Source organism: Streptomyces sp. bgisy027 (assembly GCF_057710365.1).
In genome coordinates this window covers 1-112,853 of the sequence record NZ_JBYIVZ010000025.1, presented here as the reverse complement: position 1 = coordinate 112,853, position 112,853 = coordinate 1, and the positions used below count along the sequence as shown (strand labels likewise).

Genomic DNA, 112,853 nt, shown 5'->3' with positions numbered 1-112,853 from the left:
GCGCGGACCGTGCTGGTGGCCGAGGTGGGCCGCGGCCTGGCGCAGGCGGTCGGGCTGCTCGCCGTCAACAGCGTGCTGGGGCGGCTGATCGAGCCCGGGGAACTGGCGGCCCGGTTGCGCGGTGCCGTTCCCGCACTGGTCGCCATGGCCGCCGTGATGGTCGTCTCGACGCTGCTGCGGGCCGCGTCGACGTACGCCACGGGGCGTCTGGAGCCCAAGGTGGAGCGCGTGGCGACCGAGCTGTACCTGGAGCGGGCGGCCGCCGTGGAGCTGGCCGCGATCGAGGACCACGCCTTCCACAAGCTGCTGGACACCGCACAGTACGGCGCCTCGTCCGCCCGTCGCATGATCTCCTACAGCGCCCGCGTCGTGAACGCGGCCATCTCACTGATCGCCGCGGCCGGTGTGCTCGCCGTGCTGCACCCCGCCCTGCTGCCCCTCCTCGCCACCATGACGCTGCCGAGCGCCTGGAGCGCCCTGACCAACGCCCGGCGCCGCTACGAGTCCTTCCACACCTGGGTGCAGCACGCCCGCGCCGGCCACCTGATCAGCGGGCTGCTGACCGAGCCTGCCGCCGCGCCCGAGATCCGGGTGCACGGCGTCGGGCCCTTCCTGCTGCGCCACTACCGGGCGATGTCGGAGACGGCGGAGGCGGAGCAGGCCCGGCTGGCCCGGCTCGCCGCGCGCACCGGGCTCATCGCGGCGGCGTGGACGGGGCTCGCGACCGTCGCGACGTACGCCACGCTGGGCGGGCTGCTGCTGGCCGGCGCCATGGCGCTGTCCGTGGCGGGTACGGCCGTGATCGCCATCCGCACCGGGTCGTCGAGCCTGGACAGCCTCGTCCTGGAGGTCAACGCGCTCCACGAGGAGGCGCTCTTCGTGGGCGATCTGCAACGGCTCTACGTCGAGGCGGCCGAACGGGCGATCCCGGTCGGCGGCGCCGCCCTGCCCGAGGACCCCCGGGAGGTCCGCTTCGAGAACGTCAGCTTCTCCTATCCGGGCGAGTCCGCCCGCCCCGCCCTCGACGACGTCACGCTCACCCTCCCCCTCGGCCGGATCGTCGCGCTGGTCGGCGAGAACGGCTCCGGCAAGACCACTCTGGTCAAGCTGCTCGCCGGGCTCTACACCCCGGACCGGGGCCGCATCCTGTGGGACGACGTCGACGCGACCGGCGCCGATCGGCACCAACTCGCCGAGCGCATCGCGATGGTGGCCCAGGACTTCAAGCGCTGGCCGTTCACCGCCCGGGTCAATGTGGCCGTGGGCCGGTCCTCCGCGCCCCTCACCGAGGAGCGCCTGGCCACGTCGGTCGCCGAGGCGGGGGCCGAGGAGGTGGTGGCGGATCTGCCGCGCGGCCTGGACACCCTGCTGGCCCGGCAGTTCAACGGCGGGCACGAGCTGTCCGGCGGGCAGTGGCAGCGGCTCGGGATCGCGCGGGCGGCCTACCGGCGGGGCCGCATCCTGATCGTGGACGAGCCGACGGCGGCCCTGGACGCACGGGCCGAGCTGGAGGTGTTCGAGAAGATCCGCGCCCTGGCCTCCACCGGCCAGACGGTCGTCCTCATCACGCACCGGCTGGCGTCCGTCCGCCATGCCGATCTGGTGCACGTCCTCGACCAGGGCCGGCTCGTGGAGTCCGGCACTCCGGACGAACTGCTGGCCACCGGCGGTGTCTACGCGGAGCTGTACTCGCTCCAGGCGGAGCAGTTCACGACCCGGGTGCCCGCACCGAAGGCCGGCTGACCGGCACGCCTTCGCGCGGCGATCACGCGGCGGCGTCCACCGCGCCCTCACCGCGGACGATCACCAGGAACGCGTCCGTCGCGAGGTCCATGACCACCTCGGCGGGCAGCCCCTCCATGCGCCGCGCGTGCGCGAACTCCTCCGCCGGCCACGATCCTCGCGGCCCGCCGGCGGGAAAGCGTTCGAGCACTGTTCGCCCGTGCACCATCCTGACCTCCGATAAGCGTCGTACTTGTAGGAGTTAACGCCTGCCGGAGGTGAATCGCCTCGGTCGGTGACGGGACTGAGACGTAGTTGACACTCGTCCACCGCTATGTGTGAGCACTCACTCACGCACGATGATCATCCGCTACGTCCCGTGTCGGTCGTCGTACTCGTCGTGATACCGGAGGCGTTCGCTGCCCGCGGGCGCCCCGAGAGCCGACGCGCGCCCCTTGGGTTTCTCCCACTCCGGTCCCGCAGGAAGCCAGCTGACGCCGGGCCGCTCCACCGGTTCGCCGTCGAGCTCCAGGGTCACCTCGAACCCGGAAGGCGCCCTCAGGTGTCGTAGTCCTGGATGCGCCTGCCGTGACGGCGGTCGAGCAGAGCGGGCATGCGCTCCCCCAACTCCCTCACCACTGACGGCACGTCGATCGTCAGCAGCTCCCGGTCGCGCATCAGGATCCGCCCGTCGACGACGGTCGTGCGCACGTCGGAGGAGCGGGCGCTGTGCACGAGGGTCGCGGCGAGGTCGTGCACCGGCTGGGTGTGCGGGCCGCTCAGGTCGACCAGGACGATGTCGGCTCGCCTTCCGGGCGCGAGGGTGCCGAGGCGGTCGCCGAGTCCGACCGCGCGGGCGCTCTGGAACGTGGCGTGGTGCAGGGCTTGACGTGCCGTCAGCCAGCGTGGGTCGCCGGTGGCCGACTTCTGGACGAGGGCGGTGAGCGCCATCGACTCCCATACGTCCAGGGAGTTGTTGGACGCGGCTCCGTCCGTGGCGAGGCCGACGGGGATGCCGATGTCGTGCAGGGCGCGTACGGGTGTGGTGGTGGGCCAGGCGAACTTCAGGTAGCCGCGCGGGGCGGTGGCCACGGCCGTACTGCCGTCGGCTGCTTCGAGGAGCGGCAGGTCGCTGTCGAGGATCCCGGTGCCGTGGGCGATGAGGACGTCGGTGTCGAGGATGCCGGTGCGCCTGAGCACCTCGACGGGGGTGACGCCGTGCCGCGCGAGGCTGGTCTCGGCCTGGTCGCGGTTCTCGGCGGCGTGGAGGTGGACGGGCAGACCGTGGTCGCGGGCGAGTGCGGCGGTGGCGGCGAGGTCGGCGTCGTCGACGGTGTACGGGGCGTGCGGGGCGAGGGCGGTGGTGATACGGCCGCCGGCGCCACCGCGGTGCCGCAGCGCGAACTCCAGAGACCTCTCCCGCCCTTGGGGTCCCTGGGAGGAGAAGTACGCCTCGCCGAGGTGCGCCCTGATGCCGCACTCCTCGACCACGGCGGCGACGGCGTCCATCGAGAAGTAGTGGTCGGCGAAGCAGGTGACGCCCGCCCGGATCATCTCGGCGCACGCCAGCCGCGCCCCCGACTCCACGTCCCTCTCGGTGAGGTTGGACTCGATCGGCCATACGACATCGTTGAACCACTCCTCGGTGGGCAGGTCCTCGGCGACGCCGCGCAGGGCGACCATCGGGGCGTGGGTGTGGCAGTTGACGAGGCCGGGAAGCGCGACCTGCCCGGCGGCCTCGACACGCTCGACGGCGTCCCGCCCGCGCACGGCGTCGGCGCTCGTGACGGAATCGACGACTCCGTCACGTACGACGATGGCGGCGTCCTCCTCGAACCCGATCCGCTCCTGGTCGTCGTGCACGAGGACGGTGCATCCGGTGATGACGAGGTCGGCGGGAGCTTCTGCGGGAGAAGGCGTCATCACGCCAACGTACGACGCGGTCGTCGGGTCGGGTGAGGTGAACCGCGCATCTGGTCAGGGGTCTGTCGCACGGGCCCGTCAGCTCCCACCGGCGCTCGGACCGCGCCGGTCCGGGTACGGGTCGGGGGACTGGATCCTCCCGTGCGGCCACGGCTCGGCTTCACCCGGCGAGGGGCACCTCGGGGGCGTCGGGTATCCGCAGTCCGACCCGGTCACGTTCCTCGGCGAGTTCGTCGAGCAGTTCGTTGAGCTGAGCGAGGTGCCAGGGCGTGAGCCGCCCCGAGTCGTCCAGATGGACGGCGCACGCGGTCGTCGTGTCGACGAGCCGTTCGAGGGTGGCGACGACGTCGTCCGCGCCCTCGGTGTGCCGGGCGAGCGCGGGCAGTTCGGCGGCGGCGAGGGCGATGGCGGTACGGGCCTCGGCGAGCGCACGGTAGGCCTCGCGGCGGAGGGTCCAGCGCAGGGCACGGGCGTCGGTCCCGCCCTGCGCGACTCCGCCGGACTGGCGAAGAACATGATCGAGGTAGCCGTACGCGGCACGCCCGGCCGCGCCGAGCCGCGCCCGTACACCCCCACCCCCCTGCCCCGGCATCGGCAGATGCCCCACGACGAGCACGATCGCGCACGCCAGCAACGTCTCCCCGATCCGGCTCACGGATGCCTGCGGCTCGCCGCCCACCATCACCAGGGCCAGCACGAGGACGGTCACGACGGCGGTCTGTGCGGCGAAGTGCCGGGTGGCCACGGGAATGAGGGCACCGCTGACGGCAACCAGCGCGATGAGCCCTTCCGGCCGGGGCAGCACGGCCGCGAACCCGGCGAACAGCAGGGCTCCCAGCACGGTGCCGGCGGCCCGGCACAGCACCCGGGACACGAGCGGCCCGAGGTCGGGCTTGACGAGGAAGACGGCGGTGGCCGGGAGCCAGTACCAGTGCTCGTGCTGCCCGTACCACTGGGCGCGGTACAGCCCTTGCGCGACGGCGGCGCCGGCCCCGAAACAGAGGGCGACACGCAGCCCGTACTCCCGGCCGCCGGCCCCGAACACGGACCGCACGAGATCCCCGGCCGTACGGCGCCGGATGTGCAGGTCCCGGTTCTCCCGGCCCCGGTCGAAGGCTTCGGCGGCGTGCAGCAAGGCGTCGTCGAGGGCGCGCAGCGCCGGGGCGGAACGCGCGGGCGCGGGCAGCGGCCCCGTGTGGGCGTTGCCGCGCACGGCGGCGGCGAGGCGCCGGGGCCCCTCGGAGGCGCGGGCCGGCACGGGTTCGCCGGCCCAGGCGAGCGCGGTGGCGGCCTCGCCGAGCGGCAGGGCGGCGGCGTACTGCGCGTGCAGCCGCCGCTCGGCGGACGAGGAGGCGTACCGCCGCAGCCGGGGCCCGGTGAGGGCGTCCTGCGCGTGGTCGAGGGCTGCGGTGAGGGCGGCACGGCGGGCGGTGGCGCGGTCGGTCCCCACGGCGTCGAGCAACTCGGCGACGGCGTCGTACACGCCGGCCACCGCGTCCCGCTCCCCGTCGAACCGGAAGTCCCCGACGAGAGACCCGGGCGTGGGCAGCACGAGCCGGAGCAGCACCAGCCACGAGGCACCGCCGAGATAGGCGACGGCCCGCTCCCACCCGCTCTCGGGCAACGGCATCCCGGCCCCGATGGCAGCGGCGACCAGCAACTGAGTGCCGGAGGCGGAGGCGACGGGCCCGACGGCGCTGATGCCTCCGGCGAAGAGCCCGAGCCCCGCGAACACCACCGTGAGCGCCACGGCCCCGAGCCGATCCCCCGCATACGTCCCGACGAGCAGCCCGACGGCCCCCACCGCCGCGGGCACCCCGAGCCGCCGCACAGAGCTCCGGCGACTACCGGGCCGGTCATTGATCCCGGCGAGCATGGCGGCGATGGCCGCGACGACCCCGAGGGAGGTACGACCGGCAACCACCGCACCGAGAAGCAACGGCCCGGCAGCCAACGCCCCACGCGCGACCGCACTCCAGGGAACGGGCCCGCGCTGCGCACGCAGAGCATGCGCGAGCCAGGGCGGAAGCTGCGGCCGACGCAGCACGACACGACGCACGGGGCGGGACACAGGGCTCCTGTCGGGACGAGGGCGAGGATGCACGCCTTCGGGCGACGGTGGCCGGGCGACGAGGCCGCGGTATCGGAAGCGGCCCGTGGTGTCCACGGTAAGGGCGGGTCTTGGTGGGGATGGGGCGTTCGGGTTTCGGAGATGTGACGATGCCGGGAAACGGCACGTTCTCTATGAACGCAACTACGCGCCGCCCTCATGAACGCAACTACGCGCCGCGGCTTCGTCGGACAGCGTCTCCGCGTCGGTGATCGCCCGCAGCAAGACCGTCGGCCGCGGCCGCAGAGCCCCGAGGATCTCGTCCACTCCGCGCAGCCCGGCCCGCTCCGGCAACCGCTTCTCGTTCGTCACCCACTCCCCCGTTGAACACCCCGCCACCCCAGCCGCCGACCTCCGACACCTCGCCCTCCCAGCCGAGGGCGCGAAATTCGGATGCGTCGACCGGGTCGGGCACGCATGATCGGCGGATTGACCGCCGAACGCCCCGCCCTGGCCCGCAGGAGCCCGCATGATCCGCCGCGTCACCTCCCCCGCCCTCTTTCCTCCCCCGGCCTACTCCCACGCCTCCGTCGTGGAGGCCGGCACGAGGATCGCCTTTCTCGCCGGCTCCGTGCCGCTCGACGGTGAGGGGAACATCGTCGGCGAGGGAGATCCCGTACGCCAGGCCGAGCGGGTGATCGCCAACCTCGGTGAGCAACTCCGCGCCGTCGGCAGCGACTTGGCGCATGTGCTGTCGACCGATGTGTACGTCGTGAGCAGCGACACCGCCGTACTGTCCGCCGTCTGGGAGGTCGTCGAGGCCTCCGGGCTCAGCGTCGGGCCGCACTCGTCGACGCTGCTCGGGGTCGCCTGCCTCGGATACACGGGGCAGTTGGTGGAGATCACGGCCACCGCGGCCGTGCCCGGCGAGAGCCCGGAGGGGGCCCGGACATGACCGCCGTCGCCCTGCGCCGGGCCCTGGCCACCGACGCCGGTGCCGCCGCCGACGTCTGGCTGCGGTCCTTCGCCGCCGCGCTGCCGACGGTCGTCCGGCCGCGCTCCGACGACGAGGTGCGGACGTACTTCCGGGAGGTCGTGGTACTGCTGCGGGAGACCTGGGTGGCCGAGGCCGCCGGCCGGGTCGTCGGGGTCATGGTGCTGGACGGCGAACTGCTCTCCCAGCTCTGTCTCGACCCCGACTGGCGCGGGCGCGGTATCGGTGACCGGTTCGTCGACCTCGCCAAGCGGCGCCGGCCGGGCGGGCTGAGCCTGTGGACCTTCCAGGTCAACAAGCCCGCCCACCGCTTCTACGAGCGACACGGCTTCGTCGCCGTCGAGCACACGGACGGCACCGGCAACGAGGAGCGGGAGCCGGACGTGCGGTACGTCTGGCAGCCGGGGCCCGCTCAGTCGGGCTGAGTGCCGCGGCCCCAGGCCCGCCGCTTCGGCAACGGCCTCGCGTACCCTCCGACCCGACTCGTCCGCAGCCCCAGCCCCACGAGCGACTCGGCGAGTTTGACGGCCGCGCCGACCCCGTCGACCACCGGAACCCCCAGCTTCTCCGACACGGCCTGCTGCAAGCCCGTCATCCCGGCGCACCCGAGCACGAGGACCTCGGCGCCGGCGTCCCGGGCCCGTTCGGCGGCCGTCAGGAAGGCGGCCTCCGTGCGCTCGGCGTCCTCCAGTTCCAGCACCCCGAGCCCGGTGCCGATCACGGCGGCACAGTTGCGCCCGACCCCGGCCAGCTCCAGACTGTCCTCGATCTGTCCGCACGAGCGCTCCAGCGTGGTCACCACGCCGTAGCGCCGACCGAGGAGGCAGGCCAGGTGCGCGGCGGCCTCCGTGATGTCGACGACGGGTACGTCCACCAGTTCCCGTACGCCCTCCCGCCCGTGCTCGCCGAAGCCGGCCATGACGACCGCGTCGTACGGGGCGCCGTCGTACGTCCGCAGCGCGTCCAGCACGGCGGCCGCCGACAGATGGCTGTCCAGCCAGCCCTCAGCCGATTCCGGCCCCCACCCCGGGGTCAGGCCGGTCACGGTGGTGCCCGGGCCTGCTGCGGCCCGGGCACCTCGTACGATCTCCTCGGTCATCTCCTGCGTGGTGTTGCAGTTGGTGACGACGATCCGCACGTCCTTCAGACCTCTCGCTCCACGACCCCGGCAACCGGCGTATCGGGCCCGACGGCCGGCCCGTCGGCACCGGCGGCCCGCTCGTCGCGGCACAGCACCAGGTACAGCGCCGCCGCCGTCGCCGTCCCGATGAACCACGAGTACGGCGCCACGTCGCTGAACGTCGTCACCAGCGCCAGCACCGCCGCGAGACCGGCCGCCGGCAGGAACGCCCACAGCGCCTTGGGGTTGAAGCCCTTGCGGTAGTAGTAGCGCGAGCCGGGCTCCGCCGAGAACAGCTCGTTCACGTCCACCCTGCCGTGCTTGACCAGGTAGTAGTCGACCATGATCACGCCGAACAGTGGGCCCAGGAAGGCACCGAGGCCCCCCAGGAAGTAGTTGACGACCGTCGGGTTCGAGAAGAGGTTCCACGGCGTCACCACCAGCGCCGCGACCGTGCTGATCATGCCGCCGACCTTGAAGGTGATCTTCTGCGGCCAGACGTTGGCCAGGTCGTACGCCGGTGAGACGAAGTTGGCGACGATGTTGACGCCCATGGTGGCGATGGCGAACGTCAGCGCGGCCAGCACCAGCACCCAGGTGTTGCCGACCTTCGCCACCAGCTCCGCCGGGTCCGTGATGGCCTCGCCGAAGACCTCCAGCGAACCTGCCGTGACGATCACCGAGACGACCACGAACGCCGTCGAGTTGATCGGCAGGCCCCAGAAGTTGCCCTTGCGGACCGTGCGGTAGTCGGGCGCGAAGCGGGAGAAGTCGCAGAAGTTGAGCATCAGCGTGCCGTACGTGGCGAGGATCAGGCCGATCGCGCCGAACCACTGGCGCCACTGCTCACCTACGGACACGGGGTGCGGGGTGGACGTGAGCGAGATCGTCCAGCCGGCCTTGGCGAGGACCCAGACCGCCAGCGCGATCATCACGACCCAGATCGCCGGGCCGCAGAAGTCCTGGAACTTGCGCACCGACTCCATGCCCTGGCTGATGATCAGCGCCTGGATGAGCCAGAGGGAGAGGAAGGAGACCCAGCCGAGCGCGTGCAGGCCGAGGAAGGAGCTGTGGGTCCAGGACTCCAGGCCCGGCCAGGCGGCCAGCAGCATCACGTTGACGGCGACCGAGGCCAGGTAGGTCTGGATGCCGTACCACATGATGGCGATCACGGCCCTGATCAGCGCCGGGATGTTGGCGCCCCAGACGCCGAAGCTGATGCGGCTGACGACGGGGAACGGGACGCCGTGGCGCTGGCCGATCTTCCCCATCCAGTTCATGCCGATGTAGATCAGCACGAAGCCGACGAGCAGGGAGGTGAAGACCTGCCACACGTTCATGCCGAGGACGAGCAGGCCGGCCGCGAACGTGTAGTTGCCGAGGTTGTGGACGTCGGACATCCACAGGGCGAAGAGGTCGAAGACCTTCCAGTTGCGCTTGCCCGCGGGCGCGAGGTCTTCGTTGGTGAGCCGTGGATCGGGGACGAACGCTGAGGTGCCGGTGACTTCGGCACGGTCGGCGAGGGACACGGGGCCTCCAGGAGGGAGGGGACGGAGGAGGGCTGCTTTCCGGTCGCTTGGCCATTTTCCGGTCACTTGCAACGCGTTTGGTATACCAAACTGCGCTCATAGTCCTCCCGTCAACCGTTCGGGCAGATATCGCTGCTGTTAACGCTCCGTAAAACAGACCCGGAGTCGGCGAAGATGGGCCCATGACGAAGATCGAACCCCTCGGGGCGGTCCGCGAGCGCGTCCTGGCCACGCTGCGGCAGGACATCATCGCGGGCCGCCTGCTTCCGGGCGATCGCCTGGTCGAGCGCGAGCTGGCCGACCGCTTCGGGGTCTCCCGGGTACCGGTCCGCGAGGCGATCCGCGCGCTGGTCGCCGAGGGGTTCGTCCACTTCGAGACGCCCCGCCGGACCGTCGTACGGCGGCTGAGCCCCGCCGACGTCAAGGAGCTCTTCGAGCTGCGCGAGGCGCTGGAGGTGTACGCGGCCGGCCTCGCGGCGTCACGGGCGACACCGGAGGACCTGGCGGATCTGCGGGAGCTGCTGCGCGCCGCGGCGAGGGCGACCGAGGCCGGGGACGCGGAGAAGATCACCGACGTCAACACCCGGTTCCACGACAGGATCCTGGCCATGGCCGGCAACAGCCTGCTGACCTCGGTGATGGAACCGGTCGACGGCCGCCTGCGCTGGCTCACCCGGCAGAACGAGGAGTGGCCCCAACTCCTCACCGAGCACCAGGACCTGTACGAGGCCATCGCCTCCGGCGACCCCGACCGCGCCCGCAGCCACACCCTCACCCACGTGCAGGCCAACTACCGCTCGACGGTCCGCCACCTCTTCGGGGACGATCCCCTCGGACACGGCGGGGACGGCAAGGCCCGCTAGGGCCGCGCGTACTTGTCCGTCGCCGCCACCAGCGCGTCCGCCACGCCAGGCGCCCCGGCGTCGTGCCCCGCCTCGTCGACCACCACCAACTCGCTCCCGGGCCAGGCGTGATGGAGCCGCCAGACGATGCCCAGCAGGTTCCCGAAGTCGAGGCTGCCCTGCACCAACGTGCCCGGAATGCCCTTCAGCAGATGTGCGTCCCGCAGGACGACCCCTTCTTCGTTGTCTGCGCCCAGGAAGTGACCGCTGCCCCAGTAGTGCGTCACGGTCCGGGCGAACCCCATCCGGAACCGCGGATCCTCGAACTGCTCCACCGAGCGCGGCGGCGCGGGGACGATCGCCGTCTCCCAGTCCGTCCAGGCCCGCGCCGCCCGTGCCCGCACCTCGGGGTCGGGCGACTCGATGAGCCGGTTGTACGCGGCGGCGAGGTCTCCGCCCCGCTCGGCGGCCGGCAGCACTCCCAGGAACCGCTCGAACGCCTCCGGGAAGATCCGCCCCAACCCTCTTGTCACGAGCCTGACTTCGGCGTCCGATCCGGTCGCGACCAAGGTGAGGACCAACTCGGACACCGCGTGGGGATGCGTCTGCGCATACCGCAGCCCGAGCACCGAACCCCACGATGCGCCCCGTACCAGCCATCGCTCGATCCCCAGGTGCGCTCGCAACCGCTCCAGATCGGCGATGAGATGGGCAGTCGTGTTGACGCTCATGTCGGTGTCGTAGGCGCCCGCGTGCGGCGTGGACCGCCCGCAGCCGCGCTGGTCGAGCAGCACGATCCGGTACGCGTCCGGGTCGAAGTGGCGCCGTGAGAGCGGGCCGCAGCCGGACCCGGGACCACCGTGCAGCACGACCGCGGGCTTGCCCCGGGGGTTTCCGCAGGTCTCCCAGTAGATGCGGTTGCCGTCACCGACGTCGAGCAGGCCGTGGTCGTACGGTTCGATCTGCGGATACAGGCTCATCCGGGCAACGTATCGTCCGTACGGCGAGGGCGTCCTCTCAGTTTCCGAGCCCCGCCGCCTGCGCCGCCGTGCTCAGCACCTCCCGCAGCATCATGGGCGTGAGCTTCCCGGTGAAGGTGTTGCGCTGGCTGACGTGGAAGCACCCGAAGAGATCCAGCCCGGCCGGCCCGCCGCCCCCGTCGATCCCGGCCCGAACCCCGTGCCCGAACGCCGGCCGCGGCCGCGGCACCCTCCACCCCGCCTCCGCCAGCGCCGGCAGTGTCGCCTGCCAGCCGAAGGCGCCCAGTACGACGACCGCCCGGACCGTGGGCCGCAGCAGCCTCAGCTCCTGCACCAGCCAGGGCCGGCAGGTCTCCCGCTCGCCGGGGGTGGGCTTGTTGTCGGGCGGGGCGCAGTGCACGGGGGCCGTGACGCGGACGCCGTACAGCTCCAGGCCGTCGTCGACGGCGACCGACGTGGGCTGCGAGGCGAGCCCCACGTCGTACAGGGCCTGGTACAGCACGTCGCCGGAGCGGTCGCCGGTGAACATCCGGCCGGTGCGGTTGCCGCCGTGCGCCGCCGGTGCGAGCCCGATGATCAGCAGCCGCGCGTCCGGCGGGCCGAAGCCGGGCACCGGGCGGCCCCAGTACGTCTGATCGGCGAAGGCGGCGCGCTTGGTGCGGGCCACCTCCTCCCGCCAGTCGACCAGCCGGGGACAGGCCCGGCAGCCCGAGACCCGCAGGTCGAGATCGTCGAGGGCGTCCACAGCTCCACCGTACGGTCTTGCCGGCCCCCCGCGGCGACTAAGGTCGAGGCATGGCAGCCGAGGATGACGAGCAGCAGGGCGACAACGCGGCCGAGGAGCAACACCCGGACGCGGCGAGCGCCGAGCAGCCCGTCGACCCGAAGATCGCCGACGCCGTGGCCGCCGCCGAGGCAGCCGGGGTGCAGCGCGGCGAGTCCGTGCGCGTCGACAGCTGGATCTGGGCCGTACGCCTGGTGAAGACCCGTTCCATGGGCGCCACCGCCTGCAAAGGCGGGCATGTGCGCGTGAACGGCCAGAACGTGAAGCCGTCGCACACCCTGCACATCGGCGACGAGGTACGGGTACGCCACGAGAACCGGGAGCGGATCGTCGTCGTCAAGCGCCTCATCCGCAAGCGCGTCGGCGCCCCGGTCGCGGCCCAGTGCTACGTCGACAACTCGCCCCCTCCCCCGCCGCGCGAGGCGGTCGCCCCGGCCGGCATCCGCGACCGCGGCACCGGCCGCCCCACCAAGCGGGACCGCCGTGACATGGAACGCCTGCGCGGCATGACGGGCGGCGGCGCGGGACGGCCGCGCGAGCGCTGACACGCGTCGACGGCGTCGCCCGCGAGCCCGGGACTCCGGGTTTCGGCGGCGGGTACGGGCCGCAGGCGGCCGATCGCGCAGTTCCCCGCGTCCCCGGGCCGGCGGTTGCCAGGCCGGCCGAGGGGCGCGGGGAACTGCGCGAACGGCTCACGCGCGTCGTCGCACCAGCCGCAGCAGATCCTCGTTCGAACTGCGCCGGGCCCAGGCGATCAGGGCGAGCGGCACGATGAGAATGAGCGGCGTCGCCGCGTTCTCGCCGCCGAAGGCGGTGATCGTGACGACGAACGCGCCGACCATCAGAGCGCTGAGCGCCATCGCCGCCACCGACTGGAGCACCGGGATCAACAGCGCGATGGCACCGGCCAGTTCGAGCGCGCCGATGGTGTACATCCCGGCGCTGCCCCAGCCGAGCTCGTCGAAGCCCTCGGCGGCCGAGGGGTGCGCGATCAGCTTGGGCAGCGCGCTGGCGATCGCGTAGAAGAGGGCGAGCAGGATCTGAAGGCCGCGCAGGGCGATCCGGGCGCGGCGGCCGCGCGGGGTCGCGGACTCGGCGATGACGGTGCGGGAGTCGCCGGTGGCGACGGAGCCGGTGGTCTCGGACATCAGGTTCTCCTGTGTTCAGCGGTCCGTGGTGCGGTCGCAGAGGTGGACCGGCACGCGCTCCCGAACTCATCGGCGTACGAACGGAATTTCAGCCGTTCTTCTCGAACGGCAGCCACCCGTGCCCGATGTACCAGTGTCCGCCCGCCCGCAGATGGTCCCCGACGGCCCGCTCCACGGCCGTGCCGCGCGGCAGGCTCTCGATCGGCAGCTCCGGGTCGCCGAAGACGAACTGGACGGGCTCGGTGTCGGCCGGCTCCCGGTCCTCGCGGGCGATGCGGAACCGCTCCTGGAAGCGGACGATGTTGGAGTCGCCGGGAAGGTACTTCCTGAGCTGCTCGTCCAGCAGCCAGGAGTGACAGGTCGCCACCCGGTACCGCTCCAGCGGGAAGTGCAGCGCGAAGAACTCCCGGGCCAGCGCCAGCGAACGGTCCACCGCGGCCGGGGACATCGGCCCGCGGAAGTCGGGTATGTGCACATGGAGACAGAGCGAGTCCGGACCCACGTCGAACCCCGCCGCCGCGAGCCGCGTCCCGGCGCGCTGCCCGAGCCGTGCCCGCTCGAACTGCAGCCGGCCCAGCTGGTACAGCTCGCCCCGGAAGTGATGGATGAGCCACCAGGGCGCCTGCACGCCCGCCCGGCCGTACCGCCTGCGGTGCACGGCCATGTTCCGCCCGAGGTCCGCGAGAGTGTGCCGGGAGACGTCCGCCGGTATACCGCGCTCGCGGTGGTAGGCGCGGGTGTACGGCAGCGCGGCGACGAACACGTACACGGAGAAGCAGCGCTGCAGCGGGCCCGAGGCCCAGTCGAGGTCGGGCAGGTCGACCGGGCCGCCGACCTCGCCCATCCCCCGGACGAGCTCGTCGACGGACCGCTCCAGGAACGCCCGCAGCTCCGGGTCGTCCGTCACCCGGCGACCCATCCGTACGAGGTCGTTGACGTCCTCATGGGGTACGGACAGGTCGAGCAGCACCTCGGCGAGTTCATCGGTGTCCGGCAGCACTGAGCCCCCTGCGGGAAGAACGAGGAGTACGTTTCAAGAAGGAGTGGTGATCCGATGCGTACAGGCAGTGAGCCTACGACGGCACGCAGTGCACTGCGGGTCCGTTTCTGGCTGTGCGTGTGGGGTGTGCTCTGGGCGATCTTCGGCACCGCCGCGTTCGCGCTGGCCGGACGCCCCGGCTGGGCCGCGGCCTGTGGCGTGCTGTGGCTGGTGATCACGATCGACATGACCATGATCCTGCGGCACATCCGCCAGGGTCCCCACTACCAGCCGGGCCGCGACGTGCCGCCGTATCTCCCGCCCGAGGATCGCCCCCACCGTTCACCGCCGGGGACGCCTCCGGCACCACCGACGCAGAAGTACCCTGACCGCCCGCCGCCCTAGGCCCGCCGGAGAGGGCTCCGTCCCTGCCCGCGCCGCGAGCCGTCGCTCACGCGTCGAACCGCGCCGCCTTCAGGTACTGCGGGTTCGGGTCGAGCGCGGCCGCCAGCCGGAAGTGGCGCTTGGCCTGGCCGGCCCGGCCCTGGCGCTCGTAGGTGCGGGCGAGCGCGAAGTGCGCGAACGCGTTGTCCGGCTCGCGCTCCAGGACGATCGTGAACTCCAGCTCGGCGGGCCGCAGTTGCGCGGCGGCGAAGAAGGCGCGGGCCCGCAGCAGCCGGGCGGCGGTGTTCTCCGGGTGCACGGCGATGACCTCGTCGAGCAGCTTCACCGCACCCCGCGGGTCCCGCGCGGCGAGCAACTGCTCGGCGGCGCGGAAGTCGATGACATGCGTCTCCGGAGTACGTCCGGTCGAACCGCTGGTCTCGGGCACGGCAGAGTCCTTCCCTCACTGCGAGGGTTCAACGCGCGAACGCAGCAGGGCTATTCCTGTGCCGCACGGGACGCCGGGTCCTCCTGGGCCCCGTGCGCCCGCCGCACGAGCTCGTCCCACACGTCCGTCACGCGCCGCTGAAGCTCCTCCAGTGGTACGTCGTTGTCGATGACGATGTCCGCGATCTCCAGGCGCTGTCCACGCGTCGCCTGCGCGGCCATGCGCGCGCGTGCGTCCTCCTCGGCCATGCCGCGCAGCCGGACCAGACGGTCGAGCTGGGTGTCCGGGGCGGTGTCCACGACGACCACCAGGTCGTACAGCGCCGCCAGGCCGTTCTCCGTGAGGAGCGGGACGTCGTGGACGACGACCGCGTCCTCGGCGGCGGCCTCCTCCAGCTCACGGGAGCGGGCGCCGACCAAAGGATGCACGATCGAGTTGAGGACACCGAGCCGGTCGGCGTCCGCGAAGACGATCGAGCCGAGCTTCGGCCGGTCCAGGCTGCCGTCAGCGGCGAGCACGTCCTCGCCGAACGCCTCCACGACGGCGGCGAGACCGGGGGTGCCGGGCGCGACGACCTCCCGCGCGATCCGGTCCGCGTCGATCAGCACGGCCCCGTGTTCCACGAGCAGCCGTGACACCTCGCTCTTACCGGCGCCGATACCGCCGGTCAGGCCCACCTTCAGCATGACCGACAGCTTAGGTCCTGCCACTGACCGCGCACCGGGCAGGACGGGCCCTCACTGCCGGCCGTCCGCTCAGCCGTCGCCCTCGCGCTCGGCCAGGAACCGCTCGAACTCCCGGCCGATCTCGTCCGCCGACGGGATGTCCGCCGGCTCGGCGAGCATGTTGCCGCGGCTCTCGGCGCCGGCGACGGCGTCGTACTGGTGCTCAAGGCCCTCGACGAGGTTGGTGAGCTCCTCGTCGCCCTCACGGATCTGGCGGTCGATCTCGTTCTGTGTGCGGTGGGCGTCGGTGCGCAGGGAGTGCGCGATGCCGGGCAGCACCAGTCCGGTGGCCGCGGTGACGGCCTCCAGGACGGTCAGGGCGGCGTCCGGGTACGGGGAGCGGGCGATGTAGTGCGGGACGTGCGCGGCCACGCCCAGCACGTCGTGCCCGGCTTCCATGAGCCGGTACTCGATGAGGGACTCGGCACTGCCGGGCACCTGCGCCTCGTCGAAGGGGCTGCTGTGGCCCGGGACGAGATCGGTGCGGTTGCCGTGCGGGGTGAGGCCGACCGGGCGGGTGTGCGGGACGCCCATGGGGATGCCGTGGAAGTTCACCGACAGACGTACCCCGAGCCGCTCCACGATCTCCTTGACGGCGGCGGCGAAGCGCTCCCACTCCACGTCCGGCTCGGGCCCGGACAGCAGCAGGAAGGGGGCTCCGGTGGCGTCCTGGACGAGTCGTACCTCGATGGAGGGCACCTCGTAGCCCGCCCAGCGGTCGCGCTTGAACGTCAGCAGCGGCCGGCGGGCGCGGTAGTCCACCAGCCGGTCGTGGTCGAAGCGGGCGACGACCTGGTGGGGCAGTGAGTCCAGGAGCCCGTCGACGATCTGGTCGCCGGTCTCACCGGCGTCGATGTATCCGTCGAAGTGGTAGAGCATGACAAGACCGGCCGACTCCTGGGCGAGCGCCATGTCCACCACGGCGAGGCCCTTCGGCTCCCATGCGTACAAACCCTGCGGATCAAGCACTGTGACCGCTCCTCCTCGTGTCCTTACGTGACAACACCCTTACGGGCGCGGGCATTCCCGCCGGGAGGGGTTCCTGATCTTGCCGGGATGGACAACCCCCTGAGGGGCGCGGGGCTGTGCCGATATGCGGCTCCGCCGCGTGGGCGCGACCAGCCGCGACGGCGCGGCAGACGAACGTCACAGGGGCCGCACCCCGAAAGGTACGGCCCCTGTACTAAGAGCTACTGCTCAGTGGGCGTTCAGCTCTGCCCACCCGCCAGCTTCTCCCGCAGCGCGGCCAGCGCCTCGTCCGAGGCAAGCGCGCCGCTGTTGTCGGCACCCTCGGAGGAGTACGAGCCACCGGACGCGGCCGGGGCCGCACCCGCGTTGTCGCCACCCTCGGCAGCGGCAGCGGCGTCGGCCTCGCGGCTCTTGATGACCTGCTGCTGGTGCTGCTCGAAGCGCTGCTGCGCCTCGGCGTACTGGTTCTCCCAGACCTCGCGCTGCGACTCGAAGCCCTCGAGCCAGTCGTTGGTCTCGGGGTCGAAGCCCTCGGGGTAGATGTAGTTGCCCTGGTCGTCGTACGACGCGGCCATGCCGTACAGGGTCGGGTCGAACTCGACCGTCGCCGGGTCGGCACCGAAGGCCTCGTTGGCCTGCTTCAGCGAGAGGCTGATGCGACGACGCTCGAGGTCGATGTCGATGACCTTGACGAAGATCTCGTCGTTGACCTGGACGACCTGCTCCGGGATCTCCACGTGGCGCTCGGCCAGCTCGGAGATGTGGACCAGACCCTCGATGCCCTCGTCCACGCGGACGAACGCACCGAACGGAACCAGCTTCGTGACCTTGCCGGGCACGACCTGGCCGATCTGGTGGGTGCGGGCGAACTGCTGCCACGGGTCTTCCTGCGTCGCCTTCAGCGACAGGGAGACACGCTCGCGGTCCATGTCGACGTCGAGGACCTCGACGGTGACTTCCTGGCCGACCTCGACAACCTCGGACGGGTGGTCGATGTGCTTCCAGGACAGCTCGGAGACGTGGACCAGACCGTCGACGCCACCCAGGTCCACGAAGGCACCGAAGTTGACGATCGAGGAGACGACGCCGGAACGGACCTGACCCTTCTGGAGGGTCGTGAGGAACGTCTGGCGGACCTCGGACTGGGTCTGCTCCAGCCAGGCACGGCGGGACAGGACCACGTTGTTGCGGTTCTTGTCCAGCTCGATGATCTTGGCCTCGAGCTCCTTGCCGACGTACGGCTGGAGGTCGCGGACACGGCGCATCTCGACCAGGGAGGCCGGGAGGAAGCCGCGGAGGCCGATGTCGAGGATGAGACCACCCTTGACGACCTCGATGACGGTACCGGTGACGATGCCGTCCTCTTCCTTGATCTTCTCGATGGTGCCCCAGGCACGCTCGTACTGGGCACGCTTCTTCGAGAGGATCAGGCGGCCTTCCTTGTCCTCCTTCTGGAGAACAAGGGCCTCGATCTCGTCACCGACGGCGACGACCTCGTTGGGGTCGACGTCGTGCTTGATCGAGAGCTCGCGGCTCGGGATGACACCTTCGGTCTTGTAACCGATGTCGAGCAGGACCTCGTCCCGGTCGACCTTCACGATGACGCCGTCGACGATGTCGCCGTCGTTGAAGTACTTGATCGTCTCGTCGATCGCGGCGAGGAAGGCTTCCTCGTTACCGATGTCGTTGACCGCAACCTGCGGGGTGGTGGCGGTGGTCTCGGTGCTGCTCGTCATGTGGGAAAGGGCTCCGGTACGGACATTGAAGTCGTAGGTACTGCTACGCCGGGAGCCCGTATCGCTCTGAAGAAGCCGGACAGCCAAGGAAGCACCACACAAAATCGTGGGGCGCCTCGAGAACCGAGGGGACATACAACAGATGCGAGCGCAGCCTGCTACGTCTGAGGTGCGCAGGCCCGCAGCGCAACTTGTAGCATACGGGGGCAGCCGGACAGGGTCAATGCGCGAAGCCGCACACCCGGGGCGGATCGCCCCATACCCGGCACAAAACCTGTCTCTTGAGGCCACGCGGGCCTTGGGCAGTCCCTTTCGTGACACCGCCGGGAGGGGCCGCGCCATTCAGGTGACGGAAGAGTACGACGAGGGAGCCGATCATCCAAGAGCCCGTATCGCCCGAGATCGAGTCCGCCGAGCCGGAGGCCACGCGGCGTCAGGCCGACGTCGCCGAGAGTTCCCGCGCCAACCGGGGCTGGTGGGACCGCAACGCGGACGAGTACCAGATCGAGCACGGCACCTTCCTCGGCGACGACCGCTTCGTCTGGGGTCCCGAGGGCCTGGACGAGGTGGAGGCCGAGCTGCTCGGCCCGCCGGAGGACCTCAAGGGCAAGGACGTCCTGGAGATCGGCGCCGGCGCCGCGCAGTGCTCGCGCTGGCTGGCCGCGCAGGGGGCCCGCCCGGTCGCCCTGGACATCTCGCACCGCCAGCTCCAGCACTCGATGCGCATCGGGGGCGCGTTCCCTCTGGTGTGCGCCGACGCGGGCGCTCTTCCCTTCGCCGACGGCTCCTTCGACCTGGCGTGCTCGGCGTACGGCGCGCTGCCGTTCGTCGCGGACCCGGTGCGGGTGCTGCGCGAGGTGCGCCGGGTGCTGCGGCCGGGCGGCCGCTTCGTCTTCTCGGTCACCCACCCGATCCGCTGGGCCTTCCCCGACGAGCCCGGCCCGGAGGGCCTGTCCGTCGCCGCCTCCTACTTCGACCGCACCCCGTATGTGGAGCAGGACGACAAGGGCCGCGCGGTCTACGTCGAGCACCACCGCACCATCGGCGACCGGGTGCGGGACGTCGTGGCCGGCGGGTTCCGGCTGGTGGACCTGGTCGAGCCGGAGTGGCCGGCCTGGAACACCTCCGAGTGGGGCGGCTGGTCGCCGCTGCGCGGGAACCTGATCCCGGGGACGGCGATCTTCGTGTGCGAGCGAAGCGAGACGGGGGCGCCCCCGGCCGGAGGCCGGGGGAGAGACTGAGCGTGTGATCCGTTACGACGCCCTGGACGCGCTGCCCGTACGCGCCGCCCTGCCCGGTCTGACCGACGCCCTGGACGGGCACGGCACGGCGGTGCTCGTGGCGCCGCCCGGAACCGGCAAGACGACCCTGGTACCGCTGGTGCTGGCCGGGCTCCTCGGCGAGGGACCCGCCCGACGGGTCGTCGTCGCCGAGCCGCGGCGGATCGCCGCACGGGCCGCCGCCCGGCGGATGGCGTGGCTGCTGGGCGAGAAGGCCGGCGAGAGCGTCGGCTACACCGTGCGCGGGGAGCGGGTCGTCGGGCGGCACGCGCGCGTGGAGGTCGTCACGACCGGTGTGCTGCTGCAGCGGTTGCAGCGCGACCAGGAGCTCGCGGGCGTGGACGTCGTAGTCCTCGACGAGTGCCACGAGCGGCACCTGGACGCGGACACGGTGGCTGCGTTCCTGTGGGACGTACGGCAGGCACTGCGGCCGGAGCTGCGGCTCGTGGCCGCGTCGGCCACGACGGACGCGCAGGGGTGGGCGCGGCTGCTGGGCGACGCGCCGGTCGTCGAGGCCGAGGGCACCTCGCACCCCGTGGACGTGCTCTGGGCGCCGCCGACGCGTCCCGTACGGCCGCCGCACGGGATGCGGGTCGACCCGGCACTGCTGACGCATGTGGCGTCGGTGGTACGGCGGGCGCTGGCCGAGCGGGCCGGGGACGTGCTGTGTTTCCTGCCGGGCACGGGTGAGATCGCGCGGGTGGCCGGGCAGCTGGGGGATCTCGGGGACGTCGAGGTGCTCCAGGTGCACGGGCGGGCGCCGACGGCCGTGCAGGACGCGGTGCTGGCCGGCGGGGAGCGGCGGCGGGTGGTACTGGCGACGTCCGTGGCGGAGTCGTCGCTGACGGTTCCCGGGGTGCGGGTGGTCGTCGACTCAGGGCTGGCGCGGGAGCCGCGCGTGGACCACGCGCGGGGGCTGAGCGCGCTGACGACGGTGCGGGCCTCGCAGGCGGCCGGGCGGCAGCGGGCGGGGCGGGCCGGGCGTGAGGCGCCGGGCGCGGTGTACCGCTGCTGGGCGGAGGCCGAGGACACCCGGCTCCCCCGCTTCCCGTCCCCGGAGATCAAGGTGGCCGATCTGACGGCCTTCGCCTTGCAGGCGGCGTGCTGGGGCGACCCGGAGGCGACGGGGCTGGCCCTGCTGGATCCGCCGCCGGGCGGCGCGATGGCGGCGGCGAGAAACGTCCTGAGGGCCATCGGTGCCGTGGACACCGACGGCCGCGCCACGCCGCGCGGCACCGCGCTGGCCCGCCTTGGGCTGCATCCCCGTCTGGGGCGGGCACTCCTGGACACGTCCGGCGAGGGCGCCGAGGTGGTCGCGCTCCTGAGCGAGGAGCCCCCCAGGGACTACGGCGACGACCTGGCCGCGGCGCTACGGGCGGCCCGGCAGGGCGGCGACGCCTATGCGGGGCGCTGGCGCGCGGAGGTACGTCGGCTGCGGGCGAACGGCGGGGGCGCGCAGGCGCGGGGCACCGGCGACGGCACGGTGGCGCGGGGCACCGGCGACGGCACGGTGGCGCGGGGCGGGATCACCCACGCGGCGGCGCGCGGCGGGGACGACAGCACCACGGCACCCCGCAGAAGCGCACGGCCCCCGGCACACAACAGGAACGACCACACCCCCGCCCCCGGCAACAGCGACCGCACCCCGGCGCACGACGGAGACGAGCGGACCGCCGGGATCGTCGCCGCCCTCGCGTTCCCCGAGCGGGTCGCCAAGGCCGACGGCGGTTCCTATCTCATGGCTTCCGGGACGCGGGCCGAGTTGCGGGACGGGAGTCCGTTGCGGGGTGCTCCTTGGATCGCCGTGGCTGTGGCGGACCGGCCCGTGGGCAAGGGGCATGCCCGGGTGCAGCTCGCTGCCGCGGTGGACGAGGACACGGCTCGCTCGGCGGCGGCCTCGCTGTATCACTCGGGCCAGGAGGTGCACTGGGCCGACGGTGACGTGGTCGCCCGCCGGGTCGAGCGGCTCGGGGCGATCGAGCTTGCGGTGCGGCCTCTGCGGGACGCCGACCCCGTTCTCGTACGCGAGGCGCTGATCGAAGGGCTGCGGCAGGAAGGGTTCGGTCTGTTGCGGTGGTCCGCCGATGCCGGTGTGCTGCGGCAGCGACTCGCCTTTCTGCGGCTGCATCTCGGGGAGCCGTGGCCCGATGTCTCCGATGACGCGCTGCACGCACGCGTGGACGAGTGGCTGGAACCCGAGCTGGGGCGGGCGCGGCGCCGTGGCGACCTGGCGCGGATCGACGCCGGGGAGGCGCTCGCGCGGCTGCTGCCGTGGGCCTCGGGGGACGCCGGGCGGCTCGACGAGCTGGCGCCCGAGCGGATCACCGTACCCAGTGGGTCCAGGATCCGGATCGACTACGGCGATCCGGAGCGGCCCGTCCTCGCCGTGAAGTTGCAGGAGATGTTCGGCCTGCACGAGTCGCCGGCCGTGGCCGGGGTGCCGCTGCTGGTCCATCTCCTCTCCCCCGCCGGGCGGCCCGCGGCCGTCACCGCCGACCTCGCCTCCTTCTGGAAGGACGGCTACAAGGGCGTACGGGCGGAGCTGCGCGGCCGCTACCCGAAGCACCCGTGGCCCGAGGACCCGGCCGGCGCCGAGCCGACCCGGCACACCAACGCCCGGCTCAGGCGGTGACCGGCTCCGGCTCGGTGTCCCTCGCCGGTTCCGGGTCGCCGGGGCGGCGGCCGCGTGCCTCCAGGTAGAGGGAGAGCGCGAGGAGCAGGACTCCCAGGGTGAGGAAGCCCCATGGCAGGTACGACGTCAGCAGCAGGACCAGGGTGCGGTTGGACTTGACGAGGTCGACGGTGTGGTCGATGTAGTCCTCGCGCATCTTCACGTGGCCCGCGAACGCCGTCACCTTGTCACGGCCGCCGAGCAGGGTGCCGCCGCGCAGTTCCTCCTTGTGGATCTCCTCGCCGTACACGGGTGCCCCGGTGAGGGGTTCGACCCAGAACTTGCGGACGGTGGTGTACCAGCGGGTGGTGCCGGTCTCGGCGACGGACTCCGGTGTGATGCCCTGGACCGGCATCGTCTTCGGGAACGTCACCTTGGTCCACGGGATCGTCTGCTCGAAGTAGTAGACCTCGACGCCACGGAAGTCCTGGGTGCCCTTGTAGTGGATGGGGGCGGTGATCCGTGCCTGGGCGTCGAAGTACTCGTAGTCCCGCTTCTCCGTGAGGAAGGGCCACTTGAACTCGATGCCCTGCCGTTCGACCGGATCGCCGTCGACCATCTCGCCGGTGGCGTGGACGGGCTCCTGGCTGTGGGCGTCGAAGATGTAGCGCTCGGGGATCTTGGAGACCATCTTGCCGTCGGGGCCCACGACGTAGGACAGGCCGTCCCAGACGACGACGTCCTTGCCGGCGGTCCTCTCGATCTTCTCCGACTCCTCGACGTTGCCCTTCAGCGTCTGCACGATGGTGACCTCGGGGACCTTGCGGGCCTTCATCGTGCCGTAGTCGAGGAGGGTCGCGTCCTTCGCCTCCAGGACCATGTCCTGGTACTGGTTCGCCGGGATCTTCGCCAGGCGCGGGAAGGCGTACCAGCGCAGCAGCGGGGACAGGGCCGCGAAGAACACGGCGAGGGCGAGCAGGATCAGACTGGCCTTGCGGCGCATCTCGGCCTCCCTCCCGGACGGGCGGTTACGGGTGTGCGGGCACCGTCGTCAGCAGTGGCTTCGGGGAGGTCTCGCCCGCCGGTGAGCCCATCGCGGTGAGCGCGAGGACCAGGGCGAGCGCGACGGCGAGACCGGTCGCGGCGGCGATCAGGGCGCGCATAACGGGCCTCCCGGAACCCCGGAGCTGGTTCATCTGCTCCCGCGGCTTCATCGGCTTCATCGACTTCATCTGATACTTCGTCAGGTCCGGCACCGTAGCAATGCTCGGGCGAGATGAGAACACGTTGCACACACAGACGAAGGGCGCCCTGTCCGCCGAAGCGGAAGAGCGCCCTTCGTACGGGTGCCGGTGGTGCTACGCGCTCGGGCTCGGGCTCGGGCTCGGCGAGTCCGTGCCGGACGCCGGCTCCGAGGGGGTCGGGCTGGGCGACGTGTCGGCCGCCGCGACCTTGAGCTCGACCGTCAGGGTCGCGCCGCCCGCGGTGTTGATGCGGAGCAGGAACGTGCCGGTGGTGTCGTCGGCGTACAGCTCGGGAAGCTTGAGCAGGCCGTTCTCGTCCGTCGTCAGATCGGTGAGGGTGCGCACCGCCTTGTCGTCGGCGTCCTTGAAGTAGGGGCCCTTGTCGTTCTCGGTCGCGTCGTCCGCCGACTTGATGAGCGTGGCGGTGGCCGCGACCTTGTCCGCGACGGCGCCCTGGTAGGTCGCCTTCACCTCGACCTGGCCGGCGAACTCGCCGCCCGGGGTGCAGGTCAGGGCGTCCTCGCCGGTACGGACGAGGGTGTCGGCGGCGCGCTCGGTGACGGTGGCGGTGTAGTCGAGGCCGCTGACGGTGCGGCCGACGACCGTGGCGCGTACGACGAACTCGCCGGTGTCCTCGCCCGCCTTGAGCGCGGGCGCCACCGCTTCACCGATGCTGCCGGTGAGGACCGTGGCGTACTTCTCGCCGGTGCTGAACGCGGCGTCGGTGGCGCCGACGATCGCGAAGCGGATGCGGACCCTCGGGACCGCCTTGCCGGCCTTGGTCTCGGCGCGGGCGGTGATCTTCTCGGTGAACACGTCGCCCGCCATCGCACTGAGCTTGGCGGTCCCCGCGTCCTCCAGGTGGTGGACGGTGTCGGTGGGGGTGGGGGTAGGGGTGGGCGTCGGTGTGGCGGGCGGCGTCGTGCTCGGCGGCGGGGTGGGCTTCGGGCTCGCGGAGCCGCCGTCGCTGCCGCCGGGCCTGGGAGTGCTCGGCGATGACGGAGTGGTCGGGGTGGTCGGGGTGCCGGGCGTCGTCGGCGTGGGGCTCGCGCCCGCCGTGTCGTCGCTGCGGTCGGAGGGGAGGGTGCCCGTGCCGTCCGGGATCTCGTGCGTGCCCTTGCGGTAGTAATCCAGCCACCTCAGGACGAGGTTCAGATAGTCCCGCGAGTTGTTGTAGCTGAGGATCGCGCTGTCGAGGTCGCCCTTGGTGGACAGGTCCCAGCCGAAGCGGCACAGGTAGTGGCCGGCGGCGAGCGCGGCGTCGTAGACGTTGTTCGGGTCCTTCTTGCCGTCGCCGTTGCCGTCGCGGCCGGCCCACTCCCAGGTGGACGGGATGAACTGCATGGGGCCGACGGCACGGTCGTAGGAGCTGTCGCCGTCGTAGGCGCCGCCGTCGGTGTCGCTGATGCTCGCGAAGCCGTTGCCGTTCAGCTGCGGGCCGAGAATCCTGGAGAGGGTGTTGCCGTTCGCGTCGACCCGGCCGCCGCGGGCCTGGCCCGACTCGACCTTGCCGATGGCGGCGAGCAGCTGCCAGGGGAGGTTGCAGCCGGGCTTGGACTGCTGGAGCGCGGTCGCGGCCTTCTTGTAGGCGTCGAGAACGGTCGCGGGTATGCCCGACTCACTCGTGCCCTGGGTGACCGGGGTACTGGTGGTGGGCGAGGGGTTGGGGCTGTTGAGCGGCGGCAGGTCCGTGTAGTACGGGGAGTTGCCGGTCGCGCTGTCCCCGGCGGGCGTGTCCGGTGCGGGCTGGGTGCCGGTGGTGACCTTTCTGCCGGCGTCGTCGGTCGTCACTCCCGGAGCCTGGGACGCGGCCAGCGCCGCGACCACGACCGCGGCGACCGTGGTGTTCACCGCGCCCTTGCGGAGCCTGCCGAATTGCGCCGCCATGAAATGGACCCCTCCCGCGGACGCCCGAGCGCCCATCTCTGCCTGCCGAGCAGCCCTGCCCGCCCTTGTAGTGACGATCGACCGGCCGCGACAGTTGCCCTCGCGGCACACCTTCGTCGCTGTTCATCTGTTCGACCGCATTCCCGTGCCGCGGCGACCCAGGCGACCCTACGACAACTTCCTTTGCACGGTCACCCGTTGGCGTCCGATTTTTACCCCTTGGCCGGGTGAGAGATGTTCGTCGTACGCCCCGCATACTGGCTACTCCGACGACCTGGATGGACCGGTCCCGCAACACCCCGCGCAAGGAGTCCCGTTGCCGTTCACGCTCAGCCACGCGGCGGCCGTACTGCCGGCCGTCCGCACCGACGGAACCGGCCGCGGCACGCTCGTACCGGCCATGCTGGTGGCGGGTTCCTTCTCTCCCGACATGACCTATTACGCGGCGAGTGTCCTGCCCGAGGCGATGGAATTCGGCGACGTCACGCACTCGTTCGCGGGCGTCTTCACGGTCGACGTGGTGGTCGCCCTGGCGCTGGTGGGCCTGTGGCTCCTGCTGCGCGAACCGCTCGTGGCGCTGCTGCCCGCGCGACGTCAGGCGCGGGTGGCCACGCTGCTGCGCTGCGGGGCGCCACGCGCGCGTGTACTGCCGTCGGTGGCGGCGCGCTGGTACGCCTCGGCCGTGCTCGGCTCGCTGACGCATGTCGTGTGGGACGCCTTCACGCATCTCGACCGCTGGGGGATGCGGCTGTTCCCCGTGCTGGGCGAGGAGATCGCGGGTTCACCGCTGTACTGGTACCTCCAGTACGGCGGTTCGGCGGTGGCCGCGGTCGTCATCGCCGCGTTCGTGGTCGTGGCGCTGCGGCGGACTCCCCCGGCCGCGCCCGTCGGGGTCGCGGCGCTTTCGGTACGGGACCGGTGGTGGGCCGGTGCCGTGATCGGCGGCCTGGCCACGGTGGCCGCGGTGCAGCGGGCGTCGCGGTGGTGGGCGTACTGGGGGTCGACCGCCAAGTACTGGGAGCTGATTCCCACGCTGTGCTTCGGGGCGGGCGCGGGGCTCGTGCTCGGGCTGGTGCTGTACGCCCTCGGGGTCAGAGTGTGGCGTCCGGTTCCGCGCCCGGGCAGTGCGGGGGCCGGTGGGGCGGGGCGGGAGCCGAGCCGTCCGGCTGCTCGCTGAGAGCGCGGGCCGTCGCGACGAACAGCTTGACGGTGCGCAGGGGGCGCCGGCGCGGGAGTGCGGTGCGGGTGAGGGCGGCGAGCCGGGCTCGGAGGGTCGCCGCCGTCCGCCGCAGGGGGGCGATCAGGTCGGCCGGGATGCGGGCGGTGCTCGCGTCGGCCGCGAAGAGCGGGACCTTGGGCGGCTTCGCGGAGGGGGCTTCCTGGCTGTCCACGTTCGCCGGTGCCGGGGCCGTCCGGCGGTGGAGCGTGCGTATACCCATGCCCGCATCCTTACGGGCGGGGGGTGGCGGAAGCGTGTTTGCGGGGGCCACGTGGGTGACGGGCCCTCCGGGGTTGGGCCGGGGCCTGTGCGTCTGCCGGGTCGCGGTTCGTGTGGGGCTGCGGGTCTGTGGGGGCTGATCGCGCAGTTCCCCGCGCCCCTGAAGACGGCGGGTGTGTGGGGGCCGGTCGCACAGTTCCCCGCGCCCTCAAAACTGCGCGTGCGGGGGCCGGTCGCGCAGTAACCCGCGCCCCTGAAGACGGCAGGTGTGTGGGGCCGGTCGCACAGTTCCCCACGCCCCTGGAGGCCCTGGCATGCCGTGGGCGGTGCCGCCGCGTCTGCCGGGTCGCGGTTCGTGTGGGGCTGCGGGTCTGTGGGGGCTGATCGCGCAGTTCCCCGCGCCCCTGAAGACGGCGGGTGTGCGGGGACCGGTCGCACAGTTCCCCGCGCCCCTCAAAACTGCGCGTGCGGGGGCCGGTCGCGCAGTAACCCGCGCCCCTGAAGACGGCGGGTGTGCGGGGACCGGTCGCACAGTTCCCCGCGCCCCTCAAAACTGCGCGTGCGGGGCCCGGTCGCGCAGTAACCCGCGCCCCTGAAGACGGCGGGTGTGTGGGGCCGGTCGCGCAGTTCCCCGCGCCTCTGAAGACGGCGGGTGTGTGGGGCCGGTCGCACAGTTCCCCGCGCCTCTGAAAACTGCGGGCCCGTTGTGGCTGGTCGCGCAGTTCCCCACGCCCCTTTGGGGCGATGAGTGCCGGGGCGGCCGATGGCCGGCCCGGCACTCGTCCCGGCTGAACGCCGGAGGCGCTAGTGGGCTGCCGATTCCCAGTTCGGGCCGTCGCCGACCGAGACTCCCAGGGGGACGTTGAGGTGGACGGCGTCGGACATCTCGCGGCGGACCAGGGTCTCGGCCGCCTCGCGTTCGCCGGGGGCGATCTCCAGGACGATTTCGTCGTGGACCTGGAGGAGCATGCGGGAGGTGAGGTTCTCCTCGCGCAGGGCCCGGTCCACGTTCAGCATGGCGATCTTGACGATGTCCGCCGCCGTGCCCTGGATGGGGGCGTTGAGGGCCATGCGCTCGGCCGCCTCACGGCGCTGGCGGTTGTCGCTGTTGAGGTCGGGGAGGTAGCGGCGGCGGCCGAAGAGCGTCGCCGTGTAGCCGGTCGCGCGTGCCTCGTCGACCGCGCGGCGGAGGTAGTCGCGTACGCCGCCGAAGCGCTCGAAGTAGGCGTCCATCAGGGCACGGGCCTCGCCCGCGTCGATGTTCAGCTGCTGCGAGAGGCCGAAGGCCGACAGGCCGTACGCCAGGCCGTAGGACATGGCCTTGATCTTGCGGCGCATCTCCGCGTCCACCGCGCCCGGCTCCACGGCGAACACCTGTGAGGCGGCCGTGGTGTGCAGGTCCTCGCCCGAGGTGAACGCCTCGATCAGACCCTCGTCCTCGGACAGGTGGGCCATCACGCGCAGCTCGATCTGGCTGTAGTCGGCGGTCATCAGGGACTCGAATCCCTCGCCGACCACGAAGCCCCGGCGGATCGCCCGGCCCTCGTCCGTGCGGACCGGGATGTTCTGGAGGTTCGGGTCCGTGGAGGACAGCCGGCCCGTCGCCGCGACCGTCTGGTTGAAGGTGGTGTGGATACGGCCGTCGGCGGCGATCGTCTTGATCAGGCCCTCGACGGTGACCCGCAGCTTCGCCTGCTCGCGGTGGCGCAGCATGATGACCGGCAGTTCATTGTCGGTCTGGCCGGCCAGCCAGGCCAGGGCGTCGGCGTCCGTGGTGTAGCCGGTCTTCGTCTTCTTCGTCCTGGGCAGGGCCAGTTCGCCGAAGAGGACCTCCTGGAGCTGCTTGGGCGAGCCCAGGTTGAACTCGTGCCCGGCCGCCGCGTGCGCCTCCTTCACGGCCTGCTGCACGGCGCCCGCGAACATCTGCTCCATGGCCTCCAGGTGCGCCCGGTCGGCCGCGATGCCGTGCCGCTCCATGCGCGCCAGCAGGGCGGAGGTGGGCAGTTCCATGTCGCGCAGCAGGTCGGCCGCGCCGACCTGCTCCAGGCGGGCGTCGAAGGCCTCCCCCAGGTCGAGGACCGCGCGGGCCTGGACCATCAGTGCCTCGGCCTCGGCGCCGTCGTCCGTGCCGAAGGCGAGCTGGCCGTCGGCCGCGGCGGCCGGGGCGAGCTCGCGGTGGAGGTACTCCAGGGACAGCGCGTCCAGGTCGAAGGAGCGCCGGCCCGGTTTCACGAGGTAGGCGGCGAGCGCGGTGTCCATGCGGACGCCCTCGATGCTCCAGCCGTGCTCGGCGAAGACGCGCATCGCGCCCTTGGCGTTGTGGAAGACCTTCGGCCTGGCGGCGTCGGCCAGCCAGGCCGCGAACGCCTGCTCGTCGGCCTCGTCCAGCTGCGCGGGGTCGAACCAGCCGGCCGCGCCGTCGCCCGCCGCGAGCGCCACCTCGGCGACCGAGCCGGTGCCCAGCGCCCAGGTGTCGACGGTGGCGACGCCGAGGACGTCGCCCGCGTGCTCCGCCAGCCAGGGCGCCACCTCGCCGGTGCCGAGCACCGCGCCGTCGATCTCCACGCCGTCGGTGTCGATCGGGGTGGCCTCGGCCTCCTCGGCGCCGGGGTCGACGCCGAAGAGCCGCTCACGCAGGGACGGGTTCCTGATCTCCAGGGTGTCCAGCACCAGGGAGACGGCCTTGCGGTCGTACGGCTCACGCGCCAGGTCGGTGACCGTCTTGGGCAGCTCGACCTGGCGCTCCAGCTCGGTGAGGCGACGGTTGAGCTTGACCGCGTCCAGGTGGTCGCGGAGGTTCTGGCCGGCCTTGCCCTTGACCTCCTGCACGCGCTCGACCAGCTCCGTGAACGAGCCGAACTGGTTGATCCACTTCGCGGCGGTCTTCTCGCCGACGCCCGGGATGCCCGGCAGGTTGTCCGACGGGTCGCCACGCAGGGCAGCGAAGTCGGGGTACTGGGCGGGTGTCAGGCCGTACTTCTCGAAGACCTTCTCCGGGGTGAAGCGGGTCAGCTCGGAGACGCCCTTCGTCGGGTACAGGACCGTGGTGTGGTCGCTGACCAGCTGGAAGGAGTCGCGGTCGCCGGTGACGATCAGCACCTCGAAGCCGTCGGCCTCGGCCTGGGTGGCGAGGGTGGCGATCACGTCGTCGGCCTCGAAGCCGTCGACGGCGAAGCGCGAGACATGCATCGCGTCGAGGAGCTCGCCGATCAGCTCGACCTGCCCCTTGAACTCGTCGGGGGTCTTGGAGCGGTTCGCCTTGTACTCCGTGAACTCCGCGGAGCGCCAGGTCTTGCGGGACACGTCGAAGGCCACGGCGAAGTGCGTGGGCGCCTCGTCGCGCAGGGTGTTGGCCAGCATCGACGCGAAGCCGTAGATCGCGTTCGTCGGCTGGCCCGTCGCGGTCGTGAAGTTCTCCGCGGGGAGCGCGAAGAACGCGCGGTAGGCCAGCGAGTGCCCGTCCATGAGCATCAGGCGGGGCCGGCTGCCCCCGGGGTTGCTGTCGGTCTTCTTCGATGCTGTCTCTGCCACGCCCCCGATCCTGCCACGCCCCACTGACACCCGGTGCCCATCGGGGGTGCGGCCCTGTGGAGGGGATGTGCGGGCCCGTGGGGGCGGGGGTTCCAGGTACCGGGACACCTCACCGAGTTGTCGGACCCACGTGCGAGGATCGGAGATGTAGCTCACACGTGTACGTGAAGAGGAGTGCGCGATGGCCACCAAGCCGCCCAAGGGTGATCCGGTTCAGGACGCGCCGCAGGTCGCCCCACCGCAGCATGCGGCGGCGGGGCTGCCCGCCATCGGGCACACCCTGCGCATCGCGCAGCAGCAGATGGGCGTGAAGCGGACCATGCTGACGCTCCTCAGCGTCAATCAGAAGAACGGCTTCGACTGCCCGGGCTGCGCCTGGCCGGAGCCGGACCACCGGCACAAGGCGGAGTTCTGCGAGAACGGCGCGAAGGCTGTCGCCGAGGAGGCGACCCTGCGCCGGGTCACCCCGGAGTTCTTCGCCGCGCACTCCGTCGCCGACCTCGCGACCCGCAGCGGGTACTGGCTGGGGCAGCAGGGCCGGCTGACGCACCCGATGTACCTCCCGGAGGGCGGCACGCACTACGAGCCGGTCACCTGGGAGCGGGCCTTCGACATCGTCGCCGAGGACATCGCCGCCCTCGACTCCCCCGACGAGGCCGTCTTCTACACCTCCGGCCGCACCAGCAACGAGGCCGCGTTCCTCTATCAGCTCTTCGCGCGCGAGCTCGGCACGAACAACCTGCCGGACTGCTCCAACATGTGCCACGAGTCGTCCGGCTCCGCGCTCTCCGAGACCATCGGCATCGGCAAGGGCAGCGTCCTGCTCGACGACCTGTACAAGGCCGAGCTGATCATCGTCGCCGGGCAGAACCCCGGGACCAACCACCCGCGCATGCTGTCCGCCCTGGAGAAGGCCAAGGCGAACGGCGCGAGGATCATCACCGTCAACCCGCTGCCCGAGGCGGGCCTGGAGCGCTTCAAGAACCCGCAGACCCCGCAGGGCATGCTCAAGGGCGCCGCGCTCACGGACCTGTTCCTCCAGATCCGGATCGGCGGCGACCAGGCCCTGTTCCGTCTCCTCAACAAGCTGATCCTTCAGACCGAGGGCGCGGTCGACGAGGAGTTCGTGCGCGAACACACCCACGGCTACGAGGAGTTCGCCGGGGCCGCGCGCGCCGCCGACTGGGACGAGACCCTGACGGCGACCGGGCTCACGCGCGAGGACATCGACAGGGCCATGGAGATGATCCTGGCCTCGCGGCGCACCATCGTGTGCTGGGCGATGGGCCTGACCCAGCACAAGCACTCGGTGCCGACGATCCGCGAGGTCGTCAACTTCCTTCTGCTGCGCGGCGACATCGGCCGCCCGGGCTCGGGCGTGTGCCCGGTACGCGGCCACTCCAACGTGCAGGGCGACCGCACGATGGGCATCTTCGAGCGGCCGGCCCCGGCCTTCCTGGACGCCCTGGAGAAGGAGTTCGGCTTCGCGCCGCCGCGCGAGCACGGCTTCGACGTCGTGCGGGCCATCCGGGCGATGCGCGACGGCGAGGCGAAGGTCTTCTTCGCGATGGGCGGCAACTTCGTGGCCGCCACTCCCGACACCGACGTCACCGAGGCGGCCGTGCGGCGCGCCCGGCTGACCGTGCACGTGTCGACGAAGCTCAACCGCAGCCATGCCGTCACGGGCGCCCGCGCGCTGATCCTGCCGACGCTCGGCCGCACCGAGCGCGATCTCCAGGGCAGCGGCGAGCAGCTCGTGACCGTCGAGGACTCGATGGGCATGGTGCACGCCTCCCGCGGCCGGCTGGAGCCGGCGAGCGGGCATCTGCTGTCGGAGCCGGCGATCGTATGCCGTCTGGCGCGGCGGGTACTGGGCGAGAGCAGCCTCACGCCGTGGGAGGAGTTCGAGAAGGACTACGCGACGATCCGCGACCGCATCGCACGCGTCATCCCCGGCTTCGAGGACTTCAACGCGCGCGTGGCCCGCCCCGGCGGCTTCACGCTCCCGCACGCCCCGCGCGACGAGCGCCGCTTCCCGACGGCGACCGGCAAGGCCAACTTCACGGCGGCCCCGGTCGAGTACCCGGAGCTCCCCGAGGGGCGGCTGCTGCTCCAGACCCTGCGGTCGCACGACCAGTACAACACCACGATCTACGGCCTCGACGACCGTTACCGGGGCATCCGGAACGGCCGCCGGGTCGTCATGATCAACCCCGAGGACGCACAGCGCCTGAAGATCGCCGACGGCTCGTACGTCGATCTGGTCGGCGAGTGGAAGGACGGCGTCGAGCGGCGGGCGCCCGGCTTCCGGGTCGTGCACTATCCGACGGCCCGCGGCTGCGCGGCCGCGTACTACCCCGAGACCAATGTCCTGGTCCCGCTGGACGCCACCGCGGACACCAGTAACACCCCGGCCAGCAAGTCCGTCGTCGTCCGTCTGGAACAATCGGCGACCGACTGAGCGTTTGCTCAGTCGTCCTGACGCGACTGAGCACCACGAACGGAGCCGACCCCATGGGCGAGCAGCAGCACGTGAAGTTCCCGCAAGAGGTCATCGACGAGTACGCCGCGCTCGGCGTCGACCTGCCGGCCCTGTTCTCCGCCGGGCACCTCGGTACGCGCATGGGCGTGGAGATCGTGGAGGCGTCCGCGGAGCGGGTCGTGGGGACCATGCCGGTGGAGGGGAACACCCAGCCGTACGGGCTGCTGCACGGCGGTGCCTCGGCGGTGCTCGCCGAGACACTGGGGTCGGTGGGGTCGATGCTGCACGCCGGCAGCTCCAAGATCGCGGTGGGTGTCGACCTCAACTGCACCCATCACCGCGGTGCGCGCTCCGGCCTCGTGACGGGCGTGGCCACGCCGCTGCACCAGGGCCGCTCGACGGCGACGTACGAGATCGTGATCAGTGACGAGCAGGGGCGGCGGGTGTGCACCGCGCGGCTCACCTGCCTGCTGCGGGACGTGAACCCGGGCGACGGGGAGCACCTCCGCCCGGCGAACTGACGCCGACACCCTGAAGACGACGGCGTGACCACAACCCCCTTGCGCCCGCGGACCGTTGAAACGCCGGCGCCCGACGGCATAACGTCGGGGGCATGACGACGGGAGGGCCCCGCCGCAAGCGGGCCGCGCTCGCACTGGCGCTGCTGGCCGCCGTATCGGTGGCCGGCTGCGGCGACCCCGGCGCCGGGAGCGACGCTCCCGAGCCCCGGGCGGGCACCAACTCCCCCTCCCCGTCGGCGACTCCGCCCGCGCAGCTGTGCGCGAACCTCATCGGATACTGGGCCCGCCGGTCGCTGACGGGCGACACCTATGGCGACTACCAGTCGATGGGCCTGTCCGACGGCCAGTACGAGATCCTGCGCAAGGTCGTGGACGGCGCGCGGGCCGAGCGGGAGCGCGCGGACGAGCGGTCGGCGGACCGTCTGATCGACCGCAGGGCACGAAAGTTGTGCGCGGAGCGGTACCGCGCGGGCGAGCCGACCGGGGGTCCATGGGGCTGACCGAGGCATTCGCCATTCCAGTTTCGGTGCCCCGTGCACGAAAAAAACCGGAGCGCCGAACACCTTTCACATTCGTAACGCTGCGTAATACGGGTGCAATGCGAACCAACAGCTCCCCTGCGGTGATCACCTTTCGCACAAGGCGCCCAAGACCCTCCGGCCACCTCCAGCAACGACTCCGGTAATCACCAAACCATGCGAACACTCGTGAAGAAGCTACGCGCGAACGCTGCTAGTTCTCACAATGTGGACAGGGCGAATCGGCCGGAAATCCGCTCTTCCCCCCACGGAGTACCGCTCTGTGTTACCCCGTGTCATAACAAGAGCGTCACAGCCTTGGTCAGAGCCTCCTCCACGCTCCCCACCCGCGCTTAGAGTCACCGCCAGTCACCGCGCCATCGGATTCGAAGTCACTTCGGCCCAGCGCTCGACTCGGCGAGTTCCATGGGGAGCCGCCGTGCCAGGGAAAGGACCTGATTCGTGCGTCAACGTTCGATCATCGCCATAACCGCCGCACTCGCGGCGGGATCGCTGACACTCACGGCTTGTGGGTCGCGTGACGACGACGGCGGCAGCAGCAACGGCGACAAGACCACGGTTGTGATCGGTGTCGACGCCCCGCTGACCGGCGACCTGTCGGCCCTCGGCCTCGGCATCAAGAACTCCGCCGACCTGGCCGCCAAGACGGCCAACAAGAAGGAGTACGTCAAGGGCGTCGAGTTCAAGATCGAAGCCCTCGACGACCAGGCGCAGCCGTCCGTCGGCCAGCAGAACGCCGTGAAGTTCATCAACAACAAGGACATCCTCGGCGTCGTCGGCCCGCTGAACTCCAGCGTCTCGCAGCAGATGCAGAAGCCGTTCAACGACGCCGGCCTCACCCAGGTCTCCCCGGCCAACACCGGTACGGAGCTGACCCAGGGCGACGGCTGGAAGACCGGCAACTCGGTCCGCCAGTTCAAGACCTTCTTCCGTACGGCCACCACGGACGAGATCCAGGGCGCCTTCGCAGCCGACTACCTGTACAACCAGGCGAAGCTGAAGAAGGTCTACCTGATCGACGACCAGAAGACCTACGGCGCCGGCCTCGCCGCCTCCTTCAAGGCGAACTTCACCAAGCTCGGCGGCCAGATCGTCGGCACCGACCACGTGAACCCCGACGACCGTGACTTCAACGCCGTGGTCGCCAAGATCAAGAAGACCGGTGCCCAGGCCCTCTACTACGGCGGCGAGTACCCGGCCGCCGGTCCGCTGAGCCAGCAGCTCAAGGACAGCGGCCAGAAGATCCCGCTCATGGGCGGCGACGGCATCTACTCCGGCGAGTTCCCGAAGCTGAACAAGAAGGCCGAGGGCGACCTCTCGACCTCCGTGGGCAAGCCGGTCGAGCAGCTCGACTCCGCCAAGACCTTCATCAAGGACTACGAGGCAGCGGGCTACGAGGACGCCTACGAGGCGTACGGCGGCCTCACCTACGACGCCACCTGGGCGATCATCGAGGCCGTCAAGCTGGCGGTCGAGGGCAACGACGGCAAGGTCCCGTCCGACGGCCGCAAGGCTGTCCTGGACGCCATGTCCAAGATCAAGTTCGACGGCGTCACCGGCACCATCTCCTTCGACGAGTTCGGTGACACCACGAACCACACCATGACCGCGTACAAGGTCAAGAGCAACGCCTGGGCGCCGGAGTTCAGCGGCGAACCCAAGCTCGGCTGACGAGGGACGAGTAGAGACTCCCCACTCACACATTGATCCAGGCCGCGCGGGAAGCGCCCATCAGCGCTCCCGCGCGGCGCCATATCCGAACCACTCCACGGAGGCCCTGCGGTGAACGAACTGCCGCAACAGCTGGCCAATGGACTCATCCTCGGCGCGATGTACGGACTCATCGCGATCGGCTACACGATGGTCTACGGCATCGTCCAGCTCATCAACTTCGCCCACGGCGAGATCTTCATGGTCGGGGGCTTCGGGGCCCTCACCGTCTGGTTGGTACTCCCCGAGGGCTTCGGCCTCGGGGCCGCAGTCCCGCTCATGATCATCGGTGGTGTCCTCGTCTCGGTCGCCGTCGGCACAGCGGCGGAACGGTTCGCCTACCGTCCCCTGCGCACCGCACCACGACTGGCGCCCCTCATCACCGCCATCGGCCTGTCCATCGTCCTCCAGCAGGCCGTGTGGATGTGGTACCCGGACGCGAAGAAGGACCACCCCTTCCCGCGTTTCCAGGGCGGCCCCATCGAGATCCTGGGCGCCAACATCCAGCGTGGTGACCTCTTCGTCCTCATAGCCGCCCCCCTGTGCATGATCGCCCTCGGCTTCTTCGTCACGAAGACGCGCTCCGGCCGCGGCATGCAGGCCACGGCCCAGGACCCGGACACGGCCAAGCTGATGGGCGTCAACACCGACCGCATCATCGTCATGGCGTTCGCCATCGGTGCCGCGTTCGCCGCCATCGCCGCCGTCGCCTACGGACTCAAGAACGGCCAAGTCGGCTTCCGCATGGGCTTCCTGATGGGCCTGAAGGCCTTCACAGCCGCCGTACTCGGCGGCATCGGCAACATCTACGGCGCCATGCTCGGCGGCATCGTCCTCGGCGTCGCCGAGTCCCTCGCCACCGGCTACATCGGCGACATCCCCGGCATGGACCTCTTCGGCGGCGGCGCCTGGAAGGACGTGTGGGCCTTCGCTCTGCTCATCCTCGTACTGCTGTTCAGGCCACAAGGCCTGCTCGGCGAACGCGTCGCGGATCGGGCGTGATGCACATGACCACCGAGATCCCCATGGACAAGACCTCCGACACCACCAAGGCGTCCACGGCAAAAGCCACACCGATCATCCCCCTGCCGCAGGCCGTCGCCCGCGGACTGGCCGTCGGCGGCTCCGCCCTCGCCCTCATAGGCACTTTCCTCGCCTGGACCTGGACCGAGGAGTTCCCGGGCAACCTGACCGTCACCGGCTACCCGGGCGGCCTTCAGATCCTCACCCTCTTCGGCTCCCTGCTGACCCTGCTCTTCGCCCTCTCCGGATGGGAATCCCCCCGCACGAGCGAAGCCGAGAGTGGAGGAGGCATCCGCGGCCTGCGCTGGCTCACCCCCGGCGGCAAGAACAGCCCCGTCCTGCTCGCCGCCCTCGGCGTACTCGGCACCACGGCCTACGCCATCGGCGCGATCACCCAGGAACTCGGCGGCCTGGTCAACCTGGAGCCCGGCGCCTGGGTCTCCGGCATCGGCGCGCTCGTCGCCGTGATCGGCGCCCTCGGCCTCCCCGTCGACCAGCCCTACGACGCCTCGGACCCCACCCCGAACCTCTGGGGCCGCATCCGTCACTCGCTCACCGCGCCCGACCCCGGCCGCGCCAAGGAACTGCCCAACTGGGTCGAGATCCTCATCATCGCCGCCGGCTTCGGCGTCGGCCTGTACGTCTTCACCTACGGCATCGCCACCGAGTACTCCGAACTGTTCATCGGCTTCCTGATCGTCGCGGCGTTCGGCTTCACCGCCGTCACCCGCGCCGGCCTGCTCAAGCGACTGTCGGCCCTGACCGCCAAGCACCGCAACGTCACCCTCACCGCAGCGTTCGCAGCGGCGATCTGCTTCCCCTTCACCCAGTCCAACGACCAGTTCGCCCTCATCGGCGCGAACATCCTGATCTTCGCCACGGTCGCCCTGGGCCTCAACGTCGTCGTCGGCCTCGCCGGCCTGCTCGACCTCGGCTACGTCGCCTTCCTCGGCGTCGGCGCCTACGCCGCCGCCCTGGTCTCCGGCTCCCCGTCGTCGACCATCGGCGTCCAGTTCCCCTTCTGGGCAGCCGTTCTCACCGGCGCCGCGGCCTCGCTGATCTTCGGCGTCGTCATCGGAGCCCCGACCCTGCGACTGCGCGGCGACTACCTCGCCATCGTGACGCTCGGCTTCGGTGAAATCTTCCGCATCACCATGAACAACCTCAACGGCAACAGCGGCCCGGACGTCACCAACGGCTCCAACGGCATCCCGCAGATCCCCGACCTGGAGATCCTCGGATTCAACCTCGGAGTCCCACACAACGTCCTCGGCCACGAGCTGACCCGCTCGGCCAACTACTACCTGCTGATGCTGCTGTTCACCGCAATCGTCGTGATGGTCTTCCGCCGCTCGGCAGAGTCCCGCATCGGCCGCGCATGGGTGGCCATCCGCGAAGACGAGACAGCCGCAACCGCGATGGGCATCAACGGCTTCCGCCTGAAGCTCCTCGCCTTCGCACTCGGCGCCTCCCTCGCCGGCCTCGCCGGCACCGTCCAGGCACACGTCTCCTACAGCGTCACCCCCGAGCAGTACCAGTTCGCCGGCTCCGTACCACCGAACTCGGCCTTCCTGCTCGCCGCCGTCATCCTCGGCGGCATGGGCACCATCAGCGGCCCGCTCATCGGCGCCGCGCTGCTCTACCTGATCCCGGCCAAGCTCCAGTTCATGGCGGAATACCAGCTGCTGCTCTTCGGCCTCGCGCTGATGCTGCTGATGCGCTTCCGCCCCGAGGGCCTGGTCGCCGACCGCAGGAAGCAGCTCGAATTCCACGAAACCGGACAGCTCGACGTACCGGAGGACAAGCCATTGCCCGAAGGCGCGACCGGCGTCGCGAAGGCAGGGGCGTGACCGCCATGACGACCACCACGACCGCACCCAGCACGACCACAGTGCTCGACGCGAGCGGCGTCACCATGCGCTTCGGCGGTCTCACCGCCGTACGCGACGTGGACCTCACCGTGAACACCGGAGAGATCGTCGGCCTCATCGGCCCCAACGGCGCCGGCAAGACAACCTTCTTCAACTGCCTCACCGGCCTCTACGTGCCGACCGAGGGCAAGGTCGCCTACAAGGGCACCATCCTGCCGCCCAAGCCCCACCTGGTCACCCAGGCCGGCATCGCCCGAACCTTCCAGAACATCCGGCTCTTCGCCAACATGACCGTTCTGGAGAACGTACTGGTCGGACGGCACACCCGGACCAAAGAAGGCCTCTGGTCCGCGCTCCTGCGCCTACCCGGCTTCAAAAAGGCCGAGGACGCATCCCGGGCCCGCGCCATGGAACTCCTGGAATTCACCGGACTGGCCGCCAAAGCCGACCACCTCGCCCGCAACCTGCCCTACGGCGAACAGCGCAAGCTGGAGATCGCCCGGGCACTGGCGAGCGAGCCCGGCCTGCTCCTCCTCGACGAGCCGACCGCCGGCATGAACCCACAGGAGACCCGGGCGGCCGAGGAACTCATCTTCGCCATCCGGGACCAGGGCATCGCCGTCCTCGTCATCGAGCACGACATCCGGTTCATCATGAACCTCTGCGACCGGGTCGCCGTGCTCGTCCAGGGCGAGAAGATCGTCGAGGGCCCCGCCGAGGTCGTCCAGGCCGACGAGCGCGTCATCGCCGCCTACCTGGGCGAGCCCTTCGAGGGCGCGCCAGGTGCCGCCGAAGCCGCCGAGGTAGAGGCTGCGGAGGCCGACGCGCACAGCACCACAGAAGGGGACGACAAGTGACCGCACTACTCGAGGTCGAAGACCTCAGGGTCGCCTACGGCAAGATCGAGGCCGTCAAAGGCATCTCGTTCAAGGTGGACGCGGGCGAGGTCGTCACCCTCATCGGCACCAACGGCGCCGGCAAGACCACAACCCTGCGCACCCTCTCGGGCCTGCTCCAGCCGACGTCCGGCGAGATCAAGTTCGACGGCAAATCGCTGAAGAAGGTCCCCGCACACAAAGTCGTCTCACTCGGGCTCGCCCACTCCCCCGAGGGGCGGCACATCTTCCCGCGCATGACGATCGAGGACAACCTCCGCCTCGGAGCATTCCTGCGCTCCGACAAAGAGGGCATCGAGAAGGACATCCAGCGCGCCTACGACCTCTTCCCCATCCTCGGAGAACGCCGGAAACAGGCCGCGGGCACCCTTTCCGGCGGCGAGCAGCAGATGCTCGCCATGGGACGGGCACTGATGTCCCGACCCAAGCTGCTCATGCTCGACGAACCCTCCATGGGACTGTCGCCGATCATGATGCAGAAGATCATGGCCACCATCCAGGAACTCAAGGCCGCGGGCACCACCATTCTGCTCATCGAACAGAACGCCCAGGCCGCGCTCTCCCTGGCCGACCACGGCCATGTCATGGAGGTCGGCAAGATCGTCCTCTCCGGCTCCGGGCAGGACCTCCTGCACGACGAGTCGGTGCGCAAGGCGTACCTCGGCGAGGACTGATCACCCGACTGCTCACCCGCACGACGAGGCCCGTGCCCCCCGGTCAGGGGCACGGGCCTCGTTCGTGTCCGCGACTACGTCAGCCCTTGGCGGCCTTCTTCTCGTCGGCGTCCTGGATGACGGCCTCAGCGACCTGCTGCATCGACATGCGGCGGTCCATCGAGGTCTTCTGGATCCACCGGAACGCGGCCGGCTCGGTCAGACCATACTCGGTCTGGAGGACGGACTTCGCACGGTCGACCAGCTTGCGGGTCTCCAGGCGCAGAGTGAGGTCGGCGACCTCCTTCTCCAACTCCTTCAACTCCGTGAAACGGGAGACCGCCATCTCGATCGCCGGCACCACGTCACTCTTGCTGAACGGCTTGACCAGGTACGCCATGGCACCGGCATCCCGGGCCCGCTCCACGAGATCACGCTGCGAGAACGCGGTCAGCATCAACACCGGGGCGATGCTCTCCTCGGCGATCTTCTCCGCCGCCGAAATGCCGTCCAGCTTCGGCATCTTGACATCAAGGATGACGAGGTCGGGCCGGTGCTCGCGGGCCAGCTCCACGGCCTGCTCGCCGTCACCGGCCTCGCCGACGACGGTGTACCCCTCTTCCTCGAGCATCTCTTTGAGATCGAGCCGGATCAGCGCCTCGTCCTCGGCGATGACGACGCGGGTCGTCAGCGGAGGCACGTGCGACTTGTCGTCGTCGGGCGCGTCTACGGGCTGGGGCGACTCGGGGGCGGTCACGGGGGCTCCTCGTTCAGGGGCAGGGGTGCTGCTGACAAGAGCCTACCTAGCTGCGGTAAGGTGGACGGGCAGCGGGTCGAGGTAAACCTTCGATTCACTGGGCCCCGGTAGCCCAATTGGCAGAAGGCAATGGATTCAAAACCCATACAGTGTCGGTTCGAGTCCGACCCGGGGCACTTTTCCTTCGATTCTAAGGTCGACCCAGAGAAGCGGATGTCCACGTTCTCGTGAACATCCGCTTTTTGCTGCGTGTCGTCGCGATCACTCTTGCAGCGTGGCCACATGTACGACATCAGCACACGCAAGCGGGCTCTCACGCTCGTCGCCCAGGGGCGCAGCCTGAACTCAGTAAGCCGGGAGACGGGTATTTCACGTGCCGCGATTCGCTCCTGGCAGCACCGCCTTGAGCCCCTGCCTCGCATGGCAACTCCGGACCCCGGGCCGCCCGCTGACGACAGGCCGTACGCCTATCTGTTGGGCCTCTACCTGGGTGATGGCTGCATCAGCGCGCACGCACGCGGCACCGGCTTCCACCTCCGAATCGCGTGCGCCGACGCCTGGCCCGGCCTCCTCCAACAGTGCCACGATGCCATCACGGAGGTCCGTCCCGGTATCGGCGTCTACACCCTGCAGAAGCAGGGCTACGCCATGGTGACCAGCTACTCCCGGCACTGGCCCGCCCTCTTCCCCCAGCATGGCCCCGGCAAGAAGCACGAGCGCGCCATCACCCTCGAACCCTGGCAGCAGCAAATCGTGGACGCGCACCCTTGGGACTTCATCCGGGGCCTCATCCACTCCGACGGCTGCCGTATCACCAACTGGACGACCCGCCTCGTCGCAGGTGAGGAGAAGCGCTACGAGTATCCGCGCTATTTCTTCACCAACCTGTCGGGGGACATCATCCGGCTCTTCACCCAGACGCTGGACGCCGTAGGGGTCCAATGGAAGAAAGCCAACGACCGCAACATCTCCATCGCCCGCAGAGCCTCCGTAGCCCTGATGGACGCCCACGTGGGACCCAAGCACTGACCGAACCCCGCAAAGGGCCCCTCCTCGAAGCCGAAGAGGGGCCCTACGCCTGCTACTTGGGACTGTCGTCCTCCCCGATGTGATGCACCCGCACCATGTTCGTCGAGCCCGAGACCCCCGGAGGCGACCCCGCCGTGATGACCACCGTGTCGCCCTTCCGGCAGCGGCCGTACTTCAGCAGCAGCTCGTCCACCTGGTCGACCATCGCGTCCGTCGAGTCCACGTGCGGCCCGAGGAACGTCTCCACGCCCCACGTCAGATTCAACTGGGACCGCGTCGCCGGTTCCGGCGTGAAGGCCAGCAGCGGGATGGGCGAGCGGTAGCGCGACAGGCGGCGGGCCGTGTCGCCCGACTGGGTGAAGGCGACGAGGAACCTGGCGTCCAGGAAGTCGCCGATCTCGGCCGCGGCGCGGGCCACCGCGCCGGGCTGGGTGCGGGGCTTGTTGCTCTCTGTCAGGGTCGAGAGGCCCTTGGCGAGGATGTCCTCCTCGGCGGCCTCGACGATCTTCGCCATCGTCCGGACGGTCTCGATCGGGTACTTGCCGACGCTGGTCTCGCCGGACAGCATCACCGCGTCGGTGCCGTCGATGACGGCGTTGGCGACGTCCGACGCCTCGGCCCTGGTCGGGCGGGAGTTGTCGATCATCGAGTCGAGCATCTGGGTGGCGACGATGACCGGCTTGGCGTTGCGCTTGGCGAGTTTGATGGCGCGCTTCTGGACGATCGGGACCTGCTCCAGCGGCATCTCCACGCCCAGGTCGCCGCGGGCCACCATGATGCCGTCGAAGGCGGCGACGATGCCGTCGATCGCCTCGACGGCCTGTGGTTTCTCCACCTTGGCGATCACCGGGAGGCGGCGGCCCTCCTCGTCCATGATGCGGTGGACGTCCTCGATGTCGCGCCCGCTGCGCACGAAGGACAGGGCGATGACGTCGAAGCCGGTGCGCAGCGCCCAGCGCAGGTCCGCTTCGTCCTTTTCGGAGAGGGCGGGGACGGAGACGGCGACGCCGGGGAGGTTGAGGCCCTTGTTGTCGCTGACGATGCCGCCCTCGACGACGGTGGTGTGCACGCGGGGGCCGTCGACGGAGGTGACCTCCAGGCAGACCTTGCCGTCGTCGACGAGGATGCGCTCACCGGCAGAGACGTCGGTGGCGAGGCCGGAGTAGGTGGTGCCGCACTGGTGGCGGTCCCCTTCCGTGCCCTCCTCGACGGTGATGACGAACGAGTCGCCGCGTTCAAGGAGTACAGGTCCTTCGGTGAAGCGGCCGAGCCGGATCTTCGGGCCTTGAAGGTCGGCGAGGGCGCCGACGCTGCGGCCGGTCTCGTCGGAGGCCTTTCGCACGCGCTGGTAGCGCTCCTCGTGATCGGCGTGGCTGCCGTGGCTGAGGTTGAAGCGGGCGACGTCCATTCCGGCGTCGACCAGTGCCTTTATCTGGTCGTACGAGTCGGTGGCGGGGCCCAGGGTGCAGACGATCTTTGCTCGGCGCATGTTTCGACTCTATGACTTACCGGCGGGTAGAGAATTGGTCCGGCGTGACTACTCAACAACCTTTGCGTGAAGTGCTATTGACAAGTGTTGAATTGTGCGGTGGGGCGCTCCGATGAGCGTTTGAAAGGTTCCGCCGGGGCAATTCAGAGTTGCGGCGGTGTCATGGTGAAGCGGGCGTTGACCTGGGCGTGGACGTGCTGGCGCTGGGGTTCCAGATCGAGTGGGGGCGCCGTGTCCTCCGTTGCGCCGTAGGCCATGGAGCGCATTCGGCCGCCGGGCGCCTGCGGATGGGGCGGTGGGGCGTTCTCCGCGCCGATGTCGGCGAGCTCGACCAGCGCTGCCAGGGACGATCCCAGTGCCTCCGCGTACTCTCGTGCCCGTTGCACGGCCTCTCGGACCGCCTGCTGGCGCGCCTGACGGTGTGCCGGCGAGTCGGGGCGCAGGGCCCACCACGGGCCGTCCACGCGGGTGAGTTCCAAGTCGGCGAGGCGGGTGGTCAGTTCGCCCAGTGCGGTGAAGTCTGTGAGGACGGCGGTGATGTGGACGCGGCCGTGGTAGGCGTGGACGCGTTCGCCGCGGCCTTTGTCCTTGAGCTCGGGGCTGATGGAGAAGGCGCCGGTCTCCAGGCGCTCGACCGCGTCGCCGTAGGTTTTGACGAGGTCGAGGGCGGTGGTGTTGCGGCGGGTGAGGTCGTCGAGGGCGGCGCGGCGGTCCTTGCCGCGGGAGGCGACGGTGACGCCGATGCGGGCGATCTCGGGGTCGACCTCCAGACGGGCCTCGCCGCGCACGGCGATGCGTGGGGCGTCGGGGGTGCCGTAGGGGACGGCCGGTTGAAGTTCCTCTGGTGGCACGGTCATACGTCCCACTCTGTCATTGCTTGCTTGGTTACGGCTGCCACGGGTCACCAGATCGAAACCTCACGGGTCTGTTGCCGTTCGCCATGCGCAGGTCAGAATCTACGCGCGTTGTCGACCATTCCCACGGGAGAAGCACTCATGCCGTTGAACCGCCGGAAGTTCCTGAAGAAGTCCGCCGTGACCGGAGCGGGGGTGGCGCTGGCCGGGGCGGCGGTGCCGACGGCACAGGCGGCGGAGGCAGAGGCTGTGACGGCGAAGAAGTGCGAGAAGCGGTATTCGCTGACGGTGATGGGCACGACCGACCTGCACGGTCACGTCTTCAACTGGGACTACTTCAAGAACGCGGAGTACACCGACGCCAAGGGCAACGCGCAGGGCCTGGCCCGGGTGTCGACGCTGGTGGACCGGATCCGCGCGGAGCGGGGCCGGCGCAACACGCTGCTGATCGACGCGGGCGACACGATCCAGGGCACCCCGTTGACGTACTACTACGCCAAGGTCGACCCGATCACGGCCAAGGGCGGGCCGGTGCACCCGATGGCGCTGGCGATGAACGCCATCGGCTTCGACGCGGTGGCGCTCGGCAATCACGAGTTCAACTACGGCATCGAGACGCTGCGCAAGTTCGAGGAGCAGTGCCGCTTCCCGCTCCTCGGTGCGAACGCGCTGGACGCGAAGACGCTGAAGCCCGCCTTCCCGCCGTACTTCATCAAGAACTTCAAGGTGCGGGGCGCCCCGCCGGTGAAGGTCGCGGTGCTCGGGCTGACCAATCCCGGTATCGCGATCTGGGACAAGGCCTATGTGCAGGGCAAGCTGACCTTCCCGGGTCTGGAGGAGCAGGCGGCCAAGTGGGTGCCGAAGCTGAAGGCGATGGGCGCGGACGTGGTGATCGTCTCGGCGCACTCCGGCTCCTCGGGCACCTCGTCCTACGGTGACCAGCTGCCGTATGTCGAGAACTCGGCGGCGCTGGTCGCGCAGCAGGTGCCGGACATCGACGCGATCCTGGTCGGCCACGCGCACGTGGAGATCCCGGAGCTGAGGGTGACCAACGCCGAGACCGGCAAGGACGTCGTGCTGTCGGAGCCGCTGTGCTTCGCCGAGCGGCTGTCGCTGTTCGACATCGAGCTGACCTTCGCGAGGGGCCGCTGGACGGTCGAGAAGGTCGCCGCGTCGGTCCTCGACTCCAATACGGTCGCCGACGACCCGAAGATCACCAAGCTGCTCTCCGACGAGCACGAGAAGGTTGTCGCGTACGTCAACCAGGTCGTCGGCACCGCCACCGCGACCCTGACCACGGTCGACGCCCGTTACAAGGACGCCCCGATCATCGACCTGATCACCAAGGTGCAGGAGGACGTCGTCAAGGCGGCCCTGGCGGGCACGGAGTACGCCTCGCTGCCTGTCATCGCACAGGCGTCCCCGTTCTCGCGCACCTCTCAGATCCCGGCCGGCGACGTGACGATCCGGGACCTGTCGAGTCTGTACGTGTACGACAACACGCTGGTCGCGAAGCTGATGACGGGCGCGCAGCTCAAGGCGTACCTGGAGTACTCGGCCGAGTACTTCGTGCAGACCGCCCCCGACGTCGCCGTCGACGTGGAGAAGCTGACGAACGCGGGCAACCGTCCCGACTACAACTATGACTACGTCTCCGGGCTGTCGTACGACATCGACATCGCGCAGGCGGCCGGTTCACGGATCAAGAATGTGACCTATGGCGGTGCCGCTCTCGACGACGCGCAGAAGTTCGTGTTCGCGGTGAACAACTACCGGGCCAACGGCGGTGGCGCGTTCCCGCATGTGGCGGGGGCGCAGGAGCTGTGGTCGGAGTCGACGGAGATCCGCACCCGGATCGCGGAGTGGGTGACCGCGAAGGGCGTGCTGGACCCGGAGGACTTCGCGTCCGTGGACTGGAAGCTGACGCGCGACGGCACGCCTGTCTTCTAGGGCCGGGTGGGGAAGGCCGGCGGCGGTTTTGACCGTCGGCCTTCCCTGTCGTTCGGAACGCAGTCGTTCAGAACAGGCTCGTCACGCTGTCCTGGATGGCCGCCACATCGCCCGCGACGGCGGCTGTGGCCGCCACGCCGGGGGCGAGGAAGCCGAGCCAGCGCAGCAGGACGCCGCGGCGGGGCTCGTCCTGGGCGAGTTCCGCCTCGACGCGCTCGGCGGCGTCGACGAGTTCCTCGCCGTCGTCGTACTCGTCCTGGTGGTTGCGTACCTGTTCGAGCAGCAGCCGTGCGGCGGCGCGCAGTTCGGCGACGGCGGCCTCACGGTCGGCGGCGGCCGGGGCGCCGGTGGTCGCGGTCGAGCGGTTGACGGCGACCGCGCTGCCGTCGATGCGGATGTCGCCGCCGGCGTGGATGCCGCTGTTGTCGCCGGCGCCGGTTGCTGTCATGCGGTCACCTTCCTCGGTTGGCGGGTGGGGCGGGGGCAGGAGGCGTGGCGGGCGCCGGTTGCCCCGCCGTGGCCGTCGCCTGGCCGCGTTTGAAGACTCCGGCGATGCTGCCGCCGACGCCGACGGCGGAGCCGTTGAGGGTCACGTCGCCGCCCGCGTACAAGCCGGTGTTGTAGATGGTGGTCTGACGCTGGATCAGTTCGTTGGTGTCGATGTCGTGGTCCTCCAGGAACTCCACCAGGGCGTCCAGTACGCGGTGTTCGACGGTCTTGGCGTACAGCTCCCGGTCGAGCTGCTGGAAGTAGCGGTAGTAGAGCTTGTCGCCGGCCGCGTCCCTGATGCTGAAGGACGCACCGTAGTTGAAGGTGCGGTGGCGGATCTCCTGGGCCTGGCGGCGTTGTTTGCCGTGCCGGTTGAACGGCGCGAACAGGCCTGCGGCCACCGAGAAGGGCGATCCGGCCAGCCGGAGGGGGCCCGCAGGCCGGCCTGGGCGAGCAGGGTCGAGAACTGCCGGAAGGTCGGCGTGTCCAGCAGTTGGTCCGCGATGCGGTAGCGCTCGCGCACCGGGGCGAGCAGGGAGCTGCTGCCCTCGATGAAGAGCATCTTGCGGTCGGACAGCAGGGCGCACCGCAGGAAGAAGGTGATGGCGAGTTCGCCGCTCCAGCCGGTGACGCGGATGGCCAGGTAGGGGCGGGCCCGGCCCTTGCCGTCTTCGCGCAGCGCGTCGAGGAGCTCCGGCGAGACTCTCGCGCTCGGCGGTCCGGCGGGGTTCGGCAGCAGTTCGGAGCGGGTGCGGTCGTCCACCTCGTACTGGAGGTCCTTGCCGTTGACCAGCAGCAGGTTCTCGACGTGTACGCCGGGCAGTTTCAGGTCCCCGACGCGGGCGGCGAGATGGTCGTTGAGCTCGTGCACGGTGAACGGCACGACCTGCTTGCCCTCTTCGGGGCGGGCGGTGTCGAGCGCGAACGACCAGGTGCTCGTCGTGTCCCCGTAGCCGACGAAGGGCGCGTACATCGAGGAGACCACGACGTTGCCGCGGTCGCGCCGCTCGATCTCCTGGATGCGCCGGCGGTTCTCCGAACCGACCGGTTCAGGGGCTTTGGCCGGTTCGAAGTTCGCGCGGCTGAGCTGTTTGGCGACCACGCCGTAGTGCACCAGCAGGGACTCGACGGCGACGATGATCCAGGCCATCAGCCAGCCCAGGACGACCGCCGAGCCGAGGCCGTTCGGCAGCGTGATCACCACGATCAGCAGCAGGACGGTGAGCAGGACGTCCCGCGCCACCTGGCGGCGGCGGGCTGCGAGGGCGTGCCGCAGCACGCAGCCGAGGTCGACGCCCGGCGAGGAGGCGACCGCGCGGCGCGGCTCCTCCACGATCTGCTCGACGGCCCGGCGGGCGAACTTGGTGTCCGTGTGGACGGCGGTGCACAGGTACCGGGTGATGTCGGGGGCGAAGCGGGTGCTGCGGTCCGCCCCGGGGGCGTGGGCGGGTGGGGCGGGGGCGGCGCGCCGGGCGCCGGCGGGAGGCTGCGTCGGTACGGCGGGGACGGTGGGCGGCGCCGGGTCCGGGCTCTTCGTCGGGTCGGCGCCGCGTAACAGGCCGCAGTTGGCGCAGGCGGTGTAGCTGCGATCGTTGTCCGCCTGGCAGCGCGGGCATTTGAGGGTGGGAGTGGTCATGGCTCTGTTTCCTCCTCTCGGTTTTCGCGCTCAGGTCGTGCCCGTCCGTTTGGAGATCGGCGGCGTCATTCGGATTCGGACGGCGATGAGAATCAGCCATTTCCGGTGATCGGAAACGTGCTCGCGGAAAAGGTGGCGGGCCACCCGGCGGGGGCGGGACACCGCGCCTGGAGCAGCGGGGTTGCCGAGGTCGGCGGCGTCGGAAGGCCGACCCTCGATCGAAGGAATCTTTTCCCGGATCGGACGCCCCCGTTGCCGCCGCATGAACCGGAAGGTAGCAGCGCGCCGGGACAGATGGGAGGGACGCGGGATATTCAAGTGGCCTTTTCCGCGCCCTCTTCCACTTTTCTTCACCCCTCCCCCGCTGTCACCGTCTGTCGACCAGCGGGGTGAGTACCGGTGCCTTGCGCGCGGCCGGGATGCGGGGCTGCTGTTCGAGGCCGAAGGTGGTGAACGCGGTGCGGCCGGGCAGGGCGTAGGTCTCCTTGCCGGTGACGGAGTTGAGGATGCCGGCGCTGCGCCAGGCGGCGAGGCCGAGGTCCGGGGTGCCGATGCCGTGGGTGTGGCGCTCGGCGTTCTGCACGTAGACGTGGCAGCCGGAGCCGGTGACGGCCGGGTCCATGACCAGGCGGTGCCGGTCGTCGATCCGGGGGCGTTCCCGGCTGTCGCGGCGCATGTAGGGGTCGAGGCCGGCGAGGATGCGGTCGAGGGAGCGCTCGCGGTAGCCGGTGGCCAGCACGACCGCGTCGGTGGTCAGCCGCGAGCGGGTGTCCTGCTGGATGTGCTCCAGATGGAGCTCCACCTTGGTCGTGGCGATACGGCCGGCCGTGCGCACGCGGACGCCCGGGGTGAGCACGGTGTCGGGCCAGCCGCCGTGCGTGGTGCGGCCGTAGAGCTCGTCGTGGATGGCGGCGAGGGTGGCGGCGTCGATGCCCTTGTGGAGCTGCCACTGGGAGTCGAGGAGCCGGTCGCGGACCGGTTCGGCGAGCGCGTGGAAGTAGCGGGTGTAGTCGGGGGTGAAGTGCTCCAGGCCGAGCTTGGAGTACTCCATCGGCGCGAACGCCTCGGTGCGGCCGAGCCAGTGCAGCTTCTCGCGGCCGGCGGGGCGGTGCCGGAGCAGGTCCAGGAAGATCTCGGCGCCGGACTGTCCGGAGCCGATGACGGTGATGTGCTCGGCGGCGAGCAGGGTCTGGCGGTGGTCGAGGTAGTCGGTGGCGTGGATGACGGGCGCGTCGGGCGCCTCGACCAGGGGCCGCAGCGGGTCGGGGACGTACGGCTCGGTGCCGATGCCGAGCACGATGTTGCGGGCGTGGGTGCGCCCGAGCGCCTCGGCCTCCCCGCCGGGGGCGATCTGGGTGAAGTCGACCTCGAAGACGTCGCGTTCGGGGTTGAAGCGGACCGCGTCCACCTGGTGGCCGAAGCGCAGCTGGGTGAGGTTGTCGCAGACCCAGCGGCAGTAGGCGTCGTACTCGGCGCGCTGGATGTGGAAGCGTTCGGCGAAGTAGAAGGGGAAGAGCCGGTCGCGGTGTCTGAGGTAGTTCAGGAACGACCAGGGGCTGGCGGGGTCGGCGAGCGTCACCAGGTCGGCGAGGAAGGGCACTTGGAGCCGGGAGCCGTCGATGAGCAGCCCCGGGTGCCAGGAGAAGGCGGTGCGCTGTTCGTAGAAGACGGCGTCGAGTCCGGTGAGCGGCTGGGCGAGGGCGGCGAGCGAGAGGTTGAAGGGGCCGATGCCGATGCCGACGAGGTCGCGGGGCGTGTCGGGGTCCTGGCCCGGGGGGTTGGGGTGCGGGTCGGCAGCGGGGTTCGACTGCGGTCTCATCGGGGGGTGTTTCCTTCCACCAGTGTCAGGAGGGCGGCCAGGTCGTCGGGGCGCGTACGGGGGTTGAGGAGGGTCACCTTCAACCACAGGCGCCCGTCCGCGCGGGCCCGGCCGAGGACGGCTCGGCCGTCGGTGAGGAGCGTTCGGCGTACGGCCGCGACGGCGTCGTCGGCGGCGTGTGCGGGCCGGAACAGGACCGTGCTGAGGGTGGGCCGGTCGTGGAGTTCGAAGCCGGGGTGGTCGTGGACGAGGGCGGCGAACTCGCGGGCGCCGTCGCAGACCTGCTCGACCAGTCGGCCGAGGCCGCTGCGTCCGAGGGTCTTGAGGGTGACGGCGATCTTGAGGGCGTCGGGCCTGCGGCTGGTGTGCAGGGAGCGGCCGAGCAGATCGGGCAGGCCCGCTTCGGTGTCGTCGCCGGCGTTGAGGTAGTCGGCGCGGTGGTGGAGCACGGCGAGATCGGCCGCGTCACGGACGGCGAGGAGGCCCGCGGCGACGGGCTGCCAGCCGAGCTTGTGCAGGTCGAGGGTGACGCTGTCCGCGGTGTCCAGGCCGGCCAGCAGGTCGCGGTAGCGGTCGCTGAAGAGCAGGCCGGCGCCGTAGGCGGCGTCCACGTGGAGCCGTGCGCGGTGCGCCGCGCACACGGTGGCGATCTCGGGGAGGGGGTCGATCATCCCGGCGTCGGTGGTGCCGGCGGTGGCGGCGACCAGGTGCGGGCCGGGCAGCGCGGTGAGGGCCTCGTCGAGGGCGGCGGGGTCGAGGACACCGGCCGGGGCGGGCACGACGACGGGCTCGGGCAGCCCGAGCAGCCAGGCGGCGCGGGGCAGCGAGTGGTGTGCGTTGGCCCCGTGCACCAGCCGCATCCCGGCGCCGCGTGCCTCCCGGGCGAGCAGCAGGGCGAGCTGGTTGGACTCGGTGCCGCCGGTGGTCATCAGGGCGGTCGGCGCTTGCCCCGCCGCGACGCCGCCGCGCCTTGCGGCGCCGGTCTCGAAGACCTCCCGCGCGAGGGCCCCCGTCACCAGTGCCTCCAGTTCCGAGGCGCCCGGGGCCTGGTCCCAGGAGTCGAGGGAGGGGTTCAGGGTGGAGACGGCGAGGTCGGCGGCGGTGGCGAGGGCGAGGGGCGGGCAGTGGAGGTGGGCGGTGCAGAAGGGGTCGGCGGGGTCGGCGGCGGTCTCCGCGAGGGCGCGGACGACGGTGTGCAGGGCGTTCGGCTCGCCCTGGTCCGGCAGTACGTCCCCGACCGCGGCCCGCATCCGCGCGGCCACCGCGTCCGGCCCGCCCGCGGGCAATGGTCCCTGGCGCAGCTGCGCGCCCTCGCTCAGCGCTTCGAGCACGGTGTCCAGCAACGGCCGCAGGGCGTGAAAGCCTTCGGGGCCTGACGCGAGCGAGGCAGGTGTGCTCATCGTGTCCTCCCGGGCGCTGGACGAGAAGGACTTCCAGCTTGTACCCGGATGGACGACTGCGCCCGAAAAGCCCAATGACCGGAACCCGAAAGGGGGTACTTCCGTGCGAGGAATGCGTGTCGGACGCGGTGTGCGGACTCGGGCGGAGTAAGGGGCGCCGACCGGACCGGCGCCCCCTGCTTCGGACGTACTAGCTCTTGCGGCCCTCCCGTACCCTCAACGCCCGTGCCAGGTCGTCGAGTTGGTCGGCGAGCTTGCGCCGCAGCGCCGGGATCGGCTCGCCGTCGCGCAGGCACTCCTCCCCCAGCCGCAGGGCCTCGGCGTCCACGGCGTGCACCGGGAAGGCGTGGCGGCCCGCGGCTTCGGCGATCGCGGGGCCGCGGCGGGCGGCGAGAGCGACGGCGTCCTTGTAGAAGCGCGCCACGTACGGGCTCACCAGGTCGGCCTGTTCGGGCTGCCAGAAGCCCTGGGCGGTCGCGGTGAAGAGGTAGTTGGACAGGTCACTGCTCTCGTCGGTGGTGAACAGCGCCTCCCACGCCCTGGCTTTGGCCTCCTCGTCGGGCAGGGCGGCCCGGCAGCGGGCGGCGCCCTCCTGACCGGTGGCGCTCGGGTCGCGCTCCAGCTCGGCGGCGATGGCGGCCTCGTCGACGGCACCGAGGACGGCGAGGCGCCCCAGGACCCGCCAGCGCAGCTCGGGGTCGAGCTCGGGTCCGCCGGGCACCGTGCCGTCGGCGAGCCAGGCGGCGATCGTGTCGGGGTGCGCGGCCACGGAGATGAAGTGGCGTACGGCGATCAGCCGCAGGCCGGGGTTGTCGCCGTCCTCGGTGCGCCGGATCAGGTCGCGGCACAGGGCGGACAGCGTGGCCAGGGCGGCGGGCCGCTCCTCGGCGGGCAGGAAGCGGTCGGTGACCTGGCCGACGGCGAAGGCCAGGACGCCCTGCACGACGGCGAGGTCGCGCTCGCGGGGCAGATGGGCGCGGGCGGCGTCCAGATAGGCGGTGGCGGCCAGTTCGCCGTCGCGGACCGCGTCGCGCAGGGCGTTCCAGACGACCGCGCGGGTGAGCGGGTCGGGCAGTCCCGAGAGGCGCTCGCGCAGGGTCGAGAAGGACCCGGTGTCGAAGCGGACCTTGGCGTAGGTCAGGTCGCCGTCGTTGAGCAGCAGCAGGGCGGGGCGCTTGCCGATGGGCAGCGGCGTGCTCTGCGGGACGTCGATCTCCAGGCGCCGGCGCAGGGTGAGGTGGCGGCCCTCGTCGTCGCCCAGGTCCAGGTCGTACAGGCCGACGGCGACGCGGTGCGGGCGGCTGCCCGCGTGGTCCACGGTGAGGCTGCAGGTGCCGTTGTCGCCGGGGACCACCTGCGGGGTGAGGGTGTCGACGCCGGTGGTGCGCAGCCAGCTGTCGGCCCAGGCGTGGACGTCGCGGTCCGTGGCGGAGGCGAGGGAGTCGATGAAGTCGGCGAGGGTGGCGTTGGCGAACTTGTGCCGCTCGAAGTGGGTGTTGATGCCGGCGAGGAAGTCCTTCTCGCCGAGCCAGGCCACCAGCTGGCGCAGCGCGGAGGCGCCCTTGGCGTAGGAGATGCCGTCGAAGTTGAGCATGGCGGAGGCCGTGTCGTCGACGTTCTCCGGGGCCACCGGGTGGGTGGAGGGCCGCTGGTCGGCGTCGTAGCCCCAGGACTTGCGGGCGACGCCGAAGTCGGTCCAGGTGTCGGTGAAGCGGGTGGCCTCGGCGAGGGTCTGGTAGCCCATGTACTCGGCGAACGACTCGTTCAGCCAGATGTCGTCCCACCAGCGCAGGGTGACGAGGTCGCCGAACCACATGTGGGCCATCTCGTGGGCGATGACCATGGCGCGGGTCTGCCGTTCGGTGTCGGTGACGGCGGAGCGGTAGACGAACTCGTCGCGGAAGGTGACCAGTCCGGGGTTCTCCATGGCGCCGGCGTTGAACTCGGGGACGAACGCCTGGTCGTAGGAGTCGAAGGGGTAGGGCTCGTCGAACTTCTCGTGGAAGCGGTCGAAGCACTGCCGGGTGACTTGGAAGAGCTCGTCGGCGTCCGTGTCCAGGTAGGGGGCGAGCGAGCGGCGGCAGTGGAGGCCGAAGGGCAGGCCGCGGTGCTCGGTGCGCACCGAGTGCCAGGGGCCGGCCGCGACCGCGACGAGGTACGTGGAGATCAGCGGGGTGGGCGCTGCCTGCCAGCGGCCGTCGCCGGAGTGCTCGGTGCGGCCGTTGGCCAGGACGCTCCAGCCCTCCGGGGCGGTCACGGACAGCTCGAAGACGGCCTTGAGGTCGGGCTGGTCGAAGGCGGCGAAGACGCGCTGGACGTCCTCCATGAAGAGCTGGGTGTAGAGGTAGGTCTCGCCGTCGGTGGGGTCGGTGAAGCGGTGCATGCCCTCGCCGGTGCGGGAGTAGCGCATGGCCGCGTCGACGCGCAGCTCGTGCTCACCGGCGGCCAGGTCCTTCAGGGGCAGTCTGTTGCCGTCCAGGGTCTCCGGGTCCAGGGGCCTGCCGTCCAGCGTGACGGAGCGCAGCTCGGCCGGCTTGACCTCGACGAAGGTGTCCGCGCCCGTGCGCGCGGTGAACGCGATGACGGTACGGGAGTCGAAGGTCTCGTCCCCGGTCGTCAGGTCGAGCTCGATGGTGTAGCGATGGACGTCGAGGAGCTGGGCACGGGTCTGCGCTTCGTCGCGCGTGAGTACGGACATGCACGACATGCTGCCTGATGCCGCTGACCAGGCACAGGGGTGGATCAGTACGTACGCTATGTCCGATTCTTCGCGGCGGGGCCGTCGCGCTGGAACGGCACGCGCGTCTCGGGGTGCCGCAGCGCCGGGCGCCCGGGGCGCTCAGGGGCGTCGGCATGGCCCTCGACCAGGGCCCGTAGCGCGCGGACCTCCTCCTCCAGGGCCCGGTGGCGCTGGTGGGCGTCGTACAGGTAGCGGACCTTGGTGCGCAGCACCCAGGGGTCGGTGGGCTTCATGACGAGGTCGGCGACGCCGAGTCCGAAGGCGGTGGCGGTGAGTTCGTGGTCGGCGCCGAAGCCCGTGAGAAGGATGACCGGAATGCTCTGGGTCTGTTCCACGCGCCGCATGTACCGCACCACGTCCAGGCCGCTGACGCCGGGCATGCGCACGTCCAGGAGCAGGAGCCCGACCTGGCCGCGGAGGACCTGCTTGAGCGCCTCGTCCCCGCTGGTGGCGCGGGCGAGCCGGTAGCCCAGCGGAGCCAGGGCGCTCTCCAGGGCGTACAGCGTCTCCTCGTGGTCGTCGACGATGAGGATCTTGGCATCCGACGGCATGGCCCGAGGTCCCTCCCGCGTGGACATCCAGGGGGTGTCCGGGGTGCTGACGGAGCGTGCTCGTCAGCCTGCATGCGGTGCACAGCGCAGCATGCCCCGCGCGGGCCGCCCTGTCACCCCCCGGGTCGGCCGGCAGGCGTCAGTTCGCCGTGGGCGCAGCGCCGTTGACGGCGTCCTCGGCGATGCTCTCGTGGTGCCTGATCACCTCGGCGATGATGAAGTTCAGGAACTTCTCGGCGAACGCCGGGTCGAGCTTGGCGTTCTCGGCGAGGGTGCGCAGCCGGGCGATCTGGCGGGCCTCCCGGTCCGGGTCGGCCGGCGGGAGCTGGTGGCGGGCCTTGAGGTGGCCGACCTGCTGGGTGCACTTGAAGCGTTCGGCGAGCATGTGGACGACGGCCGCGTCGATGTTGTCGATGCTGTCGCGCAGCCGGGCGAGCTCCTCGCGGACGGCGGGGTCGACGTCGCCTGGGGACGTGTTGCTGGTCATGGGCGCTCAGCCTACGGGGCCGCCTCGCCCGTGGTTCGGCCGATCACGGGCGGATCGGCGGGATCGGGGACCTGGTTGCTCCAGCCGCCGGGCACGGCACGGCACGGCACGGCCCTGCTGCGCGCGGAAGCGGACCGGTGCCCTGCCGGCCCGGCGGATGAACAAGCGGGAGAAGCAGGCGGGGTCGTCGTAGCCGACGCGGCGGGCGACGGCGGCGACAGGCAGGTCGGTGACGGGCAGGTCGGTGACGGGCAGGTCGGTCGGTGGCGGGCAGGTCGGTGGCGGCGAGGGGTTCCCTGGCACGGCCGAGGCGGATGCCGAGCAGATGGTCCTTGGGGCTGCATCCGGCGCCGTTGCGGACCGGTGCCCTGCCAGCCCGGCGGATGAACAAGCGGGAGAAGTAGGCGGGGTCGTCGTAGCCGACGCGGCGGGCGACGGCGGCGACAGGCAGGTCGGTGACGGGCAGGTCGGTCGGTGACGGGCAGGTCGGTGACGGCGAAGAGCTCCCTGGCACGGCCGAGGCGGATGCCGAGCAGATGGTCCTTGGGGCTGCATCCGGCGCCCCTGCGGACGGCCGTGCGCAGTTCGGCGGGCGTCATGCCGTGCCGGACGGCGTGCTCGGCGACCGTCAGCGGGACGGCCCGGACCGGGTCCGGGGCGTCATGCCGTGCCGGACGGCGTGCTCGGCGACCGGCAGCGGGACGGCCCGGACCGGGTCCGGCGAGGCCGGAACTCCGGTCCTGCGGGCCGTCTGACGACCTCGCCGCGGCGGCTGCCTACAGCGCGGCCGCCGCGCGGGCGATGTCGCTCGCGAAGTGGCTGACCTCCGTGTAGACGCCGGGCACCCCGGCACGGGCGCAGCCGTCGCCCCAGCTGACGATGCCGACCTGGATGAACCTGCCCGCGTCGTCCTTGCGGAACATGGGGCCGCCGGAGTCGCCCTGGCAGGTGTCGATGCCGCCGCTCTGCCAGCCGGCGCACAGTTCCTCCTTCGACACGAGCCGGTTGCCGTAGTGGCGCTTGCACACGCGGTCGGCGACGAAGGGAACACTGGCCTTGCGGAGCTTGGTCGTGCCCGTGCCCGCTCCCTCCTCGGTGTCGCCCCAGCCCGCGATCGTGAACGTGCCGCGGTTGTACTGGTGCGTCGTGGCGATCTTCAGCGTCGGCTTGTCGATGGGCCGGGCGAGCTTGATCAGCGCCCAGTCCTTGCCGTTGCCGTTGTAGCCCGGGGCGACCTTGACCTTCTTCGACTTCACCTTGATCGCGGCCGAGGAGTTGAGGTCGTTGACACCCGCGGTGACGGTGATGCTGGTGTTGTTGCCGGAGCCCGACATGCAGTGGGCCGCGGTCAGCACCACGTCCTTCTTGTAGAGCGCCCCGCCGCAGCCCATGGAGAGGTGGACCATGAAGGGGAACTCGTTCTGCGCGGCAGTCGTTCCACCGACGATGCGGGTGGACGCGGCCTGCGCGCTGACCGGCTGGAGGGAGGCGACGGCGAGCGCGACGGCGCCGACCGCGGCGGCTCTCTTCGCCAGGGAGATGCCGGTTCTCCGGGATATGTGATGGCTCAACATTCGTCCTTTCGTGGGGGGTTGAGCGACCCGGAGTATGAAGATCAAGGAGCGTCCATGACAAGGACGGATCTCACGTCCCGGCCATGGAACCTCGTCACGGAAAATCCCCTCACATCCCCGTAGAGTGGAATCGGTTTCCAGGCGTCTTGGGGGTACCGGCGTGGCGAACGGCGGACCGGTCCAGCACGGCTTCCCGCATCTGGAGACGGTGCGGGCCTCGATCACCGCGCTCTACAGACGGCTGTCGTACGACACCGTCCGGACCTTCGCGACCAGCGTGGCCCCGGCCGACGTGGCGTTCTGCGACACCGACGACCTCCATCTGGGCGCCCAGCGGGTGGCCCGCGAGCTGGTGCGGCACTACCGGCTGCCGGACGCCCGGCTGATCGTCGGCTTCCGGGAGATGAGCCACGCGGCGAACGTCGAACTCGCCGCCGGGCCGGAGTACTTCGTCGAGCTGAACGACCGCTTCCGTACTCATCGCCGGGACATCGGCGCGGCCCTCGCCCACGAGGTGACGCATGTGTATCTGCACCGCCTGGGCCTGTCCTTCCCGGGCACCCGCGACAACGAGATCCTCACGGACACGGTGACCACGTATCTGGGCGCGGGCTGGCTGCTGCTGGACGCGTACCGGGAGGACTCGGCGTCCTCGCAGAAGCTCGGCTATCTGACGCCGGAGGAGTTCGGGTACGTCCTCGCCAAGCGGGCGCAGGTCTTCGCCGAGGACCCGTCGATCTGGTTCACCAGCCCGCAGGCGTACACGGCGTACGGCAAGGGCGAGGCGCAGGCCCGGCGCGACGGGCAGCAGCCTCCGCTGACGGCGGCCGGGTGGGCGGGGCGGCGGCGTTACGCCCGGGACCGGCGGCATGCGCAGGACCATGCCGGGGCCGCTCCCCAGGCGGGAGTTCCGTACACGTTCACGCCGGACGGGCACGGGCCGTTGCGGGTGTCGTTCCCGTGTCCGACGTGTCAGCAGCGGATCCGGGTGCCGGTGAAGGGGCGGGTTCGGGCGCGGTGCGGGCTGTGCCGGACGGTGCTCGAATGCGATACGTGAGCGCCCGTGGGGGTGTGGGTGTTCTGTCGTGGGGCGGCTGCGGGTTCGTTGTGGCTGGTCGCGCCCACGCGGCGGAGCCGCCTATGGGTACGGCCCCGCGCCCCTCAAAGGGGCGTCACGTCACGCCCCGTACGCCCGTCCCGGCACCTTTGCCCGGCCCAGCAGCTTGAGTGCCGTCTCTCCCGCCTCCTCCGGCGTCCACCTCGCCTCCTTGTCCGCCGTGGGACCCGCCCTCCAGCCCTCCATGACGGTGATCCGGCCGCCCTCCGTCTCGAAGACGCGGCCCGTGACGCCGGTGCTCGCGTCCGCGCCCAGCCAGACGACCAGGGGGGAGACGTTCTCGGGGGCCATGGCGTCGAAGCCGGAGCCGGGGGCGGTCATCGTGTCGGCGAAGGTGCGCTCCGTCATGCGGGTGCGGGCCGCGGGGGCGATCGCGTTGACCTGGACGCCGTAGCGGGCCAGTTCGGCCGCCGCGACCAGGGTGAGGCCGACGATCCCGGCCTTCGCGGCGCTGTAGTTCGACTGCCCGACCGAGCCCAGCAGCCCCGCCCCGCTGCTCGTGTTGACGATCCGGGCGGCCGGGGTGCGGCCCGCCTTCGCCTCCGCCCGCCAGTGCGCGGCGGCGTGCTTCAGGGGAAGGAAGTGGCCCTTGAGGTGGACGCGTACGACAGCGTCCCAGTCGTCCTCGTCGAGGTTGACCAGCATCCGGTCGCGCAGGAACCCGGCGTTGTTGACGAGGGTGTCGAGCCGGCCGTACGTGTCCAGCGCGGCCGCCACCAGGGACGCGGCCCCGTCGCTCGTCGCCACGTCGCCGCCGTGGGCGATCGCCTCGCCGCCGGCCGCGCGGATCTCCTCGACCACGCGCAGGGCGGGGTCGACGGTGGTGTCCCGGCGGGCGGGGTCGACGGTGGTGTCCCGGCGGGCGGGGTCGACGGTGGTGTCCCGGCGGGCGGGGCTCTCGGCGGCCACCTGCCCCGCGGGCCCGTCGGCGCCCCGTGTGCCGTCGAGGCCGACTCCGAGGTCGTTGACGACGACCTTCGCCCCCGCGGCGGCGAACGCGAGCGCGTGCGCGCGGCCCAGCCCCCGGCCCGCCCCGGTGACGACGGCGACCCGTCCTTCACACATCCGGCTCATGTCAGGCCTCCTTGTTGACCGTTGCGGTGTCCAGGAACGCGGGCCGTTCGCCCCCGCCGTGCACATGCAGGCTCGCCCCGCTGATGTAGGCGGCGGCGTCGGAGGCGAGGAAGACGGCGGCCTTGCCGATGTCGGCCGGTTCGGCGAGGCGCCCGAGCGGAACGGTCCGCGAGACGCCGGCGATGCCCTCCTCGCCTCCGTAGTGCAGGTGGGACAGCTCGGTGCGGACCATGCCGACGACGAGCGTGTTGACGCGCACCCGCGGCGCCCACTCCACCGCCATCGAGCGGGCCAGGTTCTCCAGGCCCGCCTTGGCCGCCCCGTACGCCGCCGAGCCGGGCGAGGGCCGCCCGCCGCTGACGCTGCCGATCATCACGACGGACCCCCGCGACCGCTCCAGGTGCTCGTACGCGGCCAGGGACGCCGTCAGCGGGGCGAGGAGGTTCAGTTCGATGACGCGCGCGTGCCGCTCGGCGTCCGCGTCCGTCAACCGCCGGTACGGTGTGCCACCCGCGTTGTTGACGAGCACGTCCAGCCGGGGCAGGGCGGCGAAGAAGGTCCGGACGGCAGCTGGATCGCGCAGCTCCAGGGGCCTGAACTCGGCGCCGGGGAGCGGTACTTCGGGCGGCCTGCGGGCGCAGGTCACGACCTGCGCGCCGGCCTCGGCGAAGGCTCTCGTCACCCCCGCGCCGACGCCGCGCGTGCCCCCCGTGACGACAACGACCTTCCCGTCCAGCCCCATTGGCGGCTACCCTTCCACCTAACAAACGTTTGGTGGAAAGGTAGCTGATGCGGCCATGGGTGTCTCCACCTCGTCCCCGGAAAAGGGGTCCGAAGAAGAAGGAACCGCGGTCGTCACGGTCGACTTCCCACCGGTGAACGCCCTGCCGGTGGCCGGCTGGTCCGCCCTGGCCGACGCGGTGCGGGAAGCGGGCCGCGACCCGGAGATCCGGTGTGTCGTCCTCGCGGCAGAGGGGCGCGGGTTCAACGCCGGTGTGGACATCAAGGAGCTCCAGAGAGGCGGCAACGACGCGCTGATCCGCGTCAACCACGCCTGCGCGGACGCCTTCGCGGCCGTGTACGACTGCGCGGTGCCGGTGGTGGCGGCGGTGCACGGCTTCTGTCTGGGCGGCGGCATCGGCCTGGTGGGCAACGCGGACGCGATCGTGGCGAGCGAGGACGCCGCCTTCGGGCTGCCCGAGCTGGACCGGGGCGCCCTGGGCGCGGCCACCCATCTGGCCCGCCTGGTCCCCCAGCACCTGATGCGCGCCCTGTACTACACCTCGCGCACCGCCACCGCGGCCGAGCTGCACGCGCACGGCTCGGTGTGGCGGGTGGTGCCGCGCGAGGAACTGCACGCCTGCGCCATGGGGCTGGCGCGCGAGATCGCCGCGAAGGACGGGCGGCTGCTGCGCCTGGCCAAGGCCGCGATCAACGGCATCGACCCGGTCGACGTCCGCCGCAGCTACCGCTTCGAGCAGGGCTTCACCTTCGAGGCGGGCCTCAGCGGGGTGGCCGACCGGGTCCGGGACACCTTCGGACGGGACGGTGGCTGAGTGAGCGACAAGACGACGACCGCGGACGAGGTCGCATCGCGGCTGCGCAGCGGCATGACGCTCGGCATCGGCGGCTGGGGCTCGCGCCGCAAGCCGATGGCCCTGGTGCGCGCGCTGCTGCGCTCCGACGTCACGGACCTCACGATCGTCTCCTGCGGCGGCCCGGACGTCGGGATGCTGGCCGCCGCGGGACGGATCCGCAAGCTGGTCGCCCCCTTCGTCACCCTCGACTCGATCCCGCTGGAACCGCACTACCGCGCGGCCCGTGAGCGCGGCGCCTTCGAGCTCATGGAGATCGACGAGGCGATGTTCATGTGGGGCCTGCAGGCCGCCGCGAACCGGCTGCCGTTCCTGCCGGTGCGGGCGGGGCTCGGCTCGGACGTCATGCGCGTCAACCCGGCTCTGCGGACGGTGACTTCGCCGTACGACGACGGGGAGACGTTCGTGGCCGTGCCCGCCCTGCGCATGGATGCGGCCCTGGTCCACGTGGGCCGCGCCGACCGGCGGGGCAACGGCCGGTATCTGGGCCCCGACCCCTACTTCGACGACCTGTTCTGCGAGGGCGCGGACACGGCGTACCTCTCGTGCGAACGGATCGTGGACACGGCCGAGCTGACGAAGGAGGCGGCCCCGCAGTCGCTGCTGATCAAGCGGCACACCGTGACGGGGGTCGTCGAGGCCCCGAACGGCGCGCACTTCACGTCCTGCGCCCCCGACTACGGCCGTGACGAGGCCTTCCAGAAGGCATACGCGACGACGCCCTGGGCGGACTTCGCGGCACGGTTCCTCGGCGGGGACGAACAGGCCTACCAGTCGGCGGTCAGGGAGGGGGAATGGACGTCATGACGGAGGTCACCCGTGCCGAGTACTGCGTGATCGCCTGCGCCGAGACCTGGCGCGACGCCGGGGAGGTGCTGGCGAGCCCGATGGGCCTGATCCCGTCCGTCGGGGCCCGGCTGGCGCGCCTGACCTTCTCGCCGGACCTGCTGCTGACCGACGGCGAGGCGATGCTGGTCACCGCCGACGGCACGGTCGAGGGCTGGCTGCCGTACCGCCGGCACCTCGCCCTGGTCACCGGGGGCCGGCGGCACGTGATGATGGGCGCCAGCCAGATAGACCGGTACGGCAACCAGAACATCTCGTGCATCGGCGACTGGGAGCGGCCGAAGCGGCAGCTGCTGGGGGTGCGGGGAGCGCCGGTCAACACGCTGAACAATCCCACCAGTTACTGGATCCCCAGGCACTCCCGGCGGGTCTTCGTCGAGAGGGTCGACATGGTGTGCGGGGTCGGGTACGACCACGCGGCGGGCGCCCGGTACCACCGGATCCCCCGTGTCGTCTCCGACCTGGGCGTCTTCGACTTCGCCACGCCCGACCGCTCGATGCGGCTGGCCTCGCTCCACCCGGGCGTCACCCTGGAGCAGGTCAGGGAGGCGACGTCCTTCGAACTGGCCGTCCCGGACGACGTGCCGCGGACCCGGCCCCCCACCGCCGAGGAGCTGCGGCTCATCCGCGAGGTGATCGACCCGGGCAACACCCGCGCCAGGGAGGTCGGTGCGTGATGGAGACACCGCTGACCCGGCTGGTCGGGGTGCGCCGTCCGATCGTGCAGACGGGCATGGGCTGGGTGGCGGGGCCCCGGCTGGTCTCGGCGACGGCGAACGCGGGGGCGCTGGGCATCCTGGCCTCCGCGACGATGACGATCGACGGGCTGCGTGCGGCGATACGGGAGGTGAAGTCCCGTACGGACGCGCCGTTCGGGGTGAATCTGCGGGCGGACGCCTCGGACGCAGGAGACCGGGTCCGCGTCCTGATCGACGAGGGAGTGCGGGTCGCGTCCTTCGCACTCGCGCCGTCCCGTGAGCTGATGGCCGAGCTCAAGGACGCGGGCGTGGTCGTGATCCCCTCGATCGGCGCCCGGCGGCATGCCGAGAAGGTCGCGGCCTGGGGTGCGGACGCGGTGATCGTGCAGGGCGGGGAGGGCGGCGGGCACACCGGCGAGGTGGCGACGACGGTGCTGCTGCCGCAGGTGGTGGACGCCGTGGAGATACCGGTCGTGGCGGCGGGCGGCTTCTTCGACGGGCGGGGACTGGTCGCCGCGCTGTCCTACGGGGCGGCCGGCATCGCCATGGGCACGCGCTTCCTGCTGACGTCGGACTCGACTGTGCCGGACGCGGTGAAGGCGCGGTATCTGGCGGCGACCGTACGGGACGTCACGGTCACCACGGCCGTGGACGGCCTGCCCCACCGCATGCTGCGCACCGAGCTGGTCGACGCCCTGGAGCGCTCCGGCCGCGCGCGGACGCTCCTCCAGGCGGTCCGCCGCGCGGCGGGCTACCGCAAGCTGTCCGGCACGACCTGGCGGCGCATGCTCCTCGACGGCCGGGCACTGCGGCACGGCAAGGACCTGACCTGGAGCCAGGTCCTGCTCGCCGCGAACACCCCGATGCTGCTCAGGGCGTCCATGGTGGAGGGCCGCACGGACCTGGGCGTGATGGCCGCCGGACAGGTCGCCGGAGTGATCGACGACCTGCCGTCGTGCGCGGAACTGGTGGAGCGGATCATGAAGGAGGCCGAGGACACCTGCCGGCGTCTCACACCCTCTCGATGATCGTCACGTTCGCCTGTCCCCCGCCCTCGCACATCGTCTGCAGCCCGAACCGTCCGCCCGTGCGCTCCAGTTCGTGCAGCAGGGTCGTCATCAGCTTCGCGCCCGTCGCTCCCAGCGGATGCCCCAGAGCGATGGCCCCACCGTTCACATTGACCTTGTCGGGATCCGCCCCGGTCTCCTTCAGCCAGGCCAGGACGACCGGTGCGAAGGCCTCGTTGATCTCGACGAGGTCGATGTCGTCGATCGACAGGCCGGACTTCTTCAGGGCGTGGGCGGTGGCGGGTATCGGGGCGGTGAGCATGCGGATGGGATCCTCACCGCGCACCGAGAGATGGTGCACCCGGGCCCGGGGCGTGAGCCCATGCTCGCGCACCGCCCGCTCCGAGGCCAGCAGCATCGCCGCCGCGCCGTCGGAGACCTGCGAGGAACACGCGGCGGTGATCGTGCCGCCGTCGACGACCGGCTTCAGCCCGGCCATCTTCTCCGGCGAGGTGTCCCGGCGCGGCCCCTCGTCCACGCCGACCTGGCCGTACGCGACGGTCTCCCGCTCGAAGCGGCCCTCGTCGATCGCCCGCAGCGCCCGCCGGTGCGAGCGCAGGGCGAACTCCTCCTGGTCCTGCCGGGTGATCCCCCACTTGCCGGCGATCATCTCGGCGCCGACGAACTGATTGACCGGCTTCTGCCCGTACCGCGCCCGCCACCCCTCGCTGCCCGCGAAGGGCCCCGCGGTCAGTCCGAGCGGCTCGGCGGCCTGCCGGGTGGCGAAGGCGATGGGGATCATCGACATGTTCTGCACGCCGCCCGCGACCACCAGGTCCTGGGTGCCGGACAGCACGCCCTGCGCGGCGAAGTGCACGGCCTGCTGCGAGGACCCGCACTGCCGGTCCACGGTCACGCCCGGCACCTCCTCGGGCAGCCCGGCGGCCAGCCAGCAGGTCCGCGCGATGTCCCCGGCCTGCGGCCCGACGGCGTCCAGACAGCCGAAGACGACGTCCTCGACGGCCGCCGGGTCCATGCCCGCGCGCTCCACGAGCGCCTTGAGGACGTGCGCGCCCAGGTCGGCCGGATGGACCCCGCTGAGTCCTCCTCCGCGCCGCCCGACGGGCGTACGGACCGCTTCGACGATGTAGGCCTCGGCCATGGCAACTCCCCGGTGGTGACAGTGGGTTACGTGCGTACGGCGATCCCGTCCAGCACCATCGACAGGTACTGCCGGGCGATCTCCTCGGGGCTGTGCTGTCCGCCGGGCCGGTACCAGGACGCGGCGACCCACACCGTGTCGCGCACGAACCGGTAGGTGAGCCGGACGTCGAGGTCGGACCGGAACACCCCGGCCGCGACCCCGCGCTCCAGCGTGGACAGCCACGCCTTCTCGAACTTGCGCTGCGACTCGGCGAGGAAGGAGAACCGCTCCTGCGCGACGAGCTGGCGGTTCTCCTTCTGGTAGATCGCGACGGCGGCCCGGTGCCGGTCGATCTCCCGGAACGACTCGGTGACCAGCGCCTCCAGCGTCTCGCGCGGGCCCAGCTCGGCTTCCAGGACGGCGTCGTAGCCGCTCCACAGCTCGTCGAGGAAGGTCCGCAGGATCTCCTCCAGCATCGACTCCTTGGAGTCGAAGTGGTAGTAGAGGCTGCCCGCGAGCATGCCCGCGTGGTCGGCGATCTTGCGTACGGTGGTGGCGTTGTAGCCCTGCTCGGCGAAGACCTCGGCGGCGGTTTCGAGGAGTTCGCGACGCCGGGCGGCCGCGGCGGTCACCTGGGGCTTCTTCTTGGTCGGCACGGGTCCATTGTCGTCCTAGGCGTGCTGGCTACTGACGGGGACGATCTCCCCGGTCATGTACGAGGAGTAGTCCGAGGCCAGGAAGACGATCACGTTGGCCACCTCCCAGGGCTCGGCGTGCCGCCCGAACGCCTCGCGCGCGGTCAGCTCCTGAAGCAGTTCGGGGGTCGTCACCTTCGCGAGGTGCGGGTGCATGGCGAGGGACGGCGAGACCGCGTTGACCCGCACGCCGTACTCGGCGGCCTCGATCGCCGCGCACCGGGTCAGCGCCATCACGCCCGCCTTGGCGGCGGCGTAGTGCGCCTGCCCTGCCTGGGCGCGCCAGCCGACGACGGAGGCGTTGTTGACGATCACGCCGCCGCCGGTGTCCCGCATGCGGCGCAGGGCGGCCCGGGTGCATCTGAAGGTGCCGTTCAAGGTGACGTCGAGGACCTTCGACCAATGCTCGTCGGTCATGTCGACGAGCGGAGAAGTCCCGCCGAGGCCGGCGTTGTTGACGACGACGTCGAGCCGGCCGTGCTCCCGCACGGCGGTGTCGAACAGCGCGCGCACCTGTGTCTCGTCGGTGACGTCGCACACCGCGGAGCTGACCGCGCCCTCGAACTCCCGGGCCAGCTCGGCCTCGTGCTCCTTCAGCCGCCGTGCGTGCGCGTCGCTGATCAGCACGCGCGCACCCTCTTCGAGGAAGCGGCGCGCGGTCGCCCCGCCGATGCCGGCACCGGCCGCCGCGGTGATGACGGCGGTGCGCCCGCGGAGCAGTCCGTGCCCGGGAACGTACGTCGGCGCCTCGACGTTTGTCATGGCAGCACGCTAACCTACCAAACACTTGTTAGGGAAGACCGGTGAGCCCGCAGGGAGGGAGCGCGACCGTGGATCTGCGTCACTCGGCCGAGGACGAGGCGTTCCGCGCCGAGGCCCGCGCCTGGCTGCACGCGCATGTGCCGCCCGATCCGCTCCCCTCCCTGGAGACCGAGGAGGGTTTCGCGGCGCACCGGGTCTGGGAGGCCGAACTCGCCGCGGACCGCTGGTCGGTGGTGAACTGGCCGGCCGAGTACGGCGGCCGGGACGCCTCGCTGGTGCGATGGCTGCTGTTCGAGGAGGAGTACTACGCGGCGGGGGCGCCCGGCCGCGTCGGCCAGAACGGCGTCAGCCTGCTGGCCCCGACCCTCTTCGACCACGGCACCGAGGAGCAACGCGCGCGTGTGCTCCCGTCCATGGCCACCGGCGAGGTGATCTGGGCTCAGGCGTGGTCGGAGCCGGAGGCGGGCTCGGACCTCGCCTCGCTGAGGTCCAGGGGCGTGCGCACGGACGGCGGCTGGCTGCTCAGCGGCCAGAAGACGTGGTCCTCACGAGCCGCCTTCGCCGACCGCGCGTTCGGCCTGTTCCGCACCGACCCGGACGCCCCGAGACCCCACCAGGGCCTGACCTACCTGATGTTCGACCTGCGCGCCCCCGGGGTCACCGTCCGCCCCATCGCACGTCTCGACGGCAAGCCCGCCTTCGCCGAGCTGTTCCTGGACGACGTGTTCGTGCCCGACGAGGACGTCATCGGCGGGCCCGGCCAGGGCTGGCGGATCGCGATGGCGGCGGCGGGCAACGAACGCGGTCTGATGCTGCGCTCCCCCGGCCGTTTCCTCGCGGGCGCCGACCGGCTGCACCGCCTCTGGCAGTCCCAGGGCAGTCCCCGGGACGCACGTGACCGCGTGGCCGACGCCCTGATCGGCGCCCGCGCCTACCAGCTCTTCACCTACGCCGCCGCCTCCCGCTTCCTCGACGGCGGTGAGGGTCCCCCCGCGCGAGCGGATTCGAGCGTGGGGGAGATCGGCACGGAATCCAGCCTGAACAAGGTCTTCTGGTCGGAGTACGACATCGCGCTGCACGAGACGGCCCTCGACCTCCTGGGCGCCGAAGGCGAGCTGGCCGACACCGACTGGGCCGAGCGCTATGTCTTCTCCCTGGCCGGGCCCATCTACGCCGGGACGAACGAGATCCAGCGCGACATCATCGCCGAGCGGCTGCTCGGCCTGCCGAAGGGGCGCCGCTGATGAGGTTCCTCCTCGACGCCGAGCAGCGTGCCTTCGCCGGCTCGCTGGACGCGATGCTGACGGCGTCGGACACCCCGTCGGTGGTCCGGGAGTGGAGCCGGGGCGAGCACGCGAGGGGGCGGGCGCTGTGGTCGCGGGTCGCCGACGCGGGGGTGTTCGCGCTGGCGGTGCCCGAGGTCCACGAGGGGCTGGGACTGCGGCCCGTCGAACTCGCCGTCGCCTTCGTGGAGCTGGGCCGCCACGCGGTGCCGGGGCCGCTGGTGGAGACGGTCGCGGCGGCGGCGCTGCTCGCCGGCCTGGCGGACCCCGGCCCGGCCGAGCGGCTGCTGCCGGCGCTGGCGGCGGGGGACGCCCTGGCGACGCTGGCGTGGCGGACGCCGTACGCCCTCGACGGCGACGTGGCCGCGACGCGCCTCGCGCTCACCGCCGAGGGCCTGCACCTCGCTCCCGGCCACGGCCCGGTGCGTCCCTCCGTGGACCCGGCCCGCCGCCTCACCCCGCTGGAACCCGGCGGTGAACTCCTGGGCGCCGGCCCGCCCACCGCCGAGGCCCTGGCGTGGGCCCGGCTGGCCACGGCGGCCCAGGCGCTGGGCGTGGGCCTCGCCCTGCTCGACCGGACCGTCGCCCACGTCAGGCAGCGCACCCAGTTCGGCGTCCCCGTGGGCTCCTTCCAGGCCGTCAAGCACCGCCTGGCCGACGCGAAGGTGGGGCTGGAGTTCGCCCGGCCCCTGCTCTTCGGCGCCGCCCTCACCATGGACCCGGCCGACGTCGCCGCCGCCAAGGTCACCGCCTGCGAGGCCGCGTACGCCACCGCCCGGACCGCGCTCCAGCTGCACGGCGCGATCGGCTACACGGCGGAGTACGACCTGTCGCTGTGGCTGACCAAGGCCCGTGTCCTGCGCACCGCGTGGGGCAGCCCGCAGGAGTGCCGGGCCGAGGTGCTCAGTGGTGGTGATCGCCGCTGGTGACCTCGCGGTACTCCTCCGCCGTCGGCTTCTCGATCCGCGACGCGGACCCGAACATCACGCGCGCCAGCGTCGCTCGCATCCGCTGGGCCGGGGTGACCCGGCGCCGGACGCCGTTCGCGTCGACCGTCGGCCCGATCTCGTACGGCGGATGCTGCTCGTGCTGGGTCAGGGTGTGCAGCCGGCCCTGCGTGAGCGGTTCGTGCACCTCGATGTACTCGCCGTGCGGCAGCCGTTTGACGGTGCCCGTCTCCCGGCCGTGCAGCACCATGTCCCGGTCCCGGCGCTGCAGCCCGAGACAGATCCGCTTGGTCACGACATAGGTCAGCACCGGCGCCACGAACACCGCGATCCGCACGAACCAGGTGATCACGTTGATGGACAGATGCAGATGCGTGGCCACGATGTCGTTGCCGCCGCCGATCAGCAGCACCGCGTACAGGCTCAGCCAGGCCGCGCCGAGCGCGGTGCGCACCGGCACGTTGCGCGGCCGGTCGAGGATGTGGTGCTCCCGTCTGTCGCCGGTGACCCACGCCTCCAGGAAGGGATACAGACCGAGCGCGAGCAGGATCAGCGGGAAGAGCGAGAAGGGGATGAACACGCCCAGTTCCAGGGTGTGGCCCCAGGCGTTGAGCTCCCATCCCGGCATCACCCGGATCAGGCCCTCGGAGAAGCCGAGGTACCAGTCCGGCTGGGCGCCGGTGGTCACCAGGTCGGGCCGGTAGGGCCCGAACGCCCACACGGGGTTGATGCTGGCCACGCCCCCCATGAGCGCCAGCACACCGAAGACCAGGAAGAAGAAACCGCCCGCCTTGGCCGTGTACACCGGCAGGAAGGGCATGCCGACGACCGACTTCTGGTCGCGGCCGGGACCCGGGTACTGCGTGTGCTTGTGGAAGAAGACCAGGATCAGATGGGCGACGACCAGGCCCAGCATGATCCCGGGCAGCAGCAGGATGTGGACCGGGTACAGCCGCGCGATGAAGTCCTCGCCGGGGAACTCCCCGCCGAAGAGGAAGAACGCCAGATAGGTCCCCACGATCGGCACCGACAGGATCGCGCCGTAGGCGAACCGCAGGCCGGTGCCGGACAGCAGGTCGTCGGGGAGGGAGTAGCCGGTCAGGCCGGTGATGATGCCGAGCATCAGCAGGGTCCAGCCGAACACCCAGTTCAGCTCGCGCGGCTTGCGGAAGGCGCCGGTGAAGAACACCCGCATCATGTGCACCAGCATGCCGGTGACGAAGACCAGCGCCGCCCAGTGGTGGATCTGCCGGATCAGCAGCCCGCCGCGCACGTCGAAGCTGATGTCGAGCGTGGACTCGTAGGCCCTGGTCATCAGGACGCCGTTGAGCGGCTCGTAGGTGCCGTTGTAGACGACCTCGGCGGTGCTCGGCTCGAAGAACAGGGTGAGGTAGACGCCGGTGAGGATCAGTACGAGGAAGCTGTAGAGGCAGACCTCGCCCAGCATGAACGACCAGTGGTCCGGAAAGACCTTGCGCATGTTGGCCTTGGCCAGCGCGTAGATCCCGAGCCGGCCGTCCGCCCAGTCGGCGACCCGCTCGCCCTTCCCCGGCGGTGCGGACCGTCGCCCCGCAGCCGCCCCGTTGCCCGATCCCGCGCCGTCCATAGGTCGTCGCCCTCCGTCGGATCACCTCAGGGTGTCACGGCGGTGGGGGCCCGGCCAACGGTGCGGACCGGCCGGAAACCCGGGCTGTCACGGCCGTACGATTCCCTGCGCCCGCGCGGCCACCAGCCACTTCGGGAACTCCCCGACCAGGCGGTCGTACAGCTCGGCGTCGGAGACCCTGCCCGGGTCCGCGCCGGCGTGGAAGAACCCGGCGTTGTCGACCACCCGCTTCTGCGGCACCGCGAGATCGTCGAGCTTGCGCAGGAAGTCGAACTGCTTGCTGGTGGGGTCCCCGAACCCGACGAACTGCCAGAACAGCGGGAGGCGGGCCGCCTTGCACAGATAGCGTTCCGCGGCGAGCTTGTTGATGGGGCCGCCGTCGGTCTGGAACACGACCAGGGCGGGGTCCGTGGAGCCGCTGTCCAGGTAGTGGTCGATGACGGCGTCCATGGCCAGGTGGTAGCTGGTCTTGCCCATGTGCCCGAGCCCGGCCAGGATCCGTTCGATCCGGCCCCGGTGGTCGGTGAGCGCGATGTCGGTGACGGCGTCGACGTCGGTGGAGAAGAAGACCACCGGAACCGTGCCGTCGTCGTCGAAGTGCGCCGACAACCCGAGCACCCGGTCGGCGAGCGCCTGCACGCTGCCGTCCTTGTAGTACGGCTTCATCGAACCGGAGTAGTCGACCACTAGATAGACCGCGGCCCGCACCCCGCCGAGCCCGTGCTTGTGGAGCGACACCCCGGCGCTCTTGTACAGGCTGACCAGCGCGGGCGCGGTCTCCTCCACCTTGCTCAGACTGATCGCGGCCATATGCTTTCCCCCTCGCGCGTCACACTGGCTGCCGAGATTACGACACCATGGGCCCCGCCCCTCCCTCGGTCCACAGGTGTTCGATATTTTGTTCGCCGCCGTCCCCACCGGCTCACCGTTCGTCCAGTTCTCCGAGGAGCCGGCTGTGGAGTCCGAGTCCACCCAGTCCGAGTCCACCCAGTCCCAGTCCGCCCAGTCCGAGTCCGCCCAGTCCCAGTCCACCCAGTCCGAGTCCGCCCAGCCCGCCGTCACGACCTGCTATCGCCATCCCAAGGTCGAGTCCCACGTCCGCTGCACCCGCTGCGACCGGTACATCTGCCCGGACTGCATGCGCGAGGCCGCCGTCGGCCACCAGTGCGTGGAGTGCGTGAAGGACGGCGCGCGGTCGGTGCGGCAGGCGCGGACGGTCGTCGGGGGGCGGATCGCGGCGACGCCGCTGGTGACGTCCGTGCTCATCGGGCTGAACGTCCTCGCCTATCTGGCCGAGGTGGTGCGCCCGGAGATCCTGGACCGGTTCTCGATGCTCAGCGCCCGGCTGGTCGGGCCCGACGGCGGCTTCTACCTCTACCAGTCCGGGTACCCGTCGGACTTCCATGCCGAGGGCGTGGTCGCCGGGCAGTGGGAGCGGTTGCTCACCGGCGGTTTCCTGCATCTGCCGCCGACGGAGGGCACCTTCGGGCTGCTGCACATCGTGATGAACATGCTCGCGCTGTGGCAGCTCGGCCGGGTCGTGGAGCCCATGCTGGGCCGGATCCGCTATGTCGCCCTCTATCTGCTGGCGACCCTGGGCGGCTCGGTGTTCGAACTGCTGCTCACCGAGGTGAACGTGGAGTCGGTCGGCGCGTCGGGCGCGATCTTCGGGCTCGGCGCCGCGTACTACGTCCTCGCCCGCCGGGTCGGCGCGGACATGCGGTCCGTCAACCGGTTCATGGTGTTCCTTCTCCTCTGGCTGCTGCTGTCCGCGGGCCTCACCTCCTGGCAGGGTCACCTCGGCGGACTGCTGACCGGTGCGGCGGTGACGCTCGCCTACGCGTACGCCCCGCGCGGGCCGCGCCAGGCCCTGATCCAGGCGGCTGCCTGTGCGGGCGTGCTGGTGCTGCTGGCGGCGGTCGCGTTCGCCAAGGTGTCCGAGCTGACCGGTGGAGGCGTGGCCCAGTGAGACGTACCGGCATCCTGCTGCTCGCGGCCGTCCCCGTCGCCATCACCGCGGCCGCCTACTTCCTCGTACCCGCCGACTCCGCCGACAGCCCGGCCGCGCCCCCCGTGGTCACCGCGGAGCAGACGACCCGCCAGGAGGCCAAGAGCCGCGCCGAGCAGGAGCGGTCGGCCGACGACAAGCTGATCGCGAGCCTGCCGCCCGGCCTGGCCGCCCCGGCGAAGAAGAGGCTGGCCCAGCAACTGGTGTCCAGCGCCGAGAACTCGACCCTGAACTGGCGCAGCACCTTCGGCTACATCGAGGACATCGGCGACGGCCAGGGCTACACGGCCGGCATCATCGGCTTCTGCACCGGCACCAACGACCTGCGCGCCCTGGTCGAGCACTACACCGACGAGCATCCGGACAACGGGCTCGCCAAGTACCTGCCCGCCCTGCGCGCGGTCGACGGCACCGACTCGCACGAGGGCCTCGACCCCGGCTTCACGGCCGCCTGGAAGGCGGAGGCCGAGCAGCCGGCGTTCCAGGAGGCGCAGCTCGCCGAGCGCGACCGCGCCTACTTCGAACCTGCGGTCCGCCTGGCCAAGCTCGACGGCCTGGGCACGCTGGGCCAGTTCGTCTACTACGACGCGATGATCTTCCACGGCCCCGGCATCGACGACGACGGCTTCTACGTCCTGCGCGAGCGTGCCCTGCGCAAGGCGGACTCCCCGTCCGAGGGCGGCTCGGAGAAGGCCTACCTGGACATCTTTCTCGACGTCCGCCGCGAGGCCATGAGGGAGAAGCGTCCCGGCACCGACACCAGCCGCATCGACACGGCCCAGCGGCGGTTCCTGTACGACGGGAACCTCAAGCTCACCACGCCGCTGCGGTGGCAGGTGTACGGGGAGACGTTCAGGGTGCCCTGAAATCGCGACGGTTCGACAGCGCGCCCCCAAAGGGGCGCGGGGAACTGCGCGACCAGCCAGGACGGCGCCGCAGCCGGCCGACTCACAGAAAGGGCGACGGCGCCCGCCCATTCGTCCGGTCGGGGACAAGGGGCAGGCGCCGTCAGTGTTCCGTACGCCGTTGTACGGGACGTTTTTGGTGGCCGTCAGACCATCAGCGAACGGTCCGTCGGCCGAATCGGCGCCGGCAGGTCACTCGCGCCGGTCAGGAAGCGGTCGCAGCCGCGGGCGGCCGAGCGGCCCTCCGCGATGGCCCACACGATCAGCGACTGGCCGCGGCCCGCGTCACCGGCGACGAACACGCCCGGGACGTTGGTCTGGAAGTCGGCGTCGCGGGCGATGTTACCGCGCTCGTCCAGGTCCAGGCCGAACTGCTCGACCACGCCGTTCTCCCGGTCGGTGCCGGTGAAGCCCATGGCGAGGGTGACCAGCTGGGCCGGGATCTTGCGCTCGGTGCCCGGCTTCGGGGTCAGCTTGCCGTCGATGAACTCCACCTCGGTCAGGTGCAGCCACTGGACGTTGCCGTCCTCGTCGCCCTCGAAGTGGGTGGTGGAGACGGAGTAGACCCGCTCGCCGCCCTCCTCGTGCGCCGAGGTGACCTTGTAGAGCATCGGGAAGGTCGGCCACGGCTGGTGCGGGGCACGGTCCTCGCCCGGCCGGGGCATGATCTCGAGCTGCGTCACGGAGGCCGCGCCCTGGCGGTGGGCGGTGCCCACGCAGTCGGCGCCGGTGTCGCCGCCGCCGATGACGACGACGTGCTTGCCCTCGGCCGAGATCGGGGAGGTGACGTAGTCGCCCTCCTGGACCTTGTTGGCCAGCGGCAGGTACTCCATCGCCTGGTGCACGCCCTTGAGCTCCCGCCCGGGGACGGGGAGGTCACGGGCGGTGGTGGCGCCGGCGGCGATGACGACGGCGTCGTACCGCTTCTTCAGGTCGGTCGCCTTGAGGTCGCGGCCGATCTCGATACCGGTACGGAAGCGGGTGCCCTCCGCGCGCATCTGCTCGATACGGCGGTTGATGTGCCGCTTCTCCATCTTGAACTCGGGGATGCCGTAGCGGAGCAGGCCGCCGACGCGGTCGGCGCGCTCGTAGACGGCGACGGTGTGGCCGGCCCGGGTCAGCTGCTGGGCGGCGGCGAGGCCCGCCGGGCCCGAGCCGATGACGGCGACGGTCTTGCCGGACAGGCGCTCGGGGGCCTGCGGTGCGACGTCACCGCCGTCCCACGCCTTGTCGATGATGGAGACCTCGACGTTCTTGATGGTGACGGCCGGCTGGTTGATGCCGAGCACGCACGCCGACTCGCAGGGGGCGGGGCACAGGCGACCGGTGAACTCCGGGAAGTTGTTGGTCGCGTGCAGCCGCTCGCTGGCGGCGGCCCAGTCCTCGCGGTAGGCGTAGTCGTTCCACTCGGGGATGAGGTTCCCGAGCGGACAGCCGTTGTGGCAGAACGGGATGCCGCAGTCCATGCAGCGGCTGGCCTGCTTGCTGATGATCGGCAGCAGGGAGCCGGGGACGTAGACCTCGTTCCAGTCCTTCAGACGCACGTCGACCGGGCGGGACTTGGCGACCTCGCGGCCGTGGTTGAGAAAGCCCTTCGGGTCAGCCATTGATCGCCGCCTCCATCATCTTCTCGGTGATCTCGGACTCGGAGAGTCCCGCCTGCTCGGCGGCGTCCTTGGCGGCGAGCACTGCCTTGTACGTGCTGGGGATGATCTTGCTGAAGCGCTCGACGGCGGTGTCCCACTCGGCCAGGAGCTTCTCGGCGACCGTGGAGCCGGTCTCCTCCTGGTGGCGGCGCACGACGTCGTGCAGCCACTGCCTGTCGGTGTCGTCGAGGGCCTCGACGGCGCTCACGTTGCCGACGTTGACGTTGTCGCGGTCGAGGTCGATGACGTAGGCGATGCCGCCGGACATGCCGGCCGCGAAGTTACGGCCCGTCTCGCCCAGGACCACCGCGTGGCCACCGGTCATGTACTCGCAGCCGTGGTCGCCCACGCCCTCGGAGACGACCGTCGCGCCGGAGTTGCGGACACAGAACCGCTCGCCGGTGCGGCCGCGCAGGAACAGCTCGCCGCCGGTCGCGCCGTAGGCGATGGTGTTGCCCGCGATCGTCGAGTACTCGGCGAGGTGGTCGGCCTCCCGGTCGGGACGGACGATCACACGGCCGCCGGAGAGGCCCTTGCCGACGTAGTCGTTGGCGTCGCCCTCCAGGCGCAGCGTGACACCGCGCGGGAGGAAGGCGCCGAAGGACTGGCCCGCGGAGCCGGTGAAGGTGATGTCGATGGTGTCGTCCGGCAGACCGGCACCGCCGAACTTCTTCGTCACCTCGTGGCCGAGCATGGTGCCGACCGTGCGGTTGATGTTGCGGACCTTGATCTGCGCGCGCACCGGCTGGGCGTCGGTCGCGGAGTCCGCGGCCAGCGCGTCGGCGGCGAGCTTGATGAGCTCGTTGTCGAGCGCCTTCGCCAGGCCGTGGTCCTGCTCGACCAGCTGGTGGCGCACCGCGCCCTCGGGCAGCTCGGGCACGTGGAACAGCGGCTCCAGGTCCAGGCCCTGCGCCTTCCAGTGGTCGACGGCACGCGTGACGTCCAGCGTCTCGGCGTGGCCGACGGCCTCCTCGATGGTGCGGAAGCCCAGCTCGGCGAGGATCTCGCGGACCTCCTCGGCGATGAACTGGAAGAAGTTCACGACGTACTCGGCCTTGCCGGTGAACCGGTCGCGCAGCGTCGGGTTCTGGGTGGCGATGCCGACCGGGCAGGTGTCCAGGTGGCAGACGCGCATCATGACGCAGCCGGAGACGACGAGCGGCGCGGTCGCGAAACCGAACTCCTCGGCGCCGAGCAGCGCGGCGATGACGACGTCACGGCCGGTCTTCAGCTGGCCGTCGGTCTGCACGACGATGCGGTCGCGCAGGCCGTTGAGCAGCAGGGTCTGCTGGGTCTCGGCGAGGCCGAGCTCCCAGGGGCCGCCCGCGTGCTTCAGCGAGGTGAGCGGGGAGGCACCCGTGCCGCCGTCGTGGCCGGAGATGAGCACCACGTCGGCGTGCGCCTTGGAGACACCCGCGGCGACCGTGCCGACGCCGACCTCGGAGACCAGCTTCACATGGATGCGGGCCTGCGGGTTGGCGTTCTTGAGGTCGTGGATCAGCTGGGCCAGGTCCTCGATGGAGTAGATGTCGTGGTGCGGCGGCGGGGAGATCAGGCCCACGCCCGGCGTCGAGTGACGCGTCTTGGCGACCCACGGGTAGACCTTGTGGCCGGGCAGCTGGCCGCCCTCGCCGGGCTTGGCGCCCTGGGCCATCTTGATCTGGATGTCGTCGGCGTTGACCAGGTACTCGGACGTGACACCGAAGCGGCCGGAGGCGACCTGCTTGATGCTGGACCGGCGCGCCGGGTCGTACAGCCGCTCCGGGTCCTCGCCGCCCTCACCGGTGTTGGACTTGCCGCCCAGCTGGTTCATGGCGATGGCGAGGGTCTCGTGCGCCTCCTTGGAGATGGAGCCGTACGACATGGCGCCGGTGGAGAAGCGCTTGACGATCTCGGAAGCGGGCTCGACCTCGTCGATGGAGATCGGCTGCCGGTCGGACTTGAAGCCGAACAGGCCGCGCAGCGTCATCAGACGCTCGGACTGCTCGTTCACGCGGTCCGTGTACTTCTTGAAGATGTCGTAGCGATTGGCACGCGTGGAGTGCTGCAGGCGGAAGACCGTCTCCGGGTCGAACAGGTGCGGCTCGCCCTCGCGGCGCCACTGGTACTCGCCGCCGATCTCGAGGGCGCGGTGGGCCGGGGCGATGCCGCTCGCCGGGTACGCCTTCGCGTGGCGGGCGGCGACCTCCTTGGCGATGACGTCGATGCCGACGCCGCCGATCTTGGTGGCCGTGCCGTTGAAGTACTTCTCCACGAAGGCGTCGTCGAGACCGACGGCCTCGAAGACCTGTGCGCCGCGGTAGGAGGCGACGGTGGAGATGCCCATCTTGGACATGACCTTCAACACGCCCTTGCCGAGGGCGTAGATCAGGTTGCGGATCGCCGTCTCGGCCTCGATGCCGGGCAGGAAGGTGCCGGCGCGGACCAGGTCCTCGACGGACTCCATCGCCAGGTACGGGTTGACCGCGGCGGCGCCGAAGCCGATGAGCAGCGCGACGTGATGGACCTCGCGGACGTCGCCGGCCTCGACCAGCAGGCCCACGTGGGTGCGCTGCTTGGTGCGGATGAGGTGGTGGTGGACGGCCGCGGTGAGCAGCAGCGACGGGATCGGCGCGTGCTCGGCGTCGGAGTGACGGTCCGACAGCACGATCAGCCGGGCGCCGTTCTCGATGGCGGCGTCGGCCTCGGCGCAGATCTCCTCTATGCGCGCGGCCAGCGCGTCGCCGGCGCCGTGCACCCGGTACAGGCCGGACAGGGTCGCGGCCTTGAAGCCGGGCATGTCGCCGTCGGCGTTGATGTGGATGAGCTTGGCCAGCTCGTCGTTGTCGATCACCGGGAAGGGCAGGGTGACGCTGCGACAGGAGGCGGCGGTCGGGTCGAGCAGGTTGCCCTGCGGGCCCAGCGAGGAGTTCAGCGAGGTGACGAGCTCCTCGCGGATGGCGTCCAGCGGCGGGTTGGTGACCTGCGCGAACAGCTGGGTGAAGTAGTCGAAGAGCAGACGCGGGCGCTCGCTCAGCGCGGCGATCGGCGAGTCGGTGCCCATCGAACCGATCGGCTCGGCACCGGCCTTGGCCATCGGGGCGATGATGACGCGCAGCTCCTCCTCGGTGTAACCGAAGGTCTGCTGGCGGCGGGTGACCGAGGCGTGGGTGTGCACGATGTGCTCACGCTCGGGCAGGTCGGAGAGCTCGATCTCGCCGGCCTCCAGCCACTCCGCGTAGGGCTGCTCGGCGGCGAGCTGGGCCTTGATCTCGTCGTCCTCGATGATGCGGTGCTCGGCGGTGTCCACGAGGAACATGCGGCCGGGCTGGAGGCGGCCCTTGCGGACGACCTTGGCGGGGTCGATGTCGAGGACGCCGACCTCGGAGCCGAGGACGACGAGGCCGTCGTCGGTGACCCAGTAGCGGCCGGGGCGCAGGCCGTTGCGGTCGAGCACGGCGCCGACCTGGGTGCCGTCGGTGAAGGTGACACAGGCCGGGCCGTCCCAGGGCTCCATCATCGTGGAGTGGAACTGGTAGAAGGCGCGCCGGGCCGGGTCCATGGAGTCGTGGTTCTCCCACGCCTCCGGGATCATCATCAGCACGGAGTGCGGCAGGGAGCGGCCACCGAGGTGGAGCAGCTCCAGCACCTCGTCGAAGGACGCGGAGTCGGAGGCGTCGGGGGTGCACACCGGGAAGATGCGCTCCAGCGCCTTGCCGTCGGAACCGAACAGGTCGGAGACGAGCTGCGACTCACGGGCCCGCATCCAGTTGCGGTTGCCCTTGACGGTGTTGATCTCACCGTTGTGCGCGACGAAGCGGTACGGGTGCGCCAGCGGCCACGACGGGAAGGTGTTCGTCGAGAAGCGCGAGTGGACGAGGGCGACGGCCGAGGCGAAGCGGCGGTCGGACAGGTCCGGGAAGAAGGGCTCCAGCTGGCCGGTGGTCAGCATGCCCTTGTAAACGATGGTGCGGGCCGACAGCGACGGGAAGTAGACACCGGCCTCGCGCTCGGCGCGCTTGCGCAGCACGAACGCCTTGCGGTCGAGCGCGATGCCCTCCGAAGCGCCTCCCCCGGACTCCGTCTGGGAGGTGCCCCCGGTGACGAAGATCTGCCGGAAGGCGGGCATCGTCGAGCGGGCGGTGGCGCCGAGCAGCTCGGGGGCGACGGGAACCTCGCGCCAGCCGAGGACGGTCAGACCCTCCTCGGATGCGATCGTCTCGATCTGCGAGACGGCGTCCTGGGTCCCCTCCTCCGGCAGGAAGGCGATGCCGACGGCGTACGCACCGGCCTCGGGGAGCTCGAATCCGGCCACCTCGCGCAGGAAGGCGTCCGGCACCTGGGAAAGGATGCCCGCGCCGTCGCCCGAGTCGGGCTCGGAGCCCGTGGCGCCGCGGTGTTCGAGATTGCGCAAGACGGTGAGCGCCTGCTCGACCAGCGTGTGGCTCGCCTCTCCGGTGAGGGTGGCCACGAAGCCGACGCCACAGGCGTCGTGCTCGTTGCGGGGGTCGTACATACCCTGCGCAGCAGGGCGAGCATCCATGAACGACCAGTTCTGGCCATTCGTGGAGTGCTGGGACGGCTGGCGCGGCGTACGCATCGGCTCTCCCGTCGTCGTCATGTGGCATATGCAAATTGCCGAGGGACGACGTTGGCCCTCTGCGTGAGTGCAAAATTTCGTGCAGGTTACATGATGGGTCGGTTCTCGGGAAGCGGGATAATCCGTTCCATCATGCGGACACCACGGGCTGCGGCAGGGTTCCGCGCACGTGGCTCGAAGTATGTGGGGACCGAGCGGGACAGGTCCATGTCCGACGGTCCAGGGGGGCGGAGGAGGCGTCGTCGCCGACCCCGCGAGTGCGCCCCAGGCGTCATTGCCCACAGCGCTTACGGCTCATGCCCGGTGGTCACGCATCCGAAACCAGCGAGTAACGGCTACTTATGCGGCCCAACGCATAAGTTCCAGCCGAGCTATCCTACGGCCGTTCCGAACAAACTGCCCAGGGCGTACGTCACACCGGCCGCGGCACCACCCAGGGCGAGCTGCCGCAACCCGCTGTACCACCAGCTGCGCGCGGTCACCTTGGCCACGACCGCACCGCAGAGGAAGAGTCCGACAAGCGCCAGCAGCAGGGCCGGCCACAGGGTGGTCGCGCCGAGCAGATACGGCAGTACGGGCAGCAGGGCGCCCAGCGCGAACGAGCCGAACGACGATACGGCCGCGACCAGCGGCGACGGCAGATCGCCGGGGTCGATACCGAGCTCCTCGCGGGCGTGTATCTCAAGGGCCAGCTCGGGATCGCGGGAGAGCTGCTCGGCGACGGCCTTCGCGAGCTCGGGCTCGACCCCCCGGGCCTCGTACAGCGCGGCGAGCTCGGCCTCCTCGTCCTTCGGGTGCTTGCTCAGCTCCCGGCGCTCGACGTCCAGCTCGGCCTCGACGAGCTCGCGTTGCGAGGCGACGGAGGTGTACTCGCCGGCGGCCATCGAGAAGGCGCCGGCGGCGAGACCGGCGAGACCGCTCAGCACGATGGTCCGATGACTGACCGCACCGCCCGCGACACCGGTCATCAGAGCGAGGTTCGAGACCAGGCCGTCCATCGCGCCGAAGACGGCGGGGCGCAGCCAGCCGCCGTTCACATCGCGGTGCGTGTGGTTGTCACGGTGCGCCTCGTGCAGCGCGGCCTCGGTCTCGATGATGGCCATGAAAGGTGTCCCCCAGGTACTCAGGCAAGGCTGCCTTTAGACGAGTTCTACTCTTTGACAGCGCCAAATCTACGCCGGGAAGTTCCGCCTCGCCAGCAAGGAAAGGCTCGTCTAACCTGCGGTTTTACCTAGAACGCTCATTCGTGTATGGGTGCGCACAGATGTCGACCGGGTGACTCTGAGGCTTCCGAGGCTCAGGTCAACCGCCGACGGTGGGACACATCCGCAAAGGGCTCCGCGCCCTGGGTGGAGCCCCCCAAGGAGAGGCCGCGTATGGCATCGATCGCCTGCATCCCCTCGGTTCCGGCGCCCGGGGACGCCGCCGAACTGCGCCGACGGGCGCGCGGCGCGCTGCTGGGCCTGGCGGTCGGCGACGCGCTCGGCGCTCCCGCGGAGAACATGAAGCCCTCCGAGATCCGCGCCCGCTGGGGCCGGGTGACGGGATTCGTCACCGACAACCCCTCGGGCACCGACGACACCGAGTACGCGATCTTCTCGGGCCTCCTCCTGGCCCGCCACGGCTCGGCCCTCACGCCGGCCCATGTGGAGGCGGCCTGGCACGAGTGGATCGCGGACCGGGCCGAGGGCCCCTTCCGGGGCGCGGGCTTCAGCGAGCGCGGCACGCTGGAGAACCTCCGCCGGGGCCTGGCCGCCCCCATCTCCGCCCAGCACCGGCACGCCTGGAGCGACGGTCTCGCGATGCGGGCGGCCCCTTTCGGCGTCTTCGCCGCCGGACGGCCCTCGGAGGCAGCTCGCCTGGTGGCGATCGACGGTTCGGTGAGCCACGACGGTGAGGGCATCTACGGCGGCCAGGCAGTAGCGGCGGGGGTCGCCGCGGCGATGGCGGGGGCGCCGACGATCGCCGTGGTCGCCTCGGCCCTCGCCGTGGTCCCGGACGACTCCTGGACGGCGCGCTCCCTGCGCCGGGCGGTCGCGGTGGCCCACCGGGGCGAACGCGCGGTCCGCTCCGCCGTCGTGATCGGCGGCTACCCGTGGACCGACCTGGCCCCCGAGGCGGTCGCGCTGGCCTTCGGGGCGTACGCGGCGGCGGACGGCGACTTCGTCCAGGCGGTACTGGCGGCGGTGAACATGGGCCGCGACGCCGATACGACGGCGGCGGTGGCCGGGGCACTGGCGGGCGCCACTCAGGGCGAATCGGCGATCCCCACGGACTGGGCGGCGGCGATCGGCCCGGCCCGCGGCAGCTGCCTGCCGTCGATGGCCGGACACCACGTACTGGACGTGGCGGAACTCCTGGTCCCGGGCGAGGACAGGAAGTGGGCGACGGCCGGCCTCCCTCCGACGGAACCCCCGATGCCCCCCGAAGGAGCCCCTCGATGACCCCACCGACCCCCTGGACCGAGGAAACGCAACCCACACCCCCACCGGACGCCGACCCGACGCCGCTCACGCAGTCCCCGACCCCCACGGCCCCGGAGACCGCACTACTGACGCCCCCGAACGACTCCGGTCCCACACTGCTCACGGCCCCGAACGCCCTGCTCACGCCCCCTGCCCCACCCGCAGCCGCCGACGGCGAGCAGGCCCCGGCGGGGCCACCCGCACCCGACGACGAAAGTCGCACGGGCGGTGGGAGACAGCAGGCCGAAGGCGGAGCCGAGGCCGGGCAGCGCATCCAGGGCCTCCTCCTCGGCCTCGCCGCGGGCGACGCCGCCGGCTGGCCCGCCGCCCGCCACCGAGCCGCCCGCATGCCCGAATGGACCCGCCGCCTCACCCGAGAACTCGACACCTTCGCCGAGCACAACGCGACAACCACCCTCCCCGTCCCCATCGCCCTCAACCAACCCCCCGAGCCCCTCCGCCTGGGCCCCTCCGACGACGCGGAATGGGCGGCCTTCGCCGCAGAGGCCGTACTGAGAGCCGGCGACGACACGGCCCTCGGCGACCTCAGCCGGGAACGCCGCACCCGAGCCGCCATCGACCTCACCTGGAACGCCGTGGCCGGCGAGGTGGCCGCCGCAGCCGACCGCGCCCCGGAGATCGAGTCGGCCATCCTCCCCCTGCGCGCCCGCATCTCCGTCCGCGCCGGCCTCGGCAACCTCGCCACCGGCCTGCGCCCACCTGCCACCGGCCACGACAACCCGCACTACTTCGACGACGCCGCCTGCATCCGCGCCTGCGTCCTCGCCGTGGCCCACCCCGGCGACCCCCACCGCGCCGCCGACCTCGCCGAGTTCGACGCCCGCTACACCCAGGACGGCGACGGAGTGCACGGTGCGAGAGCGATGGCGGCGGCCGTGTCCCTGGCCCTGACCGGCGCGCACACCACCGACTGCGTGACGGCCGGCCTCGCCGAACTCCCCGAGGAGACGGAGATCGGGCGCAACGCCCGCCATGCCCTGCACCTCGCCCGGGCCGCCGACAGCGCCTTCGCCCTGATCCCCCTCCTGGAACACCAGATCGTCGACCACGTCTACAGCTACGGCATCGCCGCCGCCGAGACGGTCCCGGTCGCCCTCGCCCTCACGGTCGCTTCCGACGGCCGTATCGCCGAGGCGGTCCCCGCCGCCGCGTGCCTCTCCCGCGTCGCCGACTCGGCACCGGCCCTGGCCGGCGCGCTGACCGGCGCCCTGGGCGGCGGCGCGTCGATCCCCGCGGCCTGGCGCGACACCTGCCGCACCCTCTCCGGCTGCGTACTCCCCCGCCTCACCGGCACCGACCTGGTGGAACTCGCCGAACTCCTGGAAGCCGCACAACCGGCCCGACCAGGAGGATGATTCGGTGCATGACGCCCAAAGCAGATGAAAGCAGTGGTCCGCGTCTCGACGAGCGGATCACCGGCGCCCTGGTCGGCGCGGCGGTCGGCGACGCCCTCGGCGGCCCGGTGGAGGGCTACTCCCCCGACCAGATCCTTCAGCGCCACGGCGGCCGGGTGCACGGCATCGTCGGCCCCTGGAACGGCGACGCCTGGCGTACGGCCCGCCCCATCGCGCCGTACCACAAGGGCGACGGGCACGTCACCGACGACACCTTGCTGACGCACGCGCTGGTCCGCGTCTACGGCTCCGTCCGCGACCACCTCGACGCGTACGCGATCGCCGACCATCTGGTCCCGGACCTGATGACGAACCCGCGCTGGATCCCGGAGCTGGAGGCGGAGGCGCTCCCCCTGCACCGCGTCTTCCTGGCCGAGAAGTGGCTCGTGGCCCGCATCCACTACGGCCATGTGGACCCCCGGGAGGCCGGCGTCGGCAACATCGTCAACTGCGGAGCGGCGATGTACATGGCCCCGGTCGGCCTCGTCAACGCGGCCGACCCCAGGGCGGCGTACACGGAGGCCCTGGACATCGCGGGCGCCCACCAGTCGTCGTACGGCCGTGAGGCGGCGGGCGTCTTCGCGGCGGCGGTGGCCGCGGCCTGCGCACCGGGGGCGAGTGCGGACTCGGTGATCGCGGCCTGTCTGGCGCTGGCGAAGGACGGCACGCGGACGGCGATCGAGAGGATCTGCGAAGTGGCGGGCGCCCACCAGGACTTCGAGTCGGCGCTGGTCCCGCTCCGGGCGGCGATCGCCCCGTACGACACCGTCGGCCCGGACTACCGGCAGCCCTCCCTCGGCGCACGGCGCCCCTCCCGCCTGCACGCCATCGAGGAACTCCCCGTGGCCCTGGCCATGCTGCTGATCGCGGGCGGCGACTACCGCACATCGGTCCTGGGCGCCGTGAACTACGGCCGCGACTGCGACTCGATCGCCACGATGGCCGGCGCCCTGTCCGGCGCCCTGGGCTCGCCGGTCCCCGAGGACTGGTCGAAGGCGGTCGCGGAGGCCAGCCGGCTGGACCTGTGGGAACCGCCCCGCACCCTGTCCGAGGTGACGAGGGAGATCCACGCCAGGGACGTGGGCAGGCGCCGCGCCCACGAGGCGGCGTTCGCGGCGCTGGAGGGCCGGCCGTGCTCCGACTGACCTGGGTCCAGCCCGAGGACCTGATCGGCCACGAGCTGCGCCAGGCCGCCCTGGACGGCCGGGAGCCGTCGAGGATCGCGGCGAGGTGGAGGGCCGCGGGTGGCCACGAGGCGCCGTTGCGCGCGGGCGCGTCACCGGAGCCCACGTCACGCTATCTGCGCACCCTGGCGGAGGACCTGCTGGACGAACTGGCGGACCTGCCGAGCAGGTTGGCGGACCGGGAGCCCACCGACCTCGCGAGGATCAGGGCGAGCTGCCCGTCCTGGCCCGCACCGCCCCCATCTGCGGCCGAACCGACCACATCCCGCCCGGCCCCACCCTCTGCCGCGCCCACCGCTTCCCGACCGGCTCCGCCCCCTACCGCGCCCACCGCATCCCGACCGACCCCGCCCTCCGCCGCGCCCACCGCTTCCCGACCGACCCCGCCCCCTGCCGCGCCCACCGCTGCCCGCTACGAGGCCGCCTGGCTCGGCCGGGCCGTCGGCTGTCTGCTGGGCAAGCCCGTCGAGAAGCTCCCCCTGGAAGGGATCCGCCGGCTCGCGGCAGCCACCGGCAACCGGCCCCTGAACTCGTACTTCACGGCCGAGGGTGTCCCCCAGGAACTGCTCGCGGCCCACCCCTGGAACCGCCGCTCCGCCTCCACCTCCCTCGCCGAGAACATCGACGGGATGCCCGAGGACGACGACCTCAACTACCCCCTGCTCGACCTGCTCCTGCTCCAGCGCCACGGCCGCGCCTTCACCACCACCGACGTGGCCCGCCTGTGGCTGGACGAGCTCCCCGCGGGCCGCACCTTCACCGCCGAGCGCGTCGCGTACCGCAACCTCCTCCTGGGCATCGAGCCCCCGCACACGGCCCGCCACCGCAACCCCTTCCGCGAGTGGATCGGCGCCCTCATCCGCGCGGACGTCCACGGCTGGACCAACCCCGGCGACCCCGCCGCCGCGGCCGAGCAGGCCCACCGCGACGCCACCCTCACCCACACCGCCAACGGCGTCTACGCGGCCATGTTCACCGCCGCGGTCGTCGCGCAGGCGGCGGTGGCGGCCGGCCCGCACGACATCCACAGCTGTCTGCGCACCGGCCTCACGGTGATCCCCCCGAAGTCCCGGCTTGCGGAGGCCGTGCGGCACGCCGTCCAACTGGCCGGTCTCCACGAGGACTTCGACACGGTCGTCGACGAGCTCCACGCCACCCACGCGCACACCCACCACTGGGTCCACGCCGTCCCCAACACCGCCCTGATCGCCGCCGCCCTCACCCACGCGAACGGCGACTTCACCGGCTCCATCAGCCGTGCCGTGTCGGGAGGCTGGGACACCGACTCGGGCGGCGCGACGGCGGGCAGCGTCGCCGCCCTCCTCGCCGGCACCCCCGCCGCCCTCCCCGACCGCTGGACGACCCCTCTCAAGAACCGCCTCGCCACCTCCGTCGCCGACTTCAACGGCACCGGCTTCGACGCACTGGCCCGGCTCACCCACGACCTCACCCAGCAGCACACCCCTCGGGAGGCACCTCGCCCATGACCGACATCGTCGTGCTCGGCAGCACGAACATGGACCTCGTCACCTACGTCGAGAAGGCCCCGCAGCGCGGTGAGACCGTCACCGGCCGGGAGTTCCGTACGATCCCCGGCGGCAAGGGCGCCAACCAGGCCATCGCGGCGGCCCGTGCGGGCGGCATGGTCTCGATGATCGGCGCGGTCGGCAACGACGCCTTCGGCACCCGGCTGCGCGCCAACCTCGAACACTCCGGCGTGGACACCGACGACCTCCGTACGGCCGAGGGCGCGTCCGGCACCGCGCACATCGTCGTGGACGACGAGGGCGGCAACGCGATCGTCGTGATCCCCGGCGCGAACGGCACGCTCGACCACCTCGGCCCCGGCGACGAGGGCGTCATCGCCGACGCCGGCACCCTGCTGCTCCAGCTGGAGATCCCGCTCCCCGCCGTCCTCGCCGGCGCCCGGGCGGCCCGTCGCCACGACGTCCGTACGATCCTCACCCCGTCCCCCGCCCAGTCCCTTCCGCCCGAACTCCTCGCCGCCGTCGACCTGTTGGTCCCCAACGAGCACGAGGCCACCGCCCTCACCGGCCGCACCGACCCCCGCGAGGCGGCCACCGCACTGCTGGACCAGGTGCCCGAGGTGGTCGTCACCCTCGGTGTCGCCGGCAGCCTGTACGTCACCCGCGGCGCCGAACCCCTGACGGTGCCCGCCCCGAAGGTCACCGCCGTCGACTCCACCGGCGCCGGCGACACCTTCGTCGGCGCGCTCGCGGTGGCGCTCGGCGAGGGGCGCCCCATGCCGGACGCCCTGAAGTGGGCGGCCGCGGCGGCCGCACTGTCGGTCCAGCGGGAGGGCGCCTCGGCGGGGATGCCGTACCGCCCCGAGATCGAGGAGGCGTACGCGTCATGAGCGCCCCCGGCACCGGCACCCGCCCCCTTGCCCCAGCTCCCCTCACCGGCCTGCGCGTCCTCGACCTGGCCACTCTCTTCGCGGGCCCCCTCGCCGCCACGATGCTGGGCGACTACGGCGCGGAGGTCGTCAAGGTCGAACACCCCGACCGGCCCGACCCCTCCCGCGGCCACGGCCCGTCGAAGGACGGCGTGGGACTGTGGTGGAAGGTCCTCGGCCGCAACAAGCGCACGATCACCCTGAACCTGTCCAAGCCCGGCGGCCGCGCCACCCTGCTGCGCCTCGCCGCGACCGCCGACGTCGTCATCGAGAACTTCCGCCCCGGCACCCTGGAGAAGTGGGACCTCGGCTGGCCGGAGCTGTCCGCCGCCAACCCCCGCCTGATCCTCACCCGTGTCACCGGCTTCGGCCAGTTCGGGCCCTACGCGCACCGCCCCGGCTTCGGCACCCTCGCCGAGGCGATGAGCGGCTTCGCGGCGCTCACCGGCGAACCGGACGCGCCCCCGACGCTGCCGCCGTTCGGCCTGGCCGACTCGATCGCGGGCCTCGCGACGGCGTACGCGGTGATGACGGCGCTGGCCGCCCGCGAGCGCACCGGCGAGGGCCAGGTCGTCGACATGGCCCTGATCGAGCCGATGCTGCTGGCCCTCGGCCCCCAGGCGACCTGGTACGACCAGCTCGGCCACGTCCAGGAACGCACCGGCAACCGCTCCGCCAACAACGCCCCGCGCAACACCTACCGCACCGCGGACGGCAGCTGGGTCGCGGTCTCCACCTCCGCCCAGTCGATCGCCGAGCGGGTGATGCACCTGGTGGGGCGGCCGGACCTGATCGACGAACCGTGGTTCGCGACCGGCGCCGACCGGGCCCGGCACGCCGACGTCCTCGACCGGGCCGTCGGCGGCTGGATCGCCCGCCGCACCCGCGCCGACGTGCTCGCCGCCTTCGAGAAGGCGGAGGCGGCGGTGGCCCCGATCCAGGACGTCCGGGATGTGATGACGGACCCGCAGTACGCGGCCCTGGACACCATCACCACCGTCGAGGACCCCGAACTCGGCCCGCTGCGCATGCAGAACGTCCTCTTCCGGCTCTCCGCCACTCCCGGCACGATCCGCTGGACCGGCCGTCCGCACGGCGCGGACACCGAGGAGATCCTCACCGGCCTGGGCCTGACCTCCGCCGACCTGGCGGCCCTGCGCGAGGAAGGCGCCCTGTGACAGTCCGGGCGAGGACCGCCGCCGCCTTCCCCCTGACCTGGCTGTACGCCCCCGGCGACCGCCCGCGTGTGGTGGCCAGGGCTCTCCTGTCCGGCGCCGACGTCGTCATCGTCGACCTGGAGGACGCCGTGGCCCCGGACCGCAAGGACTACGCCCGGGCGGCCACGGCCGACCTGCTCGCGGACCCGGAGCACCCCGTTCCCGTCCATGTCCGGGTGAACGCCCCAGGCACCCCGCCGGCGGCGAAGGACCTTGCGATCCTCGCCGCCCTGCCCGGTCTGGCCGCGCTGCGCCTGCCGAAGGTGACCTCCGCCGAACAGATCATCCACCTCGCCCAGACCACCCCGCCCACCGCTCCGGGCACGACCCCGCTGCACGCCCTCCTGGAATCGGCCCTGGGCATCGAACGCGCCCACGCGATCGCCGCCGCCCACCCCGCCCTGCGCGGTATCTCGCTCGGCGAGGCGGACCTACGGGCCGACCTGGGCGTACGCGGTGACGCGGGCCTCGACTGGTGCCGCTCGCGCGTCGTCGTGGCCGCCCGCGCGGCGGCCCTGCCCCCGCCCTCTCAGTCGATCCACCCCGACATCCGCGACCTGGAGGGCCTGGCGGCCTCCTGCGCCCACGGCCGCACCCTCGGCTTCCTGGGCCGGGCCGCCATCCACCCCCGCCAGCTCCCGGTGATCGAACGGGCCTACCTCCCCACGGAGGAGGAACTGGAACAGGCGGAGACGATCGTCAAGGCGGCCACGACGGAACAGGGCGCCCAGGCCCTGAAGGACGGCACGTTCATCGACGCGGCGGTGGTGTCGGCGGCGCAACGGACCCTGGCGCTGGCCCGCCGGCGCTGACCGGACACGACGGAGGGCGCCCGGAGAATCCGGGCGCCCTCATCGTCGTGGAGCCAGATGTCAGGTCTTCTTCGTCCCTGACCCGGCCTCGTCCTTGACGCCTTCCGCGGCGTCTTCCGCGTCCTCGTCCTTGGCCTCGCCCTCGGCGTCCTCGTCCTTCGCCTCGGCGTCGGCGTCGTCCCCGGCTTCACCGCCGGAGGCACTCGCGCCGGGCTCGACCACGGCCTCGCGGCCCGGCCGCTTCTTCGCCGAGATCACGATGTAGGCCACCGCGAGCAGGAAGACGAACAGCGCGGTCCAGTTGTTCAGGCGCAGCCCGAGGATGTGGTGCGCGTCGTCGACCCGCATGTACTCGACCCAGAACCGGCCCACGCAGTACGAGGCGACGTACAGCGCGAACGCGCGCCCGTGTCCCAGCTTGAAGCGACGGTCGGCCCAGATCACCAGCACCGCGACGCCGATGCACCACAGCGACTCGTACAGGAACGTCGGGTGGTAGGTGCCGGGCACCCGGCCGTCCGTCGAGGAGGTGATCTTCAGCGCCCAGGGGACGTCGGTGGCGCGGCCGTAGAGCTCCTGGTTGAACCAGTTGCCCCAGCGTCCCATCGCCTGGGCGAGGGCGATGCCGGGCGCCACGGCGTCGGCGTAGGCGGGCATCGGGATGCCGCGGCGGCGGCAGCCGATCCACGCGCCGAGCGCACCGAGGGCGATGGCACCCCAGATGCCGAGGCCGCCCTCCCAGATCTTGAAGGCGTCCACCCAGTCACGGCCCTCGCTGAAATACAGCTCGTAGTCCGTGATCACGTGGTAGAGGCGCCCGCCGACCAGTCCGAACGGGACGGCCCAGACCGCGATGTCGGCGACCGTGCCGGACCGCCCGCCCCGGGCGATCCAGCGTTTGTTGCCGAGCCAGACGGCTACGAAGACACCGATGATGATGCAGAAGGCGTAGCCGCGCAGCGGAATGGGGCCGAGGTGGATCACCCCGCGCGACGGGCTGGGAATGTAGGCAAGTTCCATGGCAAGGTCGACGCTACCCTGCCGGGCGGCACCGATGTCAGGCGGCCCGGCTACGGGTCCATAACAGGGGCCGCTCTCAGCCCTTGGCGGCTTCCTCCACCATCTGCTTCAGCTTGGCCGGAGTCATCGTCTGGTCCTGGTAGATGTTCTTGCCGTCGAGCAGGACCGTCGGCGTACCGCTGAAGCCGCCGCTCTTGAAGGCGTCGTTGGACTTCCCCACCCAGCTGTTGTGGGTGCCGTCCTCGACGCACTTGCGGAAGGCGGGGGTGTCCAGGCCCTCGACCTTGCCCGCGAGCTCGAAGAGCTTGCTGTTCTTGGCGAAGGCGTCGTCGACCTCCGGCGGCTGGTTCTCGTACAGCACGTCGTGGTACGGCGTGAACTTCCCGGCGTCCTGGGCGCAGGCCGCCGCATTGGCGGCGTTGCGTGAGCCGGTGCCGCCCATGTTGCCGTCGATGATCGTCGCCAGGTGGTACTCGACCCGGAGCCGGCCGGCGTCCGTCAGCTCGTGGATCGTCGACCGGTACGCGTCCTCGAAGGACTTGCAGGCCGGGCAGCGGAAGTCCTCCCAGATCGTGAGCGTCGACTTGGCGCCCTCCTGGCCGACCGGGATCGCGAGACCGTCCTTGCCCTGTGCCCCCGAGGGCCCGACGACGGGTCCCGCCTCGCTGCCGCTGTCCTTGCCGGCGTTGGCCGCGACGACGCCGATCACCGCCGCGAGTCCGAGGACGCAGACGACGCCGGCGCCCACGATCAGCGCCCGACGCCGTTTGTCGGCGGCCTTCTGCTTCTCACGCTCGACCGCCAGCCGCTCACGGGCGGTCCGCTTTCCCTCACGATTCTTTTCGCTCACACCCGCAGAACGAACCGGGGAGGCGCAGCGCGCCTCCCCGGCCTCAGGTCCACCCGTTCGAGCGACCCGTACGGAAGGCCCTTCTTCTGAAGATGTCCCCTGCGCAGAAAGTCCGCCGCAGGTCAGGGCTACGCCTGCCGGCGCACGCCCTTCGCCAGATCACCGGCGAGCGCGCGCACGGCCTCGACTCCGGCCGCGTCGTCCGGCGCGTCCAGCATCCGCTTGACGAAGGCCGAGCCGACGATCACGCCGTCGGCGAAGCCGGCCACCTCGGCGGCCTGGTCGGCGTTGGAGACACCGAGCCCGACGCAGACGGGCAGGCCGGTGCCGGTGGCGCGGGTGCGCTCGACCAGGTCCTGCGCCTGTGCGCCCACGGACTCGCGGGTGCCGGTGACGCCCATCAGCGAGGCGGCGTAGACGAAGCCGCTGCCGGCCCCGGTGATCTGGCCGAGCCGCTCGTCCTTGCTGCTCGGCGCCACGACGAACACCGTCGCGAGGCCGTGCTTCTCGGCGTGCTCCCTCCACAGCGCCGACTCCTGGACGGGCAGGTCGGGCAGGATGCAGCCCGCGCCGCCCGCCTCCGCCAGCTCCGCGGTGAAGCGCTCCACGCCGTAGCGGTCGATGGGGTTCCAGTACGTCATCACGAGGATCGGCTTGCCGGTGGCCTCGTGTGCCTCGCGGACCGTGCGCATGACGTCCGCGATCCTCACGCCGCCGCGCAGGGCGATGTCGTCGGCGGTCTGGATGACCGGGCCGTCGAGGACGGGGTCGCTGTGCGGCAGCCCGACCTCCACGACGTCGGCGCCGCCGTCGAGCGCGGCCTTGATCGCCTCGATGCCGCCGTCCACGGTCGGGAACCCGGCCGGCAGGTAGGCGATGAGGGCGGAGCGGCCCTCTGCCCTGGCGGCCTTGAGGGTGTCCGTCAACAGCTGGATGTTGCCGCTCACTTGGCGTCCCCCTGGATCTCGGCGGCGCCGTTCGCATCGGCGGCGACCTCGGCGTCGGTGTCGTACAGGCCGAAGTAGCGCGCGGCCGTGTCCATGTCCTTGTCACCGCGGCCGGACAGGTTGACGACGATCAGGCCGTCCTTGCCCAGCTCCTTGCCGACCTCCAGGGCTCCGGCGAGCGCGTGGGCGCTCTCGATCGCCGGGATGATGCCCTCGGTGCGCGACAGCAGGCGCAGGGCCTGCATCGCCGCGTCGTCGGTGACCGCGCGGTACTCGCCGCGGCCGCTGTCCTTGAGGTAGGAGTGCTCGGGCCCGATGCCGGGGTAGTCCAGGCCGGCCGAGATCGAGTACGGCTCGGTGATCTGGCCCTCCTCGTCCTGGAGGACGTAGGAGCGGGAGCCGTGCAGGATGCCGGGCTCGCCGGCGGTCAGCGTGGCCGCGTGCTCACCGGTCTCCACGCCGTGCCCGGCGGGCTCGCAGCCGATGAGGCGTACGTCCGTGTCGGGGATGAAGGCGTGGAAGAGGCCGATGGCGTTGGAGCCGCCGCCGACGCAGGCGATCGCCGCGTCGGGGAGCCGGCCGGCGCGCTCCAGGAGCTGGCGGCGGGCCTCGACGCCGATCACGCGGTGGAAGTCGCGGACCATGGCGGGGAAGGGGTGCGGGCCCGCGACCGTGCCGAAGAGGTAGTGGGTGCGGTCGACGTTGGCGACCCAGTCGCGGAACGCCTCGTTGATGGCGTCCTTCAGGGTGCGGCTGCCCGACTTCACGGCGATGACCTCGGCGCCGAGCATGCGCATCCGGGCCACGTTGAGGGCCTGGCGCCGGGTGTCGATCTCGCCCATGTAGATGGTGCAGTCGAGGCCGAACAGGGCGCAGGCGGTTGCCGTCGCGACGCCGTGCTGGCCGGCGCCGGTCTCGGCGATCACCCGGGTCTTGCCCATGCGCTTGGTGAGCAGGGCCTGGCCGAGCACGTTGTTGATCTTGTGGGAGCCGGTGTGGTTGAGGTCTTCCCGCTTCAGCAAGATCCGTGCGCCACCGGCGTGTTCGGCGAACCTCGGCACCTCGGTGAGGGAGCTGGGGCGGCCGGTGTAGTTCACCAGCAGGTCGTCGAGCTCGCGGGCGAACTCGGGGTCGTGCTTGGCCTTGTCGTACTCGACGGCCACCTCGTCCACGGCGGCGACGAGGGCCTCCGGGATGAACTTGCCGCCGAACGCGCCGAAATAGCCCTCGGCACTGGGGACCTGACCCTCCGGGTCCGGGATGAAGAACTCGCTGGGCATGCGGATACCTCACGGTGAGTGGCGTGTACAAGCACTGATCGCCGTGGGGGCGGGGATGATCAGGCGGCTGCGGACCGTGTGTGGCTGGTCGCGCAGTTCCCCGCGCCCCTGAAGGGGCGCTGCCATCGACGGCCGTTCACCTGCCCGGGTTCGTCACCGATGACGTATCGCACTCGACGGCCGTGGACACGCCTCGCCGGGGCTCGGCAGCCCCTCGGGCGGCAGCCGCGCGCGAGGCGGGCGTACCGGTCCACGGTCGTCACAGTGCGGTTCATCGATGTAAGCCTAGCGGGTGATCAGCCGCGGCCGTGCCGGAGTGCGGGGTGCTCACCGGCCGCTACCAGGTCGGAGACCGCGGACTTCGGGTCCTTCCCCGTCACCAGGGACTCGCCCACCAGGACCGCGTCGGCGCCGGCGTTGGCGTAGGCGATGAGGTCGTGCGGGCCGCGGACGCCGGACTCGGCGACCTTGACGATGGTGTCGGGGATCTCCGGGGCCACCCGCTCGAAGGTGCCGCGGTCGACCTCCAGGGTCTTCAGGTTGCGCGCGTTGACGCCGATGATCTTCGCGCCGGCGTCCACGGCTCGCTCGACCTCGTCCTCGTCGTGCACCTCGACCAGCGGGGTCAGCCCGATGGACACCGCGCGCTCGATGAGGGACTCCAGGGCGGGCTGCTCCAGGGCCGCCACGATCAGCAGCGCGAGGTCGGCGCCGTACGCGCGGGCCTCCCACAGCTGGTACGACGTGACGATGAAGTCCTTGCGCAGGACCGGGATGTCCACGCGTGCCCGGACGGCCTCCAGGTCGGCCAGCGAGCCGCCGAAGCGGCGCTGCTCGGTGAGGACGGAGATGACGGCGGCGCCACCCGCCTCGTAGTCCGCGGCCAGTCCGGCCGGGTCGGCGATCGCGGCCAGCGCGCCCTTGGAGGGGCTGGAGCGCTTGACCTCACAGATGACCTTGACGCCGTCGCCCTTGAGCGCGGCCACTCCGTCCTTGGCCGCGGGAGCCTTCGCCGCGCGCTCCTTGAGCTCGTCGAGGCTGACGCGCGCCTGCCGCTCCGCGAGGTCGGCACGGACTCCGTCGATGATCTCGTCGAGCACACTCACGCGAGCGGCCCCCTTTCAGACGGTGGGCTGTGAAAGCGGTACGAAACCGCCGGTCACTGCGATGGTATCCGGAGCGGGGCGCAGGCCTCACATCCGGTTGACGCCGGTCCCAGTACCTGGACGTTCCGAGTTGATCAAGGGTGCAGCCAGCCACCGAAGGGCAGGTTCCGGACAACGGTGAAGACCAGCAGCAACGCGCCCGCGGCCCACAGCTGTACCGGCCCGAGATCGATCCGCAACGGCCGGCCGCGCACCGTGCGGACCACCCAGACGGTCCACAGCACGGCGAAGAGCGCGTAGCCGGCGACGGCGAGGGCGTTGTCCTGGAGCGCCGCCGTGAAGTCCCCGTGCACGACGGCGTGCGCGCTGCGCAGTCCGCCGCAGCCGGGGCAGTAGATGCCGGTGTACTGGAGCAGCGGGCAGGCGGGGTAGTGGCCGGGTTCGTTCGGGTCCACGGCGCCGACGTAGGCGAAGGCGCCGACGACGGACGCGAGCACGCCCGCCGGGACGGCCAGGCGCCCCCACAGGGCGCCGGTACCGGGCTGTGTCACCCTCTGGCTGTCGGCGTTCACACCATGCATTGTGCCCCGCACACGCGAGAGGGGCGCCCCCTGGCACCCATCGGTGCCGGGTCGCCCCTCGGCGGAGTCCTGCGGCTGTCAGCCCTTGGCGCTCGCGGCCTCGCTCTGCTGCGTGGTGAGCAGCGCCTTGTGGGCGTCCTTGGGCTGGCCCATGCCCATCGCGCTCATGATCCAGGCGATGATGCCGCCGAGGACCACGACGCCCATGCCGGCCCAGAAGCCCGCGGGCTGGTCCATCACCATGAAGGCGCCCGCCACGCAGAAACCGATGAAGGCGATCGTGACACCGGTCCAGGCGGCCGGGGTGTGACCGTGGCTGCTGCCCGCCATTGCTTGCTCCTCGTTGCTGAAGTACGTGTCGAGCCGGACGCTCGCTGTCATTGTCCCGCACGCGCGCGGCTGCGGTGATCGGGGGTGGGCCGAGTGGTTCGACGCCGAGTGGGGCAACGCCCTCAAGGGGGCGCGGGGCTGTGCCCGATGTGCGGCTCCGCCGCGTGGGCGCGACCGGCCCCCACCGGCCCGCAGACAAGTCACCGCCTCCCCGCGGAGCGCTACGTCGGGTCCTCGCCCCGGTCCAGCGCCTTCCAGAGTTCCTCGGGCCGGTCGGGGTCGCCGGCGGCCCCGGCCCTGCGGCGCGGCCTGGGCGCGCCGTTGCGCTCGTAGCGGCCGGACATGCCGGGCCACAGCCGTCCGTAGCGCAGGGCCAGCAGTCCCGCGAGCAGCAGCAGGGCCCCGCCCACGGCGGCGACGTACGGCCAGGCGGTGTGGGAGAGGGCCTGGACGGTGGCCGAGGTGTCGCCGGACGCCCGGGCGGCCTGTTCGTCCAGCGCGGTGCTGTCGGAGGCGCCGAGCAGGGCGGCGGCGACGGTGCCGGCGCCGGAGAGCGCGAGCAGACCGGCGACCATGAAGCGGCCGGCCCGGCGGACGGCGAAGACGGCGACGAGCGCGGCGAGCCCCACTATGGCCAGGGACGCGGGGACGCCGGTGACGTCACTGCCCTTGGCGGTCAGCGGGAAGGGGCCGCCCGCCACCGTGGCGGTGCCCTCCGACCAGCGCTGCCGGGTGGCGAGCAGCGCGACGGTGGCGCCGACCGCCCCGCACAGCAGGGCTGCGGCGAGGCTCATACGGCCGGCCCGGGCGGAGCCGGGGGCTTCGGAACGAGGGTGCGGTACAGCAGTCACGTACTCCACTATCACCCGAACCCCGGGCGATCAGTCACCCGGGGTTCATGTGAGACCGCCTACCCGGCCCGGCGCGGGGCGGTTCAGCCGAGCCGGTTCGCCGTGTGCACCGCGCGCAGGACCGCCGCCGCCTTGTTGCGGCACTCGGTGTCCTCGGCGACCGGGTCCGAGTCGGCGACGATGCCGGCGCCCGCCTGGACATAGGCGGTGCCGTCGCGCAGGAGGGCCGTACGGATGGCGATGGCGGTGTCGGAGTCGCCCGCGAAGTCGAGGTAGCCGACGCAGCCGCCGTACAGCCCGCGCCGGGACGGTTCGAGCTCGTCGATGATCTGCATCGCGCGGGGCTTGGGGGCGCCGGAGAGGGTGCCCGCCGGGAAGCAGGCCGTCAGGACGTCGAAGGCCGTGCGGCCCGGGGCGACGCGGCCGGTCACCGTGGAGACGATGTGCATCACGTGGGAGTACCGCTCGATGGACATGAAGTCGACGACCTCGACGGAGCCCGGCTCGCAGACCCGTCCCAGGTCGTTGCGGCCCAGGTCGACCAGCATCAGGTGCTCGGCGCGCTCCTTGGGGTCGGCGAGCAGCTCGTCGGCGAGGGCCTGGTCCTCCTGCGGGGTCGCCCCGCGCCACCGGGTGCCGGCGATGGGGTGGACCATGGCACGGCCGTCCTCGACCTTCACCAGGGCTTCCGGGGAGGAGCCGACGACGTCGAAGCCGTCGAAGCGGAACAGGTACATGTACGGGGAGGGGTTGGTGGCCCGCAGCACCCGGTAGACGTCGAGCGCGCTCGCCGTGCACGGCGTCTCGAAGCGCTGGGAGGGGACCACCTGGAACGCCTCGCCGGCCCGGATGCGCTCCTTGATGTCCTCGACGGCCTCCTGGAAGTCCTCGCCGCCCCACAGCGCGGAGTACTCGGGCAGCTCCGAGGGCGGGAGGACGGCCGGGGGCTGCGCGACCGGGCGGGTCAGGTCGGCCTGCATGGCGTCGAGGCGGGCGACGGCGTCGGCGTAGGCCTCGTCGACGCCCGTGTCGAGGTCGTTGTGGTTGATCGCGTTGGCGATCAGCAGGACGGAGCCCTCCCAGTGGTCCATGACGGCGAGGTCACTGGTGAGCAGCATGGTCAGCTCGGGCAGCTTCAGGTCGTCCCGCTCGCCGGGGCCGATCTTCTCCAGGCGGCGCACGATGTCGTAGCCGAGGTAGCCGACCATGCCGCCGGTGAAGGGCGGCAGGTTCAGGTCGTGGGCGAGGTCGCGCGGGGTGTGCAGGGCCTCGATGGTGGCGCGCAGGGCGGCCAGCGGGTCGCCCTCGACGGGGACGCCGACGGGCGGGGTGCCGAGCCAGTGGGCCTGGCCGCCGCGGGCCGTGAGGGTCGCCGCGGACCGGACGCCCACGAAGGAGTAGCGGGACCAGGAGCGGCCGTTCTCCGCGGACTCCAGCAGGAAGGTGCCGGGGCGCTCGGCGGCGAGCTTGCGGTAGAGGGCGACCGGGGTGTCGCCGTCGGCGAGGAGCTTGCGGGTGACCGGGATGACCCGGCGGTCGGTGGCGAGCTTGCGGAACGTCTCAAGGTCCATGGCGGCCGACCCTACTGATCCGAGGCCGGTGCGCCGGAATCGGCGCCGTCCTTGAGCAGCACGTCCTCGTCGAAGCAGGTGCGCGCGCCGGTGTGGCAGGCGGCGCCGACCTGGTCGACCTTGACGAGGAGGGTGTCCGCGTCGCAGTCCAGGGCGACCGACTTCACCCACTGGAAGTGGCCGGAGGTGTCGCCCTTGACCCAGTACTCCTGGCGGCTGCGGGACCAGTAGGTGCAGCGGCCGGTGGTGAGCGTGCGATGCAGCGCCTCGTCGTCCATCCAGCCGAGCATCAGCACCTCTTGGGTGTCGTACTGCTGGGCGATGGCGGGCAGGAGGCCGTCGGCGCTGCGCTTGAGGCGCGCGGCGATCTCGGGGTCCAGCCGGCTGGGTGGGCGGGGCGTGCTGGTGGTCATGCCTGCCATTGTGCCGCCTGCCACTGACAGTGACGGTTCGATGTCCACTGGGCGGACTTCCGAGGGGGTCGTAGGCTGACTGTATGTCGACCTTCGCCCAGCGTGAACGACTTCTGCTCGCCGACCTCTTGGAGGCCGAGGGCCCCGAGGCCCCCACCCTCTGCGAGGGCTGGCAGACCCGTGAGCTGGCCGCGCACGTGGTGGTGCGCGAGCGCCGCCCCGACGCCGCCGCCGGTCTGCTGATCAAGCCGCTCGCCCCGCGCCTGGACAAGGCGATGGAGGAGTTCGCCGCGAAGCCGTACGAGGAGCTGATCCAGCTCATCCGCACCGGCCCGCCGCGCTTCTCGCCCTTCCAGCTCAAGCAGATCGACGAGGCGTCGAACACGATCGAGTTCTACGTCCACACCGAGGACGTCCGCCGTGCCCAGCCGGACTGGACGCCGCGCGAGCTCGACCCGGTCTTCCAGGACGCCCTGTGGTCCCGTCTGGAGCGCTCCGCGCGCCTGGTGGGCCGCAGCGCGCCCACGGGTCTGGTGCTGCGCCGCCCCGACGGCCAGACGGCGGTGGCCCACAAGGGCACGCCGGTCGTCACGGTGACCGGCGAGCCGTCGGAGCTGCTGATGTTCGCCTACGGCCGGCAGAACGCCGCCAAGGTCGAGCTGGACGGCGACGAGAACGCCATCGCCAAGCTGCACGAGGGCAAGCAGCTGGGGATCTAGACCTACCGGTCCGCCACCACTCCCCCGACGGGCATCGGCAGGGCACGCGGCACGGCGCTGACCGCCGTCACGAGCCCGGCCCGGACAGCGGCCCAGGACAGGGCGAGGTAGTACACCTTGTCGCCGACCCCGGCCACACGGTGACCGGGGCTCAGGACTCGGACCGGCGTCACCTCACGGGGTGGCCGGCCGTCCGCAGCGCGTCCTTCACCTCGCCTATCCGCAGATCGCCGAAGTGGAAGACCGAGGCGGCCAGCACCGCGTCCGCGCCGGCCTCGATGGCGGGCGCGAAGTCGGCGAGCCTGCCGGCGCCGCCGGACGCGATCACCGGAACCGTCACGTGCTTGCGTACGGCCCGGATCATCTCCAGGTCGTAGCCGTCCTTGGTGCCGTCGGCGTCCATCGAGTTGAGCAGGATCTCGCCCGCGCCCAGCTCGGCCGCGCGGTGCGCCCACTCGACGGCGTCGATGCCGGTGCCCTTGCGGCCGCCGTGGGTGGTCACCTCGAAGGAGCCCTCGGGCGTGCGGCGGGCGTCCACCGACAGCACCAGCACCTGCCGTCCGAAGCGCTCCGCGATCTCACGGATCAGGTCGGGGCGGGCGATGGCCGCGGTGTTGACGCCCACCTTGTCCGCGCCCGCGCGCAGCAGCTTGTCCACGTCCTCGGCCATACGGACACCGCCGCCGACCGTCAGCGGGATGAACACCTGCTCGGCCGTGCGGCGCACCACGTCGTACGTCGTCTCCCGGTTGCCCGACGAGGCGGTGATGTCCAGGAACGTCAGCTCGTCGGCGCCCTCGGCGTCGTACACCTTGGCCATCTCGACGGGGTCGCCCGCGTCGCGCAGGTTCTGGAAGTTGACGCCCTTGACGACCCGGCCGTTGTCCACGTCCAGGCAGGGGATGACTCGGACCGCCAGGGTCATGAATCCACGGCTCCTCTGTATGCCTCTAGCTCTACTTCGACCAGGATGCGCGGGTCGACGAAACCCTCCACGACCAGCAGGGTGGACACCGGTCGCACCGCGTCGAAGATCTCCTTGTGGGCCCGGCCCGCCTCGTCCACGTCCCGCAGATGCGTCAGATACATCCGGGTGCGGATCACGGACCCGATTCCGAGTCCGAACTCGCCGATCGCCTCGATCGCGCCGGCGAAGGCCACCTTGGCCTGCTCGTACGGGTCGCCCTCCCCGTACAGCACCTGTCCCTTGAAGGACGTGGTGCCCGCCACCAGCACTCGGTCGCCCGCCGCGACGGCGCGTGCGAAGCCGAAGGACTCTTCCCAGGGACTCCCGCTCTGCACCCGCCGCACGGCATCGGACGTCATGACGACACAACCTCCAGGGCCTCTTCCAAGGTGAACGCCTTCGCGTACAGCGCCTTCCCGACGATGGAGCCCTCGACACCGAGCGGCACCAGCTCGGCGATGGCCCGCAGGTCGTCCAGCGAGGACACGCCGCCGGAGGCCACGACCGGCCGGTCCGTCGCCGCGCACACGTTCTTCAGCAGCTCCAGGTTGGGGCCCTGGAGGGTGCCGTCCTTGGCGATGTCGGTGACGACGTAGCGGGCGCAGCCCTCGTTGTTGAGGCGCTCCAGCGTCTCGTAGAGGTCGCCGCCGTCGCGGGTCCAGCCGCGGCCGCGCAGGGTCGTGCCGCGTACGTCGAGACCGACGGCGATCTTGTCGCCGTGCTCGGCGATGACCTTGGCGACCCACTCCGGGGTCTCCAGGGCGGCCGTGCCGAGGTTCACGCGCGTGCAGCCGGTGGCGAGCGCGGCGGCCAGCGAGGCGTCGTCGCGGATGCCGCCCGACAGCTCGACCTTGATGTCCATCGCCCCCGCGACCTCGGCGATCAGCTCGCGGTTGTCGCCGGTGCCGAACGCGGCGTCCAGGTCGACCAGGTGCAGCCACTCGGCGCCGGAGCGCTGCCAGGCGAGGGCGGCCTCCAGCGGGGAGCCGTAGGACGTCTCGGTACCGGACTCGCCGTGCACGAGGCGGACGGCCTGGCCGTCACGGACGTCGACGGCGGGGAGGAGTTCGAGCTTGGCCATGTCTCTACAGGGTTCCGATCCAGTTGGTGAGCAGCTGCGCTCCGGCGTCGCCGGACTTCTCGGGGTGGAACTGCGTGGCCCACAGGGCGCCGTTCTCCACGGCGGCCACGAAGGGCTTGCCGTGCGTCGACCAGGTGACCAGCGGGGCGGTCATCAGCGGGTTGGCGGTCTCCAGGGTCCAGTCCTGGACGGCGTAGGAGTGCACGAAGTAGAAGCGCGCGTCCGCGTCCAGGCCGGCGAACAGCTCGCTGCCGGGCGGCACGTCCACGGTGTTCCAGCCCATGTGGGGCACGACGTCGGCCTGCACCGGCTCCACCGAGCCCGGCCACTCGCCGAGGCCCTCGGTCTCGACGCCGTGCTCGATGCCGCGCGCGAACAGGATCTGCATGCCGACGCAGATGCCCATCACGGGCCGCCCGCCGGACAGCCGGCGGTCGATGATCCAGTCGCCGCGGGCCTCGGTGAGCCCCTTCATGCAGGCCGCGAAGGCGCCGACGCCCGGCACCAGCAGCCCGTCGGCGTTCATGGCCCGGTCGAAGTCACGGGTGATCTCGACGTCGGCCCCCGCGCGCGCGAGGGCGCGTTCGGCCGACCTCACATTGCCGAAGCCGTAGTCGAAGACCACGACCTTCTTGGTGCTCAATTCCACACCTCCAGCCTCAGGACGCCCGCGAGGAGACACATCGCGGCGCCTATCGAGAGCAGGGTGATGAGGCTCTTCGGCATCCCCTGCTTGGCGAAGGAGATGATGCCGCCGACGAGGAAGAGGCCGACGACGATCAGGACGGTGGACAGCCCGTTCATGGGTTACAGCGCACCCTTCGTGGAGGGAAGGATGCCGGCCGCGCGCGGGTCGCGCTCACTGGCGTACCGCAGCGCCCGCGCCAGCGCCTTGAACTGGCACTCCACGATGTGGTGGGCGTTGCGCCCGTACGGCACGTGCACGTGCAGCGCGATCTGGGCCTGGGCGACGAAGGACTCCAGGATGTGCCGGGTCATCGTGGTGTCGTACTCGCCGATCATCGGCGCCATCTTCTCGGGCTCGGTGTGCACGAGGTAGGGGCGGCCGGAGAGGTCGACGGTGACCTGGGCGAGGGACTCGTCCAGCGGGACCGTGCAGTTGCCGAAGCGGTAGATCCCCACCTTGTCGCCGAGGGCCTGCTTGAAGGCGGCGCCCAGCGCGAGGGCGGTGTCCTCGATGGTGTGGTGGGAGTCGATGTGCAGGTCGCCCTCGGTCTTCACGGTCAGGTCGAACAGACCGTGCCGGCCGAGCTGGTCGAGCATGTGGTCGTAGAAGCCGACGCCTGTCGACACATCGACCTTCCCGGACCCGTCGAGATCGATCTCGACGAGGACCGAGGTCTCCTTCGTCACCCGCTCTGTGCGGCCTACGCGGCTCATGCGCTCTGCTCCTTCGGGGGTGTGGGGGCGCCCCCCACAAGACACTGCAACTCACGTACCGCGTCGAGGAACGCGTCGTTCTCGTCGGGAGTTCCGGCGGACACCCGCAGCCATCCCGGGATGCCGTTGTCACGGACCAGGACACCCCGGTCGAGGATCTTCCGCCAGGCGCGGTGCGAGTCCTCGAACCTGCCGAACTGCACGAAGTTCGCGTCGGACTCGACGACGTCGTAGCCGATCGCGCGCAGTTCGTGCACCAGCCGGTCCCGCTCGGACTTCAGCTGCTCGACGTACTTCAGCAGCGTGTCGGTGTGCTCCAGTGCGGCCAGCGCGGTCGCCTGGGTGACGGCCGACAGGTGGTAGGGCAGCCGTACGAGCTGGACGGCGTCCACCACCGCCGGGTGCGCGGCGAGGTATCCGAGGCGCAGGCCGGCGGCGCCGAAGGCCTTCGACATCGTCCGGGAGACGACGAGATTCGGCCGGCCTTCGATGAGCGGCAGCAGCGAGTCGCCGTGGCTGAACTCGATGTACGCCTCGTCGACCACGACCATCGACGGCTTGGCGGCCTGCGCGGCCTCGTACAGCGCGAGGACGGTCTCGCGCGGGACCGCGTTGCCGGTGGGATTGTTGGGCGTCGTGATGAACACGACGTCGGGGCGGTGCTCTGCGATCGCCTTCGTCGCCGCCTCGACGTCGATCGTGAAGTCGTCGCGCCGCGGGCCCGAGATCCAGCCCGTGCCGGTGCCGCGGGAGATGAGCGCGTGCATCGAGTACGACGGCTCGAAGCCGATCGCCGTGCGCCCGGGTCCGCCGAAGGTCTGCAGCAGCTGCTGGATGACCTCGTTGGAGCCGTTGGCCGCCCAGACGTTGGCGAGGCCCACCTCGTGGCCGGAGGTGTCGGTGAGGTACTCGGCGAGCCGGGTGCGCAGCTCGACGGCGTCCCGGTCCGGGTAGCGGTTGAGGTCGCGGGCCGCCTCGCGGACGCGCTCGGCGATCCGCTCGACCAGCGGCTCGGGCAGCGGGTAGGGGTTCTCGTTGGTGTTCAGCCGTACGGGCACGTCCAACTGGGGCGCGCCGTAGGGGGACTTGCCGCGCAGCTCGTCACGGACGGGGAGCTCGTCCCAAGGGGACACAGAGGGGTTGCCTGTCACTTGTCTTCTGGAACCTTCCAACCGAACCGAGCCTTGATCGCCGCGCCGTGCGCGGGCAGGTCCTCCGCCTCCGCCAGCGTGACCACGTGATGCGCGACCTCGGCCAGCGCGTCCTTCGTGTAGTCGACGATGTGGATGCCGCGCAGGAAGGACTGGACGGACAGGCCCGAGGAGTGGCAGGCGCAGCCGCCGGTGGGCAGGACGTGGTTGGAGCCGGCTGCGTAGTCGCCGAGCGAGACCGGCGCCCAGGGCCCGATGAAGATCGCGCCGGCGTTGCGCACGCGGTCCGCCACGGCGGCGGCGTCGGCCGTCTGGATCTCCAGGTGCTCGGCGCCGTACGCGTCCACGACCTTCAGGCCCTGCTCGACGCCGTCGACCAGGACGATCGCGGACTGCCTGCCCTTGAGGGCGGGCACGATCCGGTCGTCGATGTGCCTGGTGGCCGCGACCTGCGGCTCCAGCTCCCGCTCCACCGCGTCCGCGAGCTCCACGGAGTCGGTGACGAGGACGGCGGCGGCCAGCGGGTCGTGCTCGGCCTGGCTGATCAGGTCGGAGGCGACGTGCACCGGGTCGGCGGTGGCGTCGGCCAGGATCGCGATCTCGGTCGGGCCCGCCTCGGCGTCGATGCCGATCCTGCCGGTGAAGTAGCGCTTGGCGGCGGCGACCCAGATGTTGCCGGGGCCGGTGACCATGTTGGCCGGCGGGCAGGACTCGGTGCCGTACGCGAACATCGCGACGGCCGTGGCGCCGCCGGCGGCGTACACCTCGTCGACGCCGAGCAGCGCGCACGCGGCGAGGATCGTCGGGTGCGGCAGGCCTCCGAACTCGGCCTGGGCGGGCGAGGCGAGCGCGACGGACTCGACGCCGGCCTCCTGGGCCGGGACCACGTTCATGATCACGGACGACGGGTAGACGGAGCGGCCACCCGGCGCGTACAGCCCGACGCGGTCGACCGGCACCCACTTCTCGGTCACCGAGCCGCCCGGCACGACCTGGGTCGTGTGGGTCTCGCGGCGCTGTGCGCGGTGCACGAGACGGGCGCGGCGGATGGACTCCTCCAGGGCCGCGCGCACGGCCGGGTCGAGCTCCGCGAGGGCCTTGTCGAGGGCCTCGGCGGGCACCCGGACCTTCTCCAGCCCGACCCCGTCGAACTTCTCCGCGAAGTCGATCAGCGCCGCGTCGCCCCGATGATGCACGGCCTCGCAGATCGGACGCACCTTCTCCAGGGCGGCCGAGACGTCGAAGTCGGCTCGGGGCAGCAGGTCGCGCAGGGCGGGGCCCTCGGGGAGGGCGTCGCCGCGCAGATCGATTCGGGAGATCACGGGTGCAATTCTCTCAGACCCGGGTCCGGCGTCGTTCGCGCGTATCAATGGCTGATACAGACCGCCGGCGGAACCCGGAAGATCCTCTTCACGTCTAGCGTTCGGGGCGTCACCCAGCGGGCATGAACGGTTGTATAAACCCACGAGTAGCCGAGGGGGATGGGCGAAACGTGACCGAACGGGGCGGTCTGCGCGACGGGGACCTGCCGGACGACCTGCCGAACGACCTGACCGCCGCCGAGCTCGGCATGTGGCAGGCCTTCCGCAACGGCAGCGTGTACGACCTGAGCAGCGGCGACACGGTCGTCGACGACCCGCACGGCGGGCATCCCTGGGGCCCGGAGCGGACCGTGCGCGCACGGATCATCTGCTGGCTGCTGCTGGACGGGCCGCCCGCCCTCGCGGGCCGGGTGTCCTCGCTGAAGCTGGTCGGCGTGCGGATCAGCGACCCGATGGACCTGGCGGGCGGCACGGTGGTGCCCTACGTCGAGCTGCGCGGCTGCCGCTTCGACCGGGAGATCCTGCTGCCGGAGGCCCGCTTCACGACCGTACGGCTCGTGGACTGCGCGGTGCCGCGGCTGGAGGCGGCGCGGGTGCACACCGAGGGCGATCTGCATCTGCCGCGCTGCCGGTTCCACAACGGCGTACGGCTCACCGACGCCCACATCGGCACGGATCTGCTGCTGAACCAGGCGATCGTCTACCGGGACCGCAGCGGGCGCTCGATCGCCGCGGACGGCATCAGCGTCGGCCAGGACCTCCAGGCCGAGATGCTGGAGTCGCACGGCGAGCTGAGCCTGCGCGGCGCCACCATCGGCGTGTCGCTGAGCCTGCGCGGCGCCCGGCTGGTCAACCCGTACACCCGGCTCGCACTGAACGCGCCCCAGCTGACCGTCGGGCGCACGCTGTACATGACGCCGGCGGGCGTCGGCAGTCCGCTGCTGAGCGGCCGTACTCCCGCGCGCGGGACGCGCATCCAGCGGTTCGAGTGCCAGGGCGGGGTGCGGCTCGACGACGGGCGGTTCGGGGACGCGGTCGACCTGGAGCGGGCCCGGTTCACCTTCACCGACGAGCAGGAGCTGTCGCTGCGCCGCATCCAGACGCCCGAGCTGCGCTTCCTCGGGGAGCGGCCGGAGCGCGGCGGGGTGGTGCTGTCGGGGGCGCGGACCGTCAACCTGATGGACCGCGCGGACGCCTGGCCGGACCCGGGGCTGCTGCACATGAGCGGCTTCACGTACGAGAACCTCGTGCCGCGCGGCCCGTTCCCGCTGGAGCGGCGGCTTCAGTGGGTGGCCGCCGCGACCGCCGAGTACAACCCGGAGCCGTACGAGCGCCTGGCCTCCGTGCTGCGGGCCGGCGGCGAGGACGAGGATGCGCGCGAGGTGCTGCTCGCCAAGCAGCGCCGGCGCCGCGAGACGCTGCCGCCGGCGGCCAAGCTGTGGGGCTACGCACAGGACTGGATGGTCGCCTACGGATACCGGCCCGGGCGGGCCGCCGTGTGGATGGCGGTGCTGTGGGCGGCGGGCTCGCTGGCGTTCGCGCACGCCGACCATCCGCCGATCAAGGGCGGTGAGCATCCGACCTGGAACCCGCCGCTGTTCGCCCTCGATCTGCTGCTGCCGGTGATCGACCTGGGCCAGGTCGGGTTCTGGCAGCTGAGCGGCGCCTGGCAGTGGCTGGCGGCGGCGATGATCCTGCTCGGCTGGATCCTGGCCACGACCGTGGCGACGGGAGCCACGCGCATGCTGCGGCGGAACTGATCCCCGCGAACCGATGAGGCCAGTGGGACGTGTGGGACGTGTGGGCACGTGTGCGACCGCTGAGTTTGAGACTCGGGCGCCGGGACAGTTGTTGAACAGTCGACCTTTACCTGTTCTTGACCTACCGGCGTACAACTTTCGACATCTTGGCTTTTCCCTCTGGCGCGGCGTGACCAGCGGTCTTTCAATGGTCGACACCATGGCTCTGATGCTTCCGTTCGGCCGTGCGTCCCGGACGACAAGGACCGCGGAGCACCCCGCCGTCGCACTCCCCGGCGACGACGAGGTGCTTCTCGACGCGCCCGACGACCGTCTCGGCCCCGCCCTGGTCGCGGCCGGGCGCGGTGAGTACGAACCCGCCGCCGCGCTGCTCGCCCGTACCCGCCGGCACACCGAGTGGGAGCACCGCGACCGCTACACGCTGCGCCTGGCGGCCTTCGCGCGCTCCCGGACGGAGTGGCTGGAGACCTGGTACGCGGCCGCCCCGCAGGACCCGGACGCGCTGCTGATCAGGGCCCAGCTCGCGGTGGACCACGCCTGGGGCTCGCCGGCCCGGGCCGAGGTGCTGCGCGGGGTGAGCCCGCTGATCACCGCCGCCGCCCGTACCGACGACCGCGACCCGGTGCCCTGGCGGATCGCCCTGGACCACGCGCGCGGCTCACGGGCCGGCCACACCTACTTCGGGGAGCTGTGGGAGGCGGCGCTGCGCCGCGCCCCGCGCCACTACGGCTGCCATGTGGCGGCCCTGCGCTACCTGGCCTCCTCCTGGCACGGCTCCCACCGCGAGTGCCTGGACTTCGCCGACCGGGCCGCGCAGGACGCCCCCGCCGACTCCCTCGTACAGGCGCTGCCGACCCGGGCCGTCCTCGCCTACCTGGACGACGGCTGCGGTCCTGGCGTGCCGCGCGAGCGGCTGGACGAGGCGGCCGACCGGGCCGTGGCGCTGTCCGCCCGGTTCCCGGCGGCCGACCCGTGGCCGGCGGCGATCCGCAACAAGCTGACGTACGTGCTGGTACGGCTGGGCCGCTGGGAGGACGCCCTGGAGCAGCTCGCGCTGATCGGGCCGCACGCCACCTCCTTCCCGTGGAGCAGGGTCGCGGACGATCCGCTGGGCCGGTTCCTGGAGACGCGCGACGAGGTACGGCGCCGGGCGGCCGGCTCCGCGGCGCGGGGTGCCGCAGGCGGACATCCACGGAGTGGGCGCGGCGGACGCGTTCACTCCGATGACCACTAGGCTTTGGCGCCGTGACCGTCCGCCTTCCGCTGTTTCCCCTGAACTCGGTGCTGTTCCCGGGACTCGTGCTGCCGCTCAACGTCTTCGAGGAGCGCTACCGCGCCATGATGCGCGATCTGCTGAAGACCCCCGAGGAGGAGCCGCGCCGTTTCGCCGTCGTGGCCATCCGCGACGGCCACGAGGTGGCCCCGAGCGCTCCGGGTATGCCCGACCCCACGGCCCTGCCGGAGCGCGGGCCCGCCGCGGGCTTCGGCCCGGACCCGGTGAAGGCCTTGCACGGGGTGGGCTGTGTGGCGGACGCGGCGACGATCCGGGAGCGGGCCGACGGCACCTTCGAGGTGCTGGCGACGGGCACCACCCGGGTGCGGCTGGTCTCGGTGGACGCCTCGGGCCCGTTCCTGACGGCGGAGCTGGAGGAGCTCCAGGAGGAGCCGGGCGACGAGGCGGGGGCTCTGGCCGAGGGCGTGCTACGCGCGTTCCGGCAGTACCAGAAGCGTCTGGCCGGTGCCCGTGAACGTTCCCTGTCCACGGGGGCCGAGCTGCCCGACCAGCCCGCGGTGGTCTCCTACCTGGTGGCGGCCGCGATGATGCTGGACACCCCGACGAAGCAGCGCCTGCTCCAGGCCCCGGACACCGCGTCCCGGCTGCGCGACGAGCTGAAACTCCTTCGCACCGAGACCTCGATCATCCGTAGCCTGCCGTCGCTGCCGTCGTCGGACCTGACGCGCGGCCCGACGAGTCTCAACTGACGCACGACCACTGGGGATACCGGCCACCATGGCGAAGAAGTCGAAGAAGAACCAACAGTCGGGCGGTACTCCCGCGACGGTCGCCCTCGCGGCCGCGGGCGTCGCCTACACCGTCCACTCCTACGACCACGACCCAGCGCACCCCTCGTACGGCGAGGAGGCCGCGGAGGCGATGGGCGTCTCCCCTGACCGGGTCTTCAAGACGCTGGTGGCGGACGTGGACGGCAGTCTGACCGTGGCGGTGGTCCCGGTGGCCGGGCAGCTGGACCTCAAGTCGCTGGCGTCGGCGGTCGGCGGCAAGCGCGCGGCGATGGCCGACCCGGCCCTGGCGGAACGCACCACGGGCTATGTGCGCGGTGGCATCTCCCCGCTGGGCCAGCGCAAGAAGCTCCGCACGGTCCTGGACGCCTCGGCCTCGGCCCACGCCACGATCTGCGTCTCGGCGGGCCGTCGCGGCCTGGAGGTCGAGCTCTCCCCCGAGGACCTCGCCAAGCTCACGGAGGCGGTCCTGGCGCCCATCGGGCGTGCGTGACCTCTCGACGGCGGCGGTGTCCTCGGTTAAGTACGAGGGACATGTCGAAGAAAACGCGGAAACGAAAGTGGCGCATCAAGAAGGGCCGCTCGAACCACGGACGCCGCCCGGCATGACGAACCACCGGCCCGGGGGCCACGGCCCCCTGGGCATCCCGGCCCCGATGCCTGATCGCCGGACAGGTTCTAGGCCGGCGGTGCTCCGTACGGGTCCTTCGGCTGTCCCTCCGGCGGGTGCTGGTGGTACGGGTCCGCGTCCCGGGGGCCGAACAGCGCGGTCAGCCCGAGGTGGACGATCAGCGCGGTCAACGGCCAGGCCAGCAGGGCGCCCTTGGCCCCCAGCTTCAGCGGCGCGGAGAACGCGACGCCCTTGCCCACTTCCTTGGCGTGGGCGACGACGTCCTGCGCGGGCCCGAGCCGGACTCCGAGCCACCAGGCGAGCAGCGCCCCGAGGAATCCCCCGACGGCCAGTCCGATCACCAGCGGCACGCCCCCGCGCCGCCGCCACAGGAACACGGCGACCGCACTGACCAGGCCGAACGCCAGCGCGAGCAGAGTGAACGTTCCGTCCACCCCGATGGCCTGCTCCCCCTCGGAATCCTTGAAGTAGACGACCCAGCTGTTGTCGACGACGTCCCCGACCAGTGGCACGCTCGGCGCCAGCCGCCACCACAGCACCCCGAGCAGCGCGCCGAAGAGCGCCACCACCACCGTGACGATCGCTGCCTCTCGCAGTTCGGTCTTCATACCGGGACCGTCCTGTTGGTACGAGCCATACATGCCGTACGGGCCGTGAGAGCCGGGGTGGCCCGGTATTGCTCCCGGGGCACCGGATATGGCGTCATGCGGCGGTGCGGCGGCCGCGTGCCCGGCAGCGGGCTGCTGCCATCCCCCGTTCGGGGACGGTTCACGCGGCGGCGGTGGAGGAGTCAGCGGAGCGGTCACCCTGCCATCGTGCCAGGCCGACCTGTGCGGCGCGTCACCGGACGGCCGCCCGACGGTACGCCCAGGTGGCCACGGCCAGCGAGACGACGCCGACGACCCCGCACACGGCCAGGTCACCGAGCACGAAGGCCCAGTCCGGCCGCTCCGCGAAGGTCCGCGCGAAGGCCTCCACGCCGTACGTCGAGGGCAGCAGGTCCCGGGCGAGGCGGACCACCTCCGGCATCCGGTCGGCGGGCAGCACGCCCAGCAGCAGCGCGGCCGACATGCCCAGCTGCCCGAGCAGCGTGGCCAGTTCGGGGCGCGGGGCGAGCAGCCCGAGCGCCGCCCCGAGCCCGGCGAGCGCGGCCCCGGCCAGCGGGATCACCGCGACGAGCACCCAGAGATTCGCCATCGGCAGCCCGAACAGCACGCATCCGAAGACGGCGGTCACCACGGTCCCCGGCACGGTGAAGGAGGCGTACGCCCCGGCCGCCCCCAGCACCACCGCGGCCGGCGGCACCGGCAGCGTGGCGTAGTGGTCGAGCCCGCCACTGGCGCGCAGCTGCCCGAAGTACTGGGCGAGCAGGTTCAGCGCGACGAAGGCCACGACGAGTACCGCCGAACCGGCGACCACGGCCTGCGCCTCGGCGCCGCCGTCGACGACCCCGCGCATCAGGATCATGATCCCGATCGACTGGAAGGTCGCCACGAACAGCAGCGGGATGCGCGCGACCCGGGCCCGGGACAGCTGCGCCCGGTACACGGCGCACAGCGACGGCCACAGCCGCGCGCGCGGCCCGAGCTCGGCCGCGGCACGGCCGGCCGTCTCGTCCACGGCCGGGGCGCTGCCCGGCAGAACCTCGGCGGGTACGACACTCACGTGGCGCTGCTCCCTTTCACACGGGGGATCACCGGGGAGGTGGCCCTGTTCCGTACGGCGTTGGGTACGGATGCGGCGGTCTGCGTGCTCACGCCTTCACCAGCCCCTGCTGTGCGGCCCCGCCCAGCGACAGATAGACGTCCTCCAGGCTCGGCGTGGCCAGCGTGAAGTCGTCGAGCGCGGCGAAGGCGGCCCCGCCGGTGACGGTGGCGACGACCGCGCGGGCCTCCTCGGGGGCGAGCCGCAGCGTCCAGCGGCGGCCGGACTCCACGACCCGGTCCTGGAGCGCGGCGACCTCGGGCACGTCCAGCGGCGCCCGCTCCCGCCACAGCAGCTCGACCCGGACCTCGCCGGCGACGCGCTCCTTGAGCCCGGACGGCGTGTCACAGGCGATCACCCGGCCCCGGTCGAGCACGGCGACCCGGTCGAGCACGGTCTCGGCCTCGATGACGTTGTGGGTGACCAGGACCACCGTCGTGCCGTGCTCGGCCCGCCTGCGGTCCACGGCCGACCACACGGCCCGCCGTGCCACCGGGTCCATCGCGGTGGTCGGCTCGTCGAGCACGAGCAGCGGCCGCTCCCCCACCAGCGCGGCGGCGAAGCAGGCGAGCCGGCGCTGGCCGCCGGACAGCTTCTTGATCGGCCGCCCGGCGAGCGGCCCGAGGCCCAGCTCGTCGAGTACGGCGTCCCGTTCGTCGCGGGCCCGCCGTACGTCGAGGCCGCGCAGCCGTCCGGTCGTCTCGGCGGCGAGCGAGACGGTCAGGTCGTCGAGGGCGGTCGACTCCTGCCCGAGGTAGGCGAGGATGCGCGCGGCCCGCTCGGGGTGGCGCACGATGTCGTGCCCGAGGATCTCGACGCTGCCCGCGTCGGGCCGCATCAGCCCGGTCAGCTGCCGTACGAGGGTGGTCTTGCCGGCGCCGTTGGGGCCGAGCAACCCGAAGATCTCGCCGCGCCGGATGTCCAGCCGTACGTCGTCGGTGGCGCGCACCTCGGGAGTGCCGGGCGCCCCGCGCCGTGCACGCACCGCCGGGTAGGTCTTGGTCAGCCCGCGCACGGCACACACGACGTCACCACCGTGCCGAAATACCTGTGCCGCGCGCGTACTCACAAGGGACGAGACTACGGGGTCCACGAGCCCGATCCGCCCTCGGGTCGGCCACCCGGAACAAATCGGCCGCTCACCGCCGTAAAGCCGCTCTCCGCACGGCGTGGGCCGGTCGGTGCCGGACTCGTCCGCCACGCGTCCGGCTCACTCACCCGCGGGCGCGTGCTCCGCGGCCGTGCGGACGTCGATCTCACGCCAGAACCCGGCCCGGATCGCGTACCGGTCGTGCTCGTCGATCTGGTCGTCCTTGTGCGCGAGGAGCCCGAACCGGGCCGCGTAGCGCAGCAGCTCGCCGTCGATCCGGTGCGGAATCCGCGGATACATGCCGGACAGCCGCTGGAAGTGGTTCTGGTCCCCGAGCCGCGCCATCCACCGCCGCGCGAAGACCTGTCCGACCTCGTAGGGGTCGCCGCCGACCGTGGTGATGTCCTCCTCGCGGTCGGCCCACCGCTGCTCGGCCGTCGTCAGCTGTGCCAGCGTCGGCATGGACGCGGCCTCGGCCGACTCGGCCGCGACGCCGGGCCGGTCGACCCACCCTTTGTCGGAGGACCAGCGCAGCGTCGCGCTCGACGGGTGCTGGGCAGGCTGGACGCCGGGCGCGCGCAGGGCGGCGAGGTCCTTCGGCGTGGGCACGCCCTTGGGTGCCGGAACCCGCTCCTGCGTGCCGTTCTCCGAGGCGGTGGGCGCTGCGTGCTCGACCTCCGCGGGGGGCCGCTCGGTCGCCGCGCCGAGGGCGGAGTCGGGCAGCGGCGCGGACAGGATCGCGGCGATCTCCGGCCGGGGCGCGGGCGGCGGCGCGCACACCCCGGTGAGCTCCTTGGCGCGTACGGCCTTGGTGATCCACGTACGGTCGAGGACGCGTCGTTCGTCGGCCTCGGCGACCAGGTCCTCGGACTGGTTGTAGTCACCGTCGGCGGCCTGCACGGCCCACAGGTGTACGGCGACGCCGTGCTCCTTGGCGGCCATCATGCCCGGCAGGAGATCGCCGTCCCCGGTCACCAGCACCACGTCGGAGCAGGCGCGGTTGCGGGCCAGCTCGGTGAGCTCGGCGTGCATCGCGGCGTCCACGCCCTTCTGCGCCCAGCGGCCGTCGCTGCGGGTCAGAGCGCCCAGCCGGACGGTGACCCGGGGCATCACCCGCAGCCTGCGGTGCTCGGGCTGGGGGACGCGGTCGGGGGCGCCGTCGAACCAGTAGATCCGCAGCAGGGGCTGCTGGGTGTCGGACTCGGCGCGTTCGCGCAGCCCCTGGATGAGGGCGGCGTGGTCGACGGTGATCCGGGACCGGGAGGGTTCCCCGGCGAGCAGGCTGGCGGCGGCCCCCAGCAGATACCCGGCGTCCACCAGGACGATGCAGCGGTCCACGCGACTCACCCTCTTCCCGGGAGGTTTGCTTCGGGCTTCCTTCGAGTCTGCCCGACCGCGCGGGGGTTAACGGGCCGAACTCGATCTTCGGCGTGGCGTTTCGGGGCATCGGACCCGTGGCGCGCCATGCCTCACGCCCCGACAACCACTGTCACAGACGGTAATTATCCGAAATGCGTTCTTTATCAGCCTATGTGAATCTGATCCCGGCCCTGGCCCCTAGTCCCCACAGGAGGCAGATCACCATGGCCAAGAACAAGAAGCAGGACCGGAAGCAGCCGCAGTCCGAGCGTGCACAGCAGCAGGCGCAGCACTCCTCGATGGAGGCGCAGACCGAGCAGCACATGCCGCAGGCGACTCCCGCCGACATGGCACGCAAGGGCAAGCAGAAGCGCTTCGGCCACAACTGACATCTGAATGACGGGCTTTGCAGCCCAGGCACACGAAGAGGGGCGCACCCCGCGCGCGGGGTGCGCCCCCCTCGCACCCCCCCGCCCAACCAG

General features: G+C 71.5%; 105 protein-coding genes, 1 tRNA gene and 3 pseudogenes (1 of these 109 running past the window's edge). 43 read left to right on the top strand and 66 right to left on the bottom strand.

Translation table 11 applies throughout. The annotated features are described in order from the left end of the window. Positions 1-1,743, top strand: partial view of an ABC transporter ATP-binding protein gene (locus tag AC3ETA_RS25510; RefSeq protein WP_432195252.1) — the 3' portion only. The gene continues 120 nt to the left of window position 1, outside the view; only the last 1,743 of its 1,863 coding nucleotides appear in the window; its start codon lies off the left edge, out of view; it ends in the stop codon at positions 1,741-1,743. 22 nt (positions 1,744-1,765) lie between these two features. On the opposite strand, the gene AC3ETA_RS25505 is transcribed toward AC3ETA_RS25510, so the two are convergent. The 5 genes and pseudogenes from AC3ETA_RS25505 to AC3ETA_RS25485 all read right to left on the bottom strand — a co-directional run bounded on the left by AC3ETA_RS25505 (position 1,766) and on the right by AC3ETA_RS25485 (position 6,067). Further along, a complete protein-coding gene (locus AC3ETA_RS25505; RefSeq protein ID WP_432195217.1) occupies positions 1,766-1,951 on the bottom strand; it encodes a hypothetical protein in 186 nt (61 codons plus the stop codon). A gap of 141 nt (positions 1,952-2,092) precedes the next feature. Further along, positions 2,093-2,266, bottom strand: a pseudogene (locus AC3ETA_RS25500) (DUF899 domain-containing protein); the annotation flags it as partial. A 14-nt stretch (positions 2,267-2,280) separates the two neighbouring features. Then, positions 2,281-3,645 carry an amidohydrolase gene (locus AC3ETA_RS25495; protein ID WP_432195216.1) on the bottom strand — a complete coding sequence of 455 codons (1,365 nt, stop codon included), beginning with the start codon at positions 3,643-3,645 and terminating at the stop codon, positions 2,281-2,283. 160 nt (positions 3,646-3,805) lie between these two features. Further along, a complete protein-coding gene (locus tag AC3ETA_RS25490; RefSeq protein ID WP_432195251.1) occupies positions 3,806-5,689 on the bottom strand; it encodes an FUSC family protein in 1,884 nt (627 codons plus the stop codon). Positions 5,690-5,899: 210 nt separating this feature from the next. Beyond that, positions 5,900-6,067: a hypothetical protein gene (locus AC3ETA_RS25485; protein ID WP_432195215.1), complete on the bottom strand. Its 168-nt coding sequence runs from the start codon at positions 6,065-6,067 to the stop codon at positions 5,900-5,902. A gap of 157 nt (positions 6,068-6,224) precedes the next feature. Between AC3ETA_RS25485 and AC3ETA_RS25480 the strand changes: the two genes are divergently transcribed. Beyond that, the gene (locus AC3ETA_RS25480) at positions 6,225-6,650 is read left to right on the top strand and encodes a RidA family protein (protein WP_432195214.1); all 426 of its coding nucleotides are present in this window, start codon (positions 6,225-6,227) and stop codon (positions 6,648-6,650) included. After that, positions 6,647-7,114, top strand: coding sequence for a GNAT family N-acetyltransferase (locus AC3ETA_RS25475; RefSeq protein WP_432195213.1), 468 nt, complete (start codon positions 6,647-6,649; stop codon positions 7,112-7,114). The genes AC3ETA_RS25480 and AC3ETA_RS25475 overlap by 4 nt, the downstream gene beginning before the upstream one ends. On the opposite strand, the gene AC3ETA_RS25470 is transcribed toward AC3ETA_RS25475, so the two are convergent. Then, complete coding sequence (locus AC3ETA_RS25470) at positions 7,102-7,827, bottom strand: aspartate/glutamate racemase family protein (protein ID WP_432195212.1); 726 nt, start codon at positions 7,825-7,827, stop codon at positions 7,102-7,104. The genes AC3ETA_RS25475 and AC3ETA_RS25470 overlap by 13 nt on opposite strands. 5 nt (positions 7,828-7,832) lie before the next feature. After that, entirely contained in the window at positions 7,833-9,338 is a 1,506-nt protein-coding gene (locus AC3ETA_RS25465; RefSeq protein ID WP_432195211.1) for an NCS1 family nucleobase:cation symporter-1, read from the bottom strand. 182 nt (positions 9,339-9,520) lie between these two features. Here AC3ETA_RS25465 and AC3ETA_RS25460 point away from each other — a divergent pair, with 182 nt between their 5' ends. Next, positions 9,521-10,201 carry a GntR family transcriptional regulator gene (locus AC3ETA_RS25460; protein WP_432195210.1) on the top strand — a complete coding sequence of 227 codons (681 nt, stop codon included), beginning with the start codon at positions 9,521-9,523 and terminating at the stop codon, positions 10,199-10,201. Here the strand turns inward: AC3ETA_RS25460 and pip are convergent. Next, entirely contained in the window at positions 10,198-11,160 is a 963-nt protein-coding gene (gene pip / locus AC3ETA_RS25455; RefSeq protein WP_432195209.1) for a prolyl aminopeptidase, read from the bottom strand. The two genes, AC3ETA_RS25460 and pip, sit on opposite strands and share 4 nt — an antisense overlap. A gap of 37 nt (positions 11,161-11,197) precedes the next feature. Next, a complete protein-coding gene (locus AC3ETA_RS25450; RefSeq protein WP_432195208.1) occupies positions 11,198-11,905 on the bottom strand; it encodes a uracil-DNA glycosylase in 708 nt (235 codons plus the stop codon). 50 nt (positions 11,906-11,955) lie between these two features. On the opposite strand from AC3ETA_RS25450, the gene AC3ETA_RS25445 reads away from it, so the two are divergent. Further along, entirely contained in the window at positions 11,956-12,489 is a 534-nt protein-coding gene (locus AC3ETA_RS25445; protein WP_432195207.1) for an RNA-binding S4 domain-containing protein, read from the top strand. 147 nt (positions 12,490-12,636) lie between these two features. Here the strand turns inward: AC3ETA_RS25445 and AC3ETA_RS25440 are convergent, their stop codons facing one another. Beyond that, a complete protein-coding gene (locus AC3ETA_RS25440; RefSeq protein WP_432195206.1) occupies positions 12,637-13,092 on the bottom strand; it encodes a DoxX family protein in 456 nt (151 codons plus the stop codon). Positions 13,093-13,180: 88 nt separating this feature from the next. Beyond that, complete coding sequence (locus tag AC3ETA_RS25435) at positions 13,181-14,092, bottom strand: acyltransferase domain-containing protein (protein ID WP_432195205.1); 912 nt, start codon at positions 14,090-14,092, stop codon at positions 13,181-13,183. A 54-nt stretch (positions 14,093-14,146) separates the two neighbouring features. Between AC3ETA_RS25435 and AC3ETA_RS25430 the strand changes: the two genes are divergently transcribed. Next, positions 14,147-14,476 carry a DUF6343 family protein gene (locus AC3ETA_RS25430; RefSeq protein ID WP_432195204.1) on the top strand — a complete coding sequence of 110 codons (330 nt, stop codon included), beginning with the start codon at positions 14,147-14,149 and terminating at the stop codon, positions 14,474-14,476. A gap of 46 nt (positions 14,477-14,522) precedes the next feature. On the opposite strand, the gene AC3ETA_RS25425 is transcribed toward AC3ETA_RS25430, so the two are convergent. From AC3ETA_RS25425 to rpsA, 4 genes are all read right to left on the bottom strand, one after another. Beyond that, the gene (locus AC3ETA_RS25425) at positions 14,523-14,903 is read right to left on the bottom strand and encodes a tetratricopeptide repeat protein (RefSeq protein ID WP_393508619.1); all 381 of its coding nucleotides are present in this window, start codon (positions 14,901-14,903) and stop codon (positions 14,523-14,525) included. 50 nt (positions 14,904-14,953) lie between these two features. Beyond that, the gene (gene coaE, locus AC3ETA_RS25420; RefSeq protein ID WP_432195203.1) at positions 14,954-15,589 is read right to left on the bottom strand and encodes a dephospho-CoA kinase; all 636 of its coding nucleotides are present in this window, start codon (positions 15,587-15,589) and stop codon (positions 14,954-14,956) included. Between the two features lie 69 nt (positions 15,590-15,658). Continuing rightward, positions 15,659-16,597, bottom strand: a complete 939-nt coding sequence (locus AC3ETA_RS25415) for a PAC2 family protein (protein ID WP_432195202.1) — start codon at positions 16,595-16,597, stop codon at positions 15,659-15,661. 239 nt (positions 16,598-16,836) lie between these two features. Continuing rightward, entirely contained in the window at positions 16,837-18,333 is a 1,497-nt protein-coding gene (gene rpsA / locus AC3ETA_RS25410; RefSeq protein WP_432195201.1) for a 30S ribosomal protein S1, read from the bottom strand. A gap of 374 nt (positions 18,334-18,707) precedes the next feature. On the opposite strand from rpsA, the gene AC3ETA_RS25405 reads away from it, so the two are divergent. Further along, positions 18,708-19,574, top strand: a complete 867-nt coding sequence (locus AC3ETA_RS25405; RefSeq protein WP_432195250.1) for a class I SAM-dependent methyltransferase — start codon at positions 18,708-18,710, stop codon at positions 19,572-19,574. Between the two features lie 4 nt (positions 19,575-19,578). Next, complete coding sequence (locus tag AC3ETA_RS25400; protein WP_432195200.1) at positions 19,579-22,245, top strand: ATP-dependent RNA helicase; 2,667 nt, start codon at positions 19,579-19,581, stop codon at positions 22,243-22,245. Here the strand turns inward: AC3ETA_RS25400 and pgfA are convergent. The 3 genes from pgfA to AC3ETA_RS25385 form a co-directional block, all read right to left on the bottom strand. Further along, positions 22,235-23,227, bottom strand: coding sequence for a cell envelope lipid trafficking protein PgfA (gene pgfA / locus AC3ETA_RS25395; RefSeq protein WP_432195199.1), 993 nt, complete (start codon positions 23,225-23,227; stop codon positions 22,235-22,237). The two genes, AC3ETA_RS25400 and pgfA, sit on opposite strands and share 11 nt — an antisense overlap. Before the next feature lie 25 nt (positions 23,228-23,252). Beyond that, positions 23,253-23,387, bottom strand: coding sequence for an SPW_0924 family protein (locus tag AC3ETA_RS25390; RefSeq protein ID WP_107438846.1), 135 nt, complete (start codon positions 23,385-23,387; stop codon positions 23,253-23,255). A 195-nt stretch (positions 23,388-23,582) separates the two neighbouring features. Further along, positions 23,583-25,355 carry a lytic transglycosylase domain-containing protein gene (locus tag AC3ETA_RS25385; protein ID WP_432195198.1) on the bottom strand — a complete coding sequence of 591 codons (1,773 nt, stop codon included), beginning with the start codon at positions 25,353-25,355 and terminating at the stop codon, positions 23,583-23,585. Positions 25,356-25,671: 316 nt separating this feature from the next. On the opposite strand from AC3ETA_RS25385, the gene AC3ETA_RS25380 reads away from it, so the two are divergent. After that, positions 25,672-26,532, top strand: coding sequence for a DUF4184 family protein (locus AC3ETA_RS25380; RefSeq protein ID WP_432195197.1), 861 nt, complete (start codon positions 25,672-25,674; stop codon positions 26,530-26,532). Here AC3ETA_RS25380 and AC3ETA_RS25375 read toward each other — a convergent pair. Then, positions 26,447-26,794, bottom strand: coding sequence for a hypothetical protein (locus AC3ETA_RS25375; RefSeq protein ID WP_432195196.1), 348 nt, complete (start codon positions 26,792-26,794; stop codon positions 26,447-26,449). The two genes, AC3ETA_RS25380 and AC3ETA_RS25375, sit on opposite strands and share 86 nt — an antisense overlap. An 803-nt stretch (positions 26,795-27,597) precedes the next feature. Next, a complete protein-coding gene (gene polA, locus AC3ETA_RS25370) occupies positions 27,598-30,324 on the bottom strand; it encodes a DNA polymerase I (RefSeq protein WP_432195195.1) in 2,727 nt (908 codons plus the stop codon). A 181-nt stretch (positions 30,325-30,505) separates the two neighbouring features. On the opposite strand from polA, the gene AC3ETA_RS25365 reads away from it, so the two are divergent. The 8 genes from AC3ETA_RS25365 to AC3ETA_RS25330 all read left to right on the top strand — a co-directional run bounded on the left by AC3ETA_RS25365 (position 30,506) and on the right by AC3ETA_RS25330 (position 40,040). After that, complete coding sequence (locus AC3ETA_RS25365; RefSeq protein ID WP_432195194.1) at positions 30,506-32,785, top strand: FdhF/YdeP family oxidoreductase; 2,280 nt, start codon at positions 30,506-30,508, stop codon at positions 32,783-32,785. 53 nt (positions 32,786-32,838) lie between these two features. Further along, positions 32,839-33,327 carry a hotdog fold thioesterase gene (locus tag AC3ETA_RS25360; RefSeq protein ID WP_432195193.1) on the top strand — a complete coding sequence of 163 codons (489 nt, stop codon included), beginning with the start codon at positions 32,839-32,841 and terminating at the stop codon, positions 33,325-33,327. A 92-nt stretch (positions 33,328-33,419) separates the two neighbouring features. Next, positions 33,420-33,827, top strand: coding sequence for a hypothetical protein (locus AC3ETA_RS25355; protein ID WP_432195192.1), 408 nt, complete (start codon positions 33,420-33,422; stop codon positions 33,825-33,827). Between the two features lie 480 nt (positions 33,828-34,307). Then, positions 34,308-35,537, top strand: a complete 1,230-nt coding sequence (locus AC3ETA_RS25350; protein ID WP_432195191.1) for a branched-chain amino acid ABC transporter substrate-binding protein — start codon at positions 34,308-34,310, stop codon at positions 35,535-35,537. Between the two features lie 111 nt (positions 35,538-35,648). After that, positions 35,649-36,578, top strand: a complete 930-nt coding sequence (locus AC3ETA_RS25345) for a branched-chain amino acid ABC transporter permease (RefSeq protein WP_432195190.1) — start codon at positions 35,649-35,651, stop codon at positions 36,576-36,578. Between the two features lie 23 nt (positions 36,579-36,601). Further along, entirely contained in the window at positions 36,602-38,449 is a 1,848-nt protein-coding gene (locus AC3ETA_RS25340; RefSeq protein ID WP_432195249.1) for a branched-chain amino acid ABC transporter permease, read from the top strand. A 5-nt stretch (positions 38,450-38,454) separates the two neighbouring features. Next, the gene (locus AC3ETA_RS25335; RefSeq protein ID WP_432195189.1) at positions 38,455-39,327 is read left to right on the top strand and encodes an ABC transporter ATP-binding protein; all 873 of its coding nucleotides are present in this window, start codon (positions 38,455-38,457) and stop codon (positions 39,325-39,327) included. After that, on the top strand, positions 39,324-40,040 hold the full coding sequence (locus AC3ETA_RS25330) for an ABC transporter ATP-binding protein (protein WP_432195188.1): 717 nt from the start codon (positions 39,324-39,326) through the stop codon (positions 40,038-40,040). Before AC3ETA_RS25335 ends, AC3ETA_RS25330 begins: the two co-directional genes overlap by 4 nt. Before the next feature lie 79 nt (positions 40,041-40,119). On the opposite strand, the gene AC3ETA_RS25325 is transcribed toward AC3ETA_RS25330, so the two are convergent. Further along, positions 40,120-40,776 carry an ANTAR domain-containing response regulator gene (locus tag AC3ETA_RS25325; protein ID WP_269644518.1) on the bottom strand — a complete coding sequence of 219 codons (657 nt, stop codon included), beginning with the start codon at positions 40,774-40,776 and terminating at the stop codon, positions 40,120-40,122. A 101-nt stretch (positions 40,777-40,877) separates the two neighbouring features. Between AC3ETA_RS25325 and AC3ETA_RS25320 the strand changes: the two genes are divergently transcribed. Then, a tRNA-Leu gene (locus AC3ETA_RS25320) sits at positions 40,878-40,952 on the top strand. Between the two features lie 106 nt (positions 40,953-41,058). Next, entirely contained in the window at positions 41,059-41,805 is a 747-nt protein-coding gene (locus tag AC3ETA_RS25315) for a helix-turn-helix domain-containing protein (RefSeq protein WP_432195187.1), read from the top strand. Between the two features lie 52 nt (positions 41,806-41,857). On the opposite strand, the gene pyk is transcribed toward AC3ETA_RS25315, so the two are convergent. Continuing rightward, positions 41,858-43,294 (bottom strand): pyruvate kinase, encoded by a 1,437-nt coding sequence (pyk, locus tag AC3ETA_RS25310; RefSeq protein ID WP_432195186.1) that lies wholly within the window; start codon positions 43,292-43,294, stop codon positions 41,858-41,860. 143 nt (positions 43,295-43,437) lie between these two features. After that, the gene (locus AC3ETA_RS25305; RefSeq protein WP_432195185.1) at positions 43,438-44,151 is read right to left on the bottom strand and encodes an SIMPL domain-containing protein; all 714 of its coding nucleotides are present in this window, start codon (positions 44,149-44,151) and stop codon (positions 43,438-43,440) included. Between the two features lie 138 nt (positions 44,152-44,289). Here AC3ETA_RS25305 and AC3ETA_RS25300 point away from each other — a divergent pair, with 138 nt between their 5' ends. Next, on the top strand, positions 44,290-46,098 hold the full coding sequence (locus tag AC3ETA_RS25300) for a bifunctional metallophosphatase/5'-nucleotidase (protein ID WP_432195184.1): 1,809 nt from the start codon (positions 44,290-44,292) through the stop codon (positions 46,096-46,098). 67 nt (positions 46,099-46,165) lie between these two features. Here AC3ETA_RS25300 and AC3ETA_RS25295 read toward each other — a convergent pair whose 3' ends face one another. The 8 genes and pseudogenes from AC3ETA_RS25295 to AC3ETA_RS25260 form a co-directional block, all read right to left on the bottom strand. Beyond that, positions 46,166-46,546 (bottom strand): hypothetical protein, encoded by a 381-nt coding sequence (locus AC3ETA_RS25295; RefSeq protein ID WP_432195183.1) that lies wholly within the window; start codon positions 46,544-46,546, stop codon positions 46,166-46,168. Between the two features lie 4 nt (positions 46,547-46,550). Continuing rightward, positions 46,551-47,560 (bottom strand): annotated as a pseudogene (locus tag AC3ETA_RS25290) (hypothetical protein). Positions 47,561-48,590: 1,030 nt separating this feature from the next. Further along, positions 48,591-50,042 carry a lysine N(6)-hydroxylase/L-ornithine N(5)-oxygenase family protein gene (locus AC3ETA_RS25285; RefSeq protein WP_432195180.1) on the bottom strand — a complete coding sequence of 484 codons (1,452 nt, stop codon included), beginning with the start codon at positions 50,040-50,042 and terminating at the stop codon, positions 48,591-48,593. Continuing rightward, the gene (locus tag AC3ETA_RS25280) at positions 50,039-51,442 is read right to left on the bottom strand and encodes a pyridoxal phosphate-dependent decarboxylase family protein (protein WP_432195179.1); all 1,404 of its coding nucleotides are present in this window, start codon (positions 51,440-51,442) and stop codon (positions 50,039-50,041) included. Before AC3ETA_RS25280 ends, AC3ETA_RS25285 begins: the two co-directional genes overlap by 4 nt. Positions 51,443-51,632: 190 nt before the next feature. After that, positions 51,633-54,140 (bottom strand): aminopeptidase N, encoded by a 2,508-nt coding sequence (gene pepN, locus AC3ETA_RS25275; protein WP_432195178.1) that lies wholly within the window; start codon positions 54,138-54,140, stop codon positions 51,633-51,635. 56 nt (positions 54,141-54,196) lie between these two features. Continuing rightward, positions 54,197-54,733: a response regulator gene (locus tag AC3ETA_RS25270; RefSeq protein WP_432195177.1), complete on the bottom strand. Its 537-nt coding sequence runs from the start codon at positions 54,731-54,733 to the stop codon at positions 54,197-54,199. 139 nt (positions 54,734-54,872) lie between these two features. Beyond that, the gene (locus AC3ETA_RS25265) at positions 54,873-55,220 is read right to left on the bottom strand and encodes a chorismate mutase (RefSeq protein WP_107907105.1); all 348 of its coding nucleotides are present in this window, start codon (positions 55,218-55,220) and stop codon (positions 54,873-54,875) included. Positions 55,221-55,231: 11 nt separating this feature from the next. Next, a pseudogene (locus tag AC3ETA_RS25260) lies at positions 55,232-55,590 on the bottom strand (helix-turn-helix domain-containing protein); the annotation flags it as partial. Between the two features lie 85 nt (positions 55,591-55,675). Here AC3ETA_RS25260 and AC3ETA_RS25255 point away from each other — a divergent pair. Further along, positions 55,676-55,975, top strand: a complete 300-nt coding sequence (locus AC3ETA_RS25255) for a hypothetical protein (protein ID WP_432195253.1) — start codon at positions 55,676-55,678, stop codon at positions 55,973-55,975. 21 nt (positions 55,976-55,996) lie between these two features. Here AC3ETA_RS25255 and AC3ETA_RS25250 read toward each other — a convergent pair whose 3' ends face one another. Then, positions 55,997-56,794 carry a S1 family peptidase gene (locus AC3ETA_RS25250; RefSeq protein WP_432195176.1) on the bottom strand — a complete coding sequence of 266 codons (798 nt, stop codon included), beginning with the start codon at positions 56,792-56,794 and terminating at the stop codon, positions 55,997-55,999. Positions 56,795-56,954: 160 nt separating this feature from the next. Between AC3ETA_RS25250 and AC3ETA_RS25245 the strand changes: the two genes are divergently transcribed. After that, the gene (locus AC3ETA_RS25245; protein WP_432195175.1) at positions 56,955-57,851 is read left to right on the top strand and encodes a hypothetical protein; all 897 of its coding nucleotides are present in this window, start codon (positions 56,955-56,957) and stop codon (positions 57,849-57,851) included. A 120-nt stretch (positions 57,852-57,971) separates the two neighbouring features. Here AC3ETA_RS25245 and AC3ETA_RS25240 read toward each other — a convergent pair whose 3' ends face one another. Together AC3ETA_RS25240 and AC3ETA_RS25235 are read right to left on the bottom strand one after the other, a co-directional pair. Continuing rightward, positions 57,972-58,985: an SDR family oxidoreductase gene (locus AC3ETA_RS25240; RefSeq protein ID WP_432195174.1), complete on the bottom strand. Its 1,014-nt coding sequence runs from the start codon at positions 58,983-58,985 to the stop codon at positions 57,972-57,974. 1 nt (position 58,986) lies between these two features. Then, a complete protein-coding gene (locus AC3ETA_RS25235; protein WP_432195173.1) occupies positions 58,987-59,727 on the bottom strand; it encodes an SDR family oxidoreductase in 741 nt (246 codons plus the stop codon). A 55-nt stretch (positions 59,728-59,782) separates the two neighbouring features. Here AC3ETA_RS25235 and AC3ETA_RS25230 point away from each other — a divergent pair, with 55 nt between their 5' ends. Genes AC3ETA_RS25230 through AC3ETA_RS25215 form a run of 4 tightly spaced genes read left to right on the top strand, consistent with a single transcriptional unit; the run spans position 59,783 to position 63,152 of the window. Next, positions 59,783-60,541: an enoyl-CoA hydratase family protein gene (locus AC3ETA_RS25230; RefSeq protein WP_432195172.1), complete on the top strand. Its 759-nt coding sequence runs from the start codon at positions 59,783-59,785 to the stop codon at positions 60,539-60,541. Further along, the gene (locus AC3ETA_RS25225; protein ID WP_432195171.1) at positions 60,542-61,387 is read left to right on the top strand and encodes a CoA transferase subunit A; all 846 of its coding nucleotides are present in this window, start codon (positions 60,542-60,544) and stop codon (positions 61,385-61,387) included. It begins immediately after the preceding gene. Beyond that, entirely contained in the window at positions 61,384-62,103 is a 720-nt protein-coding gene (locus AC3ETA_RS25220) for a CoA-transferase subunit beta (RefSeq protein WP_432195248.1), read from the top strand. Before AC3ETA_RS25225 ends, AC3ETA_RS25220 begins: the two co-directional genes overlap by 4 nt. Next, the gene (locus AC3ETA_RS25215) at positions 62,103-63,152 is read left to right on the top strand and encodes an NAD(P)H-dependent flavin oxidoreductase (protein ID WP_432195247.1); all 1,050 of its coding nucleotides are present in this window, start codon (positions 62,103-62,105) and stop codon (positions 63,150-63,152) included. The genes AC3ETA_RS25220 and AC3ETA_RS25215 overlap by 1 nt, the downstream gene beginning before the upstream one ends. Here AC3ETA_RS25215 and AC3ETA_RS25210 read toward each other — a convergent pair. The 3 genes from AC3ETA_RS25210 to AC3ETA_RS25200 are packed head-to-tail and all read right to left on the bottom strand — an operon-like array spanning position 63,136 to position 65,732. Continuing rightward, a complete protein-coding gene (locus tag AC3ETA_RS25210; protein WP_432195170.1) occupies positions 63,136-64,293 on the bottom strand; it encodes an acetyl-CoA C-acetyltransferase in 1,158 nt (385 codons plus the stop codon). The two genes, AC3ETA_RS25215 and AC3ETA_RS25210, sit on opposite strands and share 17 nt — an antisense overlap. A 26-nt stretch (positions 64,294-64,319) precedes the next feature. Next, on the bottom strand, positions 64,320-64,931 hold the full coding sequence (locus AC3ETA_RS25205) for a TetR/AcrR family transcriptional regulator (protein WP_030951508.1): 612 nt from the start codon (positions 64,929-64,931) through the stop codon (positions 64,320-64,322). A 15-nt stretch (positions 64,932-64,946) separates the two neighbouring features. Beyond that, positions 64,947-65,732, bottom strand: coding sequence for an SDR family oxidoreductase (locus AC3ETA_RS25200; protein WP_359407739.1), 786 nt, complete (start codon positions 65,730-65,732; stop codon positions 64,947-64,949). Between the two features lie 68 nt (positions 65,733-65,800). On the opposite strand from AC3ETA_RS25200, the gene AC3ETA_RS25195 reads away from it, so the two are divergent. Further along, complete coding sequence (locus tag AC3ETA_RS25195; protein ID WP_432195169.1) at positions 65,801-66,976, top strand: acyl-CoA dehydrogenase family protein; 1,176 nt, start codon at positions 65,801-65,803, stop codon at positions 66,974-66,976. Continuing rightward, positions 66,976-67,944, top strand: a complete 969-nt coding sequence (locus tag AC3ETA_RS25190; protein ID WP_432195168.1) for an acyl-CoA dehydrogenase family protein — start codon at positions 66,976-66,978, stop codon at positions 67,942-67,944. Before AC3ETA_RS25195 ends, AC3ETA_RS25190 begins: the two co-directional genes overlap by 1 nt. Here the strand turns inward: AC3ETA_RS25190 and qcrB are convergent. Both qcrB and AC3ETA_RS25180 read right to left on the bottom strand, forming a co-directional pair. After that, positions 67,919-69,568, bottom strand: a complete 1,650-nt coding sequence (qcrB, locus tag AC3ETA_RS25185; protein WP_432195167.1) for a cytochrome bc1 complex cytochrome b subunit — start codon at positions 69,566-69,568, stop codon at positions 67,919-67,921. The genes AC3ETA_RS25190 and qcrB overlap by 26 nt on opposite strands. An 87-nt stretch (positions 69,569-69,655) precedes the next feature. Further along, positions 69,656-70,378: a vWA domain-containing protein gene (locus AC3ETA_RS25180; RefSeq protein ID WP_432195166.1), complete on the bottom strand. Its 723-nt coding sequence runs from the start codon at positions 70,376-70,378 to the stop codon at positions 69,656-69,658. Positions 70,379-70,454: 76 nt separating this feature from the next. Between AC3ETA_RS25180 and AC3ETA_RS25175 the strand changes: the two genes are divergently transcribed. Together AC3ETA_RS25175 and AC3ETA_RS25170 are read left to right on the top strand one after the other, a co-directional pair. Beyond that, positions 70,455-71,537, top strand: a complete 1,083-nt coding sequence (locus AC3ETA_RS25175; protein ID WP_432195165.1) for a rhomboid family intramembrane serine protease — start codon at positions 70,455-70,457, stop codon at positions 71,535-71,537. Then, positions 71,534-72,442, top strand: coding sequence for a chitosanase (locus AC3ETA_RS25170; protein ID WP_432195164.1), 909 nt, complete (start codon positions 71,534-71,536; stop codon positions 72,440-72,442). Before AC3ETA_RS25175 ends, AC3ETA_RS25170 begins: the two co-directional genes overlap by 4 nt. Before the next feature lie 185 nt (positions 72,443-72,627). Here AC3ETA_RS25170 and AC3ETA_RS25165 read toward each other — a convergent pair whose 3' ends face one another. The 3 genes from AC3ETA_RS25165 to AC3ETA_RS25155 all read right to left on the bottom strand — a co-directional run bounded on the left by AC3ETA_RS25165 (position 72,628) and on the right by AC3ETA_RS25155 (position 79,809). After that, positions 72,628-74,088, bottom strand: a complete 1,461-nt coding sequence (locus AC3ETA_RS25165) for a glutamate synthase subunit beta (protein ID WP_432195163.1) — start codon at positions 74,086-74,088, stop codon at positions 72,628-72,630. Beyond that, positions 74,081-78,706, bottom strand: coding sequence for a glutamate synthase large subunit (gltB, locus tag AC3ETA_RS25160; protein ID WP_432195246.1), 4,626 nt, complete (start codon positions 78,704-78,706; stop codon positions 74,081-74,083). Before gltB ends, AC3ETA_RS25165 begins: the two co-directional genes overlap by 8 nt. A gap of 371 nt (positions 78,707-79,077) precedes the next feature. Beyond that, positions 79,078-79,809, bottom strand: a complete 732-nt coding sequence (locus AC3ETA_RS25155) for a VIT1/CCC1 transporter family protein (RefSeq protein ID WP_432195162.1) — start codon at positions 79,807-79,809, stop codon at positions 79,078-79,080. Between the two features lie 273 nt (positions 79,810-80,082). Between AC3ETA_RS25155 and AC3ETA_RS25150 the strand changes: the two genes are divergently transcribed. Genes AC3ETA_RS25150 through AC3ETA_RS25120 form a run of 7 tightly spaced genes read left to right on the top strand, consistent with a single transcriptional unit; the run spans position 80,083 to position 88,215 of the window. Next, on the top strand, positions 80,083-81,150 hold the full coding sequence (locus tag AC3ETA_RS25150; protein WP_432195161.1) for an ADP-ribosylglycohydrolase family protein: 1,068 nt from the start codon (positions 80,083-80,085) through the stop codon (positions 81,148-81,150). Beyond that, positions 81,147-82,547, top strand: coding sequence for an ADP-ribosylglycohydrolase family protein (locus AC3ETA_RS25145; RefSeq protein ID WP_432195160.1), 1,401 nt, complete (start codon positions 81,147-81,149; stop codon positions 82,545-82,547). Before AC3ETA_RS25150 ends, AC3ETA_RS25145 begins: the two co-directional genes overlap by 4 nt. A gap of 8 nt (positions 82,548-82,555) precedes the next feature. Continuing rightward, positions 82,556-83,731 (top strand): ADP-ribosylglycohydrolase family protein, encoded by a 1,176-nt coding sequence (locus AC3ETA_RS25140; protein ID WP_432195159.1) that lies wholly within the window; start codon positions 82,556-82,558, stop codon positions 83,729-83,731. Further along, positions 83,719-85,257, top strand: a complete 1,539-nt coding sequence (locus tag AC3ETA_RS25135; RefSeq protein WP_432195158.1) for an ADP-ribosylglycohydrolase family protein — start codon at positions 83,719-83,721, stop codon at positions 85,255-85,257. Before AC3ETA_RS25140 ends, AC3ETA_RS25135 begins: the two co-directional genes overlap by 13 nt. Next, positions 85,254-86,147 carry a ribokinase gene (rbsK, locus tag AC3ETA_RS25130; protein WP_432195157.1) on the top strand — a complete coding sequence of 298 codons (894 nt, stop codon included), beginning with the start codon at positions 85,254-85,256 and terminating at the stop codon, positions 86,145-86,147. Before AC3ETA_RS25135 ends, rbsK begins: the two co-directional genes overlap by 4 nt. Further along, entirely contained in the window at positions 86,144-87,364 is a 1,221-nt protein-coding gene (locus AC3ETA_RS25125; RefSeq protein WP_432195156.1) for a CaiB/BaiF CoA transferase family protein, read from the top strand. Before rbsK ends, AC3ETA_RS25125 begins: the two co-directional genes overlap by 4 nt. After that, positions 87,361-88,215, top strand: a complete 855-nt coding sequence (locus AC3ETA_RS25120) for an HpcH/HpaI aldolase/citrate lyase family protein (RefSeq protein ID WP_432195155.1) — start codon at positions 87,361-87,363, stop codon at positions 88,213-88,215. Before AC3ETA_RS25125 ends, AC3ETA_RS25120 begins: the two co-directional genes overlap by 4 nt. 60 nt (positions 88,216-88,275) lie before the next feature. On the opposite strand, the gene lgt is transcribed toward AC3ETA_RS25120, so the two are convergent. From lgt to hisI, 11 genes are all read right to left on the bottom strand, one after another. Continuing rightward, positions 88,276-89,235, bottom strand: a complete 960-nt coding sequence (gene lgt / locus AC3ETA_RS25115) for a prolipoprotein diacylglyceryl transferase (protein WP_432195154.1) — start codon at positions 89,233-89,235, stop codon at positions 88,276-88,278. A 76-nt stretch (positions 89,236-89,311) separates the two neighbouring features. After that, positions 89,312-90,085 carry a DsbA family protein gene (locus AC3ETA_RS25110; RefSeq protein WP_432195153.1) on the bottom strand — a complete coding sequence of 258 codons (774 nt, stop codon included), beginning with the start codon at positions 90,083-90,085 and terminating at the stop codon, positions 89,312-89,314. A gap of 128 nt (positions 90,086-90,213) precedes the next feature. Beyond that, positions 90,214-91,032: a tryptophan synthase subunit alpha gene (gene trpA, locus AC3ETA_RS25105; RefSeq protein ID WP_432195152.1), complete on the bottom strand. Its 819-nt coding sequence runs from the start codon at positions 91,030-91,032 to the stop codon at positions 90,214-90,216. Then, the gene (gene trpB / locus AC3ETA_RS25100; protein ID WP_432195151.1) at positions 91,029-92,312 is read right to left on the bottom strand and encodes a tryptophan synthase subunit beta; all 1,284 of its coding nucleotides are present in this window, start codon (positions 92,310-92,312) and stop codon (positions 91,029-91,031) included. The genes trpA and trpB overlap by 4 nt, the downstream gene beginning before the upstream one ends. A gap of 59 nt (positions 92,313-92,371) precedes the next feature. Continuing rightward, positions 92,372-92,587, bottom strand: a complete 216-nt coding sequence (gene trpM, locus AC3ETA_RS25095) for a tryptophan biosynthesis modulator TrpM (protein WP_432195150.1) — start codon at positions 92,585-92,587, stop codon at positions 92,372-92,374. A gap of 21 nt (positions 92,588-92,608) precedes the next feature. After that, entirely contained in the window at positions 92,609-93,418 is an 810-nt protein-coding gene (gene trpC, locus AC3ETA_RS25090; protein ID WP_432195149.1) for an indole-3-glycerol phosphate synthase TrpC, read from the bottom strand. 134 nt (positions 93,419-93,552) lie between these two features. Beyond that, a complete protein-coding gene (locus AC3ETA_RS25085; RefSeq protein WP_432195148.1) occupies positions 93,553-93,999 on the bottom strand; it encodes a DUF2752 domain-containing protein in 447 nt (148 codons plus the stop codon). A 78-nt stretch (positions 94,000-94,077) separates the two neighbouring features. Next, entirely contained in the window at positions 94,078-94,329 is a 252-nt protein-coding gene (locus AC3ETA_RS25080; protein WP_380851397.1) for an HGxxPAAW family protein, read from the bottom strand. A gap of 221 nt (positions 94,330-94,550) precedes the next feature. Next, positions 94,551-95,189 (bottom strand): TIGR02234 family membrane protein, encoded by a 639-nt coding sequence (locus tag AC3ETA_RS25075; protein ID WP_432195147.1) that lies wholly within the window; start codon positions 95,187-95,189, stop codon positions 94,551-94,553. Positions 95,190-95,263: 74 nt separating this feature from the next. Continuing rightward, on the bottom strand, positions 95,264-96,751 hold the full coding sequence (locus tag AC3ETA_RS25070; RefSeq protein ID WP_432195146.1) for an anthranilate synthase component I: 1,488 nt from the start codon (positions 96,749-96,751) through the stop codon (positions 95,264-95,266). A gap of 11 nt (positions 96,752-96,762) precedes the next feature. Continuing rightward, complete coding sequence (hisI, locus tag AC3ETA_RS25065) at positions 96,763-97,164, bottom strand: phosphoribosyl-AMP cyclohydrolase (RefSeq protein ID WP_432195145.1); 402 nt, start codon at positions 97,162-97,164, stop codon at positions 96,763-96,765. A gap of 83 nt (positions 97,165-97,247) precedes the next feature. On the opposite strand from hisI, the gene AC3ETA_RS25060 reads away from it, so the two are divergent. After that, a complete protein-coding gene (locus tag AC3ETA_RS25060; RefSeq protein WP_030957949.1) occupies positions 97,248-97,883 on the top strand; it encodes a TIGR03085 family metal-binding protein in 636 nt (211 codons plus the stop codon). Positions 97,884-97,885: 2 nt separating this feature from the next. On the opposite strand, the gene AC3ETA_RS25055 is transcribed toward AC3ETA_RS25060, so the two are convergent. From AC3ETA_RS25055 to hisD, 9 genes are read right to left on the bottom strand one after another with little or no spacing between them, the layout of a single operon-like run. Then, positions 97,886-98,020, bottom strand: coding sequence for a hypothetical protein (locus tag AC3ETA_RS25055; protein ID WP_432195144.1), 135 nt, complete (start codon positions 98,018-98,020; stop codon positions 97,886-97,888). Between the two features lie 32 nt (positions 98,021-98,052). Beyond that, positions 98,053-98,808, bottom strand: coding sequence for an imidazole glycerol phosphate synthase subunit HisF (gene hisF / locus AC3ETA_RS25050; RefSeq protein WP_432195143.1), 756 nt, complete (start codon positions 98,806-98,808; stop codon positions 98,053-98,055). Further along, positions 98,805-99,209 carry a RidA family protein gene (locus AC3ETA_RS25045; RefSeq protein WP_432195142.1) on the bottom strand — a complete coding sequence of 135 codons (405 nt, stop codon included), beginning with the start codon at positions 99,207-99,209 and terminating at the stop codon, positions 98,805-98,807. The genes hisF and AC3ETA_RS25045 overlap by 4 nt, the downstream gene beginning before the upstream one ends. Further along, positions 99,206-99,931 (bottom strand): bifunctional 1-(5-phosphoribosyl)-5-((5-phosphoribosylamino)methylideneamino)imidazole-4-carboxamide isomerase/phosphoribosylanthranilate isomerase PriA, encoded by a 726-nt coding sequence (priA, locus tag AC3ETA_RS25040; protein ID WP_048583414.1) that lies wholly within the window; start codon positions 99,929-99,931, stop codon positions 99,206-99,208. The genes AC3ETA_RS25045 and priA overlap by 4 nt, the downstream gene beginning before the upstream one ends. A 4-nt stretch (positions 99,932-99,935) precedes the next feature. Beyond that, positions 99,936-100,580 (bottom strand): imidazole glycerol phosphate synthase subunit HisH, encoded by a 645-nt coding sequence (hisH, locus tag AC3ETA_RS25035; RefSeq protein ID WP_330353693.1) that lies wholly within the window; start codon positions 100,578-100,580, stop codon positions 99,936-99,938. Next, positions 100,571-100,735: a hypothetical protein gene (locus AC3ETA_RS25030; protein ID WP_030951297.1), complete on the bottom strand. Its 165-nt coding sequence runs from the start codon at positions 100,733-100,735 to the stop codon at positions 100,571-100,573. Before AC3ETA_RS25030 ends, hisH begins: the two co-directional genes overlap by 10 nt. Before the next feature lie 3 nt (positions 100,736-100,738). Then, complete coding sequence (gene hisB, locus AC3ETA_RS25025; RefSeq protein WP_432195141.1) at positions 100,739-101,332, bottom strand: imidazoleglycerol-phosphate dehydratase HisB; 594 nt, start codon at positions 101,330-101,332, stop codon at positions 100,739-100,741. Continuing rightward, positions 101,329-102,465, bottom strand: a complete 1,137-nt coding sequence (locus AC3ETA_RS25020) for a histidinol-phosphate transaminase (protein WP_432195245.1) — start codon at positions 102,463-102,465, stop codon at positions 101,329-101,331. The genes hisB and AC3ETA_RS25020 overlap by 4 nt, the downstream gene beginning before the upstream one ends. 14 nt (positions 102,466-102,479) lie before the next feature. Then, positions 102,480-103,805, bottom strand: a complete 1,326-nt coding sequence (gene hisD, locus AC3ETA_RS25015) for a histidinol dehydrogenase (RefSeq protein WP_432195140.1) — start codon at positions 103,803-103,805, stop codon at positions 102,480-102,482. Between the two features lie 170 nt (positions 103,806-103,975). Here hisD and AC3ETA_RS25010 point away from each other — a divergent pair, with 170 nt between their 5' ends. From AC3ETA_RS25010 to ybaK, 4 genes are all read left to right on the top strand, one after another. Further along, complete coding sequence (locus AC3ETA_RS25010) at positions 103,976-105,565, top strand: oxidoreductase (RefSeq protein ID WP_432195139.1); 1,590 nt, start codon at positions 103,976-103,978, stop codon at positions 105,563-105,565. Between the two features lie 187 nt (positions 105,566-105,752). After that, on the top strand, positions 105,753-106,799 hold the full coding sequence (locus tag AC3ETA_RS25005; RefSeq protein ID WP_432195138.1) for a hypothetical protein: 1,047 nt from the start codon (positions 105,753-105,755) through the stop codon (positions 106,797-106,799). Positions 106,800-106,810: 11 nt separating this feature from the next. Next, complete coding sequence (locus AC3ETA_RS25000; protein WP_432195137.1) at positions 106,811-107,548, top strand: LON peptidase substrate-binding domain-containing protein; 738 nt, start codon at positions 106,811-106,813, stop codon at positions 107,546-107,548. 28 nt (positions 107,549-107,576) lie between these two features. After that, on the top strand, positions 107,577-108,080 hold the full coding sequence (gene ybaK / locus AC3ETA_RS24995; protein ID WP_432195136.1) for a Cys-tRNA(Pro) deacylase: 504 nt from the start codon (positions 107,577-107,579) through the stop codon (positions 108,078-108,080). Positions 108,081-108,265: 185 nt separating this feature from the next. Here ybaK and AC3ETA_RS24990 read toward each other — a convergent pair whose 3' ends face one another. From AC3ETA_RS24990 to AC3ETA_RS24975, 4 genes are all read right to left on the bottom strand, one after another. Beyond that, complete coding sequence (locus tag AC3ETA_RS24990) at positions 108,266-109,024, bottom strand: AAA family ATPase (RefSeq protein WP_432195135.1); 759 nt, start codon at positions 109,022-109,024, stop codon at positions 108,266-108,268. Between the two features lie 34 nt (positions 109,025-109,058). After that, positions 109,059-109,883, bottom strand: coding sequence for an ABC transporter permease (locus AC3ETA_RS24985; RefSeq protein WP_432195134.1), 825 nt, complete (start codon positions 109,881-109,883; stop codon positions 109,059-109,061). 88 nt (positions 109,884-109,971) lie between these two features. Beyond that, positions 109,972-110,946 carry an ABC transporter ATP-binding protein gene (locus AC3ETA_RS24980; protein ID WP_432195133.1) on the bottom strand — a complete coding sequence of 325 codons (975 nt, stop codon included), beginning with the start codon at positions 110,944-110,946 and terminating at the stop codon, positions 109,972-109,974. Between the two features lie 186 nt (positions 110,947-111,132). Beyond that, the gene (locus tag AC3ETA_RS24975; protein ID WP_432195132.1) at positions 111,133-112,350 is read right to left on the bottom strand and encodes an NYN domain-containing protein; all 1,218 of its coding nucleotides are present in this window, start codon (positions 112,348-112,350) and stop codon (positions 111,133-111,135) included. Between the two features lie 245 nt (positions 112,351-112,595). Here AC3ETA_RS24975 and AC3ETA_RS24970 point away from each other — a divergent pair, with 245 nt between their 5' ends. Further along, on the top strand, positions 112,596-112,760 hold the full coding sequence (locus AC3ETA_RS24970) for a hypothetical protein (protein ID WP_185932552.1): 165 nt from the start codon (positions 112,596-112,598) through the stop codon (positions 112,758-112,760). Positions 112,761-112,853 lie beyond the last annotated feature (93 nt).

Bases quoted from the DNA above. Each gene is read 5' to 3' on its own strand.
- AC3ETA_RS25480 (WP_432195214.1), top strand. From the start codon at position 6,225: ATGATCCGCCGCGTCACCTCCCCCGCCCTCTTTCCTCCCCCGGCCTAC.
- AC3ETA_RS25250 (WP_432195176.1), bottom strand. From the start codon at position 56,794: ATGTTGAGCCATCACATATCCCGGAGAACCGGCATCTCCCTGGCGAAG.
- AC3ETA_RS25460 (WP_432195210.1), top strand. From the start codon at position 9,521: ATGACGAAGATCGAACCCCTCGGGGCGGTCCGCGAGCGCGTCCTGGCC.
- AC3ETA_RS25180 (WP_432195166.1), bottom strand. From the start codon at position 70,378: ATGGCCGCGATCAGTCTGAGCAAGGTGGAGGAGACCGCGCCCGCGCTG.
- AC3ETA_RS25045 (WP_432195142.1), bottom strand. From the start codon at position 99,209: ATGACGTCCGATGCCGTGCGGCGGGTGCAGAGCGGGAGTCCCTGGGAA.
- qcrB (WP_432195167.1), bottom strand. From the start codon at position 69,568: ATGGACGGCGCGGGATCGGGCAACGGGGCGGCTGCGGGGCGACGGTCC.
- AC3ETA_RS25215 (WP_432195247.1), top strand. From the start codon at position 62,103: ATGGAGACACCGCTGACCCGGCTGGTCGGGGTGCGCCGTCCGATCGTG.
- AC3ETA_RS25355 (WP_432195192.1), top strand. From the start codon at position 33,420: ATGACGACGGGAGGGCCCCGCCGCAAGCGGGCCGCGCTCGCACTGGCG.
- lgt (WP_432195154.1), bottom strand. From the start codon at position 89,235: ATGGAACTTGCCTACATTCCCAGCCCGTCGCGCGGGGTGATCCACCTC.
- AC3ETA_RS25365 (WP_432195194.1), top strand. From the start codon at position 30,506: ATGGCCACCAAGCCGCCCAAGGGTGATCCGGTTCAGGACGCGCCGCAG.
- AC3ETA_RS24970 (WP_185932552.1), top strand. From the start codon at position 112,596: ATGGCCAAGAACAAGAAGCAGGACCGGAAGCAGCCGCAGTCCGAGCGT.
- pepN (WP_432195178.1), bottom strand. From the start codon at position 54,140: ATGTCCGTACTCACGCGCGACGAAGCGCAGACCCGTGCCCAGCTCCTC.
- rbsK (WP_432195157.1), top strand. From the start codon at position 85,254: ATGACCGACATCGTCGTGCTCGGCAGCACGAACATGGACCTCGTCACC.
- AC3ETA_RS25495 (WP_432195216.1), bottom strand. From the start codon at position 3,645: ATGACGCCTTCTCCCGCAGAAGCTCCCGCCGACCTCGTCATCACCGGA.
- AC3ETA_RS25315 (WP_432195187.1), top strand. From the start codon at position 41,059: ATGTACGACATCAGCACACGCAAGCGGGCTCTCACGCTCGTCGCCCAG.
- AC3ETA_RS25060 (WP_030957949.1), top strand. From the start codon at position 97,248: ATGTCGACCTTCGCCCAGCGTGAACGACTTCTGCTCGCCGACCTCTTG.
- AC3ETA_RS25335 (WP_432195189.1), top strand. From the start codon at position 38,455: ATGACGACCACCACGACCGCACCCAGCACGACCACAGTGCTCGACGCG.
- hisF (WP_432195143.1), bottom strand. From the start codon at position 98,808: ATGACCCTGGCGGTCCGAGTCATCCCCTGCCTGGACGTGGACAACGGC.
- hisI (WP_432195145.1), bottom strand. From the start codon at position 97,164: ATGACCACCAGCACGCCCCGCCCACCCAGCCGGCTGGACCCCGAGATC.
- AC3ETA_RS25240 (WP_432195174.1), bottom strand. From the start codon at position 58,985: ATGAGCCGGATGTGTGAAGGACGGGTCGCCGTCGTCACCGGGGCGGGC.
- AC3ETA_RS25340 (WP_432195249.1), top strand. From the start codon at position 36,602: ATGGACAAGACCTCCGACACCACCAAGGCGTCCACGGCAAAAGCCACA.
- AC3ETA_RS25360 (WP_432195193.1), top strand. From the start codon at position 32,839: ATGGGCGAGCAGCAGCACGTGAAGTTCCCGCAAGAGGTCATCGACGAG.
- AC3ETA_RS25235 (WP_432195173.1), bottom strand. From the start codon at position 59,727: ATGGGGCTGGACGGGAAGGTCGTTGTCGTCACGGGGGGCACGCGCGGC.
- pip (WP_432195209.1), bottom strand. From the start codon at position 11,160: ATGAGCCTGTATCCGCAGATCGAACCGTACGACCACGGCCTGCTCGAC.
- AC3ETA_RS25200 (WP_359407739.1), bottom strand. From the start codon at position 65,732: ATGACAAACGTCGAGGCGCCGACGTACGTTCCCGGGCACGGACTGCTC.
- AC3ETA_RS25300 (WP_432195184.1), top strand. From the start codon at position 44,290: ATGCCGTTGAACCGCCGGAAGTTCCTGAAGAAGTCCGCCGTGACCGGA.
- AC3ETA_RS25430 (WP_432195204.1), top strand. From the start codon at position 14,147: ATGCGTACAGGCAGTGAGCCTACGACGGCACGCAGTGCACTGCGGGTC.
- AC3ETA_RS25305 (WP_432195185.1), bottom strand. From the start codon at position 44,151: ATGACCGTGCCACCAGAGGAACTTCAACCGGCCGTCCCCTACGGCACC.
- priA (WP_048583414.1), bottom strand. From the start codon at position 99,931: ATGGCCAAGCTCGAACTCCTCCCCGCCGTCGACGTCCGTGACGGCCAG.
- ybaK (WP_432195136.1), top strand. From the start codon at position 107,577: ATGGCGAAGAAGTCGAAGAAGAACCAACAGTCGGGCGGTACTCCCGCG.
- trpB (WP_432195151.1), bottom strand. From the start codon at position 92,312: ATGCCCAGCGAGTTCTTCATCCCGGACCCGGAGGGTCAGGTCCCCAGT.
- AC3ETA_RS25440 (WP_432195206.1), bottom strand. From the start codon at position 13,092: ATGTCCGAGACCACCGGCTCCGTCGCCACCGGCGACTCCCGCACCGTC.
- AC3ETA_RS25070 (WP_432195146.1), bottom strand. From the start codon at position 96,751: ATGGACCTTGAGACGTTCCGCAAGCTCGCCACCGACCGCCGGGTCATC.
- AC3ETA_RS25385 (WP_432195198.1), bottom strand. From the start codon at position 25,355: ATGGCGGCGCAATTCGGCAGGCTCCGCAAGGGCGCGGTGAACACCACG.
- AC3ETA_RS25285 (WP_432195180.1), bottom strand. From the start codon at position 50,042: ATGAGACCGCAGTCGAACCCCGCTGCCGACCCGCACCCCAACCCCCCG.
- AC3ETA_RS25505 (WP_432195217.1), bottom strand. From the start codon at position 1,951: ATGGTGCACGGGCGAACAGTGCTCGAACGCTTTCCCGCCGGCGGGCCG.
- AC3ETA_RS25265 (WP_107907105.1), bottom strand. From the start codon at position 55,220: ATGACCAGCAACACGTCCCCAGGCGACGTCGACCCCGCCGTCCGCGAG.
- AC3ETA_RS25475 (WP_432195213.1), top strand. From the start codon at position 6,647: ATGACCGCCGTCGCCCTGCGCCGGGCCCTGGCCACCGACGCCGGTGCC.
- gltB (WP_432195246.1), bottom strand. From the start codon at position 78,706: ATGCGTACGCCGCGCCAGCCGTCCCAGCACTCCACGAATGGCCAGAAC.
- AC3ETA_RS25030 (WP_030951297.1), bottom strand. From the start codon at position 100,735: ATGAACGGGCTGTCCACCGTCCTGATCGTCGTCGGCCTCTTCCTCGTC.
- AC3ETA_RS25080 (WP_380851397.1), bottom strand. From the start codon at position 94,329: ATGGCGGGCAGCAGCCACGGTCACACCCCGGCCGCCTGGACCGGTGTC.
- AC3ETA_RS25190 (WP_432195168.1), top strand. From the start codon at position 66,976: ATGAGGTTCCTCCTCGACGCCGAGCAGCGTGCCTTCGCCGGCTCGCTG.
- AC3ETA_RS25140 (WP_432195159.1), top strand. From the start codon at position 82,556: ATGACGCCCAAAGCAGATGAAAGCAGTGGTCCGCGTCTCGACGAGCGG.
- AC3ETA_RS25230 (WP_432195172.1), top strand. From the start codon at position 59,783: ATGGGTGTCTCCACCTCGTCCCCGGAAAAGGGGTCCGAAGAAGAAGGA.
- AC3ETA_RS25085 (WP_432195148.1), bottom strand. From the start codon at position 93,999: ATGCATGGTGTGAACGCCGACAGCCAGAGGGTGACACAGCCCGGTACC.
- AC3ETA_RS25445 (WP_432195207.1), top strand. From the start codon at position 11,956: ATGGCAGCCGAGGATGACGAGCAGCAGGGCGACAACGCGGCCGAGGAG.
- AC3ETA_RS25150 (WP_432195161.1), top strand. From the start codon at position 80,083: ATGGCATCGATCGCCTGCATCCCCTCGGTTCCGGCGCCCGGGGACGCC.
- hisB (WP_432195141.1), bottom strand. From the start codon at position 101,332: ATGAGCCGCGTAGGCCGCACAGAGCGGGTGACGAAGGAGACCTCGGTC.
- rpsA (WP_432195201.1), bottom strand. From the start codon at position 18,333: ATGACGAGCAGCACCGAGACCACCGCCACCACCCCGCAGGTTGCGGTC.
- AC3ETA_RS25005 (WP_432195138.1), top strand. From the start codon at position 105,753: ATGGTCGACACCATGGCTCTGATGCTTCCGTTCGGCCGTGCGTCCCGG.
- AC3ETA_RS25280 (WP_432195179.1), bottom strand. From the start codon at position 51,442: ATGAGCACACCTGCCTCGCTCGCGTCAGGCCCCGAAGGCTTTCACGCC.
- AC3ETA_RS25390 (WP_107438846.1), bottom strand. From the start codon at position 23,387: ATGCGCGCCCTGATCGCCGCCGCGACCGGTCTCGCCGTCGCGCTCGCC.
- trpM (WP_432195150.1), bottom strand. From the start codon at position 92,587: ATGAACCGCACTGTGACGACCGTGGACCGGTACGCCCGCCTCGCGCGC.
- AC3ETA_RS25375 (WP_432195196.1), bottom strand. From the start codon at position 26,794: ATGGGTATACGCACGCTCCACCGCCGGACGGCCCCGGCACCGGCGAAC.
- pgfA (WP_432195199.1), bottom strand. From the start codon at position 23,227: ATGCGCCGCAAGGCCAGTCTGATCCTGCTCGCCCTCGCCGTGTTCTTC.
- AC3ETA_RS25295 (WP_432195183.1), bottom strand. From the start codon at position 46,546: ATGACAGCAACCGGCGCCGGCGACAACAGCGGCATCCACGCCGGCGGC.
- AC3ETA_RS25145 (WP_432195160.1), top strand. From the start codon at position 81,147: ATGACCCCACCGACCCCCTGGACCGAGGAAACGCAACCCACACCCCCA.
- pyk (WP_432195186.1), bottom strand. From the start codon at position 43,294: ATGCGCCGAGCAAAGATCGTCTGCACCCTGGGCCCCGCCACCGACTCG.
- AC3ETA_RS25125 (WP_432195156.1), top strand. From the start codon at position 86,144: ATGAGCGCCCCCGGCACCGGCACCCGCCCCCTTGCCCCAGCTCCCCTC.
- AC3ETA_RS25270 (WP_432195177.1), bottom strand. From the start codon at position 54,733: ATGCCGTCGGATGCCAAGATCCTCATCGTCGACGACCACGAGGAGACG.
- AC3ETA_RS25155 (WP_432195162.1), bottom strand. From the start codon at position 79,809: ATGGCCATCATCGAGACCGAGGCCGCGCTGCACGAGGCGCACCGTGAC.
- coaE (WP_432195203.1), bottom strand. From the start codon at position 15,589: ATGCTGAAGGTGGGCCTGACCGGCGGTATCGGCGCCGGTAAGAGCGAG.
- AC3ETA_RS25220 (WP_432195248.1), top strand. From the start codon at position 61,384: ATGACGGAGGTCACCCGTGCCGAGTACTGCGTGATCGCCTGCGCCGAG.
- AC3ETA_RS25210 (WP_432195170.1), bottom strand. From the start codon at position 64,293: ATGGCCGAGGCCTACATCGTCGAAGCGGTCCGTACGCCCGTCGGGCGG.
- AC3ETA_RS25165 (WP_432195163.1), bottom strand. From the start codon at position 74,088: ATGGCTGACCCGAAGGGCTTTCTCAACCACGGCCGCGAGGTCGCCAAG.